The sequence below is a fragment of the Pseudomonas sp. B1(2018) genome (assembly GCF_003097365.1).
GTDB classification, from domain to species: domain Bacteria; phylum Pseudomonadota; class Gammaproteobacteria; order Pseudomonadales; family Pseudomonadaceae; genus Aquipseudomonas; species Aquipseudomonas laurylsulfatiphila.
Genome location: NZ_PYUK01000010.1, coordinates 1 through 115,343 on the forward strand (window position 1 = coordinate 1; position 115,343 = coordinate 115,343).

67 protein-coding genes, 1 rRNA gene and 2 pseudogenes (1 of these 70 running past the window's edge) are annotated in these 115,343 nt (G+C 62.0%); 41 read left to right on the forward strand and 29 right to left on the reverse strand.

Going from position 1 to position 115,343, the window contains the following annotated elements; translation table 11 throughout:
* Together rrf and mrdA are read left to right on the forward strand one after the other, a co-directional pair.
* A 5S ribosomal RNA gene (gene rrf, locus C9422_RS16975) occupies window positions 1-97 on the forward strand; the annotation flags it as partial.
* Between the two features lie 200 nt (window positions 98-297).
* Entirely contained in the window at window positions 298-2,190 is a 1,893-nt protein-coding gene (gene mrdA / locus C9422_RS16980) for a penicillin-binding protein 2 (protein WP_116581445.1), read from the forward strand.
* Between the two features lie 12 nt (window positions 2,191-2,202).
* Here mrdA and C9422_RS16985 read toward each other — a convergent pair.
* The 9 genes and pseudogenes from C9422_RS16985 to C9422_RS17025 form a co-directional block, all read right to left on the reverse strand.
* A pseudogene (locus C9422_RS16985) lies at window positions 2,203-2,363 on the reverse strand (LysR family transcriptional regulator); the annotation flags it as partial.
* A 162-nt stretch (window positions 2,364-2,525) separates the two neighbouring features.
* Entirely contained in the window at window positions 2,526-3,656 is a 1,131-nt protein-coding gene (locus C9422_RS16990) for a glycosyltransferase family 4 protein (RefSeq protein WP_116581446.1), read from the reverse strand.
* A complete protein-coding gene (locus tag C9422_RS16995) occupies window positions 3,657-4,787 on the reverse strand; it encodes a glycosyltransferase family 1 protein (protein ID WP_116581447.1) in 1,131 nt (376 codons plus the stop codon).
* Window positions 4,771-6,138 (reverse strand): glycosyltransferase family 1 protein, encoded by a 1,368-nt coding sequence (locus tag C9422_RS17000; RefSeq protein ID WP_116581448.1) that lies wholly within the window; start codon window positions 6,136-6,138, stop codon window positions 4,771-4,773. Before C9422_RS17000 ends, C9422_RS16995 begins: the two co-directional genes overlap by 17 nt.
* Window positions 6,135-7,388, reverse strand: a complete 1,254-nt coding sequence (locus tag C9422_RS17005) for an ABC transporter ATP-binding protein (protein ID WP_116581449.1) — start codon at window positions 7,386-7,388, stop codon at window positions 6,135-6,137. Before C9422_RS17005 ends, C9422_RS17000 begins: the two co-directional genes overlap by 4 nt.
* The gene (locus C9422_RS17010) at window positions 7,388-8,185 is read right to left on the reverse strand and encodes an ABC transporter permease (protein ID WP_007970681.1); all 798 of its coding nucleotides are present in this window, start codon (window positions 8,183-8,185) and stop codon (window positions 7,388-7,390) included. The genes C9422_RS17005 and C9422_RS17010 overlap by 1 nt, the downstream gene beginning before the upstream one ends.
* The gene (locus C9422_RS17015) at window positions 8,186-9,628 is read right to left on the reverse strand and encodes a mannose-1-phosphate guanylyltransferase/mannose-6-phosphate isomerase (RefSeq protein WP_116581450.1); all 1,443 of its coding nucleotides are present in this window, start codon (window positions 9,626-9,628) and stop codon (window positions 8,186-8,188) included. It lies immediately after the preceding gene.
* A 3-nt stretch (window positions 9,629-9,631) separates the two neighbouring features.
* Window positions 9,632-10,603 carry a GDP-mannose 4,6-dehydratase gene (gene gmd / locus C9422_RS17020; RefSeq protein WP_007988274.1) on the reverse strand — a complete coding sequence of 324 codons (972 nt, stop codon included), beginning with the start codon at window positions 10,601-10,603 and terminating at the stop codon, window positions 9,632-9,634.
* On the reverse strand, window positions 10,600-11,514 hold the full coding sequence (locus tag C9422_RS17025; RefSeq protein WP_116581451.1) for a GDP-mannose 4,6-dehydratase: 915 nt from the start codon (window positions 11,512-11,514) through the stop codon (window positions 10,600-10,602). Before C9422_RS17025 ends, gmd begins: the two co-directional genes overlap by 4 nt.
* Window positions 11,515-11,936: 422 nt before the next feature.
* Here C9422_RS17025 and C9422_RS17030 point away from each other — a divergent pair, with 422 nt between their 5' ends.
* The 6 genes from C9422_RS17030 to C9422_RS17055 all read left to right on the forward strand — a co-directional run bounded on the left by C9422_RS17030 (window position 11,937) and on the right by C9422_RS17055 (window position 18,834).
* The gene (locus C9422_RS17030) at window positions 11,937-13,514 is read left to right on the forward strand and encodes a glycosyltransferase (RefSeq protein ID WP_256589977.1); all 1,578 of its coding nucleotides are present in this window, start codon (window positions 11,937-11,939) and stop codon (window positions 13,512-13,514) included.
* A complete protein-coding gene (locus C9422_RS17035) occupies window positions 13,508-14,803 on the forward strand; it encodes a glycosyltransferase (protein ID WP_116581453.1) in 1,296 nt (431 codons plus the stop codon). Before C9422_RS17030 ends, C9422_RS17035 begins: the two co-directional genes overlap by 7 nt.
* Window positions 14,800-15,684, forward strand: coding sequence for a bifunctional 2-polyprenyl-6-hydroxyphenol methylase/3-demethylubiquinol 3-O-methyltransferase UbiG (locus C9422_RS17040; RefSeq protein WP_116581454.1), 885 nt, complete (start codon window positions 14,800-14,802; stop codon window positions 15,682-15,684). The genes C9422_RS17035 and C9422_RS17040 overlap by 4 nt, the downstream gene beginning before the upstream one ends.
* Window positions 15,681-16,838 (forward strand): acyltransferase, encoded by a 1,158-nt coding sequence (locus C9422_RS17045; RefSeq protein WP_116581455.1) that lies wholly within the window; start codon window positions 15,681-15,683, stop codon window positions 16,836-16,838. The genes C9422_RS17040 and C9422_RS17045 overlap by 4 nt, the downstream gene beginning before the upstream one ends.
* Window positions 16,832-17,665 carry a class I SAM-dependent methyltransferase gene (locus tag C9422_RS17050; protein WP_116581456.1) on the forward strand — a complete coding sequence of 278 codons (834 nt, stop codon included), beginning with the start codon at window positions 16,832-16,834 and terminating at the stop codon, window positions 17,663-17,665. Before C9422_RS17045 ends, C9422_RS17050 begins: the two co-directional genes overlap by 7 nt.
* 458 nt (window positions 17,666-18,123) lie before the next feature.
* Entirely contained in the window at window positions 18,124-18,834 is a 711-nt protein-coding gene (locus tag C9422_RS17055) for a response regulator transcription factor (protein ID WP_116581457.1), read from the forward strand.
* 45 nt (window positions 18,835-18,879) lie between these two features.
* Here the strand turns inward: C9422_RS17055 and C9422_RS17060 are convergent, their stop codons facing one another.
* Window positions 18,880-20,388, reverse strand: coding sequence for a sensor histidine kinase (locus C9422_RS17060; protein ID WP_116581458.1), 1,509 nt, complete (start codon window positions 20,386-20,388; stop codon window positions 18,880-18,882).
* 72 nt (window positions 20,389-20,460) lie between these two features.
* Between C9422_RS17060 and C9422_RS17065 the strand changes: the two genes are divergently transcribed.
* From C9422_RS17065 to C9422_RS17090, 6 genes are all read left to right on the forward strand, one after another.
* Complete coding sequence (locus C9422_RS17065; RefSeq protein ID WP_116581459.1) at window positions 20,461-20,802, forward strand: hypothetical protein; 342 nt, start codon at window positions 20,461-20,463, stop codon at window positions 20,800-20,802.
* Between the two features lie 298 nt (window positions 20,803-21,100).
* On the forward strand, window positions 21,101-32,050 hold the full coding sequence (locus C9422_RS17070; protein ID WP_116581460.1) for a peroxidase family protein: 10,950 nt from the start codon (window positions 21,101-21,103) through the stop codon (window positions 32,048-32,050).
* Window positions 32,051-32,472: 422 nt separating this feature from the next.
* Entirely contained in the window at window positions 32,473-34,377 is a 1,905-nt protein-coding gene (locus C9422_RS17075) for a sigma-54-dependent Fis family transcriptional regulator (RefSeq protein ID WP_116581461.1), read from the forward strand.
* A complete protein-coding gene (locus C9422_RS17080; RefSeq protein ID WP_116581462.1) occupies window positions 34,377-36,095 on the forward strand; it encodes an ABC transporter ATP-binding protein in 1,719 nt (572 codons plus the stop codon). Before C9422_RS17075 ends, C9422_RS17080 begins: the two co-directional genes overlap by 1 nt.
* Window positions 36,085-36,762, forward strand: coding sequence for a S8 family serine peptidase (locus C9422_RS17085; RefSeq protein WP_116581463.1), 678 nt, complete (start codon window positions 36,085-36,087; stop codon window positions 36,760-36,762). Before C9422_RS17080 ends, C9422_RS17085 begins: the two co-directional genes overlap by 11 nt.
* Window positions 36,759-38,054, forward strand: coding sequence for a tryptophan 7-halogenase (locus tag C9422_RS17090; protein ID WP_116581464.1), 1,296 nt, complete (start codon window positions 36,759-36,761; stop codon window positions 38,052-38,054). Before C9422_RS17085 ends, C9422_RS17090 begins: the two co-directional genes overlap by 4 nt.
* A 140-nt stretch (window positions 38,055-38,194) precedes the next feature.
* Here C9422_RS17090 and C9422_RS17095 read toward each other — a convergent pair whose 3' ends face one another.
* The gene (locus tag C9422_RS17095) at window positions 38,195-39,685 is read right to left on the reverse strand and encodes an aldehyde dehydrogenase (RefSeq protein WP_007977837.1); all 1,491 of its coding nucleotides are present in this window, start codon (window positions 39,683-39,685) and stop codon (window positions 38,195-38,197) included.
* 489 nt (window positions 39,686-40,174) lie between these two features.
* Here C9422_RS17095 and peaA point away from each other — a divergent pair, with 489 nt between their 5' ends.
* The 4 genes from peaA (at window position 40,175) to peaD (ending at window position 44,751) form a co-directional block, all read left to right on the forward strand.
* Complete coding sequence (gene peaA, locus C9422_RS17100) at window positions 40,175-41,755, forward strand: quinohemoprotein amine dehydrogenase subunit alpha (RefSeq protein WP_116581465.1); 1,581 nt, start codon at window positions 40,175-40,177, stop codon at window positions 41,753-41,755.
* Between the two features lie 83 nt (window positions 41,756-41,838).
* Window positions 41,839-43,269 (forward strand): quinohemoprotein amine dehydrogenase maturation protein, encoded by a 1,431-nt coding sequence (gene peaB / locus C9422_RS17105; protein ID WP_116581466.1) that lies wholly within the window; start codon window positions 41,839-41,841, stop codon window positions 43,267-43,269.
* A 1-nt stretch (window position 43,270) separates the two neighbouring features.
* The gene (qhpC, locus tag C9422_RS17110; protein WP_007971075.1) at window positions 43,271-43,594 is read left to right on the forward strand and encodes a quinohemoprotein amine dehydrogenase subunit gamma; all 324 of its coding nucleotides are present in this window, start codon (window positions 43,271-43,273) and stop codon (window positions 43,592-43,594) included.
* Window positions 43,595-43,632: 38 nt separating this feature from the next.
* Window positions 43,633-44,751: a quinohemoprotein amine dehydrogenase subunit beta gene (gene peaD / locus C9422_RS17115; RefSeq protein ID WP_116581592.1), complete on the forward strand. Its 1,119-nt coding sequence runs from the start codon at window positions 43,633-43,635 to the stop codon at window positions 44,749-44,751.
* A gap of 140 nt (window positions 44,752-44,891) precedes the next feature.
* On the opposite strand, the gene C9422_RS17120 is transcribed toward peaD, so the two are convergent.
* Entirely contained in the window at window positions 44,892-45,293 is a 402-nt protein-coding gene (locus C9422_RS17120; protein WP_015094134.1) for a lysozyme inhibitor LprI family protein, read from the reverse strand.
* A gap of 63 nt (window positions 45,294-45,356) precedes the next feature.
* Window positions 45,357-45,755, reverse strand: a complete 399-nt coding sequence (locus C9422_RS17125) for a GFA family protein (RefSeq protein ID WP_116581467.1) — start codon at window positions 45,753-45,755, stop codon at window positions 45,357-45,359.
* Window positions 45,756-45,954: 199 nt separating this feature from the next.
* Between C9422_RS17125 and C9422_RS17130 the strand changes: the two genes are divergently transcribed.
* Window positions 45,955-46,443, forward strand: a complete 489-nt coding sequence (locus tag C9422_RS17130) for an SRPBCC family protein (protein WP_116581468.1) — start codon at window positions 45,955-45,957, stop codon at window positions 46,441-46,443.
* A 336-nt stretch (window positions 46,444-46,779) separates the two neighbouring features.
* On the opposite strand, the gene inhA is transcribed toward C9422_RS17130, so the two are convergent.
* A complete protein-coding gene (gene inhA / locus C9422_RS17135; protein ID WP_116581469.1) occupies window positions 46,780-47,466 on the reverse strand; it encodes an isonitrile hydratase in 687 nt (228 codons plus the stop codon).
* Between the two features lie 89 nt (window positions 47,467-47,555).
* Here inhA and C9422_RS17140 point away from each other — a divergent pair, with 89 nt between their 5' ends.
* Entirely contained in the window at window positions 47,556-48,539 is a 984-nt protein-coding gene (locus tag C9422_RS17140) for a GlxA family transcriptional regulator (RefSeq protein ID WP_116581470.1), read from the forward strand.
* A 40-nt stretch (window positions 48,540-48,579) separates the two neighbouring features.
* Here the strand turns inward: C9422_RS17140 and C9422_RS17145 are convergent, their stop codons facing one another.
* A complete protein-coding gene (locus C9422_RS17145; RefSeq protein WP_116581471.1) occupies window positions 48,580-50,403 on the reverse strand; it encodes a glycoside hydrolase family 15 protein in 1,824 nt (607 codons plus the stop codon).
* A 256-nt stretch (window positions 50,404-50,659) separates the two neighbouring features.
* Between C9422_RS17145 and C9422_RS17150 the strand changes: the two genes are divergently transcribed.
* The 7 genes from C9422_RS17150 (at window position 50,660) to C9422_RS17180 (ending at window position 79,548) form a co-directional block, all read left to right on the forward strand.
* Entirely contained in the window at window positions 50,660-51,832 is a 1,173-nt protein-coding gene (locus C9422_RS17150) for an MFS transporter (protein ID WP_116581472.1), read from the forward strand.
* Between the two features lie 186 nt (window positions 51,833-52,018).
* Complete coding sequence (locus tag C9422_RS17155; RefSeq protein WP_116581473.1) at window positions 52,019-52,753, forward strand: thioesterase II family protein; 735 nt, start codon at window positions 52,019-52,021, stop codon at window positions 52,751-52,753.
* Window positions 52,754-52,990: 237 nt separating this feature from the next.
* Window positions 52,991-62,224, forward strand: coding sequence for a non-ribosomal peptide synthetase (locus tag C9422_RS17160; protein ID WP_116581474.1), 9,234 nt, complete (start codon window positions 52,991-52,993; stop codon window positions 62,222-62,224).
* A 52-nt stretch (window positions 62,225-62,276) separates the two neighbouring features.
* Window positions 62,277-63,335, forward strand: coding sequence for a TauD/TfdA family dioxygenase (locus C9422_RS17165; RefSeq protein WP_116581475.1), 1,059 nt, complete (start codon window positions 62,277-62,279; stop codon window positions 63,333-63,335).
* A gap of 11 nt (window positions 63,336-63,346) precedes the next feature.
* Window positions 63,347-66,445: an amino acid adenylation domain-containing protein gene (locus C9422_RS17170; RefSeq protein ID WP_116581476.1), complete on the forward strand. Its 3,099-nt coding sequence runs from the start codon at window positions 63,347-63,349 to the stop codon at window positions 66,443-66,445.
* Window positions 66,442-78,249 carry a non-ribosomal peptide synthetase gene (locus C9422_RS17175; protein ID WP_116581477.1) on the forward strand — a complete coding sequence of 3,936 codons (11,808 nt, stop codon included), beginning with the start codon at window positions 66,442-66,444 and terminating at the stop codon, window positions 78,247-78,249. The genes C9422_RS17170 and C9422_RS17175 overlap by 4 nt, the downstream gene beginning before the upstream one ends.
* A gap of 333 nt (window positions 78,250-78,582) precedes the next feature.
* The gene (locus tag C9422_RS17180; RefSeq protein WP_116581478.1) at window positions 78,583-79,548 is read left to right on the forward strand and encodes an alpha/beta hydrolase; all 966 of its coding nucleotides are present in this window, start codon (window positions 78,583-78,585) and stop codon (window positions 79,546-79,548) included.
* A gap of 159 nt (window positions 79,549-79,707) precedes the next feature.
* On the opposite strand, the pseudogene C9422_RS32240 reads toward C9422_RS17180, so the two are convergent.
* Both C9422_RS32240 and C9422_RS17185 read right to left on the reverse strand, forming a co-directional pair.
* Window positions 79,708-79,872: pseudogene (locus C9422_RS32240) on the reverse strand (DUF6124 family protein); the annotation flags it as partial.
* Between the two features lie 222 nt (window positions 79,873-80,094).
* Complete coding sequence (locus tag C9422_RS17185; protein ID WP_116581479.1) at window positions 80,095-80,442, reverse strand: DUF6124 family protein; 348 nt, start codon at window positions 80,440-80,442, stop codon at window positions 80,095-80,097.
* A gap of 567 nt (window positions 80,443-81,009) precedes the next feature.
* Between C9422_RS17185 and C9422_RS17190 the strand changes: the two genes are divergently transcribed.
* The 6 genes from C9422_RS17190 to C9422_RS17215 all read left to right on the forward strand — a co-directional run bounded on the left by C9422_RS17190 (window position 81,010) and on the right by C9422_RS17215 (window position 83,962).
* Entirely contained in the window at window positions 81,010-81,201 is a 192-nt protein-coding gene (locus tag C9422_RS17190) for an antitoxin (protein WP_116581480.1), read from the forward strand.
* Window positions 81,191-81,460: a type II toxin-antitoxin system RelE/ParE family toxin gene (locus C9422_RS17195; RefSeq protein WP_116581481.1), complete on the forward strand. Its 270-nt coding sequence runs from the start codon at window positions 81,191-81,193 to the stop codon at window positions 81,458-81,460. Before C9422_RS17190 ends, C9422_RS17195 begins: the two co-directional genes overlap by 11 nt.
* A gap of 361 nt (window positions 81,461-81,821) precedes the next feature.
* The gene (locus tag C9422_RS17200; protein WP_116581482.1) at window positions 81,822-82,274 is read left to right on the forward strand and encodes a hypothetical protein; all 453 of its coding nucleotides are present in this window, start codon (window positions 81,822-81,824) and stop codon (window positions 82,272-82,274) included.
* Window positions 82,275-82,483: 209 nt separating this feature from the next.
* Complete coding sequence (locus C9422_RS17205; protein WP_116581483.1) at window positions 82,484-83,020, forward strand: glyoxalase superfamily protein; 537 nt, start codon at window positions 82,484-82,486, stop codon at window positions 83,018-83,020.
* A 66-nt stretch (window positions 83,021-83,086) separates the two neighbouring features.
* On the forward strand, window positions 83,087-83,593 hold the full coding sequence (locus C9422_RS17210; RefSeq protein ID WP_116581484.1) for a PaaI family thioesterase: 507 nt from the start codon (window positions 83,087-83,089) through the stop codon (window positions 83,591-83,593).
* 90 nt (window positions 83,594-83,683) lie between these two features.
* Window positions 83,684-83,962, forward strand: a complete 279-nt coding sequence (locus C9422_RS17215) for a hypothetical protein (RefSeq protein WP_116581485.1) — start codon at window positions 83,684-83,686, stop codon at window positions 83,960-83,962.
* A 41-nt stretch (window positions 83,963-84,003) separates the two neighbouring features.
* Here C9422_RS17215 and C9422_RS17220 read toward each other — a convergent pair whose 3' ends face one another.
* The 6 genes from C9422_RS17220 to pvdM form a co-directional block, all read right to left on the reverse strand.
* The gene (locus tag C9422_RS17220; RefSeq protein ID WP_116581486.1) at window positions 84,004-85,617 is read right to left on the reverse strand and encodes a diguanylate cyclase; all 1,614 of its coding nucleotides are present in this window, start codon (window positions 85,615-85,617) and stop codon (window positions 84,004-84,006) included.
* A 310-nt stretch (window positions 85,618-85,927) separates the two neighbouring features.
* Entirely contained in the window at window positions 85,928-88,345 is a 2,418-nt protein-coding gene (locus tag C9422_RS17225; protein WP_116581487.1) for a TonB-dependent receptor, read from the reverse strand.
* Between the two features lie 127 nt (window positions 88,346-88,472).
* Window positions 88,473-90,122 (reverse strand): cyclic peptide export ABC transporter, encoded by a 1,650-nt coding sequence (locus C9422_RS17230; protein WP_116581488.1) that lies wholly within the window; start codon window positions 90,120-90,122, stop codon window positions 88,473-88,475.
* 211 nt (window positions 90,123-90,333) lie between these two features.
* Entirely contained in the window at window positions 90,334-91,218 is an 885-nt protein-coding gene (locus C9422_RS17235) for a formylglycine-generating enzyme family protein (protein WP_116581489.1), read from the reverse strand.
* Window positions 91,219-91,247: 29 nt separating this feature from the next.
* Window positions 91,248-92,528: an aminotransferase class V-fold PLP-dependent enzyme gene (locus tag C9422_RS17240; protein ID WP_116581490.1), complete on the reverse strand. Its 1,281-nt coding sequence runs from the start codon at window positions 92,526-92,528 to the stop codon at window positions 91,248-91,250.
* A 30-nt stretch (window positions 92,529-92,558) separates the two neighbouring features.
* Window positions 92,559-93,908: a pyoverdine-tailoring dipeptidase-like protein PvdM gene (gene pvdM / locus C9422_RS17245; protein ID WP_116581491.1), complete on the reverse strand. Its 1,350-nt coding sequence runs from the start codon at window positions 93,906-93,908 to the stop codon at window positions 92,559-92,561.
* 241 nt (window positions 93,909-94,149) lie between these two features.
* On the opposite strand from pvdM, the gene C9422_RS17250 reads away from it, so the two are divergent.
* Complete coding sequence (locus C9422_RS17250; RefSeq protein WP_116581492.1) at window positions 94,150-95,769, forward strand: PvdJ/PvdD/PvdP-like protein; 1,620 nt, start codon at window positions 94,150-94,152, stop codon at window positions 95,767-95,769.
* 343 nt (window positions 95,770-96,112) lie between these two features.
* Here C9422_RS17250 and C9422_RS17255 read toward each other — a convergent pair whose 3' ends face one another.
* The 3 genes from C9422_RS17255 to C9422_RS17265 are packed head-to-tail and all read right to left on the reverse strand — an operon-like array spanning window position 96,113 to window position 100,661.
* Complete coding sequence (locus tag C9422_RS17255) at window positions 96,113-97,507, reverse strand: efflux transporter outer membrane subunit (RefSeq protein ID WP_116581493.1); 1,395 nt, start codon at window positions 97,505-97,507, stop codon at window positions 96,113-96,115.
* A gap of 7 nt (window positions 97,508-97,514) precedes the next feature.
* Complete coding sequence (locus tag C9422_RS17260; protein WP_116581494.1) at window positions 97,515-99,488, reverse strand: MacB family efflux pump subunit; 1,974 nt, start codon at window positions 99,486-99,488, stop codon at window positions 97,515-97,517.
* A complete protein-coding gene (locus tag C9422_RS17265) occupies window positions 99,489-100,661 on the reverse strand; it encodes an efflux RND transporter periplasmic adaptor subunit (RefSeq protein WP_116581495.1) in 1,173 nt (390 codons plus the stop codon).
* A gap of 364 nt (window positions 100,662-101,025) precedes the next feature.
* Here C9422_RS17265 and C9422_RS17270 point away from each other — a divergent pair, with 364 nt between their 5' ends.
* The 7 genes from C9422_RS17270 (at window position 101,026) to C9422_RS17300 (ending at window position 111,604) form a co-directional block, all read left to right on the forward strand.
* The gene (locus C9422_RS17270; RefSeq protein WP_116581496.1) at window positions 101,026-101,508 is read left to right on the forward strand and encodes a sigma-70 family RNA polymerase sigma factor; all 483 of its coding nucleotides are present in this window, start codon (window positions 101,026-101,028) and stop codon (window positions 101,506-101,508) included.
* Window positions 101,509-101,655: 147 nt separating this feature from the next.
* A complete protein-coding gene (locus tag C9422_RS17275; RefSeq protein ID WP_116581497.1) occupies window positions 101,656-102,993 on the forward strand; it encodes a lysine N(6)-hydroxylase/L-ornithine N(5)-oxygenase family protein in 1,338 nt (445 codons plus the stop codon).
* A 532-nt stretch (window positions 102,994-103,525) separates the two neighbouring features.
* Window positions 103,526-106,240: a magnesium-translocating P-type ATPase gene (gene mgtA / locus C9422_RS17280; RefSeq protein ID WP_116581498.1), complete on the forward strand. Its 2,715-nt coding sequence runs from the start codon at window positions 103,526-103,528 to the stop codon at window positions 106,238-106,240.
* Window positions 106,241-106,383: 143 nt separating this feature from the next.
* The gene (locus C9422_RS17285) at window positions 106,384-107,100 is read left to right on the forward strand and encodes an MgtC/SapB family protein (RefSeq protein ID WP_116581499.1); all 717 of its coding nucleotides are present in this window, start codon (window positions 106,384-106,386) and stop codon (window positions 107,098-107,100) included.
* Between the two features lie 127 nt (window positions 107,101-107,227).
* The gene (locus tag C9422_RS17290; protein ID WP_116581593.1) at window positions 107,228-107,629 is read left to right on the forward strand and encodes a chemotaxis protein CheY; all 402 of its coding nucleotides are present in this window, start codon (window positions 107,228-107,230) and stop codon (window positions 107,627-107,629) included.
* Window positions 107,630-107,737: 108 nt separating this feature from the next.
* The gene (locus C9422_RS17295; RefSeq protein ID WP_116581500.1) at window positions 107,738-108,364 is read left to right on the forward strand and encodes a response regulator transcription factor; all 627 of its coding nucleotides are present in this window, start codon (window positions 107,738-107,740) and stop codon (window positions 108,362-108,364) included.
* Window positions 108,365-111,604: a transporter substrate-binding domain-containing protein gene (locus tag C9422_RS17300; protein WP_116581501.1), complete on the forward strand. Its 3,240-nt coding sequence runs from the start codon at window positions 108,365-108,367 to the stop codon at window positions 111,602-111,604.
* A gap of 3 nt (window positions 111,605-111,607) precedes the next feature.
* Here the strand turns inward: C9422_RS17300 and dkgB are convergent, their stop codons facing one another.
* The 3 genes from dkgB to C9422_RS17315 all read right to left on the reverse strand — a co-directional run.
* Window positions 111,608-112,411, reverse strand: a complete 804-nt coding sequence (gene dkgB, locus C9422_RS17305) for a 2,5-didehydrogluconate reductase DkgB (protein ID WP_116581502.1) — start codon at window positions 112,409-112,411, stop codon at window positions 111,608-111,610.
* A gap of 121 nt (window positions 112,412-112,532) precedes the next feature.
* Window positions 112,533-115,046: a hypothetical protein gene (locus C9422_RS17310; protein ID WP_165824786.1), complete on the reverse strand. Its 2,514-nt coding sequence runs from the start codon at window positions 115,044-115,046 to the stop codon at window positions 112,533-112,535.
* Between the two features lie 14 nt (window positions 115,047-115,060).
* Window positions 115,061-115,343 carry the 3' end of a P-loop NTPase fold protein gene (locus C9422_RS17315; protein WP_116581504.1) on the reverse strand. 2,219 nt of this gene lie beyond the right edge of the window, so only the last 283 of its 2,502 coding nucleotides appear in the window; its start codon lies beyond the right edge, outside the window; the stop codon is at window positions 115,061-115,063.

Genomic DNA, 115,343 nt, shown 5'->3' on the forward strand with positions numbered 1-115,343 from the left:
TGGAACCACCTGATCCCATCCCGAACTCAGAAGTGAAACGATGCATCGCCGATGGTAGTGTGGGGTTTCCCCATGTGAGAGTAGGTCATCGTCAAGATTAAATTCCGAAACCCCAATTGCGAAAGCAGTTGGGGTTTTGTTTTTGCGCGCGAAAAAACAGGGAGCGACCCATTCAGGGTCAATTGTGAAAAAAATCACACAAACCTGACTTCCCGGGTTTGGTAAGGTGCAGCTCATTTTTAATGGACTGAGTCTGCGCCCACGGATCGGCATTCTTTTCAAAGAGTTGCTGCACAAGTGCCTGAACCGATACCGATCAAGGACCACGAAAAAGAAACACGCCTGGTCAACAAGAGACTCCTGGCCTGCGCCTTGTTCGTTGCCGCCATCACCTGTGCTCTGGTGGTACGCCTATATGTCCTGCAGGTCGTCGAGTTCGACTATCACTCGACCATCTCCGAAAACAATCGCGTACATGTCCTGCCGATTACGCCTACCCGTGGATTGATCTATGACCGCAACGGTGTACTCCTTGCGGACAACCGCCCCAGCTTCAACCTGACCATCACCCGCGAACGTGCTTCCAATGTCAACGAAGAGCTGGACGAGGTCGCCAATCTCCTGCACTTGCCCGCTGAAGACCGCTCGCAATTCGACAGGGTGATGAAGCAGGCACGTCACCCCTTCGTACCAGTGACGCTGTTCTATGAGCTGAGCGAAGAACAGATCGCCGTACTCGCCGTCAACGAGTTCCGCTTGCCGGGCATCGATGTCGAGCCGCAGTTCGTTCGGCACTATCCGTTGGGCGCGCACTTCGCGCATTCGGTCGGCTACGTCGGACGCATCAACGAGAAAGAGTCAAAGGCCCTGGATACGGTCGAGTACCGAGGCACCCAATCCATTGGCAAGACCGGGATCGAAAAATTCTACGAGGCGCAACTGCACGGCCATGTCGGTTATGAGGAAGTCGAAACCAATGCTCAGGGTCGCGTGCTGCGAGTGCTCAAGCACACGGATCCGGTGCCGGGTGAAAACATTGTCCTGAGCCTCGACGTCAAGCTGCAGGAAGCCGCCGAGCAAGCCTTGGGCGATCGTCGCGGCTCGGTGGTTGCGCTCGATCCATCGACCGGCGAAGTGCTGGCCATGGTCAGCAACCCGAGTTTCGACCCTAATCTGTTCGTCACCGGCATCAGCTCCAGGGAGTACTCCACCCTACGCGACTCTGTCGACCGCCCGCTGTTCAACCGTGTGCTGCGCGGCCTGTACGCGCCGGGTTCGACTATCAAGCCGGAAGTCGCGATCGCCGGCCTCGACGCAGGAGTCGTCACGCCACAGACCCGTGTGTTCGACCCCGGTTATTACCAGCTGCCGGATTTCGATCACAAGTACCGCAACTGGAACCACAGCGGCGATGGCTGGGTGGATATGGATGCAGCGATCATGCGTTCCAACGACACCTATTTCTATGATCTCGCACACAAGCTGGGGATCGATCGCCTGCACGACTACATGGCGATGTTCGGACTGGGTGAGAAAGTTTCCCTGGACATGAACGAAGAATCCCCCGGCCTGATGCCATCCCAGGCATGGAAGCGCGCCACGCGTCGGCAGGCCTGGTTTCCTGGCGAGACGGTGATTCTCGGTATCGGCCAGGGCTACATGCAAGTCACGCCGCTGCAATTGGCCCAGGCTACGGCGCTGATTGCCAACAAGGGCGTGTGGAATCGCCCGCACCTGGCCAAAACCGTGGACGGCATCGCGCCGGTGGATGAGCATCCAATGCCCAATATTCTGCTCAAGGATCCACGCGACTGGGAGCAGGTCAACCATGGCATGCAGATGGTGATGCACGATGCCCGCGGTATTGCCCGGGCCGCAGCGGCGGGCGCGCAATACCGTATTGCCGGCAAGAGTGGTACCGCGCAAGTGGTGGCGATCAAGCAGGGCGAACGTTACAACCGGGAGAAAACCCGTGAGCGTAACCGCGACAATGCCTTGTTCGTCGGTTTCGCCCCGGCCGAGCACCCGAAGATCGTGATTTCGGTGATGATCGAAAACGGTGAGGCGGGTGGCCGCGTCGCCGGACCGGTCGTCCGGCAGATCATGGACGCCTGGCTACTCGATCAGGACGGGCACCTGAAGCCGCAGTACGCGGCACCGGGCAAGGCGCCGGGCGATCCTCACGTCTGAAGCGTCAGGGCTTCACAGCACAGGCTCGCGGATGCTGAGCATGTGCTGGAAGCTCTCGAGGAACACCGTTTCGGCCTGGCTCATCTTCTGTTCGCGGTTCCACAGCAAATGAATGTCGACATCGGCAATCCCTCGGCGGCCGGCAGGCGCCAGAGTAATCCGGCGTCGACGTCCGCTGCATGCTCAGCTCCTGGCCAATCAGCCGAAAGGTGCGCAGCAGGTCTCAGTCCAGACGGTCATTGCGCAGGCATTGCATAGACGTTCATCTACAATCGCGAGTTCGTAACGCTATTGGTACGCCGCAGCCGAAGCAAGTCGGATCCTGCAAAAAAGCCTCATGCGTAGGCGAGGTTTTTTTCTTCCAGCAGTTCCTCATACAACGCCGCCCATTTGCGACCCATTTCGTCCGCCGTAAACAGATTCTGATAGCGGGCCTGCGCCTTTTCGCCCATTTGTGCCGCCAGCACCGGGTTTTCCCAAAGCGTGCACATCGCCTGACGAAACGCCAGTGGATCACTGGGGGGCACCACCAGTCCGGTTTCGTTATGGATGTTGATGTAACTGGTGCCCGTGCCAATCTCACTGGAGATCATCGGTTTGCCATACATCGCGCCTTCAAGCAGTGAAATGCCGAAGGCTTCGGAACGCAGGTGCGACGGGAACACGATGGCGTAGCTCAGTTGCAGCAGCGCCACTTTGTCCTCGTCCCCCAGACGCCCGAGGAAGTGAACATTGCGTAAACCCAAGGCTGCCGCCTGGGCATGAAGCTCTGCTTCGAGTGGGCCGGCACCGACAATCACCGTCGGATAATCCAGGTCCTTCAGGGCGTCGAGCAGGATGTGCAAACCTTTGTAGTAGCGCATCACACCCACAAACAGAAAGAACTTGTCGCCAAGCTTCTGCCGCCAGTGAGCCGTTCGATCACTGTCAGGCTCTGGGTAACCTGCCTTGTTCAATCCATAGGGGATCACTCGGGTCTTGTGCTGAAACTGTTGCAACACATCACTGGTGTGCAGGTAATTGGGCGATGCAGCGACGATCCGGTCGGCGCTGTGCAGAAAGCGATTCATCAGCGGCCGGTATAGTTTGAGCAGGTTTTTCTGGCGGATAATGTCCGAGTGATAGGTCACCACGCTGGGTTTGTTCAGGCCACTGGCGAAATGCACCAGGTCCATGAACGGCCATGGAAAGTGGTAATTGACCACGTCGGCCTCGGCCGCCAGCTCGCGAAACTGTTTGAAGACGCTCCAGGAAAACCCGGTTGAGGCAAACTGAATGTCGAGCCTGGCTCGATGGACTTCATGTTGGGCGATCTGCATCACCGGCGGTGTCGGGTCGGCACTGAGTGTCAGTACCTTGCCTTCAACGCCGTGCAGGGCACCGCTTTCGCACAACTGGAAAATCACTTGTTCGATCCCGCCGACCGAATCAGGCAGGTACGTCTTGAAAAAATGAAGAACTCGCATTCAATCTCCCATGGCCTGGCGATAGGCGCTGGCCGTGACTTGTGCACAGCGCTCCCAGGTAAAAAGCCTTGCCTGTAGCAATCCGGCTTCTCGGCATGCCTGCCAATGCGCTAGATCCTCGATCAGACGGTTCATTGCATCGCGCAAGCCGTCGGGATCATCAGGTTCAATATAGTTGCCCGCAGGGCCTGCCACTTCGGGCATGGCCGAGCGTCGAGTCAAAATGACCGGTGTGCCGCAGGCCATGGCCTCCAGCACCGGCAGGCCGAAACCTTCGTAAATCGACGGAAAAATCAATGCCCGTGCGCCTGCCAACAGCTGTGCAACGTGCTCATCAGGCAGATAGCCCAGCAAACAGACGTAACCGCAAGCCAGGGCCTGCTGCAATTCTTCACTGAACTGCTCGCGCTGCCAGCCGGCCATGCCGACGATCAGCAATGGAAAACGCTGACGGACTGATTCCGGCAATCGGGCGTGGGCGCGCAGGGCCAGGGACAGATTCTTGCGCGGCTCCAGGGTGCCGACACAGAGGAAGTACTCCCGCGCCTCGACGCCATGAGCCTTGAGTACAGCGTCGATGGCCTCGGGGGGGCGAGGGTGGAAACGTCCGGCTACGCCCAGCGGCGCGACGACAAACTGCTCGGCCGGCAGCCCGAAATGTGCCTGGGCTTCGTCGGCAATGTACTGCGAGTCGGTCAGTATCAGGCTCGCCCGCTGCACGCCCTCGGTCACGCGCCGTTGGATTTCTCGCAAGCGCGCGGGCGGCTGCGTTTCGGGATAGTGCAGGTGCGTCAGGTCATGCAGGGTGATGACGGTCGGGCCGTCGAACGACAGCGGCCACAGGCTCGGCTCGTGGTAGAGGTCGATCGCTTGCGCGCGGCCTTGATCGAAGCGTTTCTGCTCCAGCCACCGTCGGGCCTGATAGGCCCCAGGAATCTGCCGCAGCAAAGGTGTCAGCCGGGAATAACCGGGCATGGCCGCCTCAGGCAGCACAGAGCTCCAGCCCCAGCCATGAAACAGCGCCAGCTCAACATCCGGTTCACCCGCCAGGGCGTTCGCCAATTCGGCGACGTAGTGGCCGATGCCGGTACGTGGCGCCTGGAGAATCCGCGCGTTAAGGGCAATTCGCATGTTGCCTCTCTTCCATGAGCGGCACGTCTACAAGATTGCGCAGGGTGCGTTCAGCCAGTTGCGCACTGGCCTCGCGCCAGCCGATCCAGCGCCAGTCCGCGACATCGCGAGTGGCCGGGAATTGACCGCTGCACTCGAAACGAACGACCAGATCAGCCAGGCTTTGTGGCTCGGCCAGATCGAAATACGCCATGAACTCGCCGCCGATTTCACGAAAGACCGCAATGTCGCTGCCCATGGCCGGCAGTCCACGCTGCATGGCTTCCACCAGCGGCAGACCGAAGCCTTCCACAAAAGACGGAAACACCAGTGAACTGGCGTGGGTGTAGGCATGTTCGAGGCTGGTGTCGCTCAGGTCATTGAACATGAACAGTCGTTGGTTCAGTTGCGGGTGATTGCGTACCCGGGCGAGCAGGGCGTCGCATTTCCAGCCGACCCGACCGGCGATACACAGCCGGGCCCTGGAGCCCGCTGCCCAGGCCAGCTCGAAAGCGTCCAGCAGGTAGTCGTGGTTTTTGCGCGGTTCGATGGTACTGACCATCAGGAATACGGGTTCCGGCGTCTCGAACAGCCGGGCAAGACGCGGTTCCACGGCGGCGGTGACTTCCCTCAGATCGAGTTCGGAGCCCAGGTGAAAATAATCGAACCACAACTCGGTGGCCCTGGCAGAGCCCAGGCGGCGCTGAATCTCCTCTCGCACCTGGTCACGCACCGTGGCGGAAATGGCCACGTAGCCATCGGCGGTCCGGGTGATCCAGTCGAACCACTCGTTGAATACCTGCACCAGCCGTGTGTCGTAGAACTGCGGGTGCGTCAGGGGAATCAGGTCGTAGATCACTGAAACGATGCCCACGCCTTCGCGTTTGAGCTGTTCGGCAAACGGGAAAAAGTCGGTGTGCCAGGACGAGTCCAGCAACACCAGTTGATCCCCCGGTTGATGCTGTAACGGTGCGCAACGTTTGGGCAGTTGATACTGATCGAGCTGGTCGATCACACGCAGCGGCACGCTGAAGCAGGTCAGTGCTGTCAGTCGATAAGTTACGTACACCAGGCGTCGGACGAACCGCGATGTCAGGCGTTGGTCGAGCCGCTGGTGCCATTGCCAGAAACGATGTGCCAGCCGGCCAAGTCTTGCGCCGAACACCATCACCTGATCGAAAAGCGGGATGTTCAGCGCGCCGAGTTTCAGTACCCGATAGAGTTTGCCCTTGAGCATCACTACCGGGATGCATTCAACACCGTCGAGGGATTCTGGTAGCTGGTTGACGACGTTGCGCACCACCCGCTGAATGCCCGAATTGACCTTGGGGTGTTGGAATACGTGGGTGCATTCGACCAGAAGACGGGTCATGGCGTACTCCCCGAGGTGACCGGCGCGCTCGAGCGCGTGACGGTGGTCTTCGCGGCCAGCCACGAGCAGCCGACAAAATCTTCCTGGCGGTTGTTGATCACATGGAACACCAACCCGTAATCGCGCCATTCGAAGTTGCGGTCCAGGTGCGAGTCCAGGCGTGACAAGCTCAACGCCACGGAATAGTTACCCTTGCCCAGCCCCATGACGAAAGCAAAGCGGTAGGTCACGCGCTCGCCAGCCTGCAGGTCGCTCAGCGCCTGATCCTGGCGATGGGTGTTGATGCCGTACATGGCCTGGCCCAGGCGATCCTTGATCATGAAGCCCAGCACCAGCCGCTCGATGTCCTGGCGAACTTCGACATTCACCTCCAGCACCACCGGCTGGCCGACTTCGGCGGCGTCGATGGACCGCTCATGTTTGTCGAGCAGGCGCACGTTCAGAATCCTGGCCTCACCCGTTCCCGAAATGGTACTGACCTGACCGCCAGAGAGCATTTCCTGGCGCACGGTCTGTCCTTCTCGCTCGGCGAGCAGGGCGTTGTAGTAATCCATGACGGCTTCGGGGGTGTCGTGCATGGCCATGTGGCCGTTTTCCAGGAGGATCGCCGAGTCGCAGATCGACTGAATCGCCGAGCGGTCATGGGAGACGATCAACAGCGTGGTGCCGGCTTTGCGAAAGCTGCGGATGCGATCGAAACTTTTGTGCTGGAAGTAGGCGTCGCCCACCGACAGTGCTTCGTCGACGATCAAAATGTCCGGGCGTCGCGCAGTAGCCACGCTGAACGCCAGACGCATTTGCATGCCGCTGGAATAAGTACGCACCGGGTGGTCGATGGCGTCGCCAATTTCCGCGAAACCTTCGATTTCCGGCATCAAGGCTTCTATTTCTTCGACCTGCATGCCCAGCAATTGCCCGGCCATGACGGCATTCTGCCGGCCGGTAAAGTCCGCATGAAAACCCATGCCCAGTTCCAGCAGGGCGGCGACGCGGCCTTCGAGCTCAATGGTGCCGCAGGTGGGTTGGGTGGTGCCGGTGATCATCTTCAACAAGGTGCTTTTGCCGGCGCCGTTGACCCCGACGATGCCCACCGATTCTCCGGGGGCAATCTGGAAAGTCACGTCTTGTAGCACCCAATGCTGGCGATGACGGATCGGCGAAAACGGGATCAGCCACTCGGCCAGTCGACTCCAGCGGGTAGGGTACTGTTTATAGGCCTTGCCCAGGCCGGTGACGCGTATGTGTCCCATCAGAGTTCATCCACCATTTCGCCGACCCGCTGTCGAAACAGGCGCAGTCCGATGACGAAGAACAAGACACTGGCGACCATGATCGGCAGCAGCGAACTCCAGACGGGCCATTGACCGTAGAGAAACAGGTTCTGGTAGCTGGACATCAGGTTGGTCAGGGGGTTGAGTTGCAGCAGGCGCTGCACCCAATCGGGCAGAATACTCATCGGGTACACGATAGGCGTCAGCCAGAACCAGAATTGCAGGCAAATGGCGAAAAATTGCCCGACATCGCGAAAGAACACATTCAGTACGCCAAGAATCATCCCCAACCCGGCACAAAACATCACCTGTAACGCGAGCAGAGGAATGAGCGCCAGCAGCGCCATGCCCGGCAGTCGCCCGGTGAGCAACAGAAAGCCGAGGAACAGGCCGATGATGATCGCGAAGTTGATGCCGGCGTTGAACAGCACGATGACCGGCAGGCAGATCCGCGGAAAGCTGATTTTTTTCAGCAGGTTGGCGTTGTCCAGAAACATGTTCTGACTGCGGACGGTGATTTCGGCGAACAAACCCCACGTCAGCAGTCCGGCACAGAGGTAGACGCTGTAAGCCAAGCCGTCATCCACCCCAGGCAAACGGGCGCGCATGATGTGGGAAAAGATCACGGTGTAGACGATGATCATGGACAGCGGGTTAAGCACGGTCCACAAGGCGCCGAACAGTGAATTGCGATAACGCGCCTGGAACTCTCGCTTGACGCTACCGAGGATGAAGCCCCGGTAGCTCCACAGCGAGCGGTACAAAGAAAGCAGCATTCAAACCGTCCTGCCGTATTGGTCTTCGAAGCGGACGATGTCGTCCTCTCCCAGGTATTCGCCGCTTTGCACTTCGATGATCACAAGGTCGATCACACCGGGATTCTCCAGGCGATGCTTATGACCGGCGGCAATGAAGGTCGATTCGTTCTTGGCCACCAGGTGCGTGCCGGTGCCGTTGTTGGTGACCTTGGCCATGCCTTCGACCACCACCCAGTGTTCATTGCGATGGTGGTGCATCTGTAATGAGAGCTTGGCGCCGGGCTTGACCACGATACGTTTGATCTTGAAGCGCGGGCCTTCCTCGAGCACGGTGTAGGTGCCCCATGGCCGGCTGACCGTACGGTGCAGGCGATAGGCCTCGTGCTCCTTGTCCTTGAGTTGCCTGGCCACCCGGCGCACATCCTGGGCGCGGTCGGCGTGGGCCACCAGCACCGCGTCGGCGGTGTCGACGATGATCAGGTCATCCACGCCCACGGTCGCGACCAGACGGTTGTCGCTCTGGACGAAGTTGTTGTGGCTGTCGATGAAAATCGCCTCGCCGACGGCGCGGTTGTTCTGTGCATCCGCCGGTACCAGCGCGGCCACCGCGCCCCAGGAGCCGATGTCGCTCCAGTCGAAACGGGCGGGCACGACGACCACTTTGTCGGAGCGCTCCATCAACGCGTAGTCGATGGAAATGTCCATGATTTCGCCAAACAGGGCCGGTGACAGTTCCTGTTGTACGCTCCCGGCGTTTTCCACCGCCGCGCTGGCGGCCATGCAGGTTTGCGTCTGCTCCAGCAAATCGGGAGCGTGGGTTTGCAGTTCGGCCAGCAGGGTGGCGACCGAGAAGCAGAACATCCCGGAGTTCCACAGGAAATTGCCGCTTTCCACGTAATGCGTCGCGGTTTGCAGGTCGGGCTTTTCGACGAAACGCCTTACGCTGGCAGCGCCTTTGTCGTCCAGCGGTGTGCCGGCCTCGATGTAGCCAAAACCGGTTTCCGGAGCGCTGGGCACCACACCGAAGGTCACCAGGTGACCGCACCTGGCCAATGTCACGGCATGCTCGACCGCGTCCTTCAGTGCGTCGACATTGACGATCAGATGGTCGGCCGGCATGACCAGCATGATCGCGTCGTCGCCATGCAGGGCCTGGAGGGAGAGGGCAGCGGCGGCAATCGCCGGCGCCGTATTGCGTCCCGTCGGCTCCAGCAGGAAGTGCCCGCGATGACGGCCAAGGTGCGCGTCCCGAAAGTGATCCTTGCTCTGGAAGTAGTATTCGCGGTTGGTCACCGTGACGATATCGCCCCAGCCGTCGAGCAGGTCGGCGGCACGCCGATAGGTCTTGCCCAGCAGCGACTGGCCGTCAGGCAAGGCCATGAACGGTTTGGGATGGCCTTCACGCGACACCGGCCACAACCTTGTCCCGGCACCGCCGGAGAGAATCACGGGAATCAGCATGGCCTACTCCTTGGCGACGCGTTTCATGTCCGCATCCATCATCATGCGGATCAAGGTATCCAGGTCGGTTTTTGGTTTCCAGCCCAGTACACGCTGGGCCTTGGCAGGGTTGCCGAGCAGCACTTCGACTTCGGCCGGGCGGAAGAACGCGGGGTCGATCTTCACGTAGTCGCGGTAGTTCAGGCCCACATGATCGAAGGCGATCCGACACATCTCGCGCACAGTGGTGGTCACGCCGGTGGCCACCACGAAGTCGTCGGGTTTGTCCTGTTGCAGCATCAGCCACATGGCTTCGACGTAGTCCCCGGCAAAACCCCAGTCGCGCTTGGCGTCGATGTTGCCCAGGCGCAGTTCCTGCTGTTTGCCCTGTTTGATCCGGGCGGCGGCGTCGGTGACCTTGCGAGTGACGAACTCGATGCCGCGCAGTGGTGATTCATGGTTGAACAGAATCCCGCTGCTGGCGTGCAGGTTGAAGCTTTCGCGGTAGTTCACGGTAATCCAGTGGCCATACAGTTTGGCCACGCCATAAGGGCTGCGCGGATAGAACGGCGTGTTCTCGTCCTGCTGCTCGGCCTGGATCAGGCCGAACATTTCGCTGGTGGACGCCTGATAGAAACGTGTGTGCGGACTGAACTGGCGGATCGCTTCGAGCAAGTGCGTAACGCCCAGGCCGTCGACGATGCCGGTGGTCACCGGCTGATCCCAGGAGGCCGCGACAAAGCTTTGCGCAGCGAGGTTGTAGACCTCGTCCGGCGCTGACTTGATCACCGCACGCTGCACTGAACAGGCATCGGCCATGTCGCCATCGAGGTAGACGATGTCCGCCTCGACCCCCATCTCGCGCAGGCGCCAGCGCGAGTCGCTGCTGCGACGCGCGACCAGGCCGTGGACTTTGTAACCCTTGTCGAGCAGCAGTTTGGCCAGATAGGCGCCATCCTGGCCGGTGATCCCCGTGATCAATGCACTTTTAGTCATACTTGTCGTACTCGCTTCTCCCAGTCGGACAGGATCGCCCGCAGGGATTGTTGTGTTGTGATTTCAGACTTCCATCCGGTGGTCTGGGCCAGCCTGTCAGAGCTGCCGCACACCCGACGCTGATCCGCGCGGCGAAGCCGCGCAGGGTCCTGGACCAGTTGCAGGTCGACCTGGGCAAGATCTGCCAGTTGTTCGATCAGACTGCGAATGCTCTGCTCGCGCCCCGAGCAAATGTTGTAGACCTGCCCCGGTGTGCCTTTTTCCAGCAATGCCAGGTAGGCCGAGACCACGTCCGCGACATCGAGGAAGTCACGCGTGACGTCGATGTCCCCGACCTCCAGTCGTGGCGCTTGCAGGCCTTGCTTGATCCGGCAGATCTGACGGGCGGCGCTGGCGATGACGAAACTGTCCTTCTGTCCGCCGCCGATGTGGTTGAACGGGCGGGCGACCAGCACGGGCCAACCTTCGCTCAGGCCCCATTGCAGACTCAGGAACTCGGCCGACAGTTTGCTCACGGCATAAGGATTGCGCGGGCAGGGGGGCTGCAATTCAGTGATGGGCAGATGCTCTTCAGCGACCTGGCCATAGACATCACCGGAGCTGACGTACAGAAACGTGCCGGTGAACCCGCGTGCCTTGAGGGCTTGCAGCAGGTTCAGGGTGCCCAGCAGATTGATGTTCAGGGTGCCGGCCGGATCACGAAAGGCCTGCGGGACGAACGTCTGGCCGGCCAGGTGAATCACCGCGTCGGGCATTTGCGGCCACAAGCCTTCAAGGCTGTCCGGCGCAGCAAGATCGTAGCGGCAAGGAACCGGCAGCAGCTCCCATTCCGAGGTATCAGCCTGCAAACGCGATTGGATGTGTTGTCCTACGAATCCACTCAGACCCGTGACAAACAGACGTTTTTTCAAACAGCGACCCCTTGGTCATGCATTTCATCCATTTTCCACGGGCTCCATGGAAAAACTTGCGAGCGACATGATCGCTCGAATGGTGGGTGAAATGTTTGTTGTAGTTGTTTGGTAGCCAATCTGTGCCATTTGCTCGGCAATTTCAACAAGTCCAATCGTGACTGATCGGTTCTCCTCAGCGTAGCCTGAATTATTCTCGCCAGGCGGTTCACGAACCCTCGATGGATGTGTTTAGAATGCCCCTCGTCACGATTACCCGGGGTTCGGCAGCGTCGCTTCGAAACTGCGAGAAACTGACTACTAAAACAAGAACGAAGACGGGCAGGAAGACGATGGACGAGCGCCAGCAAACACTGGCTCGAACCCTGTCCTCCCCGTCATAGCGTGAGGCTGCCGGGATGGCGGCGTCACGGTGGGATGCCATGAATTTCATTCTTTACTCGGACATCAACGACAGCTCCATCAGCCAGAGCCTCGGTCGTCCCGAATACAGTTACTACTTCGTGCTCAAGGCATATCGCCCTGTGCTCGAAAGCCTTGGGCGAGTGCATGTGGTGTCCTCCACCGCCGAGGTCGATCCGCTCTACAAAAAATTATTGGCCGCCGGCGAAGACAGTCTGTTCCTGTCGTTTACGCCACCGCAGAAAACCCCGAACGACCTTGAGTGCCCGACGATCTGCGTGGTGGCCTGGGAGTTTGATTCGATTCCCGATGAGCAATGGGATAACGACCCGCGCCAGGACTGGACACAAATGCTCGCGCGCCAGGGCCGGGTGATCACGCTTTCCAGTCATACCGCCCGGGCGATTCGTCGGGCCATGGGCGAAGATTTCCCGGTGCTGGTGCTGCCGACGCCGTTGTGGGAAAACTTCGCCGACATTCGTAGTCGCCACACCAGCGTCCCGATCAGCGCCGGCTCGACCCTGGACATCAAGGGGTGCATCTTCGATACACGCACACTCGGGCTGAGTGCCGATGCACTGATTCCCGTCGTGCCGACCGCCGAAGAACGGGCGGCGCTCGAGGCTGAGCTTGAGGCATTGAAACCACCGCCGCTGACGCTCAAGCGGCGCTTTGTGATTGCTCGTCATTACCTGCATATGTGGCGCCTGGACAAAGGCAAATCGCTGCCGGTCCCGGTGCATCGCACTCATTTTCTAAGCCAGTGGTATTGGGAAGGGATTCGCGACTTGTTGTCGCAAACCGCCCATGAGCGTCTCGCGGACTGGTTGCCGGCCATCGCCGGCCCGCAGACGATGGCAGTACCCGAGCCAGAACCGCGACAGTGGCCGGACACCACCGCCCAGGTTGAAACACAGGTTGACGGTGTGGTGTACGTCACCGTGTTCAACCCGCGTGACGGGCGCAAGAACTGGCATCAACTGATCACCGCATTCTGCTGGGCGTTCCGCGAAACGTCTGACGCGACGCTGGTGCTGAAGATTACCCAAAGTGATCTGTCGTCCTACCACGACGAACTGATGACGTTGCTCGCCCAGCTTTCGCCGTTCGCCTGTCGGGTGGTGGTCATGCACGGCTACCTGGACGACCCGCAATACGCCCGGCTGTACGAAGCCGCCAGTTACTATGTCAATGCCTCGCGCTGCGAAGGGCTGTGCCTGCCGCTGATGGAGTTCATGGCCAGCGGCAAACCGGTGATTGCCCCGGATCACACGGCCATGGAGGACTACATCGATGAGCGTGTGGCGTTTGTGGTCAGGTCCAGCGAAGAACTGACCATCTGGCCGCAGGACACTCGCATCATCTACCGCACCCTGCGTTACCGGCCGGATTGGGGGTCGCTGAAAAGCGCTTACGAAAACAGTTACCGTCTGGCCAAGGAACAACCGCTGGAGTATCAGCGCATGTCCCTCGCCGCCGTCGAGCGCATGCACGATTACTGCGCTTTCGCCCCGGTGCAGAAACGCATGGCGGATTTCTTCGGGCTGGTACCGCAGGCTTTGCCGACAGCCACCGTGACGGATAACGCCCCATGCTGATCATCATTCATTCGGAAACCAACCAGCACACCATTGCCCGGAACCTTGGCCGTTCGGAGTACAGCTATTACTTCGTGCTCAAGGAGTACCGACCTGTGCTGGAGCGGCTGGGGCGAGTGGTAGAAGTCAGCGACCCGCAGACCGAAGTCGATGCCTTGTATAGGGACGCCTTGTCCCGTGGTGAAGCGTGCGTGTTCCTGTCGTTCTCACCGCCTCATCGTACGCCGGTCAATTTCACCTGCCCGACGCTGCCGGTGTTCGCGTGGGAATTCAGCACCATCCCCAACGAACCCTTTGCCGGTGACCCGCTCAATGACTGGCGCACGGTGTTGCGCGCAGCGGGTGCGGCGATTACACATTCCAGCTACACCGTGAATGCGGTGCGCGAGGCGATGGGCGCCGACTATCCGATCATCGCGGTACCGGCCCCGGTATGGGACCGGTTTTCCGAGCGTGGCGCCCATTTGAAGTGTCAGCCCTTGGCCAGTCAGGTGCGGTTGACGCTCAAGGGGTTGCTCGCAGACAGCCGCGAACTCGACTTGCGAGCCTTCGGCCCCGTGGCCACTCGCGAAGGCGTGGGTATTGATTTCAAGGCCCCGCCGAGTGAACACGAATTGGTCCTCGACGGCGTGATTTACACCTCGGTGTTCAACCCCGGTGACGGGCGCAAGAATTGGGAAGACATGCTCAGTGCCTTTTGCGTGACGTTTCGCGAGGTGGACGATGCAACGCTGGTGCTCAAATTGACGCACCACGATGCCGAAGAAGCACTGACTGACATCCTTCACCACTTGTACAAAAACCAGTCTTACCGCTGCCGGGTCGTGCTGATTTACGGCTATCTGGCTGACGCGGATTATGAGCAGCTGGTGCAAGCCACGAGTTACGTGGTCAACACGTCCTACGGCGAAGGCCAATGTCTTCCGCTGATGGAGTTCATGTCCTGTGGTAAACCGGCGGTGGCACCACGGACCACGGCGATGATCGATTATCTGGATGCCGAAAATGCATTCCTGATTGACTCCACCGATGAACTGACAGCCTGGCCACATGACCCGCGCAGGGCGTTTCGTACCTTGCGCTATGTCACCAATTGGGCGTCGTTGTGCAGGGCTTACCAATCAAGCTATGACGTGGCCAAGGATGATCCCGAGCGTTATGCACAGATGTCCGTGCACGCAGTGGCCAGCCTCAGGAAATTCTGCAGCCAGGCCACTGCCGAACAACGGCTTGAGGCATTTTTCGAGCACCTGTTCGAGAACCGTGCCGTGGAAACCCCTGAGGCATGATTCGCGCATTGGTCAGACGTTTCTTTCCAGAGACGAAACCCGAGCCCCGGCCTGCGCCATTGCCGGTCGAGCAATCCCGCGTGTCGCCAAGAGAGGTGGGCTTGCACGATGCCATGCATGACGGCTGGTTTTCGGGCGACAGCGGCGAACTGCTCAAAGGGTTTGCCATCACCGCCGACGACACCTTGCTGGATGTCGGCTGTGGCGAAGGGGTCGCGACCTTGTTTGCGGTGCGTCAAGGCGCTTCGGTGATCTTTACCGACAGTGAACACGACAAGGTCCGCGACCTGGCGCTGCAAGTGCAAGCGCAGTCGGATAAAGCGAATCTCGGTCTGGTCAGCAACAGCCTGCCGCTGCCATTGGCCGATGGTTGCGCGAGCAAAGTCGTGTGCATGGAAGTGCTCGAGCATATCGACCAGCCGGAACCCTTCATGGCCGAGCTGGTGCGTATGGGCCGCCCCGGCGCGCAGTACCTGCTGAGCGTACCGTCGCCGGTGGGCGAGCATTTGCAGAAAGGCATCGCCCCGGCCAGCTACTTTCAATCGCCCAATCATGTGCAGATATTCACCCCCGAGCGGTTCGCCGCGCTGGTGGAGGACGCAGGCCTGGTCATCGAACATCGCCAGGCCACCGGGTTTTTCTGGGTCATGGGCATGATTTTTTTCTGGGCCAGTGAACGGGCCGCCGGGCGCGACCTGGGGGGTGCGGTTCGCGACCGGATCCAGGCGCCGTACCCGCCGCTGATGGAGAGCTGGGCAAAAACCTGGCAGGACTTGCTGGCACAGCCCGACGGGTTGGCGATCAAGCAGATGCTGGACCGGTTCATGCCCAAGAGCCAGGTGATCATTGCTCGAAAACCTCATGTCCGGGAGGGCGCATGAGCAACGAAAAACGGATCATGGACATCGAGCTGTTGCGCGGCATCGCGGTGCTTGGCGTGCTGTTTCATCATTTGCAGGACAGCCTGTTCGCGGCGGCTGTGCCCTTGCTGCAGGCCATCACGCTGTACTGCCAGCCGTGGTGGGGCGTGGATCTGTTTTTCGCGATCTCGGGCTTTGTCATTGCCCGCAGCCTGATCCCGGCCATGCGCCGCTGCACAACGCGCCGGGAGTATTGGCAACAGACGCGCAATTTCTGGTTGCGCCGGGCCTTTCGATTGCTGCCGTCAGCCTGGTTGTGGCTGGCGCTGATGTTGCTGGCGTGCCTTTTTCTCAACCGCTCCGGCGCCTTCGGCACCCTGCACGCGAACCTTCAGGCGACCCTGGCCGGCGTCGCGCAGTACGCCAATTTCCGCTTTGCCGACAGTTTCTATCGCTACGAGTACGGCACCAGTTTCGTGTACTGGAGCCTGTCGCTGGAAGAACAGTTCTATCTGCTGTTCCCGCTGATGATCGTGCTGTTTCGCAAACACCTAGTGTGGCTTTTGCTGGCGCTGGTTGCGGTGCAGTTGTTCACCTTGCGCACGCCGATCCTGATGGTGGTGCGCACCGACGCGCTGGCCCTTGGCGTGCTGTTGGCGATGTGGAGTACGCAACCGTCGTACCTGCGCTGGGAGCCCACATTCCTGCGTCGTCCATGGGCGGGTGTTGCCGCACTGATCACGGTGTCGCTGCTGCTCAGCTACATGGCCACGGATCGCTTTACCTTTACCCATTACCGGATCGGTGTGATCGCGGTGCTGTGCGCAGTGCTGGTCTGGATCGCTTCCTACAACCGCGATTACCTGTTGCCGCGCGGCGTGTTCAAGCACCTGATGACGTGGGTCGGCAGCCGTTCCTACGGGATCTACCTGATCCATATCCCGGCCTACTTGCTGGTGCGTGAATTCATTTTCCGTTTGCAGGCTGCCGGGCTGCCCAGCCCGGCTGGCCATCCGATACTGATGTTGCTGATGGCAGGCGGCCTGATCGTGCTGCTGAGCGAACTCAACTATCGCTACATCGAAATGCCCATGCGCAACCGCGGCGCCTCGCTGGTCAAACGCCTGGGCACCTCCCGAACAGCCGTCTCATCCTCTGGAGCCACCTCATGCTGAGCCTTTTGAAGAAACTCACGGCGGGCACGCCCGCGCCTGTGCAGCCAGAGATTGCGCCTGCCCCACCCCTGGCGGAGAAGGTCGACCCCTATATGCTCGGCCTGCACGACGCCATGCTCAGCGGCTGGTTCAATCAGCAGACCGGCGAACTGTTCAGGGGCTTCCCCGTGACTCCCGAGGACACACTGCTGGATGTGGGCTGTGGCGACGGCGGCAACGTGCATTTCTGCGGGATGCGCGGAGCGAAGATCATCATCGCCGATATCGACGCGGCCAAGGTCGAAGCGACCCGCCAGCGCTTGGGCGATACATCGGCCCGCGACGTCGAATGCCACGTCACCGATTGCAACCCGCTGCCGATTGCGGATGCGACCGCCACTCGGGTGGTATCGACCGAGGTCATCGAGCATGTGGACGATCCGGCCCAGTTCCTCGCTGAACTGGTGCGAGTGGGTAAACCGGGAGCGTTGTATCTGCTGAGCGTCCCGCACCCCAGCTCCGAAGACCTGCAGAAAGACATCGCGGCGGCCGAGTACTTCCAGAAGCCCAACCACATCCGCATCATCAGCGAAGCGCAGTTCAAGGCCATGGTCAGCGATGCCGGCCTGGAAGTGATCAGCCACAGCCAGTATGGATTCTACTGGTCGATGTGGATGCTGCTGTTCTGGGAAGCCAAGGTCGACTTCAGCAACCCCGACCATCCATTGCTCAACCACTGGGCGGACACCTGGCAGGCGATCCTGGCTTCGCCACGGGGTACACAGATCAAGCAGGCGCTGGATGCGGTGGTAGCCAAGAGCCAGGTGATCATTGCGCGTAAACCCTGATTGGCCAACGGTGGGGGTGACGGTCTGCAACAGGCCGTCAGGTACAGCCATGGATGCCGTCCCGTAGCATCGCATCAAGCCGGATCAGCAAAGTCCGCCAGGCTGCGGGGGCAGGCAGCCCCTGGCAAAAGCGGCCGGTGCAACAGGGCCGCCCCTCTCTCCATAAATGGGGCATTACACCCACCCAACTGGGCGGTTACCACCAAAGTTGAGGAATATTCCCCCCTCACGCTTCCTCTCGCTTGAAACATTCTGAAACAGCCTGTTCATTAATCTGTGCTTTTTCTTCGCCCTGGGTAATGGCTCATTTGTTGCACCACCTCAGGCACCCGAAACAGCCGTCGTCCCGGACATCATGGAGACGCCAGGGCTTGCCGGATTCAGCCGGACGCGAGGGGTGAAAAATGAAATCTACGACATCAACCTTGAGCTCCATCGCCTCTCATGAGGAGCTTCTTATGAGTCCCACGATCAAGATTGGCATTGTTGACGATCACCCACTGTTAAGGGATGGGGTCACAATGGCGCTGAAGAAAATAGCTGACTTTCAGGTGGTCGAGCAGGGCGGGTCTGCCGATGATGCCATGGAAATAGCCGCTCGTTTTGCTCCGGATGTCTTGCTGATGGATGTCAATATGCCGGGCGACAGCTTTGCTGCCGTGCGAGCGATCTCGGCGTCTTCACCGGCCGTTAGAGTATTGATGCTGACGGTATCCGAGTCCATCGAGGACGCCTATTCCGCTCTCGAAGCGGGCGCGCAGGGATATGCGTTGAAAGGCATCAGCGGTCTTGAGCTTGTGCAAGCCATCAGAAATGTTGCCGGAGGTGAAACCTTCATTACCCCTAAACTTGCCGGCAGGCTGTTGAGCAATATCAGAAAGAATGCGGGTGACAAGCCAAAGGTCGAGCTGACCCATCGCGAAGAACAGGTTATCCGAGAGGTATCGAAGGGCCTGACCAACCGCGAGGTGGCTATCAAGCTTGAGCTCTGCGAGAAGACCATCAAACACTACATGACGAATGTCATGTACAAGCTGCGCGTTCGTAACCGGACGCAGGCGGTGGCTGCAGTGATACGGCATTGGGAGAGTGACCATATATCCAGCCTGTGTGGTGCTCTTCAACGGCGCGACTGGAATGACAACAGGAAGTCGAATAACGAGCCATAAGCGCTTGCGGTGACTTGGGCGCAATGATCAATCTGGTACGGGTTATCAGATTTTGAACTGCGCCCTGGCTTTGGTTCCGGCATTGGGAGCCGATTCAATGCTGAATACGCCGCCGAGGGATTCGACGCGATAGCGCATGCCGACAAGACCCAGACGAGTTCTACCTCGACCTGGCACACTCGGTTTCTCGGTTGAAATACCCATCCCCGCATCCTCGACTTGCACTTCCAGCAATCCTTCAGAGTGCGAGGCGCTGAGTTTTTGGCCTTTTCCCCCGGCGTGAACATAGGCATTGTTCAACGCTTCCTGGGCGAAGCGGTAAATACCAATTTTAAGCGCTATCGGTACATCCTCCGCGAGCGTACCAAGGTGCAGCTCGACTCGCGTCTCGGTTCGCTCTTCGTGCCGCTCGGCCAGCAATACCAGGGCATCGTGCAGGGTCAGGTCATTGACTTCCGGAAGTGCCAGGCCAAGTGATATTTCCCGCACTTCGTTTAAAGCATCCTCGCCGGCACGCCTGATCATTTCCAGGGCTTCTACATCCGAGGCGCCTTCCGAAGATTCGAGCTCTTCAAGGCGAAGGAGAATAAGTGCCAACAGTTGGGCAGGACCATCATGCAGATCTGCTCCGATCCGCCGCAGAGTAAGTTCATTGATTCTGGAGAACTCGCGATTGGCTTTAGTGACTTTGCGCTGAAGGGCGGCATTGTTTGAGTGCAATCTGGTTTGCTCATCCATTCGCCATTTAAGTGCTGTTTCATGCAGTTTTATTATCTTGTCACCACGCCGAACGATAAAAAACAACAGTAAAATCATGGCTGTCGTTGCTGCCCCGACAATCGCCCACACTTTCTTGCGAACGTTATTGATTTCGCGCTGTAACGCCTCCGCGGTTTCGTAGAACTCACCCACCGCAATAATCTTTCCAGTACCCGCTTCGCGCAGTGGAGCAAATATTTCATAGAACGGAATATTCAGGCTTCGCTCAAAGGCATCTTCAATATCGTCCACCGCATAACTTCCAGGATCATTGTCGAACTCTGTATAGATCTTGCCGGTCAGCGCCTGTGAGATCTCCTCTGTCGGAAAGGTTTTCTGCACCGTGGATTTGTCGGTGCTGTAGACAATCGTGCCGTCCGGCAACCAGATCTTCACCGAGACAACATGCGTACTGAGTGAGGTGCTGGACAGCAGGTGGTCAATGGTCTGAATGGTTTCATCGGGGAGTTCCTTTGCCGTGGTCAATTCCTGGACGAAAGGTTCGAGAAAGTTCTGCATGTAACGCGCGCCCGTCTCTGCCGCCGTTTGAACCGCTGCATCTTCGATGCTCTGGCTTACGAGATTGCCAACGAACGTCATGGTCAAGCCCAGAATGATTGTGGCGCAGATCACGAACTGGGTTGAGCGGCTCAAATGGCGCAGTTTCGCACCGGTGCCCGGTCTCCCGGGCCCTGTTCCATGGGACTTTAGGCCAGGGTCCGATTCGACCAAGGTCTGATCCGATTCGTTGACCAAGGTCTCGGAATTTGGCTGGGCTTTCGTCTCTGTACACATCCGGGTAGCCCTTCAATACTCATTTTCAATGGAGTGTAAAACTGGTGTTTGAGGTTGAGGGCGGGAGGCGCGATGAGTATTTTAAAAAGATTCTCAAACAGACTGGGTAATCGTTACTTCCGGCCAAAACAGCCTGGGGTTATGACCCATAGTGCTCAGCTCAATCAAAACCAAACCAATGGTTTGAATGATTTCCTGACGCCTCCAGCAGGCGTGAGCAACCACTCTCCCATACATACTAGTCAATTCGTAGTCGATGCCAGTTTTCTCATGGATAAAAGGCTTGTTGACGAAGCCGCATGGACGCAGAACCGTGCCATCACCCCTCAGGAAGTCCCGGACTCTGATCGCTGGATGTGTGGCATCTGTGACAAGCCCCCCATGCCTGAGAGTGCTCCATGGACAGATGCATAAAGCCCCGATACGTGACGGGGCCATTAGCAAGTCACACCTTCTATTCGACCTGCGTTCATGGGCCGTCGCCTCCTTGAGACGCAATACCCGCCTGTAGATACGGTTGTCACGGGGAATCAATCCTCGGTCGAGCACTGCTGATTGCACGCAATCGGGCAAGGGTTCGGTGCGGCCGTGGTACCAGGTCCCGTCGTGCAATTTTCGATTTTCTGTTTATGGGGTTCAGCACTAAACCACGCGTTTGCAGCGGTGTTTTATGCGTGTGGTTTCCTGATTGCCAAGCATCGAGGAAACAGCCATGGCCAGCTTCATCAAGTCCGATCTAGAGTTCATTCTCGAACAAATCTTCATCTCCGAACGGCATGCGGCAGGCGAGAGTCTGATAGACATGCTGCCGAACGTAGAAGTCCCCTTCGGCCTGCGCACCGTAACCGGCATCTACAACAACCTGGCCAATCCACAGTTCGGTGCCGCCGACAATTTCTTCCCGCGCATGACGACGCCAGTGTTCAATACCGCGCAGGTCCAGCCGGTCGGCTTCTTCGGGCCCGCCGACCCTGGCGGAACCACGCCGACCTCCTACCTGCAGACCAGCGGTGCCGTCTTCGACTCGCAGCCGCGCACCATCAGCAACCTGATCGTGGACCAGACCGCCAACAACCCGGCGGCGGTCGCGGCCGCAGCGGCTAATCCGGATTCGCAGGTCGTCACCAGCCCAGGCCTGGATGGTCTGTTCGGCACCGCCGACGACGTTTCCGTCTTCCAGATCCCCAACATTACGCCGGACGCGGGCCTGACCGCGCCGTTCAACCAGTGGATGACGTTCTTTGGCCAGTTCTTCGACCATGGCCTTGACCTCGTGACCAAGGGCGGCAGCGGCACCGTGTTCATTCCGTTGCAGCCGGATGACCCGCTTTTCGTGCCGGGCAGCCCGACCAACTTCATGGTGCTGACGCGCGCCACCAATCTGCCTGGCCCCGACGGCATCCTGGGCACCGCCGATGACATCCACGAGCAGAGCAACACCACCTCGCCATTTGTCGACCAGAACCAGACCTACAGCTCGCATCCGTCGCACCAGGTGTTCCTGCGCGCCTATGAGCTCAACGCCGCCGGCGATCCGGTGGCCACCGGCAAGCTGATCACCAATCGTGACCTGGGCGTCGATGGGCATTTCGGCACTGCCGATGACGTCGAAATCGGCGGCATGGCCACCTGGGCGGTCGTCAAGGCCCAGGCCCGTGATCTGCTCGGCATCAACTTGACCGATGCAGACGTGTTCGACGTACCGTTGCTGGCGACCGATGCCTACGGCAACTTCATCAAGGGGCCCAACGGTCTCCCCCAAGTCGTGATGAAGGGCGTGGACGGCATCGCCGGCACCGCCGATGACGTGCTGGTCGAGGGTAACCGGGCCGCGCCGATCAGCCTGACGAACGCTGTTCGCACCGGCCACCAGTTCCTCATCGACATTGCCCACAGCGCCGACCCCACCGGCGGCCTGACGGCTGACGCGGACACCGTCATTGGCGGTCCGCAAGCCCCCGGCACCTACGACAACGAACTGCTCGACAAGCACTACATCGCCGGTGATGGCCGCGTTAACGAGAACATCGGCCTGACCACGGTGCATGAGATCTTCCACAGTGAGCACAACCGGCTGATTGACCAGACCAAGGAGACAGTGCTGGCCTCCGCCGACCTCGACTTCCTGAACAAGTGGCTGATGCCCGACGCCCAAGTGACCGCGCTGCCCGTGACGCCGGCCGACATCGCAGGCCTGCACTGGAACGGCGAGCGGTTGTTCCAGGCCGCCAAGTTCGGCACCGAGATGCAGTACCAGCACCTGGTGTTCGAGGAGTTCGCGCGCACCATCCAGCCGCAAGTGGACGTGTTCCTGGCGCCTATGGGCAACGACACCACCGTCAATCCGGCGATCGTCGCCGAGTTCGCGCACACGGTCTTTCGCTTCGGCCATTCGATGCTGCTGGAGACGGTCGATCGTTTCGACCCCAACTTCAATGTCGTCGGTGACGGCAATCCGGTTGACCCGGGCAATCAACAGACCGGCCTGATCGCGGCCTTCCTCAACCCTCTTGCGTTTGCTGCAAGCGGCCCCACGCCGGAGGAGGCGGCTGGCGCCATCGTGCGCGGTGTCACACGGCAGGTCGGCAACGAGATCGACGAGTTTGTCACTGACGCTCTGCGCAACAACCTGGTCGGCCTGCCGCTCGACCTTGCCGCGCTCAACCTGGCACGCGGCCGCGAAACCGGCATCCCGTCGCTGAACGCGGCGCGGCGTGAGTTCTACCACATGACCGGCGACAGCCAGTTGACCCCCTACACGAGCTGGGCCGATTTCGTGCAGCACATGAAACACCCGGAATCGCTGATCAACTTCATCGCCGCCTACGGTACGCATTCAACCATCACTGGCGCTACGACGCTGGCGGACAAGCGCGCCGCGGCGGCGGATCTGGTGCTCGGCAGCGCCACGGCCCCGGCCGATCGCCTGGACTTCCTGAACAGTACCGGTGTCTGGGCCAGCAACGCCGGTGCGGACGGCATTCTGCACACCGCAGACGACGTGACCACCACCGGCCTGGACTCCATCGACTTCTGGATCGGTGGCCTGGCCGAAGAGAAAATGCCCTTTGGCGGCCTGCTGGGTTCGAGCTTCAACTTCGTCTTCGAAACCCAGTTGGAAAACCTGCAGAACGGCGACCGCCTGTACTATCTGGCCCGCACCGCAGGCCTCAACTTCGGCACTGAGCTGGAGAACAATTCGTTCTCCAATCTGGTGATGCTCAACAGCAACGCCACACACCTGGCGGCCAACATATTCCAGACACCGGCCTTCACCCTGGAGGTCGACCAGACGCAGCAGTTCAACCCGAGTGTGGTGGCCGGTCCGGACGGCATCGTCGGCACGGCCGACGATCTGCCCGCCAACGCCGACCCGTTTGGCCCGTCGGACCACCCGATCGGCTCACCAAGGATTGACCATATCACGCCGCTGGTGATCCGCGACAACCCCGACACAGTGGGCCCGGACACCAACTACCTGCACTACACCGGCGGCGACACGGTCGTGTTGGGCGGTACGGCCGGCAACGATATCCTCATTGCCGGTGACTCGGACGACGACACCGTCTATGGCGATGCCGGCAACGATCGGCTCGACGGTGGCTACGGCAACGACAACGTCTTTGGCGGTGCCGGCGACGACATCATCACCGACATCGGCGGCAGCGACACCCTGCGCGGCGAAGACGGCAACGACGTCATCCAGGCCGGCAACTCGACCCTCGGTCTCAACAACCTGGTGTTCGGCGGCGCGGGCAAAGACTTCATCATCACCACCGAAGACATCACGATGACCTTCGCCGGCGCGGGCGACGACTTCATTCTCGGCGCCAAGGTCAACCTCGCGCCGACCGGCAACGAAGGTGACGACTGGATCGAAGGCGGCACCCAGGACGGTGCGCCCGGCGATAACATGAGCCCGACTCTGACCGACGATGTGCCCGGCAACGACATCTTCATCGGCACCGGCGGATTCGATGAAATGATCGGTGAAGGTGGCGACGATGTCTTCGTCGCCAGCGATGCCCAGGACAAGATGGACGGCATGTCCGGGTTCGACTGGACCACCTACAAGAATGACAAGTACGGCGTGACCGTCGACATGGTCGTTCCCTTCTTCAGCCCCTATCACGCGGTGCCCAATGCGGCGGGCGATATCGTGGGTGCAGTGGGGCAATCGCCCGATGCGGTCTATGACCGGTTCGCGGAAGTGGAGGGCCTGTCGGGGTCGGCCTTCTCCGACTTCCTGCGCGGCGATGAACAAAACGCGGCCATCATCGCCAACATCACGGCCAGGGGCAGCATCCTCACCAACTTCGATCTCGTCAGCGGCCTGCGGGACTTTGTCGGCAGCGCCGGTTTCGGAGCCGACGGTATCGGGGGCACGGCCGACGATCAGTTCGGCGCGGGCAACATCATCCTCGGCGGCGATGGCAGCGACATCATCGAAGGCCGTGGCGGCAGCGACCTCATCGACGGCGACAAGTGGCTCAACGTGCGCATCAGCGTGCATCAGAATCTGGATGGCACCGGGCCGGAGATCGCCAGCTTCGACAGCATGACGCAGATGATCCCGCTGATGTTGAACGGCACCTACAATCCGGGCCAGCTCGTCGCCGTGCGGGAGATCCTGCCGGGCGTGGGTGGCTTCGACACCGTCAACTTCCTGGGCCCACTGGCGAACTACACCGTCTCCGTCAACGATAACGGCACGGCGCTCGACTTTAGCGACGACATCGTCAGCGTGACCGACAATGTCGGCAAGGAAGAAACCGACCGTCTCACCCACATCGAACGGCTGCAGTTCTCCGATCAGTCGATGGTCCTAGTGCCCGGGCTCAACGCTGAGCCGGTGGGTGCGCTGACGGTGGATAACACCGCGCCGACCGTTGGCCAGACGCTGACCGTGTCGGCGGCAGGCCTCAGCGATGCCGACAACGCGGGCGGGGCGATCCACAACTCGATCAGTTACATATGGCAGTTTGAAGCGACACCGGGTTCGGGCGTGTTCGAGGACATCATCCTCGGGCCAGGCCGCATCGGTATCGGATTTACCCGAGCTGACGCGCCCACGCTCACGGTGACCCCGGATCTTGCCGGCCTGGCCGTGCGCGTCAAAGGCATTTATGCGGACGATCATGGCGTGACCGAGCAGGTATTCTCGGCACCGACCACGGCAATAGTGGCCGCGGCGCCAGCCCCCGCACCAGCGCCTTCGCTGATCGATCCGCAGACCAGTGCCCCGAGCAACGGTGTGCGTTACACGCAATCGGACCTGGCGTTCATCCTTGACCAGATCAAGATAGCCGAACACCACGCGGCCGGTGAGAACCTGGTTTCTCTGCTGCCGAACATACGCGTGCCCTACGGTTTGCGCACGGTCGAAGGGACGGAAAACAACCTGCTTCATCCCGAGTTCGGTGCCGCCGATAATGTATTCCCGCGCCTGACCACGCCGGACTTCCGCCCGGCCGACGCCGGCACGAGTTACACCCAGACCAGCGGCCTGGTGATCGACTCGCAACCGCGCACCATCAGCAACCTGATCGTCGACCAGACCGCCAACAACCCGGCAGCGGTCGCGGCCACCTTCGACCCCGGCCTGGATGGCATCCTCGGCACGGTTGACGATGTCCTCAAGGCCGGCGCGCAGGTGGTGACCGGAACCCGCACCGACGGCAGCACGTTCCAGACCTTCTTCGACCCGAACGTGAGTCCCGACGCGGCCCTGACCGCGCCCTTCAACCAATGGATGACCTTCTTCGGCCAGTTCTTCGACCATGGCCTGGATCTCGTCACCAAGGGCGGTTCGGGCACCGTGTTCATTCCGCTGCAGCCGGATGACCCACTGTTCGTGCCCGGCAGCCCGACCAACTTCATGGTGCTGACGCGCGCCACCAATCAGCCCGGCCCCGATGGCATCCTGGGCACGGCCGACGACATCCACGAGAACACCAACACCACCTCGCCGTTTGTCGACCAGAACCAGACCTACAGCTCGCATCCTTCGCACCAGGTGTTCCTGCGTGCCTATGAGCTCAACGCAGCGGGCGATCCGGTGGCCACCGGCAAATTGATCGAAAATCGTGATCTGGGCGCCGATGGCGTGTTCGGCTCTGCCGACGACGTCCAGATCGGCGGCATGGCCACCTGGAAGGTGGTCAAGGCGCAAGCCCATGATCTGCTCGGGATCAATCTCACCGATGCCGATTTCGATAACGTGCCGCTGCTGGCGACCGACGCCTACGGCAATTTCATCAAGGGGCCGAACGGCTTCCCTCAGGTGGTGATGTTGGGCCCGGACGGCATTGCCGGCACGGCCGACGATGTGCTCGTTGAAGGCAATCCTGCGGCGCCCATCAGCCTGGCCAACGCCGCGCGCACTGGCCATGCCTTCCTCAACGACATTGCGCACACCGCCGTTCCGGTGGACGACCAGACCGGCGCGGCACTCCTGCCCGATGCCGACAATGTCGTTGGCGGTACGCCTGCGCCGGGCTTCTACGACAACGAACTGCTGGACGCGCACTACATCGCCGGCGACGGCCGGGTCAACGAGAACATCGGCCTGACCACCGTCCACTCGATCTTCCACCATGAGCACAACCGCCTGGTCGATCACACCAAGGAGGTGGTCCTGGCGACAGCGGCAAGCGGCGATGTGTCGTTCCTCAACGAGTGGCTGCTGACGCCCGTCACTGCCGTTCCCGCCGACACCTCGACCCTGGACTGGAACGGCGAGCGCCTGTTCCAGACGGCGAAGTTCGGTACCGAGATGCAGTACCAGCACCTGGTGTTCGAGGAGTTCGCGCGGACCATCCAGCCGATGGTCGATCCCTTCTTCGCCCCGGGCCAGGTGTACGACACCGCGATCGATCCGAGCATCGTTGCCGAGTTCGCACACACCGTCTATCGCTTCGGGCACTCGATGCTGCTGGAGCAGGTCGACCGGCTCGATCCGAACTTTGCCTCGAGCGATATCGGGCTGATCCAGGCCTTCCTCAACCCGCTCGAGTTCGCGGGCAGCGGCCCCACTCCGGAAGAGGCGGCCGGTGCCATCGTGCGTGGCGTGACCCGCCAGGTCGGCAACGAGATCGATGAGTTCGTCACCGAAGCCCTGCGCAACAACCTGCTGGGCCTGCCGCTCGATCTGCCCGCCATCAACCTGGCGCGTGGCCGCGATACCGGCGTTCCGTCCCTGAACGCGGCGCGGCGGGAGTTCTATGGGCCCACCGGCGACGCAGAGCTCAAGCCCTACACGAGCTGGGCTGATTTCGTGCAGCACATAAAACACCCGGAATCGCTGATCAACTTCATCGCCGCCTACGGCACGCATTCGAGCATCACTGATGCCATCACGTTGGCGGACAAGCGCGCAGCGGCTTCGCTGCTGGTGCTCGGCGGTGCGGGGGCGCCGGCCGATCGCATCGACTTCCTCAACAGCACTGGCGCCTGGACCAGCACCGCGGGTACGGACGGCGTTTTGCACACGGCAGACGATGTGACCATCACCGGCCTGGATGCGGTCGACTTCTGGGTTGGCGGGCTGGCCGAGGAGAAGATGCCCTTTGGCGGCATGCTCGGCTCGACCTTCAACTTCGTCTTCGAGAACCAGATGGAGAAACTCCAGGACGGTGACCGCTTCTACTATCTGGAGCGCACCGCCTCGATGGACTTTGGCGCCGAACTGGAGAACAACACGTTCGCCTCGCTGGTAATGGCCAATACCGATGCCACACACCTTTCGGCCAGAGTCTTCCTGACGCCGGCCTACACGTTGGAGGTCAACCAGGCGAACCAGTACAACCCCAGTGTGATTGCCGGACCCGACGGCATTGTCGGCACCGCCGACGATCTGCCGGCCAATGCCGATCCGTTTGGTCCGTCGGACCACCCGATTGGCTCACCGCGCACTGACTTCCTCACGCCACTGGTGATCCGCGACAACCCCAACACAACGGGCCCGGATACCAACTACCTGCACTACACCGGTGCCGATACGGTCGTGTTGGGCGGTACGGCCGGCAACGACATCCTCATAGCCGGTGACTCGGACGACGACACGGTCTACGGCGATGGCGGTAACGACCGGATCGATGGCGGATACGGCAACGACCAACTCCTTGGCGGTACCGGTGACGACATCATCACCGACATGGGGGGCGACGATGTCATCCACGGTGAGGACGGCAACGACGTCATCCAGGGCGGCAACGGCCTCAACCTGATCCTCGGCCAGGCCGGCCAGGACTTCATCATCACCGGTGAAGACGCGGCTGACTCCAGCGGTGGCCTGGGTAACGACTTCATCCTCGGCAGCAAGGCGAACGAATTCGCGCGCGGTGGCGAAGGCGATGACTGGATCCAGGGCGGATCCGCCGATGGCGTTGCCGGTGACAACTTCGACCCCTTCGGCAACGATCCGATCAATGGCAACGACGTCTTCATGGGCGATGGCGGACCGGACAACTTCGACGGGGAGGGCGGCGATGACATCATGGTCGGCAGTCCCAGCGAGGCGGACCGTTTCATCGGGTTCTCCGGGTACGACTGGGCGACCTACAAGGATGATCCGAGCGGCGTGACCATGGACCTCAACTCCAGGCTGCGCTTCTTCGATCAACCGGCGGTGCCTGGTTCCAACGCGTCGATCCTTGCCCGGCTGGACCTGGTGGAAGGGCTGTCGGGATCGGCCCATGCCGACTTCCTCAGCGGCGATGACTCCACTGCCGACTTGCTCGCCGTCGCTGGCGCCAAGGGCAGCGTGCTCACCAACTTCGACCTGATCAGCGGTCTGCGGGACCTGGTCGGTAGCGCCGGTAACGGCGCGGATGGCATCGCCGGCACGGCCGACGACAAGTTCGACGGGGGCAACATCCTCCTGGGTGGCGCCGGCAGCGACATCATCCAGGGCCGCGGCGGCGACGACCTGATTGACGGCGACAAGTGGCTCAACGTGCGCATCAGCGTGCGGCAGAACATCGATGGCACCGGTCCGGAAATCGCTACCTTCGACAGCATGACGCCCCTGGTCCCGCTCATGTTGAACGGCACCTATAACCCCGGCCAACTCCAGATCGTGCGCGAAATCCTGACGGCGACCGGTCCTGACTTCGACACGGCGTTGTTCTCCGGCAATCTGGCGGATTACACCGTGGTGGAGAACGTCAACGGCACCTTTACGGTTACCGACAGTGTCGCCGGCAGGGACGGGACCGACACCCTCAGCCATATCGAGCGGTTGCAGTTCTCCGATCAGGCGCTCGTGCTCGGCGGTTTGAACGCGGAGCCAGTCGGTTCGCTGAGGATCGACGATCCAACGCCCTCCGTCGGCCAGCGGCTGACGGTATCGGCGGCTGACATTACCGATGCCAACAATACCGCTACCGGTGGCGCGATCACCGGGCCGATCAGTTACTTCTGGCAGTTCGAAGCGCGCCCGGGCTCGGGTGTCTTCGAAGACATTACCTTCTTTGCCGCCGGCGAGGTCGCGCGCGCAGAGGGCACGACTGTCACGGTGGGCTCGGAACTCAGGGTCCCACCACCGGCGACCCTCATCGGCGCCGTACCGGCTATCCCGGAACTCGTCGTGGCAGCGGGTCTGGCCCTGCGCGTCAGGGCAGTCTACAGGGACGCCAATGGCGTGCTGGAAGAGGTGTTCTCGGCGCCGACCGCACCGATCGCGGCGGCCGGTACCGGCACCGTCAATGTCCTGCCGGTCGGAACGGTGCTGATCAGCGATACGACCCCGGCGAAAGGCTCGGTACTCACCGCTACGGATGCGTTCACCGACGCCAACGGGACCACGACCTCGGTGATTGCCCATCAGTGGCAGGTGGGGAGCGGCGCGATCTTTACCGACATCGCCGGCGCGACGGGCGCAACCTTCACGCCCGACCAGGCACAGGTCGGCCAGCAACTGCGTGTCGTCGCCAGCTACACCGATGACCTCGGCACACTGGAGCGAGTCACCTCGGCTGCAACGACAGTGGTCAGTGATGTGTTTGTCGGTACCGCCGGTGTCGACGTATGGACCGGCACGGCGGGCGACGACGTGGCCAGCGGAGGTGCTGGCAACGACATCCTGAACGCCTTGGGCGGCAACGACATCCTCAATGGCGACGCGGGCAACGACTTCCTCAATGGCGGTACGGGCAATGACCAGATGGCGGGTGGAACCGGCAACGACACCTACCGCGTCGATTCAGTCGGGGACGTAGTGACCGAGTTGACGGGCGAGGGTCAGGATTCGGTACAGACCACGCTGGGCAGTTACACACTGGGTGCCAATGTCGAGCACCTGCTCTACCTCGGAGCCGGCAACTTCACCGGCAACGGCAACGCGCTGAACAATGTCATCACCGGTGGGGTGGGTAATGACATTCTCAACGGCGGTGACGGCAACGACACATTGGTCGGTGGTGCCGGTAACGACGTCATCACTGGCGGTGCGGGTAATGACGCAATGGTCGGCGGAGCCGGCAACGATACCTTCCGCGTCGACTCGGCCGGGGACCTGGTGACCGAGGCGGCGGGTGGGGGAGCGGACTCCGTACAGACGACCCTGACCAGTTACACACTGGGCGCCAATGTCGAGCACCTGCTCTACCTCGGAGCCGGCAACTTCACCGGTACCGGCAACGCGTTGAATAACGTCATGACCGGTGGGGTGGGCAATGACACCCTCAACGGCGGTGACGGCAACGACACATTGATGGGTGGTGCCGGCAACGACGTTCTCACGGGCGGTGCGGGTAATGATGCGATGGTCGGCGCAGCCGGCAACGATACCTTCCGCGTCGATTCAGCCGGGGACCTGGTGGTCGAGGTGACGGGCGAGGGGGCCGATTCCGTACAGACGACGCTGACCAGCTACACGCTGGGCGCCAATGTCGAGCACATGCTCTACCTCGGAGCCGGCAACTTCGTCGGCACCGGCAACGCGTTGAACAACATCATCACCGGTGGGCTGGGTAATGACAGCCTCAACGGCGGTGACGGCAACGACACATTGCTGGGTGGCCTCGGCAACGACGTCATCGATGGCGGTGCGGGGGCCGACCGCTTGGAAGGCGGACTCGGCAATGACACCTACCGCGTCGACTCAGCCGCGGACGGGGTGATCGAAGTGGCGGGTAGCGGTGAGGACTCCATACAGACCTCGCTGTCCAGTTACACGCTGGGCGCCAACACCGAGCACCTGCTGTACACCGGCGTCGGCAACTTTGTCGGCACCGGCAACGCGTCGAACAACGTCATCACCGGTGGGGTGGGTAATGACATTTTCAACGGCGCCGACGGCAACGACACATTGCTCGGTGGCGCCGGCAACGACGTCATCGATGGCGGTGCCGGCAACGACAGTATTGTGGGTGGTGCCGGTAACGACACGATGTTTGCCAGCACTGGCAACGATGTCTTCGTGTTCGCAGCGGCCTTCGGCAATGACCGGATCATCGGCTTCGATACCGACGCGGCGGGCGGCCAGGATCTGCTCAATATCGCCTCGTTGAACATCACGGCAGCGACCTTTGGCAGTAGCGTCAACGTCGTCGATCTCGGTGCGGATACGTTGGTCAACTTCGGCGCTGACTCCATCACCCTGGTAGGTGTGGCCGACGCAACAACCGTTACTGCCTCGGACTTCATCCTGGCTTCTTGAGGTCCTGACAAGTCCTGTCGCAGGGAGTGTGGAAGACGGAGGGGAGGGCACTGGATGCCCTCCCTTTCTCATTCCGTTCAATTGCCCAATGGGCATAGGGGGGCAGCAGCGTACTGGAGCTCACTAAAGCAGGTTGGAATCGAACTCCTGGTTGGGCCCGCGCATTGTTGCGGGACGGCACCGAATGACGGTGACGAGCGGCAGGGGAAAGACGGTTGCTCCCACCGTGTCCGAGTAAAACCGCAGATTTGCGGACGGCACTGAACCTGTGGGAGCGGGCTTGCCCGCGAAGAACGATAATGCGGCCCACCTGACGGAACACAAACGCCCTACGGCACTTGCCATAGCCCTTACGTTAACGTAAAGATTGCGGCAGGGCGCCGACGTATGAAGGCGCAAGGGCGGACGACCCGGAGCGCTTGATGACGCTGATAAAAACAAACTCCCCCAAACTGCATCGCGAAGCCCGGCTGGCCCGGGAAAAGCTGCACCTGGAAGGCGAAGTGCCGGATGGCGTCCTGCGTGCGGAAATCGATGCCTCGTGGCGACGCAGCCTGAGCCATGGCGTGCATTTCAATGCCAAGCACGAGCTGGCGCTGGAATCGAGCGCCAGCCTGGACCTGTTGCTGGCCAGCAATCGCCTGCTGATCGACGCCGCGTTGCCGGCCATCGATTACCTGGCCGAGCGTCAGGGCAAGGAAGGGCTGATCATCCTCGCCAACTCCGACGCCACCATCCTCGCCGTCGAAGGCCGCGCCGATCGCCTCAAGGGCAGTGGCCTGCAGGACATCACCCTCGGCGCCTGCTGGAGCGAAGCGGTCCGCGGCACCAACGCCCTCGGCACGGCACTGGTGGAAGCCCGGCCGACCCTGATCGATTGCGGCGAACATTATCTGGATCGCCTCAGTGATTTTTCCTGCACTTCGGTGCCGATCCATTGCCCTCAGGGCGACATCCTCGGCGTTCTCGACCTGACCCGCGAAGGCCCGCTCGGCCGCGCCCACGACAGCACCGCGCTGCTGGCCATGGCCGTCAGCCAGATCGAAAGCCGGGTGTTCAACGCCAGTTACCCGGACGAAATCGTCCTCGCCTTCCACAGCCGTCGCCAATACCTCGAATCCCCGTGGCAAGGCCTGCTGGCGGTCAGCCTTGGCGGGCAGATCCTCGCGGTCAGCGCCCAGGCTTGTCAGTTGCTCCACGCCGAGCGCTCGGCCCTGGTCGGTCGGCGCTGCGAGGAGTTTCTCGGCGTCGACGGTCTGCAATTGTTGGCGCGCCTGCATCAGGGCGGCACCGGCAGCCTGCAGACCGCCAAGGGTGAATTCTTCTATAAAACCCTGCGCGCGCCGCAACGCTCGATCAACGTCGGCAGCCCGCCGCGCACTGTGGCGAAACCGGCCAAGGCGCAACCGGATCTGGAAGCGCTGGCTGGCAGCAATACGCGCTACGCCCGTGCCTTGCGCATGGCCCGTCAAGGGTTGGCCAACGAACTGCCGGTGTTGTTATTGGGCGAAACCGGCACCGGCAAAGAGGTGATCGCCCGCGCCCTGCACATGGCTGGAGCGCGCTGCGACAAACCCTTCGTGGCGGTGAACTGCGCGGCCATTCCCGAGGGCCTTATCGAGTCCGAACTGTTCGGCTACCGCGAAGGCGCGTTCACCGGTTCACGCCGGGGCGGTATGGTCGGCCGCCTGCAACAGGCCCATGGCGGCACCCTGTTCCTCGATGAAATCGGCGACATGCCTTTGGCTTTGCAGGCCCGACTGTTGCGGGTGTTGCAGGATCGCAAGGTCGCGCCCCTGGGCGCCGGCGAAGAGCAGGACATCGACGTCGCACTGATTTGCGCTACCCACCGTGACCTCAAGCGTCTGGTGGAAGATAAACACTTTCGCGAGGACCTGTTCTACCGGGTCAACGGCATCAGCGTGATGCTCCCGGCCCTGCGCGAACGCGAAGATTTCGCCGCGCTGGTCAGCCGCCTGCTGGTGACACTGGGCGCACCCGCCGTGGTCCTGCACGATGATCTCGATCGCTTGCTCAGCGGTTATCACTGGCCGGGCAACATCCGCCAGCTGGAGATGGTCCTGCGCACCGCGCTGGCCATGCGCGAACCGGGTGAAACCGTGCTGACCCTCGACCACCTGCCCGACAGCATGCTCGACGAATTGACCGCCAGCGAACGCCCCCAGGCCGGCAGCATCCGGGAAAACGAACTGGAGCTGATCCGCCAGTCCCTGGACGCGCATCAGGGCAACGTCTCGGCCGCCGCCGACGCCCTGGGCATCAGCCGCGCGACCCTGTATCGCAAGCTCAAACAGTTGCGCTCCTGATGCAACGCCTGATCGTCCGGCTGATCGACAGCCAGAACCCCGAGGCCTTGCAGGCGTCGCTGCGCTGGCTGTACAGCTTCGTGCGCCCCCATCGCCTGGCGATTGCCGGGCTGCTGGGCCTGTCGGTCTGCGCTTCGGCGTTGGTGCTGGTGCAGCCGTGGCTGACCAAACTGTTGATCGACGACGGCCTGCTGGCGCGCAACTTCCCGATGCTGGTGCTGATCGCCGGGCTGATGATCGTTGCCGGGTTATTGGGCACGGTGCTTTCGGGCATCAACCGCTACCTGCACACGCGACTGTCCGGGCGCATGCTGTTTGCCCTGCGCGATGACCTGTACCGGCATCTGCAAACCCTGTCGCCGAGCTTTTACGGTCAGCGGCGCATCGGCGACCTGATGTCGCGCCTCGATGGCGACGTCGCGGAGATTCAGCGGTTCGCCGTGGACTCGCTGTTCTCGGCGGTGTCGAGCGTGATTGGCCTGGTGGTTGCCATCGCGATGCTGGTGACGCTGTCCTGGAAACTGTCGCTGCTGGCCCTGGTACTGATCCCCCTCGATGTCCTCTGGTTGCGCTGGATGCGGCGCAAGGTCGAGCGTGATGTGCGGCAGCTACGCGAGCGTTCGGCGGACATGTCGTCGTTCATGGTCGAGACCTTGCCGGTGATGAAGTTCATCCAGTCCGCCGGCCAGCAACAGCGCGAAGCACGGCGCCTCGAAACGCTGGGGCAGGGCTACATGAGCCAGTTGCTGCGCCTGCAAGTCACCGAGTTTTTCACCCAGGCCGTGCCCGGCACGCTGACCTCGCTGTCCCGGGCCTGCGCCTTCCTGATCGGCGGATACTGGGTGGTGCAGGGCACCTGGCAGCTCGGTGCGCTGATTGCGTTTTCCACCTACCTGGGGATGGCCGTGGGGCCGGTACAGAGCCTGCTCGGGCTCTACGTGGCGATTCAGCGGATGACCGTCAGCCTCGGCCGGGTCATGGAGTTGCGCGGCGAACAGCCGACCGTGTCGACGCCTGCCAGACCACGGCCGATGCCCGATGGCGGCGATCTCTGGTTCGACAACGTGCACTTCGCCCACCCCGGTCGCCAATCGACCCTGCGCGGTATCGAAGCGCGGATTCCCTACGGTTTGAAAGTGGCCCTCAGCGGCGGTTCGGGCGTGGGTAAATCCACCCTGATCGACCTGCTGCAACGGCATCACGATCCGCAATCGGGACGGGTGCTGCTGGGCGACGTCGATGTGCGCGAGCTGGACCTGTTCCAGTTGCGTCGACGCATTGCCATCGTCAGCCAGGACATCGTGCTGTTTCGCGGCAGCCTCGCCGACAACCTGGCTTACGCGGTGCCGGACGCCAGCCGCCAGGCGATTACCGAAGTGGCGCGCCTGGCGCAACTCGACAGCCTGATCGAGTCCTTGCCCGAGGGCCTCGACAGTCCGCTGGGTGAGCGCGGCCAGCAGTTGTCCGGTGGACAGAAGCAGCGCATCGCGATTGCCCGGGCGCTGTTGCAGGACCCTTTGATTCTGGTGCTCGATGAAGCGACCTCAGCGGTGGACGAAGCCACCGAGCGCGAAGTCATCGACGCCATCGACCGCTTGTTTGCCGCACGCACGCGCATCCTGATCAGCCATCGCCCTTCAACCCTGGCCGATGCCGATCTGCGGTTCGAATTGCTCGACGGCGTGCTGACCTCGAAAACGGTGCTGCATGAAACCTGAGTTGCGTGTGGGTGTGGTGGACAGCGGCCATTCGGCGGCGCAACGGGTGCAAGTGATCGCCGGTCGACGCTTTTCATTGCTCGAAGACGGCCTGGCCGAGGGCGACTTGCGCGAGGATCCGCTGGGGCATGGCAGTGCGGTGATCGAGGCGATTGGCCGGCGTGCACCCTCGGCGCTGTTCTGCGTGGCCCAGGTGTTCGACCAGCGCGGTGTCACCAGCGCCTTGCAGATCGCCACCGCGATTGACTGGCTGGTGGCGCAGAACGTGCGACTGATCAATCTGAGCCTCGGCCTGCGCCAGGATCGCAGCCTGTTGCGCGCGGCCTGCGCGGCAGCGGTGGCCCGGGGCGTGCTGTTGTGTGCGTCGAGTCCGGCCCAGGGCGAAGGGGTGTTTCCGGCCAACTATCCGCAGGTGCTGCGGGTGACCGGCGATGCGCGCTGCGCCGAGCAGGAGTGGTCGTGGCTCAACAGCGCCCAGGCGGATTTCGCCGCCTGTGTGCATGGCACGTACCCGGGGCAATCCGGGGCGAGCCTCGGTTGCGCCGCGTTGAGCGGGCACATCGCCGGGTTCCTCGTCGAGCAGCCTGATGCCTGCAACGAGCAGATCATCGAGTTTCTGCGACAGAACGCACGTTATCGTGGCCCCGAACGGCGTTTCGGGCCATGACAGCGATTGTGATTCTGGGTGCGGGGCCGGCGGGCGCGGCGGTGGCCTTGGGGCTGCGGCGAATGGGTTACGCCGTGACACTGGTCAGCGAGTGGCGCCGCTTTGCTGCGCTGGAAGGCGTGTCCGTGCGGGTGTTGGAAGCGTTACGCGGCGCGGGCCTGCAACAGGCGTTAGCGCAAGCGGCGTTGCCTTCGCAGCGACAGGTGAACTGGAACGGCCAGCAGCATGCGCAGAACGTTGAATACCTGCTTGATCGCCCGACCTTTGATCGCGGCTTGCGCGAGGATTTGCGCTTGGCTGGAGTTGATCTTGTTGAAGGTCGAGTGCTGTCGGTACAGACCTGCGCAACCGGACATCAAATTGAAATCGACGGCCACGAGTCGCTGGTAGCGGACTTTCTGGTGGAGGCCCGCGGACGCCAGGCGCCGACCCTCGGTAAAGGCTTGCGCGGACCGGAGACCGTCAGCCTGCTCAATCGCTGGCAGGGCACGCCGGGCAGCACCGCCAGCGCCGTGGAAAGCCTTGCCGACGGCTGGGCGTGGATGGCGCGCCGCGCCGACGGCCAGTGTTACTGGCAATGGACGGTGGACGTGGCCAGTGCCGGGTTGCCGGGCAAGGCCATGTTGCTCGATTACTGCCGGCAAAAACGTGGGGAGTCGGCAGTGGCCCGTGTTTTTTTCGGCGGCGAACCTGAACTGGATTTGCAGCTGCATGCCCGCAGCAGCACGGCGATTCTCCACCCGCAGGTGTGCGGCGATAACTGGATTCGGGTCGGCGATGCGGCGATGGCCGTGGACCCGTTGTCGGGCAATGGCATCTTTCAATCGCTCTCCTCGGCGTTGCAGGCGCCGACGGTGATCAACACGCTGTTGTGCAAACCCGAACGAACGGCTCTGGCCCGGCGCTTCCACCAGCAGCGGGTGGAACAGCTGTTCCTGCGGTTCGCGCGGATCGGCCGGGATTTCTATGCCGATGAGCAGCGTTGGCTGGATCAGCCATTCTGGCAGGCCCGGCGGCAATGGCCGGATGCTGAAATCGCCCATGCCGAGGCCGATTTCAATGCGCTGAGAATCGAACGCGCACCGGTGTTGCGCGATGGTTTTGTCGACGAGGCCGAGGTGGTGATCACGGTGGATCAGCCGCTGGGGATCTGGCATGTGCAGGGGGTGGAGGTGGCGCCGCTGGTGCGGCGGTTGCGCAGTGAACCGGCTGAGCAGGTGTTGGCTGGGTTAACCACAGAACAGGGAAGGATGGTCAGGAGTTGGTTGTTGGCTCAGGGATTCAAACCCTGATATTTGAGCCGTCTCGACCGGCCTCATCGCGAGCAAGCTCGCTCCCACAGTGGACTTGTGTTGAGCCATGATCCTGAGATCGACGCAAAACCCTGTGGGAGCGGGCTTGCCCGCGAAGGCGGCCTAAAGGACGCTACAAATCACAATTTGATCAACACCGACTTCAACTCGGTGTAATGCTCGATCGCCGCATACCCCATCTCACGCCCGACCCCGGACATCTTGTAGCCGCCGAACGGCAACGCCGGGTCCAGCGCGCTGTGGCAGTTGACCCACACCGATCCCGACTTGATGCGCGGAATCATCCGGTGCACCGCCGCCAGATCATTCGACCAGATACTCGCCCCCAGGCCGTAGGGACTGTCATTGGCCATGCGCAGGGCATCGGCTTCGTCGTCGAACGGAATCGCCACCAGCACCGGGCCGAAGATTTCTTCCTGCACCAGTGAGTGCTTCTGATCGACATCGACAATCACCGTCGGCTTGACGAAGAACCCCGGGCCGAACTGCTCACCACCGCAGGCGATGGTCGCGCCGCTTTCCCGGCCCTTTTCGATGTACCCGTACACGCGCTCCTGCTGGCGCGCCGAGATCAACGGGCCCATGTCGACGCTCGGGTCCAGGCCGTTGCCGAGTTTCATCGCGTTGGCGATGTCGCTGATGTCCGCCACCACATTGTCGAAGTGCTTGCGCTGCACATACAGCCGCGAACCTGCGCAGCAGACCTGGCCCTGATTGAAGAAAATCGCGCTGGCGGCCCCGGCCGCCGCGGTTTTCAGGTCGGCGTCGGCCATGACGATGGTCGGCGACTTGCCGCCCAGTTCCAGGGTGACCCGGGTCATGGAGTCCATGGCGATCTTGCCGATCTGCTTGCCCACCGCGGTGGAGCCGGTGAAGGTCAGCTTGTCCACCAGCGGATTGTGGGTCAGGGCGGAACCTGCGGTGATGCCGGTGCCGGTGACCACGTTGAACACGCCTTCGGGATAACCGGCCTCCAGCACCAGCTCGGCGAGTTTCAGTGCGGTCAGCGGGGTTTCATCGGCCGGTTTGAGTACAACCGTGCAACCGGTGGCCAGGGCCGGGCCGAGTTTCCAGCAGGCCAGCAGCAGCGGGAAGTTCCAGGCAACGATGGCACCGACCACGCCCACCGCTTCACGACGGATGAAGCTGTGGAACTGATCGTTGGGCATCAGCGGTGCCGACACGTCAACCGTCGAGCCTTCGATCTTGGTCGCCCAGCCGGCCATGTAGCGCAGGAAGTCGATGGCCAGTTGCACGTCCATCACCTGGGCCACGGCCGCGCTTTTACCGTTGTTCAGGCATTCCAGTTGCGCCAGCAGCTCGGCGTCGCGCTGCATCAGGTCGGCGAGTTTCCACAACAGGTTCTGCCGCTCCCGGGGGCGGGTGCGGGTCCAGGAGGAATCGTCGAACGCCTGGCGGGCGGCGAGTACAGCGCGGTCGACATCCTCCGGCGTTGCCCGTGGCACCACGCACAGCACTTCACCGGTGGCCGGGTTGTGCAGGGGCATGGTCTGGCCGTCGGCGGCCTCGACCCAGTCGCCGCCGATGAGCATGCGCGGGGCGCGCTGGATGAACGCCGAAGTGGCGGGAAGCAGGTGTGGGAGCGACATGATGAAACCTCGTCTTGTTCGTGTGGCGAGGTCTTTCGCAATGGCTGTGCCAGTTGTGCTTGTTTGATTGGAACCCTGATCGGATGGGCCTCTTGGGCTATTTGCCGATGACAGGGGAACAAGTGAGCGTCGCAAATTGCGACAGTGAGGATCAAAAGATCGCAGCCTGCGGCAGCTCCTACACGAAAATCGCCGCACACCTGTAGGAGCTGCCGCAGGCTGCGATCTTTTGATCTTGATCCTATGCTTGTCTCAGAGTGAAACAACTGTCGCGAAATTGGACGCCTGTCGTCTGCTTCAGAAGGCGCCAATAGCCCTGTATTTCAACTAAATGATTGATAAAGAACACTATTCATAAGCTGGCACGCTCCGTGTATTGCTCATCGCAGACGTTTCTCTTGCCTCCGTCAGCGGTTCACCGCCGGCGGCAGAAACCATAAAAACGCTAAGTCACAACAATAAGAACGCACCGTGCGAGGTTCGACGTTGATGAAGAGAAAACTCCGATCAGGCATGAGCGCCAGCCTGCTGGCCGTAGCGGCTTGCGTAGCGCTGCATTCGCCCTATAGCCTGGCAGCCCGCGACGCCCAGACCATCCTCAAGGAAACCTGTCAGGGCTGTCATACCCCCGAAGCCGATAACGGCCTGAGCCGCATCAGCCACCAGCGCAAGACGCCGGAAGGCTGGCTGATGAGCATTGCCCGCATGCAGACCATGCACGGGTTGCAGATCAGCGACGACGACCGTCGCACGCTGGTCAAATACCTGGCCGATACCCAGGGCCTGGCGCCGAGCGAAACCGACGGCGTGCGTTATGCGCTGGAGCGCCGGCTCAATACCGTCGAACAATTCGATGAGCAGACCAGCCAGATGTGCGGCCGCTGCCACTCCGGTGCGCGGGTGGCCCTGCAACGGCGGCCGGCCCAGGAGTGGGAGCGCCTGGTGAACTTCCACCTCGGTCAATGGCCGTCACTCGAATACCAGGCCCTGTCCCGCGACCGCGACTGGTTCGATCTGGCCCGCAAAGAGATGGTGCCGCTGCTGGCCAAGCGTTATCCGCTGGACAACCCGGCCTGGAAAAAATGGCAGAGCGCCGCACCGAAAAGCGAGGCGCTGGCGGGGGACTGGAGCTTCAGCGGTCACTTGCCGGGCAAAGGCGAGCTGGCCGGTGTCATGAGCGTAACCGCCGACGGCAGCGACACCTTCAAGGTCAGCGTCAAAGGCCAGTATGCCGACGGCACGCCATTCAACGGCGACGGCAGCGCGATTCTCTACACCGGCTATGAATGGCGCGGCAACGTGACCATCGATGGCGTGACCATGCGCCAGGTGTTCGCCGCGCAAGGCAATGCCATGCAGGGCCGGATGTTCGAGGCCGAACACGACGAGCGCGGCCTGGACTTCGTCGCCGCCAAACAGGGCTCCCAACGTTTGCTGGCGGTGCAACCGGGCTACGTGAAGGCCGGCAGCGAGACCGAAGTGACCCTGATCGGCAGCGGACTTTCCGGCAAGCCGAACTTCGGCAAAGGCGTGGAAGTGGTCGAAGTCGTCTCGCAGAGCCCGGAGCAGATCAAGGTCAAGCTCAAGGCCGCCGCCAATGCCCAGCCGGGCGCGCGTGCAGTCACCGTCGGCACGCTGAAAGGCCCGAGCCTGTCGGTGTACAGCAAGATCGACGCAGTCAAGGTCGTGCCTGAGTTCTCGGTGGCACGGATCGGCGAGGGTGGCGGTTCGACGCCGAAAGTCCAGGGCCGTTTCGATGCCGAGGCCTGGGGCAAGGGCGCCGATGGCAAGCCGTACCGCATCGGCGTTTTCCCGGCGCAGTGGAAGGTCGAAGCCTTCGACGACCGTGCCAAGGAAGACGAAGACGTCAAGTTCGCCGGCACCATGCAGGCCGACGCGGGCGTGTTCACACCGGGCGATGCCGGGCCGAACCCGGCGCGCAAGATGTCCACCAACAATGCCGGCAACCTCAAGGTGATCGCCGCCGTCGACGACGCAGGGAAGTCCCTGACCGGCGAAGGCCACATGATCGTGACCGTGCAACGCTGGAACAATCCACCCATTCCATGAGTTGACTGATCTCTCACGGTTTCAGACATCTTTTCGGAATGATCGCAGGCCCCGCCAAGCGGGGTTTGCACAGGAGGTTTGCAATGGGCGCTATCTTGAATCTGGTCGAACGCAATCTGCACGAAGTGCAGGTCGATGCCGACCGCATGCTGTTTCACATCCCCAGCAGTTCGCTGTTCGCCAGCGATGAACTGACGGGCACCATCATCGATACCCTGCGCGGCCCCGGCTGCTCCTCGGACGACCTGATCCAGCGCCTGGCCGCGCGCTTCAACGGCGAGGAAATCACCGAGACGCTGCGCGAGCTGATGGCCCTGGAGCTGGTCAGCGACGGCTCGCCGCTGACCCCGGACATCGCCACCAAACGGGTCGAGCGCACGGCGATCAACACCGTGGTGCTGAACGTCAATACCGGCTGCAACCTGAGCTGCACCTACTGCTACAAGGAAGACCTCGACAAGCCGTCGGCCGGCAAGAAGATGGACGTCGAAACGGCCATCGCCTCGGTGGAAATGCTGCTGCGCGAATCGCCGGACGAAGAGCGTTTCACCGTGGTGTTCTTCGGCGGCGAACCGCTGAGCAACCGCAAGCTGATCGAGTACATGGTCGATTACTGTGAGAAGCGTTTTCGCGAAGCCGGCAAGTTCGTCGAATTCGTCATGACCACCAACGCCACGTTGCTCACCGAAGAGACCGTGGACTATCTCAACGCCCACCGCTTTGGCTTGTCAGTGAGCATCGACGGGCCGAAGACCGTGCACGACCGCAACCGCATCACCGTGGGCGGGCAGGGCACCTATGACGTGGTGCGGCGCAAGGCCGAGATGCTGCTGTCGCGCTACAACAGCCGTCCGGTGGGCGCGCGGGTGACCCTGACCACCGGCGTCACCGATGTCGAGACCATCTGGGATCATTTGTTCAACGAGCTGGGTTTTGCTGAAGTCGGCTTTGCTCCGGTGACTTCCGGCGATATCAGCAGCTTCAACCTGACCAGTGATGAGCTGATCGAAGTCTTCGCTAGCATGAAACGCCTCGGTCGGCGCTATCTGGAAGCGGCGCTGGAGCACCGCAACATCGGTTTCTCCAACCTGCACCAGCTGATCACCGACATCCACGAAGGCCACAAAAAGGCCCTGCCGTGCGGTGCGGGCCTGAAGATGCTGGCGGTCGATCACAAGGGTGAGCTGAACTTGTGCCACCGCTTTACCGGTTCGAGCCTGCCGACCTTCGGCAACGTCCACAGCGGCGTCAAGCAGGTGGAGTTGAACGACTTCCTGTCCCAGCGCCTGGACCGCACCAACACCGGTTGCGAAGACTGTCAGATCCGCAACCTGTGCTCCGGCGGTTGCTACCACGAGAGCTACGCCCGCTACGGCGACCCGACGCACCCGACCTATCACTACTGCGAACTGATGCGTGACTGGGTCGACTTCGGCATTGAGGTCTACACCCGGATCATGGCCCATAACCCTGCGTTCATCAGCAGTTACATCACTCCGCGCAAGGCTCACTGATATGAAACATCTCAAGGCAATCAATAACAAGGCGTTGAAGCTGGATCAGGCCGCGGACGAGAACCGCATTGAGGAAGTGGTGGCCATGAGCTCCGTGGCGGGCTGTGCCTCGACCACCGACCCGGGCTGGGAAATCGATGCGTTCGGCGGTGTGTCGTCACTGTGCCAGCCGATGGAGGCCGACCTCTACGGGTGCTCCGACCCTTGCTGGTGGCCGGCCCAGGTGCCCGACATGATGAGCACCTACCCGGACTGGAACAAGGATGCCCAGGCGTCCAACGAAAACTGGCGCAACCTCGGCACTGTCTTCCCCAAGGACAAGTGATGCCCTTGAAAGCAGCGTATAACAAGAAGGATTCCAGCATGCACAGCATCAAAGCCTGCGGCCTGGCCGCGTTTGCCGTCCTGAGCAGTTGTTCGGTCAGTGTCCTGGCCGATGAAAACACCGCGCTGCAGGACGGTCACGAATACATGTTGACCACCAACTACCCCAACAACCTGCACGTGATCGACCTGGCCACCGACACCTTGTACAAGACCTGCAAGATGCCCGATGCCTTCGGCCCCGGCACCGTGCAACTGTCGCCGGACCGCAAGACCGCGTACGTGCTGAACAACCACTACGCGGATGTCTACGGCGTCGAACTGGACAGTTGCAAACAGGTGTTCCACGCCAGCATCACCCAGAAGCCGGGGGAGAAAGCCAGGTCGATGTTCGCCTTCACCCTCAGCCATGACGGCAAGGAACTGTTCACCATCGCCAACCCGACGCTGATGATGAACGACCGCTACGAAGTGCAGCAGCCTCGGCTCGACGTGTACAAGACCGACGCCGGGATGGATGCCAAACCGGTGCGCAGCTTCCCGGCGCCAAGGCAACTGACCATCATGCAGAGTGGCGACGACGGCACCCTGTATGTGGCGGGGGCGGACGTCTACAAGGTCAACGTGCAGACCGGCAAGTTCGACGTGCTGATCCCCAGCCGTCACTGGAAACGCCCGAACTACAGCGCGCCGGACGTGCTCTACGTGTGGAACCAGCAGACGTATCGGCACGACTTCTCGCTGCTCTACACCGCCGCGAAATTCAAGGACAAGAAGCAGGACCCGGCCACCGCCGAATACCTGTACGGCCTGTTCAGCGTCGACCTGAAAACCGGCAAGACCGAAACCACCGACTTCGGGCCGCTGACGGAAATCTATTTCAGCGGCATGCGCTCGCCCAAGGACCCGAACCTGATGTTCGGCGTGCTCAATCGCTTGGCCAAGTACGACATCAAGGAGAAGAAAATGCTCCAGGCGGCAACGCTTGATCACTCCTACTACTGCATTTCCTTCAACAAGGACGGCAGCAAGATCTACCTGGCCGGGACGTTCAACGACGTGGCGATCTTCGATGCCGACAGCCTGAAACAGACCGGCAGCATCAAATTGCCGGGCGGGGACATGGCGATTACCACGGCGCAGATTTTCGTCCGGTAATCGCGGCGACTGAACTGACGCCTTCGCGGGCAAGCCCGCTCCCTCAGTGGGGTTGTGGTGTGGTCACTCTTGTGTGAACACCACTGAACCCTGTGGGAGCGGGCTTGCCCGCGAAGAGGCCCGCAAAAACACTGAAAATCTTAAACCCCCGGCACCGGGCAACTCATATCCCCCTCCTGGCACTTCAGGTAGTTCTTGAACGTCTGAACCCGTGCCTTCGTCAGTTCCGTGGTGCAGTTGCTGTAGATCAGCGGATACACACTCCCGCCTTCCACCCCGGAGGCCGAGAACTTGCACTCGGCATCGCGGAACGCAACCCACGCCCGCTGCGCACCCACCAGCAGCTTCTTGTTGTCCGGGTTGCCCTTGAATCGCGAAGTGATCTGCTGGTACAGCGCATTCAACTCCTTGTCGGCGGCCGCATTCTGTTGCGCCGCGCACTGGTTCATCGTCGCCTGGTCGCTGGCGTTGTCGCAGTCCACGGCGACCGCCATGGAGGTGAACAGCAGAGGCGTCAATGCCAATAGTAAGCGTGGGTTCATGCCGGATTACTCGCTGTGACCGAATGTTGAGGTGCAGTGTAGCCGTGTGACGGATTCAGTCCGCTACGCTTGCCACTGCGCATGCTTTTCCACCAATGGGTATTCAAGCCAAGGCACATCATGAGACGTCCAGATATGCGCTTGGGGGGTCATTTTCGGGTCATCATCCAGTGTCGCCACACGAACAATCACGTGAGGCTGGGCCGGCCGCTCGGCCATCAGGTGTGAACCGCAGACCGAACAGAAATATCGAAACTTGCCCGGCGACGATTCGTAGCGGCTCAGGCGATCCTGGCCTTTGATCCAGCGAAAGTGCTCGCGCATGACCCCGGCGGTCGATGCAAACGCTGCCGCGTGAGCCTTGCGGCAGGTTTGGCAATGGCAGTGGCTGATGGGCATGTCGAGGCTATCGAGTTGGTATTCGATGGTTTTACACAGGCAACTGCCGCGCAGGTTTTTCATGGACGACTCCTTTCGTGGGGCGATCTGGAGGGAGAACGTTAGCAGTTTCCAGGCTCTGACTTTTCTCCGGCCCCAGAACTTATCCGCGCAAATGCAACCGAATATCTCAGGCATGGTTGATTGCCCATCCCGATTGGTACAACTTTAGGGTTGGTCTTGTGGTCTTACTGACCTACTGTTCAAGTACAGGAGGTGACTTATGAACCCAGCATCTGATCGCATCGAAAGGAAAATCCTGCTCAAGGCCAAGCGTTCGCAGGTCTGGCGCATGCTGGCCAATGCCGAAGAGTTCGGACAGTGGTTTGGCGTGGCGCTGAAAGGCAAGCGTTTTGTGGCAGGCGAGTGGACCCAGGGGCAGATTACCTACCCCGGTTATGAGCATTTGCGCTGGAATGTACTGGTGGAGCGGGTCGAGCCGGAACGGCTGTTTTCGTTTCGCTGGCACCCTTATGCGATAGAGCCGGAGTTCGATTACTCCCAGGAACCCACCACCCTGGTGAAATTCGAGCTTGAAGACATGGATGAAGGCACGCTTCTGAAGGTGTCCGAGTCGGGTTTCGACCACATTCCCCAGCATCGTCGCCTCAAGGCGTTCCGTATGGACAGCCGTGGTTGGGATGAGCAGATGAGCAACATCGAACAGTTTCTTGTGGAAAAGGCCAAGGCCCACGAGCTTCAGGGTGACTGACCAGCGCCTGGCCGTCGAAAGTCAGCTGGAGGCCTTTAGACTCACGGCTTCCAGGCCAGGCACCTGAGGCGTCTAAGGGTTTTCGGAAGGTGGCTTATAGCGAATGTCTTACACGCGATGGTAGTGATATCGCCTGTTACAATTTGGATCCGATGCGTATTCTGGCCTCACCCACTGAAGCACAGGATGTGCTCAGGATCACGGATGATCGACCATATGCAAGGAACGCTGCGACAAGGAGTCGTCATGGTCTTGGAAAAACCCGCTTCGGCGGGTTTTTTTGTGACCGCAGGAAAGGTCGGGGGCGGCAGCAAGCGTGTTCCTGCCGCCGTTTTCTTACTGACGATCGAGTTTCGCCGCCGCGCGCTCGGTGATTTCCGCCCGCAGCTTCAACGAGCCGGCAGCCCGCTGGCGAGCCTCTTCCAGCACACTGGCCGGCGCCGTCTCGGGGCTGCCCGCCGTAAACGGCGGGGCCGGAGCGTATTCCAGTTGCAACTGCACCAATTCGGCGGTGGCCGGGTCGAACAGCTCGGCGGCCAGGGTCAGGGCGAAGTCGATACCGGCGGTGATCCCGCCACCGGTCAACAGATTGCCGTCGCGAACCACCCGATCCTTCACCGGGATTGCGCCCAGCGGCTTGAGCAACTCGTGATAGGCCCAGTGAGTGGTGGCGCGTTTGCCCTTGAGCAATCCCGCCGCGCCCAGTACCAGTGCGCCGGTGCACACCGACGTGATGTACCGGGCGTTGGCGGCCTGGGCCCTGAGGAAGTCCAGGGTCTGGTCATCTTCCATCAACGGCCCCACGCCACTGCCACCGGGTACGCAGATCACGTCCAGTGCCGGGCAATCCTCGAAGGTGGTCGTCGGTTTCAACAGCAGGCCGGTGCTGGCGGTGACCGGCATCAGGTCCTTCCAGATCAGATGCACTTTCACATCCGGCAGCGAGGCCAGTACGTCATAGGGGCCGGTCAGGTCCAGTTGCTGAACCTGTGGAAACAACAGAAAGCCGATCTGCAACGTCATGGTGTTTTTCTCGTGAAGTGGGGTGGACGGTTCAACTGTAGGCTCGTAGGATTTGGCGTATACGCCAATATCCCCACGAATTACGCCAAATGTCGAAAACCATCCATGTACTCGCGTTCGCCAACGTGCAATTGCTCGACGTCACCGGGCCGTTGCAGGTATTCGCCTCGGCCAACGACATTGCCCGCCAGCAAGGCCTGCCGCCACCCTACGCGCCGACGGTGATTGCCAGCGGCGGCGGGGCGGTGATGTCGTCGGCGGGCCTGGCGCTGTTGGCCGAACCCTTACCGGATGACGGCACTGACACCCTGATCATCGCCGGTGGCTGGGGTGTCTACGCGGCGGCGCAAGATGCGTCGTTGGTCGCCTGGGTGCGCGAGCATGCCCGTGGCTGCCGACGGGTTTCCTCGGTGTGTACCGGTGCGTTTCTGCTGGCGGCCAGTGGCTGGCTCGATGGCCGGCGCGTGGTCACCCACTGGACCCGCTGCGAGCAACTGGCGCAACAGCACCCGCGCTTGCAGGTCGAACCCAACCCGATCTTCATCAACGACGGCCCGGTCTGGACCTCGGCCGGCGTGACGGCCGGCATCGACCTGGCGCTGGCCATGGTCGAACAGGACCTGGGGCACAACATGGCCCTGGAAGTTGCCCGGCAACTGGTGGTGTTTCTCAAGCGTCCGGGTGGCCAGTCGCAATTCAGCGTGACCTTGTCCCTGCAACAGGAAGGTAAGCGATTCGACGAACTTCACGCCTGGATCAGCGAAAACCTGACCAAGGACCTTGGCATCCCGACGCTGGCCTTGCAGGCCGGCATGAGCGAACGCAGCTTCGTGCGCCACTACCGCGCCGACACCGGCCAGACCCCGGCCCGGGCCATCGAACTGATCCGCGTCGAAACCGCGCGGCGTCTGCTCAGCGATACCGGAGTGCCGATCAAAAGGGTGGCGGTGCAATGCGGCTTCGGCAGCGAAGAAACCCTGCGCCGCAGCTTCCTGCGGGCCATGGGGGTGACACCGCAGGCTTATCGGGAGCGGTTTTCGGTCAGTGCCGGAGTAGATCCAGTAGTGCCTTGAGTCACTTACTGCCTGAACTCGAACATTGTTTGATCCGTACTCAAGGCTGCCAAACAACCTTCTCCCCACTCAACCTGCGATCCAGAAAACACGCCGCACTGATCAACGCCAGATGCGTCAGCGCCTGCGGTGTGTTGCCCATGTGCCGCCCATGGCTGTCGAGCTCTTCGGCATACAACCCCAGCGGGTTGGCGTACCTGAGCAACTGTTCGAACTCCAGGTGGGCCTTGTCGAGCTGGCCGGCGCGGGCCAGGCATTCGACGTACCAGAACGAGCAGGCGGCGAAGGCGCCTTCGCTGCCGGGCAGGCCGTCGATCCGGCTGTCGTCGTTGCGGTAGCGGTAGATCATGCCGTCGCGCACCAGGCTCTTTTCGATGGCTTGCAAGGTCGCAAGCCAGCGCGAGTCGCGGGCGCTGACGAAGCGCACCAGCGGCATCAGCAGCATCGAACCGTCCAGGCCGGTGCCGCCGATGTGCTGGACGAAATGCCCGCGCTCCTCATTCCAGAAGTTTTCCCAGATGTCGGCATGGATCGCCTGGCGAGTCTGGTCCCAGCGGGCGAACGGGGCGGGCAGCGAGCGTTTGGACGCGAGGCGGATGGCGCGGTCCAGGGCGACCCAGCACATCAGCCGTGAATGCAGGAAATGATATTGCTCGCCGCGCATTTCCCAGATGCCGACGTCCTTTTGCTCCCAGGTTTCGCAGACCTGGTCGATGACTTCCACCGTGTGTTTCCAGCCTTCATGGGAGATGGCTTCGCCGTACTTGTTGACCAGGTAAATCGCGTCCATCAGCTCGCCAAAGATGTCGAGCTGGACCTGTTGGTACGCCTGGTTGCCGATGCGCACCGGTTGTGCGCCACCGTGACCGGACAGGTGCGTCAGCTCGATTTCCGGCAACTCCTGGCGACCGTCGATGGCATACAGGATGTTGAGTTTCATCGGCTTGCCCCGGCAGTCGCTGACCCGGCCGCGCAACCAGCGCATGTAGGCGTTGGCCTCTTCGACGAAGCCCAGGCGCATGAACGCATAGACCGTGAACGAAGCGTCGCGGATCCAGGTGAAGCGATAGTCCCAGTTGCGCTCGCCACCGGGGCTTTCCGGCAGGCCGAAAGTAGCCGCGGCGAGAATGGCGCCGTGCTTGCGCGAGGTCAGCAGCTTCATGGCCAGGGCCGAGCGGTTGACCATTTCACGCCAGCGCCCGCGGTAGTTGGACTGGCCGATCCAGTCGCGCCAGAACTTCAGGGTGCGTTCCAGGCACAGATCGGCGGCACCCTCCTTGAAGCGTGGGTCGCCAGGCGCTCCGAGCAGGAACTGGGCGGTCTGGTCTTGCTCAAGGGTGAACTGCGCGACCGCCCCATTGGCATCAATGTGCATGGCTTGATCGGCGCGCAGTCGCAGGGGCGGCTGGTCGGCAGCCTCGAAGATCACGTCATCCTTGTCCATGCTCGCGCGGGTGCTGGCGCGGGCATAGTCATGGCGCACCGCGCACCGCATGTGAAAGGTGGCGCGGCCGCTGACCACGCGTATCCGCCGCATCAGCAGTGGCAGGTCGTCTTCGGTGTCGCCGACGGGCAGCAGGTCGGTGACCTCGACCACCGCCCGGTCACTGAGCCAGCGGGTTTGCAACACGTTGGTGTCGGGCAGGTAAATCTGTTCGCGACGGGCGTCGGGCAAGTCCGGCGACAACTGGAAAATCCCCGCCTCGGGGGTGTCCAGCAGTGAGCAGAAAATCGACGGACTGTCGAACTCCGGCCAGCAGAAAAAATCCACGCTGCCCTTGTCGTTGACCAGCGCCGCACTGCGCATGTCGCCGATGATGCCGTGGGCGTCGATGGGGCTTTGGCGTTCGGGGTGATCAGCCATTGTCGCGCAACTCCGGGAGTCTGGGGCCTATTTAGCTGACTGGTCCGGGTGGTCGAGAGTTCATTTGGCGGGGAATGTGAGTTGTCTGTGAGGGCCTCTTCGCGGGCAAGCCCGCTCCCACATTGGACGGCGTACACAAATCAACTGTGGGAGCGGGCTTGCTCGCGAAGGGGCCTTCACATTCAACCAACAATTCCACGCTTCCCCCGCAATCAGCCGTTATGGCAACGTGCAGTCCCCTGATGAGACCCGACCCATGGCAAACCCCTATCGCGAGTTATTCAAAGCCCCTGGCAGCGGCGCATTCGTGCTGGCCGGCATGCTCGCGCGCATGCCGATTTCCATGACCGGCATCGGCCTGATCACCATGCTCTCGCAATTGCAGGGTGGCTACGGTCTGGCGGGCGCGGTGGCGGCGACGTTCGCCCTGGCCACGGCGTTTTGCGCACCGCAGGTCTCGCGGCTGGTGGATCGGTATGGCCAGGGACGGATTCTGCCGGTGGCGGCGTTGCTCGGCGGTGGGGCGCTGTTGCTGCTGTTGCTGTGCACGCGGTTGCAGGCGCCGCACTGGACGCTGTTTGTCTTCGCTGCGCTGGCCGGTTGCATGCCGAGCATGTCGGCGATGGTGCGGGCCCGCTGGACCGAGGTGTATCGCGGCCGCCCCGAGTTGCAGACTGCCTACGCCCTGGAATCGGTACTGGATGAAGTCTGCTTCATCGTCGGGCCGCCGCTTTCCGTCGGCCTGTGTGTGGTGGCGTTTCCCGAAGCCGGGCCATTGGCGGCCTTGCTGGCGCTGGCTGTCGGCGTCACCGCGTTCGTGTTGCAGCGCAGCACGGAGCCGCCGGTACATCCCCACGAAGATCACCATCAAGGCTCGATCATTCGCTCGCGCGACATTCAATTGCTGATGCTGTTGATGGTCGCCATGGGCACCATCGTCGGTGTGGTGGACGTGGTCAGCGTCGCCTTCGCCCAGCAGCAGGGCCAACCGGCGGCGGCGAGCATCGTGCTGTCGGTCTACGCCATCGGCTCGTGCCTGGCCGGGCTGGCCTTCGGCGCACTGCGTTCGAAAGTACCGCTGGCGCGCCTGTTCCTGTACGGCGGCGTGGCAACGGCGGTGACCACCTTGCCGTTGTTGCTGGCGGCGAACATTCTCGGCTTGTCGCTGGCGGTGTTTGTCGCGGGGCTGTTTTTTGCCCCGACGCTGATCGTCGCCATGGCCCTGGTGGAGCAGATCGTGCCGCCGGCCAAACTCACCGAAGGCCTGACCTGGCTGGTCACCGGGCTGAGCATCGGCGTAGCGATCGGCGCCGCCGGCTCCGGCTGGCTGGTGGACGCCTTCGGCGCGCGCAGCGGGTTCTGGCTGGCGATTGCGGCGGGGGCGCTGGTACTCGGCTCCGCGATCCCGAGCTATCGCCATTTGCAATGAAGATCGACCTGTGGGGCATTTCCCTGTGGGAGCGAGCTTGCTCGCGATGGCGGCGTGTCGGACACCAATGATGTCGACTGATACTGCGCTATCGCGAGCAAGCTCGCTCCCACAGGGTTACTCATATGGCTAATTCCCGGAACACCTCATCCGTTCTCCATACAGACAACTCTCGAGGAAATCCCGGTGACCCCGCTGACATTGCTGTGCCTGCCCTATTCGGGCGCGAGTGCCATGGTCTATAGCCGCTGGCGGCGCAAACTGCCGGAATGGCTCAAGCTACAACCGGTGGAATTGCCGGGGCGGGGCGCGCGCTATGGCGAGCCCCTGCACACCGACATGCGCCGCCTGGCGCTGCAACTGGCCCAGGAACAGAAGGCCACGCTCAAGGCGCCGTATGCATTGTTCGGCCACAGCATGGGGGCGTTGCTGGCCTGCGAGATGGCCCACGCCTTTCGCTCGCTGGGTTGCCCGGAACCGGTCGCGCTGTTCGCCTCGGGCACCGCCGCGCCGACCCTGCGCGCCGACTACGACCGCGGCTTTGCCCAGCCGAAAACCGATGCCGAACTGATCGAGCAATTGCGCACCCTCAACGGCACCAGCGAAGAGATCCTGGCCAATGAAGAGTTGATGGGCCTGACCCTGCCGGTGCTGCGCGCGGACTTCCTGCTGTGCGGGCGTTTCGAACCGGTGCAGCGCCCGTTGCTCAAGTGCCCGGTGCACGTGCTCGGCGGCAAGGCCGACCGCGCCACCACCGAGCAATTGATCGGCTGGAGCCAGGAAACCCGCGGCAGTTTCTCGGTGGACATGCTGGCCGGCGGGCACTTTTTCATCCATGAGCAGGAGGCCAAGGTGCTGCGGGTGATCAAGGACCAGCTTGAGGGGCATCATCGGCGGCATTCCATGGCTGCCGTGGGTTAACACTACTCCCGAATTTCACCAGCCCCCTGTGGGAGCGGGCTTGCCCGCGAAGGCGGTGTGTCAAGCGATAAGTATGTTGCTGACACTCCCTCTTCGCGGGCAAGCCCGCTCCCACAGGGGTATTTATCAACCTGTTTTTCCGCGCTTCGCCTTTCGCCTGATCCGCTAATTTTTCCCGCCTGCATTCGTTTTATAGGCACGACGCGCCCTTGCGCCTACTGATGCGGATGCCGATAGATGAATGCTGAAGACTCCTTGAAACTTGCTCGCCGGTTTATCGGGTTGCCCCTGGAAAAACGTCAGATGTTCCTGGCGGCCTTGCACAAGGAGGGCGTGGATTTCGCCCGTTTCCCGATCCCGGCCGGCATCGAGGCCGAGGATCGCCAGGCGTTGTCGTACGCCCAGCAACGCATGTGGTTCCTCTGGCAACTGGACCCGCACAGCGGCGCCTACAACCTGCCGGGCGCGGTGCGGTTGACCGGGCACTTGAACCTGTCGGCGCTGGAGCAGGCGTTCGCCAGCCTGGTGGCGCGGCATGAAACCCTGCGTACGCTGTTCCAGCGTCAGGTCGACGACAGCTTGCAGCAAGTGCCGGCCACGGCGCCGTTGCTGATCGAACAGCTGGATTTCAGCGCACTGCCCGCCGAGGAACGCGAGCGGGCCGTGGCGCACACCGCCGAGCAGCAATCGATGCTGCCGTTCGATCTGGCGACCGGCCCGCTGCTGCGGGTCACCTTGCTCAAGCTCGCAGAACTTGAGCACGTGCTGTTGCTGACCCTGCACCACATCGTCTCCGACGGCTGGTCGATGAACGTGCTGATCGACGAATTCATCCGCTGCTACGACGCCTTCGATGCGGGCACGCAGCCGCAGCTGGCAGCGTTGCCGATTCAGTACAGCGACTACGCCCTGTGGCAGCGCCGCTGGCTGGAGGCGGGCGAGCAGGCGCGGCAACTGGCGTACTGGCAGGCGCAACTGGGCGATGAACATCCGGTGCTGGAATTGCCCCTGGATCATTCGCGCCCGGCCATGCCGAGCTATCGCGGCACCCGCTATGAATTCGCGGTCGAAGCGCAACTGGCCGAACAACTGCGCAGCACTGCGCAGAAGCACAACATCACCCTGTTCATGCTGTTGCTCGGCGCCTTCAACGCGTTGTTGCATCGCTACACCGGGCAGACCGACATCCGCGTCGGCGTGCCCATCGCCAACCGCAACCGTGGGGAAATCGAAGGCCTGATCGGCTTCTTCGTCAACACCCAGGTGCTGCGTACCCAACTGGACGGCCAGACCCGGGTCGACGACCTGCTGCGCGCCGTCAAGGAAACCGCCCTCGGCGCCCAGGCCCATCAGGACCTGCCGTTCGAGCGCCTGGTCGAAGCGTTGAAACTGGAGCGCAGCCTCAGTCACACGCCGTTGTTCCAGGTGATGTACAACCACCAGCCGCACGTGGCCGACATGGCGTCGGTCAGCACTGCCTCCGGCCTGGTGCTGGGCTGCATCGACTGGCAAATCCGCACCACCCAGTTCGACCTCACCCTCGACACCTGGGAGAAGGGCGGCAAGCTGCACGCCGCGCTGACCTACGCCAACGACCTGTTCGAAGCCGACACCATCGCGCGCATGGCCCGGCACTGGACGCGCCTGTTGCAGGCGTTAGTCGACGACTCGACGCAAAAAATCGGCGAGTTGCCGATGCTGAGCGCCGATGAGCAACAGGTGCTGGTGCAGGACTGGAACCGCACCGCCGAGGTCTATCCCGTCGAGCAGTGCATGCATCAGCTGATCCAGGCCCAGGCCCGACGCACGCCCGAGGCAACTGCGCTGGTGTTTGGCGAGCGCCAGCTGAGCTACGCGCAACTCGATACCCGCACCAACCGGTTGGCCAATTACCTGCGCGAGCAGGGCGTTGGCCCGGATGTACTGGTGGGGATCTGCGTCGAGCGTTCGCTGGACATGGTCATTGGCCTGTTGGCCATTCACAAGGCCGGGGGGGCCTACGTACCGCTGGACCCGGAGTACCCGGCCGAACGTCTGGCCTACATGATCGACGACAGCGCGATTGGACTGCTGCTCACGCAAGGCAATCTGCTCGGCGCGCTGCCCACCGACGGCGTCAAGATCATCGCCCTGGACCAGCCGCACGACTGGCTCGACGGCTACAGCGACACCTGCCCGCAGGTCGAGGTGCATCCGTTGAACCTGGCCTATGTGATCTACACCTCCGGTTCCACCGGTAAGCCCAAAGGCGCCGGCAACAGTCACGCGGCGCTGGTCAACCGCCTGTGCTGGATGCAGCAGGCCTACGGGCTCGATGGCAGCGATTCGGTATTGCAGAAAACCCCGTTCAGTTTCGACGTGTCGGTCTGGGAGTTCTTCTGGCCGCTGATGACCGGCGCGCGTCTGGTGGTGGCGCCACCGGGCGCACATCGGGAACCGGCGCAGTTGATCCGCCTCATCGCCGACCACGGCATCAGCACGCTGCACTTTGTGCCGTCGATGCTCCAGGCGTTCATCCACGAACCGGGTGTTGAGGCTTGCACCGGCCTCAAGCGCATTGTCTGCAGCGGGGAAGCCCTGCCGCTGGATGCGCAATTGCAGGTGTTCAAAAAGCTACCGGGTGCCGGGTTGTACAACCTGTACGGCCCGACCGAGGCGGCCATCGACGTGACCCACTGGACCTGCATCGACGAAGGCGCCGACAGCGTGCCCATCGGCCGGCCCATCGCCAACCTGCGCACCCATGTGCTGGATGCGCAATTGCTCCCGGTCCCGACCGGCGTGGCGGGGGAACTGTACCTCGGCGGCGCCGGGCTGGCGCGCAGTTATCACCGGCGTCCGGCGCTCACCGCCGAGCGTTTCGTGCCGTGTCCGTTCCACGACGGCGCGCGCTTGTACCGCACCGGTGACCGCGTCCGGCAGCGCGCCGATGGCGTGATCGAATACCTCGGGCGCCTCGACCATCAAGTCAAATTGCGCGGCCTGCGCATCGAACTGGGGGAGATCGAAACCCGCCTGATGCAGCATGAACTGGTGCGCGAGGCCGTGGTGCTGGTGCAGGGTGGCAAGCATCTGGTGGCGTATCTGGTGCTGGAAAACGCCGACGCCGATGCGCAATGGCCGCAAACCCTCAAGGCCTGGCTGCTCGGCAGCCTGCCGGAATACATGGTGCCCACGTACCTGATGCCGCTGGATGCCTTGCCGGTGACTGCCAACGGCAAGCTCGACCGCAAGGCCTTGCCGCCACCGGACGCCGCGCCGCAACAGGCGTTCGTCGCACCGCAGGATGCCATGCAGACCATGCTGGCGCAGATCTGGCAGGACGTACTGGGCACGCAACCTTTGGGCCTCGAAGACAACTTCTTCGAGCTCGGCGGCGACTCGATCATTTCCATCCAGGTGGTCAGCCGCGCCCGCCAGGCCGGGATTCGCCTCAGTCCGCGGGATCTGTTCCAGTACCAGACCGTGCGCAGCCTGGCATTGGTCGCGACGTTCGATAGCCGCAGCAGCATCGATCAAGGCCCGGTCAGCGGCGAGGTGGTCCTGACCCCGGCGCAGCATTACTTCTTCGAACAGGCCATTGCCCAGCGTCAGCACTGGAACCAGTCGCTGCTGCTGACGCCCCGGGATGCGCTGGATCCGCAAGCATTGGAAAGGGCGCTGGTCGCCGTGATCAACCACCACGACGCCTTGCGCCTGCGCTTCATCGACGGTGCCCAAGGCTGGCAGCAACACCATGGGCCGCAGGTCGAATCCGCTGGCTTGTGGCTGCGTCGGGCGTCTTCGGCCGAAGACCTGACCGCGCTGTGCGATGAAGCGCAACGCAGCCTCGATCTGGCCAACGGGCCGCTGCTGCGCGCCTTGCTGGTCAACCTCGACGATGGCAGCCAGCGCCTGCTGCTGGTGGTCCATCACCTGGCGGTGGACGGCGTGTCGTGGCGGGTGTTGCTCGAAGATTTGCAGCAGGCTTACCGGCAAGTGGCGCTGCCCGAGAAAACCAGCGCTTATCAAGCCTGGGCCGCGCACCTGCAACAGCATGCCGGCACCTTGTCTGGGCAAATGCCGTACTGGCAGGCGCAACGGGCGGATGCCCGGGACCTGCCGTGTGACCATCCGCAGGGCAGCTTGCAGCAGCGCCACGGGCACAAGATCGAATCGACACTGGATGCCGAGCTGACCCGCCAATTGTTGCAACAGGCGCCAGCGGCCTATCGCACCCAGGTCAATGACCTGTTGCTCACCGCGTTGGCGCGGGTCATCTGCCGCTGGAGCGGGCAGGGCTCGACGCTGATCCAGCTTGAAGGCCACGGCCGCGAAGACCTGGACGACGACCTCGACCTGAGCCGCACCGTCGGCTGGTTCACCAGCCTGTTTCCCGTGCGCCTGCAACCCGAGGCCGGGGCGGCGAATTCGATCAAGTCGATCAAGGAAAAACTGCGCGCCATTCCCGGCAAAGGCCTGGGTTATGGGTTGCTGCGCTATCTCGGCGAACCGGCGCAGCGCCAGCTTCTGCAAGACCTGCCGGCACCACGCATCACCTTCAATTACCTGGGGCAGTTCGACCGTCAGTTCGATGAGGCTGCGCTGTTCATCCCGGCCCCGGAAAGCGCTGGTCAGGCCCAGGGCGATGATGCGCCGCTGGCCAACTGGCTGACCGTGGAAGGCCAGGTGTATGGCGGACAGCTCTCGCTGCAATGGGGTTTCAGCCGTGACATGTTCGCCGAGTTCACGGTGCAGCGACTGGCCGATGCCTACACCGAAGAACTCAAGGCACTGATCGAACATTGCTGCGCGACAACGCCAGGCCAGGTCACGCCGTCGGACTTCCCGCTGGCGCGCATCACCCAGGCGCAACTCGATGCCTTGCCTGTCCCGGCACCGGCCATCGAGGACCTGTATCCGCTGACGCCGATGCAACAGGGCATGCTGTTCCACACCCTGTACGAACCCCAGGCCGAGGCTTACATCAATCAGTTGCGCCTGGACATCCAGGGACTGGAACTGGCGGCATTCGGCCGGGCCTGGCAGGCGGCGATCAACCGTCACGACATCCTGCGCAGCAGCTTCCACTGGTTGGGACTGGAATCTGCGCACCAGGTGATTCATCGCCAGATCGACCTGCAACTGCAAGTGATCGAAGCGGTCGATGTCGACCTCGATGCACTGGCCGCCGAAGAGCGCAGTCGCGGCTTCGAACTCAGCGCCGCGCCGTTGTTCCGCCTGGTGCTGGTGCGCCGAAACCCTGAAGACTGGCACCTGATCTACACCAGCCATCACATCCTCATGGACGGCTGGAGCAACGCGCAATTGCTCGGCGAAGTGATTCAGCATTACGCCGGCCAGACGCTGGCCAGGCCGTTGGGGCAATACCGCGATTATCTGGGCTGGATTCAACAGCAGCCGCTGTTGGCCGCCGAGCAGTTCTGGAAGCAAGCGCTGGCGCCACTGGAAACGCCGACGCTGCTGGCGCAAGCCTTGCCGGCACCGGTCGAAGGACGCGGCATGGGCGAGCATCAATTGACCCTTGAGAGCGCCGCGCTACAGCGCCTGGGCGATTTCGCCCGCCAACAGAAAATCACCCTCAACACCTTGCTGCAAGGCGCCTGGGGCCTGCTGTTGCAGCGCTACACCGGCCAATCCTGCGTGGCGTTCGGCGCCACCATGGCCGGACGCTCCGCGCCGCTGCCGGGCATCGAGCAGCAATTGGGGCTGTTCATCAACACCTTGCCGATCATTGCCGCACCGCCAGCGGGGCAGTCGGTGGCCCAGTGGCTCAACCACCTGCAAGCACTGAACCTGAGCCTGCGCGAGTTCGAACACGTGCCGCTGTACGACATCCAGGGCTGGGCCGGGCAACAGGGGGCGTTGTTCGACAGCCTGCTGGTGTTCGAGAACTTCCCGGTGGCCGAAGCCCTCAAGCAAGGGGCGCCGGCGGGCCTGACCTTCGGCGCGCTGCGCAATCACGAAATCACCAGCTACCCGCTGACCCTCGGCATCGAAGTCGGCGCCACCCTGCGTCTGGATTTCAGCTTCGACCGCAGCCGGTTCAGCGCGGCGCAGATCAGCCAGTTGGGCGCCAGCCTGTTGCAGGTGCTGGAGCAGTTCGTCGCACAACCACAACAGGCATTGGGCGCGATCAGCTTGCTCGATGCACAGGCGCAAGCAAAGGTGTTGACCGGTTCGCGTCCGCCCGCGCCGCCACTCGACAGCCCGTTGCTGGCCCATCAGCGTTTCGAGCAACAGGCGGCACGCACGCCCGATGCACTGGCGGTGATGGTCGGCGACGAGTGCCTGACCTACGCCCAGCTCAATGCGCAAGCCAACCAGCTCGCCCATCGCCTGCGCGCCCTGGGTGTGGCGCCGGGGCAACGGGTCGGCCTGTCGGTGCGACGCAATGCGCAGATGATCGTCAGCCTGATGGCCATCCTCAAGTCCGGCGCCGGTTATGTACCGCTCGATCCGGATTACCCGGCCGAGCGCCTGGCCTACATGATCGAAGACAGCGGCATGGATCTGCTGCTGGTGCAGCCGGGCTTGCTCACCGATTTAGCGCTGCCGCAAGGTTTGCCGCGCCTGGCGCTGGAGCCGGACGTTGACGGGTACTCCACCGAAAACCCGGATAACCTCGCCAGCGCCGAAGACCTCGCCTACCTGATCTACACCTCCGGCTCCACCGGACGCCCGAAAGGCGTGTGCCTGGCCCACGCCGCGCTGCGCGAGTTTTGCGTGATCGCGGCGGACTATTCACAACTCACAGCACAAGACCGTGTGCTGCAATTCGCCACCTTCAGCTTCGACGGCTTTGTCGAGCAGTGCTACCCGCCGCTGTGCGTGGGCGCGGCGCTGGTGATGCGCGGCGATGAGGTGTGGGACACCGACACGCTTTATCGGCAGATCATCGCGCGCGGCGTGACCCTGGCCGACCTGCCGGCCGCCTACTGGTTCTTGCTGGCCCAAGAGTGGGCTGCGCAACCGCAGCGTGAGAAAGGGCGCTTGCGTCAGGTCCACGTCGGTGGCGAGGCCATGTCGCTGGAGGGCCTGAAGTTGTGGCATGCCGCCGGTCTGGGCGATGTGCGCCTGCTCAATACCTATGGGCCGACCGAAGCCACGGTCGTTTCCAGTACCCACGAATGCACCCTGGCCGATACCCGCAATCCCATTGGCGTGCCGATTGGACGCGCACTGCCTGGGCGTGCGTTGTATGTGCTGGACAGCGAAGGCCACCTGCTGCCGACCGGTTGTGTCGGCGAGCTGTGCATCGGCGGTGACGCCGGCCTCGCCCAGCGCTATCACCAGCGTCCGGGTTTGAGCGCCGAGCGTTTCATAGCCGATCCGTTTTCCGCCACACCGGGGGCGCGGCTGTACCGCAGCGGCGACCTGGCGCGCTATCGCGAGGACGGCGCACTGGAATACCTGGGGCGTATCGACCATCAGGTGAAAATTCGCGGATTCCGCGTCGAACTGGGTGAGCTCGAGGCGCACCTGCAAGGCCTGCCGATGATCAGCGAAGCCGCAGTGCTGGTGCACGAAGGCGTCGGCGGCAAGCAGTTGATCGGCTACGTGGTGCCCGCCTCGGAGGAACAGCTGGACGCCGATGCGCGGCAACTCACCGACACCGTGCGCCGCGCCTTGGGCGAGCGCCTGCCGGACTACATGCTGCCGACGCAACTGGTGGTGCTTGCCGCGTTGCCCCTCAACCGTAACGGCAAACTCGACCGCGCCGCATTGCCGGCCCCGCAAGTCTGGGAGGTCGCAACCGGTAGCGCACCGCAGGGGGCACTGGAAATCCAGCTGGCGCAGATCTGGCAGCAGGTGTTGCAGGTCAGTCGCGTCGACCGCGAGAACAGCTTCTTCGAATTGGGCGGGCACTCCTTGCTGGCGACGCAAATCGTCTCGCAGATCCGCCAGCGCATGGGCCTGTCGGTGAGCCTGCGCAGCCTGTTCGAACACCCGCGCCTTGAGGATTTCGCCGCACAGGTACAGACACTGCAACACCGCTGTGAACGCCCGGCGCTGGTGGCGGACACCTCCGGCGAACGCCAGACGCTGTCCTTTGCCCAGCAGCGCTTGTGGTTCCTGTGGAACCTTGAGCCGGATAGCTCGATGTACAACATGCCCGGTGCCTTGCGCCTGCGCGGCGAGCTGAACCTCGACGCCCTGCGCCAGACCTTCGAAACCCTGGTGCAGCGCCACGCGGTGTTGCGCACCACCTTCTACGAAGAAGATGGCCAGACCTGGCAGCGGGTACACCGGCAATTGCCGTTGAGCTTCGAGGCCGGCGACCTGCGGCATCTGCCGGCGCCGGACGTCGAGGCGCAACACCTGGCCCGCGAGGAAGTCGCGCGGCCATTCGACCTGCGCCACGGCCCGTTGCTGCGGGTGCGGGTGCTGCGGGTCGCGGATGACCAGCATGTGCTGTTGCTGACGGTGCATCACATCGTCGCCGATGACTGGTCGTTCCGCGTGCTGATCAATGAATTCGTCACGCTCTATCCAACCCTCAACCGTGGCCAGACCCCGCAACTGCCGGCGCACAGCGTGCAGTACGCCGACTTCGCCAAATGGCAGCGCCAGTGGCTGGAGCAGGGTGGCGAGTTGCAACGCCAGCTCGACTACTGGCAGCAGCGCCTCGCCGAGCCACAAGCGGTGCTGGAGTTGCCCGCCGATGGCGACCGGCGCACGGCGCAAGAGGGGGCCAGCGCGCATTTCACCTTCAGTGCCGGACTCAGCCAGCAGTTGCGCGACTTTGCCCAACAGCGCGATCTGTCGCTGTTCATGCTGCTGCTGGCCGGTTTCACCCTGGTGTTGCGCCAGCGTACCGAGGTCGCTCGGGTGCGCATCGGCACCGATATCGCCAACCGAAATCAAGCCGAGCTTGAAGAAATGGTCGGCTTCTTCGTTAACCAATTAGTACTGCAAGTGGAAGTCGATGCCGGGCAGCCGGCAGCGCAATTGCTGGAGGCCTGTCGCCGGGCGGTGCTGGAGGCTTCGGACCACCAGGACCTGCCGTTCGAGCGCCTGGTGGAAGCCTTGCGCTTGCCGCGCCGGGCCGGCCGTTCGCCGCTGTTCGACATCAAGCTGATTTACCAGGAAGGCGTCGGTCGCTTGCCCTCGATGGATGGGTTGCACGTGGAGGATTTCCCCTCCGGGCGTCAGGCCGCCGAGATCGGCATGGTCGCTGCGTTCTACAACGACGCGCAGCACATCCACCTGAGCTTCGAGACACAGGCCGGCCAGTACCTGCCGAGCACGCTGGAATGTCTGTTCGAACAGATCCGCGCGGTGCTCGAGGCGTTGGTAAGCGCTGATCCTTTGCAGGTCGGTGAGTTGCTGAACCTGGCCAGCGATGTCCAGCGCCGTGCCGAGGCGCGCTTGAACGAGCAACGCAAGGCCCTGCTCGGCGGTGCCATGGCGATCAAGCGCCGCTCGGCGAACCGGGGCGCGCCGACAGTGCCAACCGCAGCGGACTGATTCAGGCAGCGGCGCCCTATAGCGCCGCCGTCAACATTTTCTGGAGGGGTTTATGACCGTTTCAACGACCAAGTCCATTCCCAAGATGGGTCGTGGTGCCCGCAAAAGCCTGTCCACCGATCCGACGCGGCTGGTGAGTTTTGCGCCGATGTTCGAAGCCCACAGCATGCCGCTGGTGTGCCGTCCGGCCGTGTCCGGCGTGAACCTGGTGGAATGGGCAAGCCAGAATCGCGCGCTGATCGAAAGCAAGCTGCTGGAGCACGCGGTGATCCTGTTCCGTGGCTTCCAGGTGGCTGATATCGGCGAGTTCAACCGTTGCGTCGATGCGATTTCCGGCGGCGCGCTGGAGTACCTGTTCCGCGCCTCGCCACGCACCCAGATCACCGGTCAGTTCAAGATCTACAGCTCCACCGATTACCCGGCGCCGGAGAAAATCTTCCCGCACAACGAACACTCGTATTCGCCGGTGTTCCCGCGTCACCTGTATTTCTACTGCGACACCCCGTCGGCCACCGGCGGCGAAACACCCTTCGGCGATACCCGCCGGATCCTCGCGCGGATCGACCCGGCGGTGCGCGAAGAATTTGCCCGTAAACGCATCATGTACGTGCGCAACTACGGCGACGGCATGGGCCTGCCGTGGCAGACCGTGTTCCAGAGCGAGGACCGCGCCGAGGTCGAAGCCTACTGCGCCAAGATCGGCATCCAGGCCGAGTGGAAGTCCGGCAACCGCCTGCGCACCCGGCAGAACGGTCCGGCCATCGTGCGCCACCCGCTGACCGGCGAGCGCATCTGGTTCAACCACGGCACCTTCTTCAACGCGCTGACCCTGCCGGACAGCATCCGCGACAACCTGTTGCGTGAGTTCGGTCCGCAAGACCTGCCGCAGAACACCTTCTTCGGCGACGGCTCGTCGATTCCCGACGACGTGATCCGTCACCTGCAAGGCATCTACCGCGAGGTGATGGTCGAGTTCGCCTGGGAGAAGGGCGACGTGGTCCTGCTCGACAACATCCTCAGCGTGCATGCGCGCAACGAATTCACCGGCTACAGAAAAATCCTCACGGCCATGGCCATCGCGCAGAAAAGCGCCGACCTGGATCAGGAATAAGGACACCCGACATGAACACCACCGCCCTCGAACCTTCGGTAGACGTCTTCCAGACTTCGGCCCAGCAGGCCTTTTATTTGCGCGTCCAGGAACTGGGTGCCCAGCCGCTGTTCGCCGCCCTGACATTGCCGCTCGCCAGGCCGGTGGATGCCCGGGCATTGCGTGTGGCGCTGGAGACACTGGGCCAGCGTCACGAAACCCTGCGCACGGTGTACCGCCGCTTACCGGGCATGAAGTGGCCGGTGCAGAGCCTGTGCGAAGCGCTGCCACTGACAGTGCTGGGCGACCAGCCTTCGGTGGCCGGGGCCTTGAGCCGCAGCCGTGAAGTCTTGGTTGAAGATTCGAATCAAGTGCTGGTGGTGGCACAGGTCAAGGGTGAAGCAGGGCAATCCATCGTCACTCTGCTGACCCCGGCGTGCAGCTTCGACGAGGACTCGCTGCGGGTGCTGTCGGCTGAACTCGCCAGTCTGTTGCGCGGCGAAACCCTGCTCGAAGACGAGGACGCGCTGCAATACCTGGACTACAGCGCCTGGCAGGAAGAGCTGCGCGAAGAAGACATCGGTCACCAGGGCGCCGCGTTCTGGCGCAACCTGCAACAGCAGTTCGCCGTGGCCCACCGCTTGCCCTTCGAAAAAGCGCTCGATGTCACCTTGGTCCGTCGTCAGGCCACCTTGATTGACGGCCCATGGTTGGCTGGCGTGCAACGGGCCGCTGTTGAAGCGGGCGTCGAGTCGGAGCAATTGGCGCTGTTGCTGTGGACCGCGTTCGTTGCACGCATCGGCCAACAGGAAAAACTGCTGATGGGCTGGCAAGTGGACGGTCGCAACGAGCAGACCGCCGCCACCCTCGGCCGTTTCGCCCGGCGTCTGCCGGTGGCCTTCGAGCACCGTAGCCAGCAGACACTGACGCAAGCCTTGGCCACCTTTGCGGCCAGCATTGAGCAGTCGCTGTCCTGGCTCGACTGCCTCAACGAGTTCGAACTGAGCGCCGAAGGCGCCGCGCCGCTGCGTTACGGCTTCGTCTATCAAGCCGCCATCGAAGCCGGTATCGAGGTAGACGACGCCAACCCCGAAGTCCTGCGCCTGCGTGTCCAGGGCGAGCAGTTGCAGCTGTCGTGTCTCGACGGTGCGCTGCCGGAGTCGATGCTGGCCGAATGGCTGGAGCAGTTTGTCGAGTTCAGCCATCAATTGTTGGCATCGCCCGAGCTGACCCTGGCTCAGGCAAATCTGCTCAATGCGGCACAACTGACCCGCCTGGTCGAGGGCTTCAACCCGAACGCCACCAGGCAGGCCTTGCCATGCCGTTTCCTGCAGGAATTGTTCAGCGAACAGGCGCGCCTGTATCCACAACGCATCGCCCTGAGTATCAACGGTCAGCGCCTGACCTATGCCGAGCTGGATGCGCGATCCAACCAGGTGGCCAATACCTTGCGCGCCCAAGGCGTGACGGCAGATGAAATCGTCGCGGTCTACGGCCAGCGCTCGCTGGAAATCGTCATTGCCTTGTTGGGTACGCTCAAGGCCGGCGCTGCGTACTTGCCGCTGGACCCGAACTACCCGATCGAGCGCCTGGCGTTCATGCTCGCCGATACCGGCGCGCGCCAGCTGCTGGCCTGCCAGCCGCTGCCGGACGCATTGGGTCATGAGCGGATAATTTCCCTGATGCCGGGGGCCGAGGTCTGGGCCGCCGCGCAAACCGAACCTGCGCCTCAGGGCGACAGCGCCAACCTGGCCTACGTCATCTACACCTCCGGTTCCACTGGCAAACCCAAGGGCGTGATGATCAGTCATGCCAACGCCGTAGCCTCGACCCTGGCGCGCACTGGGTTCTATCGCCAGCCGCTGCGCGCGTTCCTGATGCTCTCGTCGTTCTCCTTCGACAGCTCGGTGGCCGGGGTTTTCTGGGCGCTGGGGCAGGGCGCGACCCTGTGCCTGCCGGACGAGGACAGCTACAAGGATCCGGCGCAACTGGCGGCGCTGATCCAACGCGAAGAGATTTCCCACTACCTGACCTTGCCGTCGTACCACGCACAGATTCTCGAACACCTCGATCAGCAGGCCCTGGCCTGCGTCATCGTTGCCGGCGAAGCCTGCAGCAACGCCCTGGTGCAGCGACATCGCGAGGCATTGCCAGGGGTGGCACTGGTCAACGAATACGGCCCGACCGAAGGCACCGTGTGGTGCTCGGCCTGGGAATTGCCGCTCGGCCAGGACGCCGACAGCATTCCGATCGGCCAGCCGATAGCCGGCATGCGCATTCACGTGCTCGGCCCGGACCTGCAACCGGTGGCTGTGGGCGTCGAGGGTGAACTCTACGTCGGTGGTGCCGGCATTACCCGGGGTTACCTGCAGCGTGCCACGCTGACGGCCGAGCGTTTTGTCCCCGACCTGTTCGCGAACGCGGCGGACCAACGTCTGTACCGCACCGGTGACCTGGCGCGCTATCGCGCCGATGGCGTGCTGGAGTATCTGGGCCGGGTCGATCACCAGATGAAAATCCGCGGCTTCCGCATCGAACTGGGCGAAATCGAAGCGGCCATGCGCAGCGCGCCGGGTATCGAGGACGCCGCCGTCATCGCCCGGGAAACCCCGACCGGCCCGCAACTGCTGGGCTTCGTGGTGTCCCCGGCGGACACCGCCGACATCCGCCTCAACGAATTGCGCAGCCATCTGGCCGAGGCGCTGCCCGAGCACATGCAGCCGGCGCGCTTGCAGGTGCTGGAAGGTTTCCCGCTGATGCCCAACGGCAAGCTCAATCGCCAGGCCTTGCTCGATCTCGATGTGCGTCGCAGCGCCTTCGTCGCGCCGCGCAACGACCTGGAAAAAACCCTGGCGGCGATCTGGGCCGAAGCGCTGCATGTCGAGCGCGTCGGTGTGCACGACAGCTTCTTCGAACTGGGCGGGCACTCGCTGCTGGCCACGCGCATTCGCGCGCGGATTCAGGACGAACTGAACCTGGCGATCCCGCTCAAGCTGTTTTTCGACGGCGACACCCTGGAACGCCTGGCGGCGCAGATCGAGCAGTTCCGCCAGCAAAGTGAGCACCAGGAAAACGACGTAGACGCCCTCGAAGCGTTGTTCGACGAAGTGGATGAGGAACACGCGCAATGAGTGCTGCACCGGACAGAATGATGACCCTGGCCCAGCGTTTCTGCGGCTTGAGCGCGGACGCCCGGCGCGCGTTGCAACAAAAGATGCACGCTCAGGGGCTGACCCTGGAATTGCTGCCGATCCCGCCACGGGACCGCACCGTCGACACGCTGCCGGCGTCCTACGCGCAGCAGCGCTTGTGGTTCCTCTGGCAGATGCAGCCCCAGGCCACGGCCTACAACCTGACCGGTGCCTTCCGCCTCAATGGCGAGCTGAACCGCGATGCATTGGCGCAGACCTTGGCGACACTGGTGCAACGTCATGAGGTGTTGCGCACCACGTTCGTCTTCGACGAACAGCAAGTGCTGCAGCACATCCACCCGCAGATGGACACCCCGCTGGTCGAGGTCAGTGCCGCCGACGACATCGAACTGCAACGCCAGATCGCTCTCAACGCCGAGCAGCCGTTCGACTTGCAGCACGGCCCGTTGATGCGCTGCCGCTTGATCCGCCTCGATGCCCGGCAGCATGTGCTGGTGCTGACCTTCCATCACATCGTCACCGATGGCGGCTCGCTGCCGATCCTGTTGCAGGAATTCACCCGGGTCTACGGGCAATTGAGTGCCGGTCAGGCCGCGCAACTACCGGAACCCGGCATTCAATACGCCGACTTCGCCCGCTGGCAGCGCCTGTGGCTGGAGGCCGGTGAAGCCGAGCGCCAGCTCGATTACTGGCGCGAACAGCTGGGCAACGAGCATCCACCGCTGAACCTGCCGACCGACCGCCGTCGCCCGGCGATCCCGAGCCAGCAGGGCGCCAGCGTCGAGCTGAACATTCCCGCTGCGTTGACCGCTCAACTGCGCGAGCTGGCCCGCCGCGAAGGCTGCACCCTGTTCATGCTGCTGATGGCAGCGTTGCAGACGCTGTTGCATCGCTACAGCGGCGAGCAGGACATCCGCGTCGGCGTGCCGATTGCCAACCGCACCCGCCAGGACGTGGAAAACCTGCTGGGCTTTTTCGTCAACACCCAGGTGCTGCGCAGTCAGCCCCGAGCCGACCAGCCGTTTGTGCAATTGCTGGCCGAGGCCAAGACTGCGGCGCTCGGCGCACAGGCCCATCAGGACCTGCCGTTCGAGCAACTGGTCGATGGCCTGGGCGTGGAGCGCAGCCTGAGCCACACGCCGCTGTTCCAAGTGATGTTCAACCACCAGCGCGACAGTGGCGACCCGCAACGCTGGGACTTGCCGGGCCTGAGTGTCGAACCGCTGATCTGGGACGAGAAGACCACCAAGTTCGACCTGATGCTCGACACCGTCGAAAGCGACGAGGGCATCCACGCGTCGTTCGTCTACGCCACCGAACTGTTCGACGCCGCGACCATCGAGCGTCTCGGCCGCCACTGGCTGAACCTGTTGCAGGCCATCTGCAGCGACCCAGGTGTGGCCTTGGCCGACCTGGGCATGCTCGACGCTGCCGAACAGCAGGCCACCTTGCTGGACTGGAATCGCAGTGCTGAAATCAACACGACAGAAGCTGCGAATGCCCTGTGCGCCCATCAACTGATCGAAGCCCAGGCCGACGCGCACCCGCACAATATTGCCGTGACCTGCGAGGGCATCACCCTCACTTACGCCGAACTGAATAGCCGCGCCAACCGCATTGCCCATCGTCTGCGCGAACGCGGGGTCGGCCCGGACGTGTTGGTCGGCATCGCCCTGGAGCGTTCGCTGGAGATGATCGTCAGCCTGCTGGCGATCCTCAAGGCCGGTGGCGCCTATGTGCCGCTGGACCCTGATTACCCGCAGGATCGCCTGGCCTACATGCTCGCCGACAGCGGCACACGCCTGTTGCTGACCGATTCGGCGCTGATGCCGCGCCTGCCGTTGAACGAAGGCATTGAAGTGATCTGCCTCGATCACGCCAGCGACTGGCTCGATGAGGCCAGCGCCGACAACCTGCCGAACCTGACCAGCCCGCAGAACCTGGCCTACGTCATCTACACCTCCGGCTCCACCGGCAAACCCAAGGGCACGCTGCTGCCCCACAGCAACCTGACCCGCCTGTTCAGTGCCACCGGGCACTGGTTCGGTTTCAATGCGGACGACGTCTGGAGCCTGTTCCATTCCTATGCCTTCGACTTTTCCGTATGGGAAATCTTTGGCGCGCTGTTCTACGGCGGCAAGCTGGTGGTCGTGCCGCACGCGGTCAGCCGCTCCCCGGAAGACTTCGCCCGCTTGCTCAGTGATGAAGGTGTCACGGTACTCAACCAGACCCCCTCGGCCTTCCGCCAGTTGATGCCGTTCGCCTGCGCCAACGCGCCAGGCATGGCCCTGCGTTACGTGGTGTTCGGTGGCGAGGCGCTGGAAATGGCCAGCCTGCGGCCGTGGTACGACGCTTTCGACGACCGGCAGCCATTGCTGATCAACATGTACGGCATCACCGAAACCACGGTGCACGTGACCTACCGCCCGCTGTCCCGCGCCGACCTCGATGGCACCAACAGCTCGCCGCTGGGCGAGCCGATCGCCGACCTGCGCTGGTACGTGCTCGACCCGCGCCTGAACCCGGTGGCCAAGGGTTGCGTCGGTGAGCTGTACGTCGGCGGTGCCGGTCTGGCCCGGGGTTATCATCAGCGTGCCGACCTGACCGCGACGCGCTTTGTGCCGGACCTGTTCGCCGCCGAGCCGGGCGCGCGCCTGTATCGCACCGGTGACCTGGCGCGATATTGCGCCGATGGCAGCATCGAGTACGCCGGGCGTATCGACCATCAAGTGAAGATCCGTGGCTTTCGCATCGAACTGGGGGAAATACAGGACCGCCTGCAAAGCCATCCGGCCATCGAGCAGGCGCTGGTCCTGGCACCGCAGGTCAACGGCAGCCAGCAACTGGTGGCGTGGTTCACCGCGACCAACGACCACAAGGATTTGCGCCAGTCCCTGCGCGAACATTTGCAGGGCGGTCTGCCGGACTACATGGTGCCGGCGCACCTGATCAGACTCGAGCACTGGCCGCTGACCAGCAACGGCAAGCTGGATCGCAACGCACTGCCCAAGCCTGATGCGGCCTTGGCGCAACAGGCGTACACCGCGCCAATGGATGACATGCAAACCGAGCTGGCGGCGATCTGGCAAGACGTGCTCAAGCTTGAGCGCGTAGGCATTGATGACAACTTCTTCGAACTGGGCGGCGACTCGATCATCTCGATCCAGGTGGTCAGCCGCGCGCGTCAGGCCGGGATTCGCATCACCCCGCGCGACCTGTTCCAGCACCAGACCGTGCAAAGCCTGGCGAAGGTCGCCGTGCGCAGCGCCGGGCTGCTCATCGATCAGGGGCCGGTACGCGGTGACGTGTTGCTGACGCCGATCCAGCACTGGTTCTTCGAACAACACATCGAGGCTCGTCATCACTGGAACCAGTCGGTATTGCTGGAGCTGCGCGAGCCACTGGACAGCGGCTGCCTGCAACAGGCGCTGGCGGCGTTGCTGGAACATCACGATGCATTGCGCCTGCGTTTGCATCAGGTCGATGGTGTCTGGCAACAGGCGCAAGCAGAACAATGGAGCAGCGCTGATGTACTGTGGCAGCGCCAAGCCGCCGATGCCGATGAACTGCTTGAACTGTGCAATGCCGCACAGGCGAGCCTGAACCTGCAGGATGGCCCGCTGCTGCGTGCCTTGCTGGTGGACATGGGCACGGCAGGCCAGCGCCTGTTGCTGGTGGTGCATCACCTGGCGGTGGACGGCGTTTCCTGGCGTCTGCTGCTCGAAGACCTGCAAGCCGCTTACGCTCAGGCACGTCGGGCCGAGCCGCTGCGCCTGCCGGCCAAGACCAGCGCCTATCAGGCCTGGGCCGCACGTTTGCAACGTCATGCGCAAAGCCCGGCGCTGGCGCAGCAAGCCGCTTACTGGCAAGCCCAATATCACGATGTCGCGGTGCAACTGCCGGCGGACAACCCGCAAGGCAGCCTGGCCAGCCGGCACGCCGTCAGCGTGGAAACCGTGCTCGACAGCACCTTGACCCGCCAACTGCTGCAAGACGCCCCGGCGGCTTACCGCACCCAGGTCAACGACCTGTTGCTGACGGCACTGGTGCGGGTGCTGGGCCAGTGGACCGGTCAATCGTCGACCCTGGTCAAACTGGAAGGCCACGGCCGTGAGGACCTGTTCGACGACATCGACCTGACCCGCACCCTGGGCTGGTTCACCTCGATTTTCCCGGTCAAGCTCACCCCGGCCGACGACCTGGCCGCGAGCATCAAGGCGGTCAAGGAACAGCTGCGTGCCGTGCCCGACAAAGGCATCGGCTTCGGCATCCTGCGCTATCTGGCCGACGTTGGCCTTGAGGCTCTGCCGTCACCCCAGGTCACCTTCAACTACATGGGCCAGTTCGACGCCAGCTTCGACGAGCAGGCGCCGTGGCGTCCGGCGAAGGAAAGCGGCGGCGCCGAGCAGGGTGCCTCGACTGAGCTGGACCAGGGCCTGAGCATCAACGGCCAGGTCTACGCTGGCCAACTGCGCTTGAGCTGGACTTTCAGTAGCGACCTGTTCAAAGCGCAAACCGTGCAGCACCTGGCCGATGCCTATGCCATGGAGTTGCAACGGCTGATCGAGCATTGCCTGAGCGGTGCCGGTGGCCTGACCCCGGGCGACGTACCGCTGGTGCGCGTCGATCAGGCGCAACTCGATGCCTTGCCGCTGGCGGCCAGCCGCATCGAAGACATCCTGCCGCTGTCACCGATGCAGCAAGGCATGTTGTTCCACAGCCTGTTCGCCCCGGATACCGGTGCCTACGTGCCGCAGATGCGCGTGGATGTGCAGGGGCTGGACGTCGAGGCGTTCCGCAACGCCTGGCAGCAGACGCTGGCGCGCCATGAAGTGCTGCGCGCGGCATTCTTCAGCGAAAGCAATGGCTCGCGACCGCTGCAAGTGATCCTGGCCGACGCCACGTTGCCGATGACCCTGCTCGACTGGCGCGACCGGCCTGATCTGCCGCACGCGCTGGAGCGACTGGCCGAGGACGATCGCCTGCGCGGTTTCGACCTGACGGCGGCGCCACTGCTGCGCCTGACCCTGGTGCAGACCGCCGATGACAGCCATCACCTGATCTTCACCAACCACCACATCCTGCTGGACGGCTGGAGCACTTCTCAGTTGTTCGGCGAAGTGCTGCAACGGTATTGCGGAATCATGCCCGCGCCGAGCGTCGGTCGTTATCGCGATTACATTAGCTGGCTGGGCACCCGTGACCGCGCTGCGTGCGAGGCGTTCTGGCTGGAGCAATTGCACGCCTTCACCGAGCCGACCCGCCTTGCCAGCGCCTTGCCGGGGCCGGTTGCAGGACAGTGCAGCGGTCATCGCACCCTGCACCTCAACCTGGACCGCGCGGCCACCGAGCGCCTGAGCGGGTTCGCCCGCCAGGCCCGCGTCACGCCCAACACCCTGCTGCAAGCCGCATGGCTGTTGATATTGCAGCGTTACACCGGCCAGTCGACGGTGGCGTTCGGCGCCACGGTGTCGGGGCGTCCGAGTGAACTGCAAGGCATCGAGCAGCAGATCGGGTTGTTCATCAACACCTTGCCGGTGATCGCCACGCCGCACCCCGAGCGCACGGTCAGCCAATGGATCGATGAAGTCCAGGCGCTCAACCTCAGGTTGCGCGAAGTCGAGTACACGCCGCTGGCGGACGTGCAGCGCTGGGCCGGTCATTCCGGTGAGGCGCTGTTCGACACCCTGCTGGTGTTCGAAAACTACCCGGTGGCGCAAGCGTTGGAAGAGGGCAACAGCAGCGCGCTGAAATTCTCCGGCATCAGCAACCACGACCAGACCAGTTTCCCGCTGGCCATTGCCGCCGAGTTGGGCGAATGCCTGGACCTGCGTTTCAACTACGACGCGGCGCTGTTCAGTGCCGAGGCCATCGAAGGTTTGAGTTCGCGGCTGGTTGCCTTGCTCGATGCCATGGTTTGCGCGCCACAGCAACCCTTGGGGCGCTTGAGCCTGCTCGATGCCGTGCAAACGGCGCAGCAGGTCGAAGGCTTCAACCGCACGGTGCAGGACTGGGCGGATGTGCGCCCGGTCTACCAGTGCTTCGAAGCCCAGGTGCTGCAAACCCCGGAGGCCCCGGCCCTGGTGTTTGCCGGCCGGACCCTGAGTTATCGCCAGCTCAACCAACAGGCCAACCGACTGGCGCACCTGTTGCGCCGCCAGGGTGTGGGCGCCGAAGTGTTGGTGGGCATCGCTGCCGAGCGCTCGCTGGAACTGGTGATCGGCTTGCTGGCGATCATGAAGGCCGGCGGCGCCTACGTGCCGCTGGACCCGGACTACCCGCGCGAACGCCTGGAGCACATGTTCGACGACAGTGGCGTGCACCTGCTGCTGACCCAGCGGCATCTGCTTGAGCAGTTGCCGATCCCGGCCGCCACCACGTCAATCTGCCTGGACGACATGGCGCCGCTGCTCGAAGGGCTGAGCGACGAAAACCTGCCCTGCGTGGTCGAGCTGCAATCGCTGGCCTACATGATCTACACCTCCGGCTCCACCGGCAAACCCAAGGGCGCGGCCAACCGTCACGATGCCTTGTACAACCGCCTGGCGTGGATGCAGGGCGCCTATCCGCTGGACGGGCGCGACACCGTCTTGCAGAAAACCCCGTTCAGTTTCGACGTGTCGGTCTGGGAGTTCTTCTGGCCGCTGATGACCGGCGCCCGGTTGGCCGTGGCCGAGCCGGGTGCTCATCGCGATCCGGCGCAATTGGTCAGCCTGATCGAGCAGTACCGGGTCAGCACCCTGCATTTCGTGCCGTCGATGTTGCAGGCGTTTGTCCAGGGCGAAGGCTTCGAGCGTTGCGCCAGCCTGCGGCAGATCATGTGCAGCGGCGAAGCCTTGTCGGCAGACTTGCAGCACAGCCTATTCCGCGTCCTGCCGGACGTCGGCCTGTACAACCTGTACGGCCCGACCGAAGCGGCGATCGACGTGACCCACTGGACCTGTGTCGATGACGGCGGGTTCAGCGTGCCGATCGGTTATCCGATTGCCAACCTGGTGACCTACATCCTCGATGACAGCCTGCAACCGCAGGTGCAGGGGTGTGTGGGCGAGCTGTACCTGGGCGGCATCGGCCTGGCCCGTGGTTACCACAACCGTCCGGACCTGACCGCCGAGCGCTTCGTCGCCAGCCCGTTCGGTGAGCAGGGCGAGCGCTTGTACCGCACCGGCGATCTGGCGCGCTACCGCGAGGACGGCGTGATCGAATACGTCGGCCGCATCGACCATCAAGTGAAGATCCGCGGCTTGCGCATCGAGCTGGGGGAAATCGAAGCCTGCCTGCTGGAGCATCCACAGGTGCGCGAAGCCGTGGTGATCGCCCTGGACGTTGGCAAGTCCAAGCAATTGGTGGCTTACGTTGTCGGTCATGCGGACCTTGAGCTACTCAAGCAACACCTGCGCAAGGCGCTGCCCGAGCATATGCAGCCAAGCCACATACTGCTGCTCGATCAGTTGCCGGTGACACCCAACGGCAAGCTCGACCGCCGCGCATTGCCGCAGCCGGACCAGCAAGTACGCGAATACGTTGCGCCGCGCAATGCCGTGGAAGCGACGCTGCAAGCGGTGTGGCAGGCGTTGTTCGAAGTGCCGCAAGTGGGCATGCACGATAACTTCTTCGAACTGGGCGGCGATTCCATCGTCTCGATCCAGGCCGTCAGCCGCGCACGCAAGGCCGGCTTGAGCATTTCGCCCAAGCATGTGTTCAGCCATCCGACCCTCGCCGAACTGGCCACGGTCGCCCAACCCGTCGCGGCGGATCAAGCCGTGCCGACTGTGGTTGCACCGGCAGCAAAAATCGAGCTGAGTGAAGCGCAATATCAGGCGCTGGAACTGACAGCGGACGAAGTCGAGGACGTTTATCCGCTGTCGCCGATGCAGCAGGGCATGCTCTTCCACTCGGTGCAGGACGGCGATTCGGGGCTGTACGTCAACCAGATCGAAGTGGGCGTACGCGGTGTTGACGGTGCGCGTTTCCGCGAGGCCTGGGCCGATGCTGCCCGACGTCACGGGATTCTGCGCACCGCATTCCTCTGGGAAGGCGACAAGGAACCGCTGCAAGTGGTGCGGCGCGATGCGCCTGCACTGCTGACCGAGCTGGACTGGCGCGGGCTGGATGATCAGCCTGAACGCGTCCGCCAACTGGCCCTGGAGGAGCGCGAGCGCGGATTCTCGCTCAATCGCGCGCCCTTGTTGCGCCTGTTGCTGGTGCGTCTGGAAGACGACCGCTATCGCCTGATCTGGACGTACCACCACATCCTCATGGACGGCTGGAGCGTGTCGCGCCTGATCGGTGAAGTGCTGCGCCATTACAGCGGCGATGAGCACGAGCCGGTGGCCGCCTACCGCGACTACATCGACTGGCTCGGCCAGCAAGTCGCCGAGGCCAGCGAGGCGTTCTGGAAAGGCAAACTCGCCAACCTCGAAGGCGCCACGCACCTGGCCCGCGCCTTGCCGGTGAAGGCGCCGCAAGCGGGTTACCACGCGATCTATACGCACCTCAGTGCCGGGCAGACTGCGCGTTTGCAGGCCTTTGCCCAGCAACAGCAGGTGACGCTCAACACCCTGGTGCAAGCCGCGTGGTTGCTGCTGTTGCAGCGCTACACCGGCCAGCGCACGGTGACGTTCGGCGCCACCGTGTCCGGGCGTCCGGAAACCCTCAACGGCTCCGAGAACATGCTCGGGCTGTTCATCAACACCTTGCCGGTGGTCAACAGCGTGCCGACCGAGGCCCGCGTCGGTGACTGGCTGCGCGAGATCCAGGCCTGCAACCTCGATATCCGCGACTTCCAGCAAACCCCGCTGAGCGATATCCAGCGCTGGGCCGGGCAGGGCGGGCAGTCGTTGTTCGACAGCATCATCGTCTTCGAAAACCAGCCGGTGGACCGCACCCTGCGCGAATGGAACGGCGACTCGCTGCGCTTCGAAGACGTGTCCGACTTCGGCCTGACCAGCTTCGCCATGGACCTGATGGTCAGCCTCGACGAGGGGCTGCGCATCGAGTACATGCACCAGCGCGACCAGTTCGATCTGGCGACCGTCGAAACCCTGCGCGGCCACATGGAAAGCCTGATGCAGCGCCTGTGCGACGACGCCGGGCGTGCCGTCGGCGAACTGGGCCTGCTGACCCTGGACGAAGGCCGGGCGCTGGACGGCGAACGGCCGGTGGTGGCGGACGGTGACGAGACACCGGTGCACGAGCTGATCCGTCAGCGTGCGCGACTGCAACCGGATCACACGGCGCTGGTGCTCAGCTATGCCGACCGTGACGCCGAGCACCTGAGCTACGCCGAACTGGACCGACGCTCCGATGCCTTGGCGGTGCATCTGCTGGAACAAGGCGTGCAGGCCGAGGACGTGATCGGTGTGTTCATGGAGCGTTCGCTGGAGCTGGTGGTGTCGCTGCTGGCGGTGATGAAGTGTGGCGCCGCCTACGTGCCGCTGGACCCGCAATACCCCCAGGAACGCCTGCGCTACATGATGGCCGACAGCGACATGCGCCTGCTGCTGACCCAGGAACGGCTGCGCGACACAGCGCAGTTGAATCCGGGCACGGCGATGGTCGCGGTGGACCGATTGAACCTCGACGTCGAGGTGCCGGCACCGCAATGTGCTGTGCACGCCGAGCAACTGGCCTACCTGATCTACACCTCCGGTTCGACCGGCAAACCGAAGAGCGTCGCGGTCGCCCACGGCCCCCTGAGCATGCATGTACAGGCCATCGCCGAGCTGTACGAAATGGACCCGGGCAATCGCGAACTGCACTTCATGTCGTTCGCCTTCGATGGCGCCCATGAACGCTGGATCACCGCGCTGATCAGCGGCTCGACCCTGGTCATTCGTGACAATACGTTGTGGACCGCCGAGCAGACCCTGGCTGTGCTGCACCGCCAGCGCATCAGCGTCGCCTGCTTCCCCCCGGCGTACCTGCTGCAACTGGCCGAGCACGCCGAACTGCAGGGCGGTGATCCGCCGCCGGTGCGCATCTACTGCTTCGGTGGCGATGCGGTGCCGGACGCCACGTTCGAGCGGGTCAAGCACACACTCAAGCCGCAATACCTGGTCAACGGCTACGGCCCGACGGAAACCGTGGTCACGCCGCTGCTGTGGAAGATCGCCGCCGACGGCCATTGCCAGGCAATGTACGCGCCGATTGGCCAACGCGTCGGCAGCCGCAGCCTGCACGTGCTGGACATGGACCTCAACCCGCTGCCGGTGGGCATGGTCGGTGAGCTGTACATCGGCGGACGGGGTGTCGCGCGTGGCTACCATCGTCATCCGTGGCAGAGCGCCGAGCGCTTCGTCGCCGATCCGTTCAGCCCTGAAGGCGGGCGCCTGTACCGCACCGGTGACCTGGTGCGCCGTCGCGAAGATGGCGTGTTCGACTACGTCGGGCGCATCGACCATCAGGTCAAGGTGCGCGGCTTCCGCATCGAACTGGGCGAAATCGAAGCCCGCTTGCGCGAGCAGGTCGGGGTCAACGATGCGCTGGTGGTCGTGCGGGACAACGGCCAGGGGCCGCAATTGGTGGGCTATGTGGTGGCGGCACAAGACGATGGCCTCGGCCCGCGTTGCCAGGCGGCATTGCGCGAAAGCCTGCCCGACTACATGGTGCCGACGCAGGTCGTGGTGCTGCCGCGTTTCCCGCTGACGCCCAACGGCAAGCTCGACCGCAGGGCCCTGCCGGATCCGGCCTTCACCGGCCGCGACTACGTGGCCCCGCGCACGCCGCTGGAATGGGCGCTGGCGGACATCTGGCAACAGGTGCTGGGCATCGAGAAGGTCGGTATCACCGACAACTTCTTCGAGTTGGGCGGTGATTCGCTGCGTACCCTCAAGGTGATCTCGAAAGTGCGTGCGCTGAACGCGCCGGATTTCCAGATCAAGCTGCGCGACATGATGGCCAAGCCGACGATTGCCGGGTTGTCCGGTGTCGATGAGCAGCCCGTGCGGCAGAGCCCGCAATCGCTGTTGCTGCTCAATCAGCTGGTGGCGGATCAGCCGGCATTGTTCTGCCTGCACGCCGGTTTCGGCACGGTGTTCGATTACGAGCCGTTGGCCCGGCGCCTGGACGGTGAGCGCACGGTCTACGGCGTGCAATGCCGGATGCTGCTCGACCGGCAGTGGCACGACACTTCGCTTTCGCAGATGGCCGCCGACTACGTCGAGGCGATCCGCGCCAGACAACCCCAGGGGCCGTACCACGTATTGGGCTGGTCGCTGGGCGGGGCGTTGGCGTTGCTGGTGAGTGAGCTGTTCGAACAGCAGGGCCAGCGTGTGGCGTTCGTCGGTCTGGTGGACAGCTTTGTACCGACCCAGGCCAATGCCGTTGCCAGTGCGGATGAGTGGCGTGTGGATCTGGCCGAGTTCCTCGGTGCAACCTTGGGTATGGATGGCGAGGTGATCGCCCGGGCGCTGAATACCGAGGCAGCGGGGGACCACGATGCCGTGGCGCGGATCATTCGCGCGGTGATCGACAGCCAAAGCGATCAGGCCAGCGGTTACGCGCTGCTCGGTGCCGATGAGCTGGCCCAGACGTTCATGGTCAGCACACGCTTGAAGGCCCTGTCGCGGCAGGTCGACACCCTGCCGATTCCGCAAGCCGGGCTGCATTGCTGGTGGGCCGATGGCAACCCGACGGCCGAACGCGCCACGCTCGAACGCCAGCAACCGCGGCTGCGTGAGGTGCAAACGGTGACGGCCGGGCACTTCGATATCCTGCAGCAGGATGAGTGCCTGGATGCGGTGGTGGCGCTGCTTGGCCGGGAGGTGGTGCCGCTGATCTAAGCCGATCACTTGTGGAGGGCTTGCCTGTGATGTGGGGCTTGCCTGTGGTCAGGGGCTTGCCTGAGATGTGGGGCTTTCCTGTGATTTTGGGTTTGCCTGTGGCGAGGGAGCTTGCTCCCGCTCGGCTGCGAAGCAGTCGCAAACCCGAACAACGCGGTATGTCTGGCTAACCGCGATCACAGGTTTTGGGGCCGCTTCGCGACCCAGCGGGAGCAAGCTCCCTCGCCACAGGTTTTTCGTTCGGCTTGGGAGGATCTTCATTGAGCCCTAATGAACGACCCTCCCGGTTCGTTTACCAGGGCAAGCCTGTTTATTTTTTGGAGACTACCGCCCATGGCACTGCACCCGGACATCGAAGGTTTTCTGGAACTGGCCGAGTTCGGCCGCCTCAGCGGCAAAAGCCAACCCATGCACGAGCTGTCGCCTGGCGAAGCCCGGCAGCAATTCGAACAGACATCGCAGTTGCTCGATGCCACCCCGATGGGCGCATTGACGGTGACGGCGGTCAGCCTTCCTGCGCGGGACGGGTATGTGCTCAATGCGCGGCTGTACGCCAAAGCGCAACCGGACGGCGAGCCGCGCCCGGTGTTGTTGTACTTCCATGGCGGCGGCTACGTGGTGGGCAGCCTCGATTCCCACGACACCCTGTGCCGGCGTCTGGCGCTGGCAGGGGAATTTGCCGTGTTGTCGGCGGATTATCGACTGGCGCCGGAACACCGTTTCCCCACCGCTTACAACGATGCCGAAGACGTGACGCGCTGGCTGGCTGTTACCGGTGCTCAAGCCTTGGGACTGGACGCGAGGCGCATTGCGCTGGCAGGGGACAGCGTCGGCGGCAGCCTGGTGGCATCGCTGTGCATCGCCATGGCCCAGGACCCGCTGGGATGGCCGCTTGTTCCGCGCCTGCAAGTGTTGCTGTACCCGGTGATCGATGCGGTTAAAAAACGCCCGTCCCTGGAGCGATTCGCCGAAGGCTATCTGCTGGAAGCCACCACGCTGGAATGGTTCTACCAGCAATACCAACGCAGCGAAGCGGATCGTGCCGACTGGCGTTTTTCACCGCTGTACGCCGAAGGCCTGCAACGCCTGACGCCGACGGTGCTGTGGCTGGCCGAGTACGATCCATTGCTCGATGAAGGCCTGGCCTGGGCCGAAAAACTGCGGGCCGCGGGGCAACCCCTGGTGCTGGAGGTAAAGGCCGGTATGACCCACGACTTTGCGCGCATGGGCGAAATGGTCCAAGAGGTGCCGGGGATGCTGGTGCAACTGGCGGCGCAGATCAGCGAAAGCCTGGTCTGATTTGTGGGAATTGCCCTGAGGTCGATCAGTCAAGCACAACCCCTGTGGGAGCGAGCTTGCTCGCGATAGCGGTCGTACATTCAACATCTATGTGTCTGACCCAACGCCATCGCGAGCAAGCTCGCTCCCACAGGTCTATCGGTGATCCGGAGATTGTGGTCAGGGCGGATCAAGCCGATCCAGCGCCCGATTCACCGCCAGTTCCCCCAGCATGATCACCTGCGCAATCCCCAACAATGCATTGCGACTTGTCCCCTGCAAATGATCCACCAGATCGTTGGCCATGACATTGGCCGACGCCAGCGACTCATGCACATGGGCGAGATGGTCCAGGAAGTGCCGGGGATCAACTGGCGGCGCAGATCAGCGAGAGTCTGGGCTGATTTGTTGTGAGGGGATTAACGGATGCCGATCAGTTAAATGCAATCCCTGTGGGAGCGAGCTTGCTCGCGATAGCGGTCGAACATTCAACATCTATGTGTCTGACCCAACGCCATCGCGAGCAAGCTCGCTCCCACAGGTCTATCGGTGATCTGGATATTGTGGTCAGGGCGGATCAAGCCGATCCAGCGCCCGATTCACCGCCAGTTCCCCCAGCATGATCACCTGCGCAATCCCCAACAGCGCATGGCGACTTGTCCCCTGCAAATGATCCACCAGATCGTTGGCCATGACATTGGCCGACGCCAGCGACTCACAGGCGTGCACCAGCAGGGTTTCGGTGCTGAGTTCGGGATTGACGATGAACATCGTGCTGGGTGTGCGCGGGGTGGCCATGATGTTGGGGCCTGGATCGAAGGCGCGCTCGGTGGCTTCGTGGGATTGTTTTGATTCGGGACTTTCGTGTGGGGAGGTCGGGTCGGAGTCCGGCGGATTTGGAGTTACTTTGAACATAGGTGGATTTCCTAATTGGGCCACATCCACTTCGCTACTAAACGAGAGGGTGGCGGCTGTGCGCAAGTTAGTAGACCGGAGGACCCACCAAATCCGGCGCGTCCGAGGACGCCATGCGCACAGCCACCATTGAGTGCAGGCGAGCCTGACTAAATGATGCTTGTGCAACCGAGAGTGGGGAGTGCGGGCTACTAAACCCGATCACTGACAATTCAGTGACCCGAACCAAGTTACCGACCACCCCCAAGGCGCACAAGCCGGCGGATTCTGGCGTACCTGTAGGCAACGACGCAAGGCGTTGTGGCTTTCATGAAGTAACCTGTAGGCCGCTTAAACAGACGCTATCGAGTGGTTCTTAACCTGCTGTTATGTCTTATCAAAGAGCGTTGAATTCCCCTGAGTCGGCAGGAAGCGTCCTACGAAAGTTTGCGGTTGGCAGTCGGAAGTGCAGCCCTTACGATCTGACGTTACGCATTGGTTGGTTTGGCAAATGACACTTCATCTTGCGATCGACGACAGCGCCCCCGATACCGATTAGACTGCTACCCATTGACTCCGGAGGCCATTATGAGCGCCGAACTTTCCCCCATCGTTTCAGAGTTTGAGACCAAAGAGCAGGCCGCCAGCTATGACCGTTGGTTCCGCGCCAAGGTCCAGGCTTCGCTTGACGACCCACGCCCGAATGTCCCGCACGATCAGGTGATGGCCGATATGCGAGCCCTCATCGAATCAAAGCGCAACAAGTACGATGCTGGTTGAGTGGCGGCCCGAAGCACGGGCCGAACTCTGGCAAATCCTGAATTACATTGGCGACCGAAACTTCGTAGCGGCCAGCGAACTATTTCAAGCCATTGAGGCTGCTACATCGGCACTTCCCGAACATCCCTATCTATATCGATTCGGTCGAGTACCGGGCACTCGGGAGATTGTTGTGCATCCCAACTACCTGGTGGTTTACCGAGTGATGGATCGAATCGAGATATTGAGCGTGCTGCATGCTCGGCAGGAATATCCCTGATCTTCAGGGTATTTCATCGCCGGTTGCCCCCCCAAAAAAAGGACATCACGTAATCCCCGGAAACACGGATAACGCAATACCTGTAGGAGCTGGCTTGTCGGGTCGCCGCATCGCAGCGATGGTCGTTAACGATGACGCGTGAGAACTGGATAAACGCGGCGCACTTGAGAACATCGCCAGCAAGCTGGCTCCTACAGGTACTGCGTGAAGAACCAAAAAAAGCAGTCCCCCGACACTTCACTCAAAACTGCTAAATTCACCGCCCGATTGGCACGACAAGGATTGTTCGTTCATGAAACTTGTTGCCCGGTCAATGGCCGCATCCAGCCCATCGGCGTGCTGAAAAAACAAGGATGATTCAATGTTGGAGCTTAGAAAAAACCTCATCAGTTGCCTGATATTCCCCATCGCCCCAGTCGCTGTCATCTATCTCACCTTCTCCCTGTGCAGTGACATCTGGATGGAAAGCTTCTACACGCCCGGCGAGGATGGCGGGGAAGTCGAACTCACGTTGACGCTCTACATCTTTCCGCTGCTGCTAATTATTTTTGCCCCCTTGCTGGCGGGGCTGACGGCGTTGACGCGTTGGGGCGCGCGGCGCTTTGAGCCCGGCGCCTGGTGGCGGTGGCTGATGGCGATTCCACGCGTCGCGTTGGCGGCGGTTGCGTTGTTTCTGTTTGTGCTTTCGAGCGGTTTTCTGATGGGAGACGTGTTGGGGCCATTCAGGCATTGGCAGGTGGCGTGCGCGTGGGTCGCCTGTGCCGCGAGCGCGGGCGCATTTGTGTTTCAGCAATGCTCACGCCTGAAGGAATAGACCGCAGGCCAGGGGTGCGGGCAGCAGCGGGGCACACCTTTCGCAGACCCCGGCGGCTATGTATTATCGACACCGGCCCGATGCTGCCCGCCGCTCGCTCCCGCTGGGAAAGGTGAAAGCATCTCCTCCTCATGCAAACCCTGTCGCCTCTCTTGACGGTCGAGGTTTGGCAATGCGAGCACCAAAGCATCTCGGCTACAGGAGCAGACATGTTTTCAATCGAGCAAGCCAAGCAAATGGCCAAACAGTTGCACGCCTCGCTGGAGGAACGCAATCAGGCGGTGACCCATTCCACCGCGCTGGAACTGGTCGCGCAGCAACTGGGCTACAAGGACTGGAACACCGCGTCGGCGCTGCTGGCCCAGGCCAGTACCCCGCCAACGCCGAGCATTACCTTCGATAAATCCATCCCCATTTTGCGCAGTTTCGACGAAGCCAAGGCCCGGGAGTTCTATCTGGATTTCCTGGGTTTCAGCGTCGAGTTCGAGCATCGCTTCGAGGCTGATCTGCCGCTGTACCTGGGCATCAGCCGCGACGGTCTGCACCTGCATCTTTCCGAACATCACGGCGATGCCAGCCCGGGCTCGACGGTGTTCGTGCCGATGCAAAACATCGAACTGCTCAGGGACGAACTGCTGGGCAAGCGCTACGGCTACGGACGCCCGGATATTGTTCAGCAGGACTGGGGCAAGGAGTTGCAGGTCTACGACCCGTTCGGCAATCGGATTCGCTTCTGCCAATATTGATCAGGCGGTGCGGACCGGGGCGACCCGGTCCGCTTTGAACCACCTGCCACTAAGGATGAATACGCCATGACCACGCAGGACATTTCGCTTCAAGACATCGCCGCGCCTGAAGGCGTTTGTTATGGCTGCGGCAGCCAGAACCCGCACGGGCTGCACATCAAGAGCTTCTGGCATGAAGACGGGGTGCATGTCATGGCCGAGCATATGCCCGATGACAAGTATTGCGGCTGGCCGGGTCTGGTTTACGGCGGTTTGATCGCGATGCTGGTCGATTGCCACTCCAACTGGGCCGCGATGGCTTATCACTACCGCGCCGAACAGCGCGAAGTGGGCAGTTTGCCCCACGTCACCTGCGTCACCGGTAACCTGGGCATCAAGTACATCAAGCCTACCCCGATGGGCGTACGTCTGACATTGCGGGCAAAAGTCGAGGGTGATGTCGGGCGCAAAAGTCGAGTCATCTGTGAGGTTTTCGCCGGGGACGTGCTGACCGCTGTCGGGGACTCCACGTTTGTCCGCGTCGATACCGAGCAACTCCGGACCGCCGCGCACGACAACAAGGTCGGCTCCTGACCCCGGCGCCTCACCGTTCGTCAGCGAGCCAGCACCTTTCCCGCTGCCGGGTCTTCCAAGGTTTTATACCTCACCGGGGAGACCCAGATAATGAACAGGAAAATGCTCGCCCTCATGGCTGCGGGTCTGCTGTCGACGGGCTCGTTTTTTGCGCTGGTCGCCGAGAACGCGACGGCGGGTTCCGCTGTCCCGCCTGCTGCCGTGCCTGGCATCAACCAGCCGCAGGCTGCCGAAGCCAAACACGAGAAGGCCGACAAGAAGGGCGAGGAGGCCGCGGGCTCAAACTCCGGCGCCGATTCGCAAGCGGCGCAAAAGGATGCCGCGACCTCAAGTGGTTCGACGGACGAAGAAAAAGAACCCACCCGGTGACGGCCTGAATCGACCGGTTTTACCCGACCATTACCCGACGCCTACGCCATCACCCGGTTGCGCCCGCTCTGCTTGGCCAGATAGAGACGTTCATCGGCCAGTTTCAGTACGCTTTCGGGCATCGGGGTGTCCGCACTCCGGCAAGCCACGCCGATGGACATCGTCAGCTTTCCAACCTGCGGCACCTCGGTCTGTGCGATGTGCTCGCGTATCCGCTCGGCAATGACCCTGGCGGTATCCAGCGGCGTATCCGGAAGGATCAGCGCGAACTCTTCACCACCGGCGCGGCAGGCGAGGTCGCCGGTCCGGGAGTTCTGCTTGAGTATGCCGGCGACCTCTTTGAGGGCCACGTCACCGGCGTCATGCCCGAAGGTGTCGTTGACCTTTTTGAAGTGATCGATATCCAGCGCCAGCACCGAATAGGCTTGCCCGGTTTTTGCCAGCAGATCCAGTACGCCGCCCATGGCCCTTCGATTGGCCAGGCCGGTCAGGGGATCGCTTTGCGCTTCGTGGCTGAGCTGGCCAAGCTTTTGCTGGAGCAGCTGCACACCGGTCAGCATGGCCTGGCGAATGGCCGATGCGTCGCGGTACCAGGCATGGACTTGCCGCAGTTGCTCGGTCGTTTGCGGGGCGGCCAACTGGTCGGCGGCGGCCGATAACTGGCGCAACGGGCGGGCGATCAGGGTGGTCCCGAGCAAAATCAGCCCCAGCCCCAACAGCCCGGCAGGGATCATGTCCAGGACCATGTCGCGCATGAGTTGTCCCAGCGGCGCCAGGCTGAGGTCCCGGGGTTGTTGCGCGACAACCGCCCAGTTGGCGTCCGGCACCTGGGCAAAACCGGCGAGCATGGGCACACCTTTGTAGTTCGGGCCTTCAAGGGAGCCACGTTCGCCGCGCAAGGCCGCATCGACCGTCAGGCTCCAGCCCAGGACCTCACCGATGCGCTTCTGGTCCGGGTGATACAGCAGCCGCCGATTACTGTCGGCGATGAACGCAAAGGTCCCTTCGTGATGGAAGTGACGGCTGATGATCGTATGAAAGGTGCTTTGCTTGAGCAGGTAGACCGAGCCGCCGACGACGCCGAGGAATGCCCCTGACGGGTTGAAAACCGGTTGTGAAATGAACACCACCAGGTTGCCCGCCGCGGAAACGTAAGCGGCGCTGACCGCTGGACGACGTTCCTTGAGCGCCTGCTGGATGCCCTCCGACGTCAACGTGGCGCCGACAATCTGCGAGGTATCGGGATAGGCCTGCAGGACTTTGCCTGCCGCATCCACAATGGCAATGGAATTGAAGTCGGCATCCTGCGCTTGCAGGCGGATGGCTTCTTTGCGCAGCACTTCGGAGTCGTTCCAGTGCTGGCCGAGGGTCGTGGCGCTGTAGTTCAAGCGACTGTGCGCCGAATTCAGGAACTCACCGATGCTGGAAGCGACTTTTGCGGCGTAGGCTGCGTTGGCCTCAAGCGTCGTATGGATCAGGGACTGACGCTGCACCCGGTAAGCGACGTAGAGGCTGTTGCACAACGTCGCGAGGACTGACAGCAGGACGAAGAACAGAATCAGCCCGCGCAGGTCGATGGGCAGGGGCCTGGACAGCTTCGCGCGGCTACCTTGCTCGTTGATGGCGCTGTTGGGGTCGTCCGCTGGCGTCGTCATTTTCGATCCGTGAATGGTGTGCTGTGAGGGGGGCAAAGACTGCCTTGCAGGATAGGCAGAGAGCGCCGAGTTGTCACATGCACGCCACAGAAAACAGAACCGGGCACTTGCGGCTGATGCCGATCAGTCGAGTCGAGACCCTGATCTTGACCCTGATCCTGTGGCGAGGGAGCTTGCTTGTGGCGAGGGAGCTTGCTCCCGCTGGACTGCGCAGCAGGCCCATTTTTTGGGGCCGCTTCGCGACCCAGCGGGAGCAAGCTCCCTCGCCACAGGTGATCGGCGCTGGTCAATCCCTTAAGGGACCCGGCAATCAGTACTGCGCGCGCAGGCTCAGGGTCAGGGTGCGCGGGTCGCCGTAGAAGTTGGTGCCCCAGGACGCATCGACGCGGTCGTAGTACTTGCGGTCGAACAGGTTGTTGGCGGTGAGTGTCGACGACAGGTTTTCGTTGAATTTGTAGCCGACCTGCGCTGTGGTGATGGCATAGCCGCCTTGCTGGAACTTCACGTCTCGCTGGTAGTAGGTGTCGCTGACCGCCCGCACGCCACCGCCGACGCTGAAGTCCTTGAGCGGACCGTCGGTGAACTCGTACTTGGTCCACAGGTTGAAGTTGTGCTTGGGCGTGATGGTGCTGAAGGTCTTGCCTTTGTTGGCCGCGTCGCCGTCCAGGAACTTGGTGGAGGTGTAGGCGTAACCGGTGACGATGCTCCAGTTTTCGGTCAGGTTGCCGCTCAGTTCGGTTTCCCAACCCTCGCTGCGTGCCTTGCCTTCGGTCATGTAGGCACCGGAGTTGTTGTCGTATTCGGCGCGGTTTTCATCGTAGATGCGAAAGGCCGCGAGGCTGGCGTTCAGGCGACCGTCGTAGAACTCGCGCTTGAGGCCGATCTCGTACTGCTTGCCTTCGCGCGGGCCGACCGGCTGGCCGTCCGTGCCGATTTCGCTCTGCGGTTTGAACACGCCGGTGTAGCTGAAGTAGGTCGACAGTTCCGGGGTAATCTTGCCGATGATGGCACCGTACGGCACGACCTTGCGGTTGATGCTGGTGTGGGCTTCGCCGAAGTTGTTGAAGAAGGCGTTGGCGTTCTTCGCGTCGGCTTCGTACCAGGTCACACGGCTGCCGCCGATGACATCGAGCCAGTCGGTGACGTTGAACTTGGCACGGGTATAGACCCCGTACTGGTCGGACTTGGACCAGTTGCCGTTGACGTGCGCATAGTCGTTGCGGGGAATGTCGATGCTGCCCGGATCCCACACGTTGATCGGGAAGTACTCGCCGCCGCCGTAGGTGAAGTCCTTGTCCAGGTGCTGGTACTCGGCGCCCAGGGTGAACTCGTGGCGACGATCGGCGAACTCGAAGGGCGTGGTGACGAAGCTGTCGACACCGATGGTTTTGATGTGGGTGTAGTAGTCGTAGGCCACGGCCCAGCTGTCACCGGTGGCCGGGTCGACGGCGCCGTCGGCCCAGGTGAAGTTACGCTCCGGGGTTTCTGCATCGCGATAGGTCAGGGTGGTCTTGAACTGACCGCCGTTGTCCAGTTCGTGATCAACTTCGGCAAAGGATTCCCAGACCTTCTCGTTCAGGGTATTCCACTTGGCGTCGACGAAGGTCGAGCGAGGAACGTCCAGCAAGGTGCCGTCGGCATAGGCCGGCAAGCCGAACGCCGGGGTGGAGTTGTTCTTCTGGTAAGCGCCGCCGACCGACAGGGTGGTGGCCGGGTCGAGGTCGAATTCCAGTCGACCGTAGACCATCGGACGTTCGTTCTGCGCGTAGTCGACGAAGGACTGGTTGTTCTCGTAGGCGGTGATGAAGCGTCCGCGCACGGTGCCCTGGTCGTTCAGCGGGCCGGTGACATCGACCATGGAACGGTAGTGATCGTAGGAGCCGGCGGCCAGCTCGCCACCCAGGGCGAATTTGCCCAGGGCGCGCTTGCGCACCACGTTGATCGTACCGCCGGGTTCACCCGCGCCCTGGTACAGGCCCGACGGACCGCGCAGCACTTCGATGCGGTCGTACATCGCCAGGTCGAAACTGGTAGCCATGTCGCCCTGGCCGGTGGGTTGCGAGACGCCGTCGACCTGCACCTGGTCGACGAGGAAGCCGCGCATGTAGACGTCGTTGAGGCTGGAGCCGGAGTTGTAGGTCTTGATGGTCACGCCGGTGACCTGGCGCATGGCGTCCTGCAGGCTGTTCATGTTCTGGTCGTCCATGCGCTGGCGCGTGACGACGGACACCGACTGCGGGATGTCCTTGACCTTGATGTTGCCTTTGCCGATGGTCACTTCATCGCTGGTGTAGGAGTGTGTGCCTTCAGTGGTCGGGCCCAATGCCACGCCGGTGATGGAGGTCGCACCCAGCTGCAATGCACTGGAGTCACCGACCGCTGGCACCAGCGACACGGTGTTGCCATTCAACTGAAAATTGATGCCGCTCCCCAGCAGCAAGGTTTTCAGTGCCTGTTCCGGTTCCATGTTGCCGGACACCGCCGTGGATTTGATGCCGTTGACCATGTCCTGGCTGTAGAGAATCTGCAGGTTGGTCTGCTGGCCCAGTTCGCGCAATGCACTGGCCAGCGACTGGGCCGGCACATTGACGTTCACCGGGGCTGCCTCGACCTGGGAAGTGCCCAGCAGCAACAGGGTCAACAGCGCGCCCGGCACGACCGTTCGGAATTTCTTTTGCCGATCGATGGCTAATGCCAAGGGTGCGCGGGACAGAGTAAGGCTTTGCATTGCTCGAATCGCTCCAGAAGGGTGTGTGCAGTTTTTTAGTTAATGATAATTATTATTAGACGGACCACTTTGCCTAAACCGGAAAACAAACTTCAAAAAAACAACAACCTGCGTGCAACCACCGCTGTCAGGCAGTCGCGCGCTCGGTGATGACCCGGCCCGACTCCATGCGCACCAGTTGATCGGCCATGTCGAAATAGCGGTCGTCGTGGGAGATGACGATGATGGTCTTGCCCAGGCGTTTGAGGTCCGGTAGCAGCTCGGTGTAGAAGATGCGGCGGAAGGTCGGGTCCTGGTCGGCGGCCCATTCGTCGAACACCAGCACCGGGCGTTCTTCCAGCCAGGCATTGACCAGGGCCAGGCGCTTGCGCTGGCCGGTGGACAGGTCGGTGGTGGTGAAACTGCCGTCCCTGACGCTGACCTTGTGCGCAATTTCCAGGCGTTGCAGGTAGGCATTGGCATCTTCGGGAATGTGCTGGTCACCCTGCACCACGTCATCGAACAGGTAGTAGTCGGCAAAGATCGTGGTGAACAACTGGCGGTAGTCGTCTCGATTGTGCGCATCGATGCCTTGGCCGTTGAGCAGGATTTCGCCGTGTTGCGGGGCGTAGAGGCCCAGCAGCAACTTGATCAGCGTGGTCTTGCCGCAGCCGTTTTCGCCGACGATGAAAATGATGTCGCCTTGCGCGATGCTCAGGTTCACCGGGCCCAGGCGAAACGCGTCGCTGCCCGGAGCGGCGGGGAAGGCGTAGCTGACGTTGTTCAGTTGCAGGCTGTTGACCACGGCCGGCGGGGTGCCTGGGTCGTTGAGCAGCAGGTGCGGTTCCGGCGAGGAAAACCGCCTCGACAGTTCGGCGATGCGGCGAAAGGCGATGCGCGCCCGGCTCACGATCGGCAAGGTGCTGACCAGGTGCTCGATCGGGCCTTTCATGTACAGCAGCACCAGCACGAATCCGCTCATCACCGCTTGGTCGGCGCTGGGCCAGAAGGATTGCAGGGCCAGCGCCAGGCCGATGACCACGAAGAACAGCATCGAGCCGAGGGTCTTGGCGATCACGAAGGTGTTGATTGAACGCACCTGGGTGTCGCAGATGAAATCGGCGGTGGCCTGGATGCCCTTGACGAACATGCGCTGGCGGCGCGGACGGTGGATGCGCAATTCCTTGGCGCCGCCGGCAATGGCGTTGTAGTGCTTCTGCAATTCGTCTTCGGCGTCGCGGGCGGCCATGAACCCCTGGACACCCTTGCCCTGCGCGTAGAACTGGATGCCGGTGCCGATGGCAATCGCCAGCACCATCATCAGGAACATCGGCCACGACAGCATCGCCAGGTAACCCATGCAGCCGAGGGTCACGGTCAGGGAAATGGCGAGCGGCGCGAAGGCGAAGGCGAAGTCGCTGATGGTGTCGACGTCGTGGGTCAGCACCGGGATCAGTCGGTGGCTGCGGTAGCGCTCGATCTGCTCGATGGGCGCCGACAGCACTTTCTCCCCCAGCTCTTTACGCAGTTTGGCAATGATGTGCTGGCCGACGTAGTTGGTGCCGATGTCCGAGCAGATCGAACTGCCCAGGACCAGCAGGCACAGGCCACCGAACAGCGCGACCACGCCCTGGGTCAGGCCGTCCGGCGAATGCAGCGCGTTGTTGATGGTGGCCAGCAACACCGTCACGCTCAGGCCGCCGACCATGCCCAGGAGGATCGACAGACTGACGACGAGCCGGAACGGTTTCAGGAGGCTGAACAATTCATGAATTGCACCGCGCGTTGGCTGGGTCATGAGCAGAGGGTTCCTTGGGTCTTGAGGCAGATACCCAGTAGAACGTCTGATGGGGGGCTTAATTTAAAGGCGGGGCGACTGGTGGCTGGGGAGTTACATAGACCCCTGTGGGAGCGAGCTTGCTCGCGAAAGCAGTTTGTCAGTCACATAGATGTTGGATGTGCTGCCGCCTTCGCGAGCAAGCTCGCTCCCACAGGGATTGTGGAAGGGCTCAGAGGTTGGGCGTCAGATCGCGTACTACACGGAATCCGATCCAGTCGCCACGGGTCTGCGGGTCGATGTCGTTGCGGTTGCCCGAACGGGAGAACACCGGTGCTTCGCCCCAGTCGTTGCCACGGATGCGCAGGGTGTCGCAGTCGGGCTCGGTCCAGGCGCTGCCGTCGGTGGGGGCGCCGACGTAGTCCGGGTGATAGCAGTCGGCGATCCACTCGTAGACGTTGCCGTGCATGTCATATAGGCCAAAGGCATTCGCTGGGTAGCTGCCGACCGGCGAGCTGTAGCTGTAGCCGTCGGTCGGGCCGTAGGTGTTGGCGTGGGTGGCGATGCTGTACTCGGTGCCGGGGTCGAACGGGAAGGGGAACGCGCCCGTCGATCCGCCACGGGCCGCGTACTCGCGCTGGGCTTCGCTGACGATGTGGTAGTGCTGGCCGGTTTTCATCGACAGCCAGGCGACGTAGGCGCTGACTTCGGCGAAGTTCATGCACACCGCCGGCTGGCGCGGGCCCTGGGGGTAACTCGGCTTGCCGTTGGTGCACGCGCGGCCGGGGCGGGTGTCGCCATCGGGCAGGGTGATACCGGTTTCCTTCATGTATTGGTTCCATTCGCCGGCGGTGATCTGGTAACGGCTCATGGCGAAGGGTTTGTCGAACGTCACCTCATGCATCGGGCCTTCATCAGGCTCGCGGCCGACTTCGTCGTCCGGGGTGCCCATGGTGAAGGTGCCGGCGGGCAGCACCACCATTTCCGGGCAGTCACGACAATCCTTGAAGACTTTGCCCGGTAATGGCGCCGTATAGGCCTGGGCCAGGCCTGGCACGGTACTGCCGAGCAATCCCAACAGGATCAGGGCGCCCAGGTTTTTTAAGGGGCTTTTCATAGAGGTTCTCGCTGCTTGAAATCGGTGGGTCAGAGCCGGCTGGCCAGCAGTTCCATCAACCTGTCGATGTGCGCTTCGGTATTGAGCAACCCCGGCGACACTCGAATGATCGGCCCGACATCACGGTCCACGGCATCGCACACCACGCGCTGATCCATCAGGTAACTGGCGACTTCTTCGCAGTCGCGGTTCTTGATGCGGAAGAAGGTGAAACCGGCGGAATATTCCGGTGACAGGGGCGTGACCAGTTCCACCGACGGGTGCTGCTGCAAGCGTTTTTTCAGGTAGCTGTTGATGTCATGGATGCGTGCCGCGACCTCGGCCTTGCCCAGGTCCAGGTGCAACTTGAAGGCTTCGGTCAATGCCCAGCGGTGTTCGAACGAGTGATACCCGCCGTAGGTCATCACCGTGGAAAACTGCGTGGCTTCGGAGAAGGTCGGGATGGTCGGAGTCACGTCCTTGAGCTCGTCGGAACGGGCGCAGATGATCCCGGTGCCCCGTGGGCCGAACATCCATTTGTGGGTGCCGGCGATGAAGAAATCGCAATGCATGTCCGGGAAGTCGAGGTTCTCCACGCCGAAGCCGTGGACGCCATCGATCACGTAGAGGATGCGGTCCTTGTCCTCGCGGCCGCGGTTCTTCTCTTCCACCAGTTTGCCGATCTCGCCGATGGGCAGCTTCACGCCGCTGCCGGAGTGCACCCAGGTCATGCCCAGTACGCGGGTCTCGGGGCGAATGTTGCGTTCAATCGCGGCCAGCACTTCGGCGGTCGAGACCTTGTACGGGTCTTCGAACAATTTGATCTTGCGAACCTGGGTGCCGTCTTTCTGGGTACGGTATTCGAACACGCTGTTGGCGGCGTAGTGCTCGTGTTCGCTGGTGAGGATTTCCTGGTCCGGGCGCACGTGGATGCCGGCATAGATCATCGCCAGGCCTTCAGTGGTGCTGCCGGTCAGGGCGATCTGCGACGGTTTGGCTTTCAAATAACGCCCGGCCCAGACGCGCACCTCTTCTTCGCGGCGTTCGGTTTCGCCGCGATGCCAGTCCATGGCCAGGCCGGGGTTGCGATCGAGGTTGGCGCGGTGCATCTCGATGGCTTCACGCACCGGACGCGGGTGCGAGGTCACCAGAAAGTTGGCGAAGTGCAGGTAGTTCGGGTCCTGCGTGAACAATTGGCGCAACTGGTCCCATTTGTCCTTGGGCAAGGGTGCCGGGGCAGCGGCCAGTGCCGGCAGGTTCACGGCCGAGGCCAGGGGAATGCCGGCCGCCAGAATGCCGGCCTGCTTGAGGAATGAACGACGGTTGGTCATGGGATCGGTTCGCTTTGGCAAAAGGAAAAATCAGTTCTGGACCACGGGCCGGGAGGACTTTTGCACCTGGTCCCAGACCCGCAGGAAATTGCCGCCCCAGAGCTTGGCGATGTCGGCCTCGCTGTAGCCGCGGCTGATCAGTTCGGCGGTCACGTTGCGGGCTTCGCTGACGTCTTTCCAGCCGTCGAGGCCGCCGCCATCGTTGAAGTCGGAACTGATGCCGACGTGGTCGATGCCGATTTTTTTCACGGCGTAATCGATCGCGTCGCCGTAATCCTTGAGGCTGGCCTTGGGTTCTTCGTCGAGGATCGAATAGAGCTGGCTGGCGTACTCGCCGAAACGCTGCTCGGGCCAGACGGTGATCACCGGGTCACCCGGCATCAGCGCCATCTCCAGGCCTTGCAGCGGTTGCAGGTCGAAGCGCGCGCGCAGGGCGTTGAGCTTGTCCTGGGTGGCCTGGCTCAGTGGGCGGATGTAGGTCGGGAAGCCGACAATCTGCACCACGCCGCCGCTGTTCTTGATCAACTGCATTTCCCCATCGCTGAGGTTGCGCGGGATGTCCACCAGGGCCCGCGGCGCTGAGTGCGAGGCGACCATCGGCGTGCGGCTCAGGTGCGCGACCTGCTCCAGGGCCTTGGTCGACATCTGCGACACATCGATGATCACGCCCAGGTCGTTGAGGCGCTGCACCGCTTGCTTGCCGATGTCCGACAGCCCGCCGAGGGCGTCCCGCGAATCATTGAAGAACGGCAGGGGCCGCGACGAGTCGGCCCAGGCGTTGTTGCCCACGTAGCTGAAGCCGAACATGCGCATGCCGCGCGCTGCCCATTTGTCCAGGGCGTTGAGGTCATTGCCCAGCGGGTAGGCGTTGAGCATGCTGATGAAGATCGCGAACTTGCCTTCGCCGTGCAGGCGACGGAAGTCGTCGGGGGTGTAGGCGATGGCGACTTGATGGGGGAAGTCACGCACCATCGCGCTGATGATCTTGTAGCGGGTTTCCTGCTCGTGCCGGGCCTCGTCGACGAAACCGGCGGTCGGGCGATGGGGCGCGTTGGGGCCGTTCCAGATTTCCGGCCAGCCGAAGATCGTCAGCGCCGCCCCGGACAGGCGCCCGCGTCCGGTCTTGACCAGGTCGAACTGGCCTTCGCCGTCCTTGTCGACTTCGTTGCCGGCGGTGCCGAAGTCCATCGGTATGGTGATGTGGCTGTCGAACGAGAGGATACGCTCCTGCAGTTGATCGGCCTGTTTCATCATCTTCACCGGGTAGCCGGGATTGTCCCTGAACCAGTAGTCCCAAGCCCCGAAGCCTGCCCCCGCGCTGATCGCCAGGGCCAGCGGCAAGCCGATGAAAAGAGCCTTTTTCGAACGTGGTTTTGTCATTGCCGTCTCAGTCAGGTTCGCCGTCGGGGATCAGGCGCGGGGGCCTTTGCTATCTGGGGGGAACGAGTGGCCGGGACAGGAATTTAGTGTTTGTGCCGGCCTCATCGCTGGCAAGCCAGCTCCCACAGGGGTATCGCAGTTCCTGTGGGAGCTGGCTTGCCAGCGATGCCTTTAAATTTGTCGGCGCAACAATCGTTCTAGCTTGGATAAAGCCTGCTCCATGGCTGACACAGGTAGGGCAATGACGATTTCTCGACGATGGTTCCTCGCGGGTCTGGCGCTGACCGGTGCCGCCGTGCCTGCGGTCTATTACGGGCATCGCGAACTGACCCGAGCGGACCCGACGATCACCCCGGACGAAGCCTCGTTCGACGTGGCGGACGTGGCCGGCCAGCGGTTGGCGGATGCCTTGCGCGGGGTCTGGCAGATTCGGTTCGAAGGTCGTGACGCCGGTATCGAAGGCTTGCCCCTGGAGGGACTGGAGGTCTTTCTCGACATCGGTCACAAAGGTCGTGGCGTGGTCGGCTTCCTCGACACCGCCAAGCGTTTGCGCTCCGCCGAGGAGCCCCGTTACCGGGTGCTCGGCGATCTGTCCGGGGCCAGCCCGAAGCAGCTCGGTTGGCGGCTGCTGGGCGCCAGCGGCTGCTGCGAGTACGAATTCGACATGACCCTGGATGAGGTCTGGGCCGGTTTCGCTAACGCCGGCAGCGGCAGCCTCAGTGGGCGTGTGCTGGACCTCAAGCGTCCGCTGATGCTGACGGCCCAGGACAATCGCTTCATTGCCGTCAAGCGGGTATTCCCTGAAGCGCGCGAACGCAGCGGCCTCAATCCGACCCTGCTGGCCTGGCTGGTATCGCCGCAGCACCGTCTGTTCCACCAGCTCTGGCATGCCTCTCGGGACAAATGGCACAAGCTCTCCGAAGACCAGCGCGGCGCCCTGCGCGGGCTCGGCTGGCAACCCGGTCCGCGTGACAGGGAGCGCGATGCCCGAGGTGTACGCAAGGATCGCAACGGTTCGGGCGTGGACTTTTTCTTCATGCACCGGCACATGCTCGGCACGGCGCGTTCGATGCAGGACTTGCCGTCCTGGACGCACTTCCCGTTGCCGCAGCCGGAGCTGGCGCGGGACCGGCCCGGCTTCGCCCGTTACTTCGACAACCACGACGGCACCGCGCTGCCGCCGACCTGGCTGGCCGAGGACGATGACGAGTACACGCAATGGGTCAGTGACATCAAGACCGGCGAGACGTATCACAGCAATTTCCAGGTCTGGGAATCGCGCTACCGTGATCCGCGTTACCTGTCGACGCTGACCCTCGGCCAGTTCGGCTCGGAGGTCGAACTGGGCCTGCACGACTGGCTGCACATGCGCTGGGCTTCGGTGCCGCGTGATCCGTCCAACGGTCAGCCGGTGCCTTTTGCCCGGGATCCGGCAGACTTTTCCGCGCGCTGGTTCGCTGCGGAAAACGATTTCCTCGGCGACCCGTTTTCCTCCCATGTGAACCCGGTGTTCTGGCATTTCCACGGCTGGATCGATGATCGTCTGGAGGACTGGTTCCGCGCCCACGAGCGCTTCCACCCGGGGCAGGTCAGTCGGCTGCAGGTCAATGGCGTGCCCTGGTTTGCGCCGGGGCGTTGGGTCGAGATCGATGACCCGTGGCTCGGCCCGGTCACCCATGGCTGCAGCACCACGCCGGGGTTGCAGGCGGGCAAGTCAGTGGAAATGGACCCGGAAACCATGAAGCTGGCGTTGCGCATCACCTTTGGCGAGGATGAAAAGAAACTGAAGGATTTGTTCCGCAAGGTGCCGCAGCGGCCGTGGTATGCGCGCAATCTGAAGGCTAAGCAGAGCCAGGCTTGATACCGCGTTATCGTTCAATCGCTGGCAAGCCAGCTCCCACAGGTCATGTGTTGTCCCTGAATCATGCGGCACCCACCACCCCCTGTGGGAGCGAGCTTGCTCGCGATGGCTGACTGGCAGGCAAAATTGATGTTGGGTGTGCCGGCCTCTTCGCTGGCAAGCCAGCTCCCACAAGGTTTTGTGTTTGCCGCATGATCCGGGCACGACGCATAACCTGTGGGAGCTGGCTTGCCAGCGATGGCGTACGCAGCGGCCGTGAAAGCAGAAGATCGCAGCCTTCGGCAGCTCCTACATGGGAATGCGTACCCTGTAGGAGCTGCCGAAGGCTGCGATCTTTTGATCCTCAGAGCACCTGCCACCCCCCACCCAACGCCTTGTACAACGCAATACTCGCCTGCATCCGCGACAAGCGCAGTTGCACATTCAAATCCTGCGCCGCATACAGCGTGCGTTGGGTTTCCAGGACCGTCAGCAAATCCTCGGCCCCGGCCTGGTAACGGCTTTGCGCGATGTTGAACGCGGTCTGCGCCTGGCTCAGTTCTTCACTCTGCCAGCCGCGCTGTTCATCCAGCCCGCGAATGCTGTTGAGGGCTTTTTCGACGTCGGCGAAGCCGTTGATGATCGCGCCGCGATAGGTTTCCAGCAGTTCTTGCTGGCGCGCTGTGGCCTTGTCGCGCTGGGCGCCGAGGCGGCCGTTGTTGAACACCGGCGCAAGCAGCCCGGCGCTGAGGTTGTAGAAGGGGCTGCGCAGAATATCGTCGGCCCGGTCGGCACCGGAACCGATTTCGGCGGTGAGGGTCACGGTCGGTAGCATGGCGGCCCGGGCGACGGTGACATCGGCCTGGGCGGCGGCCAGTTGCGCCTCGGCCCGGGCAATGTCCGGACGGCGGCTGAGCAACTGGCTGGGTACCCCGGCGTCGATGGCCGGCCAGGTCAGTTGATCGAAGCGTTCCTGACCCATCGACAGTGCCTGCACCGGGCGGCCGAGCAGGGCGGCGAGGCTGATTCGTGCCTCTTCGGCCTGTTGCCGCACCAGCGGCAGCTGGCGTTGCTGCGCCGCCACCAGGCTTTTTTGCTGCGCCAGTTCCAGGGCCGTGGCCGAGCCCGAATCGAAGCGGGTCTGCACCAGTTTCAGCACGCTTTGCGCATTGGCCAGGTTCAACTCGGCGATGCGGCTCTGTTCCTGCAACGACAAGGCTTGCGCGTAGCTGTTGGCCACGCCGCTGAGCAAGGTCAATTCCACGGTGGCCTGATCGTATTCGCTGGCGTCCAGACTGAATTGCGCACTGTCGCGGCTGGCGCGCTGGCCGCCCCAGAAATCGATTTCGTAGCTGGCCACCAGGTTCGCATTGAAGTAGTCGACGGCATCGTTATCGCTGTCGGCATCGAGCTGACTGTAGCCACTGCCCCGCATCAGTTTCTGGCGATTGGCATTGGCCCCGGCCTTGACCTCCGGCAGTTGCGAGCCGCCGGCGATGACCGTGTCGGCCTGGGCCTGGCGCACTCTGGCGATGGCGGCGGCCAAATCGTAACTGCCGAGCCGCGCCTGTTCGATCAGGCGACCCAGTTGCGGGCTGCCGAAGCGGTTCCACCATTGCCGGTTGTCATGGACAGCGCCTGCGGTGTGCGGCGATTGCCAGGCAGCCGGCGGCTGGATGCCGCTGTCGGGGCGCTGGGCCGGGGTGCTGCAGGCACTGAGCAACAGGCACAGGGTTAACACACTGAGTGGCGGCTTCATCAATCGATCATTCACTGGTAAGGGCCGTGACCGGGTCGAGTCGGGCAGCTTTGCGGGCCGGCATAAAGCCGAAAACAACACCGGTGACCAGGGCGCAGCCGAAGGCGCCCAGCACCGCTATCAGGGAGAACGCGACAGCCACTTCGCTGAAAATCAGCACGCCACCGACGATCAGCGCCAGGGCGATGCCGGTGAGGCCGCCCACCACCGAGAGCATCACCGCCTCGGTGAGGAACTGGCGCAGGATGTCGCGCTGGCGCGCACCGGTGGCCATGCGGATGCCGATCTCGCGGGTACGTTCGCGCACGGTCATGAGCATGATGTTCATCACGCCGATCCCGCCCACCAGCAGCGAAATGGCGGCAATTGAACCGAGCATCAGCGACAGGGTGTTTTGCGTGCGTGCCTCGGCCTGGATCATTGCGGCGTTGTTGGTCAGTTCGAAGTCGTGCTTGCCGTCGTGCAGGCGCAGCATCAATTGCTCGATGGCTTTTTCGGTTTCCTTGACCTTGCGCGCGTCGGCGGCGGCGATGGCGATGTACTCGGGATTGTGCGTGCCGAACAGCCGCACACTGGCGGCGGAGTAGGGGATGGCAATGCGGTCGTCGCTGTCGGAGTCGCCGGAGCTGGCGCCTTTTTCGGCGAGCACGCCGACCACCTGGAAGGGTACGTTTTCGATCAGGATGTACTGGCCGATCGGGTTGGCCACGTCCTTGAGCAACTTGCTCCGCACCTTGTGCCCGATCACCGCGACCGCCGCGGCGTTCTGTTCATCGGCGTGGGTGAAGTAGCTGCCTTCGACCACCGGCCAGTTGAAGATCGCCGGGAAGTTGGTGTCGTTGCCACCGACATAGCTCATGTGATCAAGGTTGCCGAAGCGCACCCCAGCCTCCTGGCCGTTGACCGGCATGATCCGCATCACCTGGGGCAAGCTGGCGATCGCCGCGACCTCGTCGAGGGTGATGATGCCCATCGGCGTGCGCGGATTGGGCGCCGAGCCGCTGAGGTAAATGATGTTGGAACCGAACGCGCCCATCTGCGCCATCACCTGGCGCTTGCTGCCTTCACCCACGGCCAGCATGACCACCACCGAGGCGACGCCGATGATGATCCCGAGCAGGGTCAGCGCGGTGCGGAACTTGTTGATCCACATCACCCGCCACGCCGCGTGCACGGCATCGACCAATTCGCCCTTCCAGGCGCCAGTGGCTTCGGCGCCTTCACTCAAGCGCTTGCGCAGGTCGACGGCTTGTAGCGCACCGGGGGTGGCCGAATGTTGCGCGGTCGGGTTTTCAGCGGCGCTGTCACTGATGATCAGGCCGTCGCGGATCTCGATGATGCGTTTGGCCCGGGCCGCCACTTCGCGGTCGTGGGTGATGAGGATCACCACGTGGCCCTGGCTCGCCAGCTCGTCGAGCAGGGCCATGACCTCGGCGCCGCTGTGGCTGTCGAGGGCGCCGGTGGGTTCGTCGGCGAGAATGATGTGGCCGCCGTTCATCAGCGCACGGGCGATCGACACCCGTTGCTGCTGGCCGCCGGAGAGCTGATGGGGGCGGTTGCCGGTGCGCGAAGCCAGGCCGAGGCGGTCGAGCAGGGCGGCGGCGCGGGCGTGGCGTTCGGCGGCCGGAGTGCCGGCATAGATCGCCGGCATCTCGACGTTCTCCTGGGCCGAACCGGATGGAATCAGGTGGTAGCCCTGGAATACAAACCCGAAGGCTTCACGCCGCAACCAGGCCAGTTCGTCGCTGTCGAGGGCGGCGACGTTTTCCCCGGCGAAGCGGTATTCGCCCGAGGTCGGGCGGTCGAGACAGCCGAGGATGTTCATCAGCGTCGACTTGCCGGAACCGGAAGCGCCGACAATCGCCACGAACTCCCCGGCATGGATCGACAGGTCGATGCCGCGCAATACGTGAACTTCAGGCGCGTCGCCACCGCCGTAGGCTTTGCGGATGTCCGAAAGTTCGATCAGGGGCGTCTGCATTCAGCCGCCACTCCCGTCGACCGGGCCGATCAACAGGTGATCGCCTTCTTGCAGGCCGTCGAGGATCTGCACCCGCAGGCGGTCACTGATGCCGGTGCGTACGTTGCGCTGTTCGATGCTGCCGTTTTTGGCGACCACTTGTGCGGTCTGCAGGTCTGGCTGTGCGCCGGTTTGCAGGGCGGCGATGGGCGCGGTGAGGACGTTCTGCGCCTGGCTGGCGACGAAGAACACCTGGGTGGTCATTTCCGCCATCAGCGCGTTGTCGGCGTTGTCGACGTCCAGCAGCACGGTGTACAGCACCACGCGGGCACTCCCGCTTTTGCTGGTGCTGGCGGGGCTGCCGCCGCCCTGGCTGGTCTGGTCCAGAGGCTTGGGCGGCACGGGGAGGATTTGCCGCACGGTGCTGGTCCAGCGCCGGGTGCCGCCGCTCAGGGTGGTGAACCAGGCGTGCATGCCGGGTTTGACGTGGCCGATGTCGGCCTCCGAGACCTCGGCCCACACGGTCATTGGCGACAGTTTGGCGATACGCAGGATCAGCGGTGTCTGCTGCTGGGCGTTGAGGGTCTGGCCCTCGCGGGCATCCAGCGCGACCACTGTGCCGGCCATCGGTGCATAAATCAGCGTGTAGCCGAGCTCCGCCTGATCGCTGCGCAGACTGGCTTCGGCTTGGCGGATCTGCGCCTGGAACATGTCGATGCGCGCCTGGGTCACGCGCAGTTCGGCCTGGGCGGTCTGCACGTCTTCTTCACGGGTGGCGCCGCCGGCGGCGAGGTTCTGCTGGCGCTGGTATTTCTGCCGGGCCAGTTCGTGTTGCGCCCGCTGTTCCTGCAGCTGCGCCTTGAGGTTTTCGATGGAGAAGCGTCCGGCATCGAGTTTGGCCTGTTGCGTGGACGGGTCGATCTCCACCAGCAACTGGCCTTCCTTGACCCGGTCGCCGACTTCCACGTGGATCTTGTGGATTTGCCCGGAGGCCTGGGCACCGACGTCAACATAGCGCCGCGGTTGCAGGGTGCCCAGGGCGGTGACGCTGCTTTCAATGTCGGCGCGGCTGACCTGGACGGTGGTGAACTGGTCGCGGCCCGGCGGGATGAACTGCCAGGCGGCGACGGCTACCACGGGGATCAGACAAAGTGCTGCAAGCAGGGCGCGTCGGGTCTGTCGGGGGCGTTTCATGCAGGGTTCCGGCCTTGGGAAATCGGCCCGTCCGGGCAGAGACGGGGAGCTGTCCTTAGGACGATGAAAGCCCCCGGGAATTTAGCCCCAGACACACGACGTAACACCTGTAGGCGCTGCCGCAGGCTGCGATCTTTTGACCTTCGAGGTGGCTGATCACGCTGAAGATCAAAGGATCGCAGCCTGCGGCAGCTCCTACAGTGGAGGTGACTATTTACCGCGCATGGTGAAGCAGTACTTTAAATCTATATGAGAATTACTATAAATTACACTTCTCAAACTGCCACTATCGTGCCACTGCGTGTTCCAGCGGTCGCCGAGACGGCTCAAGGACAGCAACCGCACCCCCGTGCGGACGGGAGTCATGTTGGAAAACTACTATCGCGAGCTGGTGTGTTTCCTGAACGCCAGGCTGGGCAACCGTCAGGTGGCCGAAGATGTGGTGCATGACGCTTACCTGCGGGTCCTGGAGCGTTCCAGCGATACACCGATCGAGCAGCCCCGGGCATTCCTTTATCGCACCGCCCTCAACCTGGTCGTCGATGACCATCGGCGCAACGCCTTGCGGCGCACCGAGCCACTGGACGTACTCGACAGCGAAGAAGGCAGCTTCATACCTTCACCGCACAAGGTCCTCGATCACGGCCAGCGCCTGGACATGCTCCAGCGTGCCCTGGCGGAACTGCCACGGCTGTGCCGCGAGAGTTTTCTGCTGCGCAAGATCGAGGGCCTGTCCCATCTGGAAATCGCCGGGCAACTGGGCATTTCCCGTGCGCTGGTGGAAAAGCACATCGTCAATGCCATGAAGCATTGCCGTGCGCGGATGCGTCAGTGGGAAGGCCACTGATCCTCCGGGATTCATCAAGCCCCGTTAAATTTAGTTCCATTGTCCTCGTTCCTACTCAACAGACGACCTGTTGTGCGGCCCAAGGCCTGTCAGGTCACTTAGGTTCAATGTCCCGCTGTTGCGGGGAACATCCAGAGGACACTGGAAATGACACAGGCTATTGCATCGCCCCTCGTTCACGACCTGATCGGCGTCGGTTTCGGCCCGTCGAACCTGGCACTGGCCATCGCGCTGCAAGAGCGCGGGGTGAGCCAGGGCAACCTGGATGTGCTGTTTCTCGACAAGCAGGCCGACTATCGCTGGCACGGCAACACCCTGGTGACCCAGAGCGAGTTGCAGATTTCCTTCCTCAAGGACCTGGTGACCCTGCGCAATCCGACCAGCCCTTATTCGTTCGTCAATTACCTCAAGGCCCACGGGCGCCTGGTGGACTTCATCAACCTGGGCACCTTCTATCCGTGCCGCATGGAGTACAACGACTACCTGCGCTGGGTGGCCGGGCAGTTCACGGCGCAAAGCCGCTACGGCGAAGAAGTGCTGACCATCGAGCCGGTGCTGCACAACCATCAGGTCGAGGCATTGCGGGTGATTTCCCGCGATGCGAGCGGCCATCAACAGGTACGCACCACCCGTTCGGTGGTGGTCAGCGCCGGTGGCACGCCGCGTATTCCCGAAGTGTTCAAGGCGCTCAAGGACGACGTCCGGGTGTTTCACCATTCCCAGTACCTGGCGCAGATGGCCAGGCAGCCGTGCGTGAACAACCAGCCGATGAGCATTGCGATCATCGGTGGCGGGCAGAGCGCCGCCGAGGCCTTCATCGATTTGAACGACAGCTTCCCGTCGGTGCAGGTGGACATGATCCTGCGCGGCTCGGCACTCAAGCCGGCCGACGACAGCCCCTTCGTCAACGAAGTGTTCTCGCCGGAGTTCACCGACCTGGTGTTCCAGCAGCCCGACAGCGAGCGCGAGCGACTGGTCAACGAGTACCACAACACCAACTACTCGGTGGTGGACATCGATCTGATCGAGCGCATCTACGGCATCTTCTACCGGCAGAAGGTCTCGGGCATCGCCCGCCATGCGTTCCATACCCTGACCACGATCGAAAAGGCCACCGCCAACGAACGCGGCGTCGAACTGGTGCTGCGCAACAACGCCACCGGCGAAGTCTCGGTGCGTCACTACGATGCCGTGGTCCTGGCCACCGGTTACGAGCGGCAGATGCACCGCAAGCTGCTGGCGCCGCTGGAGGAGTACCTCGGTGACTTTGAAGTCGACCGCAACTACAAACTGATCACCGACGAGCGCTGCAAGGCCGGCCTCTATATGCAGGGCTTTTGCCAGGCCAGCCACGGGCTGAGCGACACCTTGCTGTCGATCCTGCCGATCCGTGCCGACGAGATTGCCGGGTCGTTGTATGAGCATGGCAAGCATCGCGGGCATGGGCGGTCGGTGGTGGATCTGTTGTTGGCTACGGCCAGCTGATTGTTGAAAAGATCGCAGCCTGCGGCAGCTCCTACAGGGGCATGGCGTACGCCTGTAGGAGCTGCCGCAGGCTGCGATCTTTTGCTTTTCCTGAACCCTTCCTGAAGAACCCCGCGTTTCCCCCTGCAAGGTTTTGTAACGGGTTTACTCTCCAAGCATCGGGGCGTAAGCTTCGCGCGTTTTCATCCATTACGGAGACCCACAGTGGGTACTTGTTCGAGTGACAGTTGTCGGCCGGTCTCGGTAACCGGCATTTTCTCGGCAAGATAACGCGCAGTCTCCTGTGCCGTTGTCTCGCCGACAAGCGAGCAGCGGCATCCTGATCATGGCCCGTCCCGGCCGTGTCCCGACGTCCCTCTCATCGACACTGAACAGTGCGTGGTTTCGACTTTTTGTCCTGGCCGCCGCTCTATCGACACGCCTGTCATTCGTGACCGGCGCGCCAGGCCTTGCCTTGCCGGTTGTTCCGGCGGCAAAAGGCGTGGACCTGCCTGCTCGACGGTTTCCCGGCTGACCAAAAGGGGCACCAGCCATGAAACTTACCCTCAAGGAATTCTTCGCAGGCTTCCTGCGTAACCGCCACATCGCCCGGCACTTCCGTCGCCTGGCGCTGCTGGAAACCTTCACCGACACCACGGTCAGCCGTGAAGTCCCGCCCACCCTGGCGCAAACCCTGGTAACCGCTGCCGGCAGCGACACCGGCCAGTTGCTCAACACACTCGGCTCCCACACCGATGGCTTGAGCGAGCCTGAAGCCGATGCCCTGCGCGAGCAGTTCGGCCTCAATGAAGTCGAGCACGAACAACCGCTGCCCTGGTGGACGCACCTGTGGCACTGCTACAAGAATCCGTTCAACCTGCTGCTGACACTGCTGGCGGTCATCTCCTGGCTGACCGAAGACATGAAAGCCGCCATCGTGATTTTCTCCATGGTAGTGCTCTCGACCTTGCTGCGTTTCTGGCAGGAAACCAAATCCAACCAGGCCGCCGATGCCCTCAAGGCCATGGTCAGCAACACGGCCACCGTGATGCGCCGGGACCTTGAGGAGCGCCGCGCGCAGCGCATCGAACTGCCGATCAAACAACTGGTGCCGGGTGACCTGATCGTGCTGTCTGCCGGGGACATGATTCCCGCCGATTGCCGGGTGCTCAGCGCCAAGGACCTGTTCGTCAGCCAGGCGGCCATGACCGGTGAATCGATGCCGGTGGAAAAATTCCCCCGGCAGCAGGACCGCGACACGCTCAACCCGCTGGACCTCGACAACATCCTGTTCATGGGCACCAACGTGGTGTCCGGCACGGCCATGGCGGTGATCCTCACCACCGGCAACAGCACCTATTTCGGCGCCCTGGCGCAGCGGGTCGGTGCGACGGATCGCGCGCCGACGTCGTTCCAGACCGGCGTCAACAAAGTCAGCTGGCTGTTGATCCGCTTCATGTTCGTGATGGCGCCGCTGGTGTTGTTCATCAACGGTTTCACCAAGGGCGACTGGACCGAAGCACTGCTGTTCGCGCTGTCGATTGCCGTGGGCCTGACCCCGGAAATGCTGCCGATGATCGTCACCTCGACCCTGGCCAAGGGCGCGGTGTTCCTGTCGCGCAAGAAAGTCATCGTCAAACGCCTCGACGCGATCCAGAACTTCGGCGCCATGGACGTGCTGTGCACCGACAAGACCGGCACCCTGACCCAGGACAAGATCTTCCTGGCGCGCAACGTCGACGTCTGGGGCAACGACTCGGATGACGTGCTGGAAATGGCCTACCTCAACAGCTACTACCAGACCGGCCTGAAAAACCTGCTGGATGTGGCGGTGCTCGAACACGTCGAAATCCACCGTGAACTGAAAGTCGGCACGGCGTTTCGCAAGGTCGACGAGATTCCGTTCGACTTCACCCGCCGGCGCATGTCGGTGGTGGTCGCCGAGCGCGATCAATCGCACCTGCTGATCTGCAAGGGGGCGGTGGAGGAAGTGTTGGAGGTGTGCTCGCGGGTGCGTCATGGCGACGTCGATGAAGCCTTGAGCGAAGAACTGCTGGCACGCATCCGTCAGGTCACGGCCACGTTCAACGCCGAGGGCCTGCGGGTGGTGGCGGTTGCAGCGCGGCCGATGGTCGAAGGCCGCGACACCTACAGCCTGGCCGATGAACAGGCCCTGACGCTGATCGGTTACGTAGCCTTTCTCGATCCGCCAAAGGAAAGCACCGCGCCGGCCCTCAAGGCATTGGCGGCCCATGGCGTGGCGGTGAAAGTGCTGACCGGCGACAACGAGCTGGTGACGGCGAAGATCTGCCGCGAAGTCGGCCTGGAGCAGCAGGGCCTGCTGATGGGCAACGACATCGAGCGCATGAGCGACACCGAGCTGGCGAAAGCGGTGGAAACCACCAATGTCTTCGCCAAACTGACGCCGTCGCACAAGGAGCGCATCGTCCGACTGCTCAAGGGCAACGGCCATGTGGTCGGTTTCATGGGGGACGGCATCAACGACGCCCCGGCCCTGCGCACTGCCGACATTGGTATTTCCGTGGACAGCGCCGTGGATATCGCCAAGGAGGCGGCCGACATCATCCTGCTGGAAAAGAGCCTGATGGTGCTGGAGGAGGGCGTGCTGGAAGGACGCCGCACCTTCGCCAACATGCTCAAGTACATCAAGATGACCGCCAGTTCGAACTTCGGCAACGTGTTCTCGGTGCTGGTGGCCAGTGCGTTCATTCCCTTCCTGCCGATGCTGCCGATGCACCTGCTGGTGCAGAACCTGCTCTATGACATTTCGCAGATCGCCATTCCGTTCGATAACGTCGACGACGAGATGCTCAAGCAACCGCAGCGCTGGCAGCCGGCGGATGTCGGGCGCTTCATGCTGTTTTTCGGGCCGATCAGCTCGATCTTCGACATCACCACATTCGCCTTGATGTGGTACGTGTTCGATGCCAATACCCCGGATCACCAGACCCTGTTCCAGTCTGGCTGGTTCGTGGTCGGGCTGCTGACCCAGACCCTGATCGTGCACATGATCCGCACGCCGAAGATCCCGTTCCTGCAAAGCCGCGCGGCCATGCCGTTGCTGGTGATGACCGGGTTGATCATGGCCGTGGGGATTTTCCTGCCGATGGGACCGCTGGCGCATTACTTCAAGCTGCAGGCATTGCCGTCGCTGTACTTCGTGTTCCTGCCGGTGATCCTGCTGGCGTACATGGCGCTGACCCAGGCGGTGAAGGGGTTCTACATCCGACGGTTTGGCTGGCAGTAATGCTGCCAGATGTAGGAGCTGCCGAAGGCTGCGATCTTTTGATCTTGATCTTCAGCAATCTCCAAATCGCAAAATCAAAAGATCGCAGCCTTCGGCAGCTCCTACAGGACAGCGATCTTTACAAACAAACAAGAAGTGAAAACATGCAAGCCATCAACAACCTCAACCTGGCCTCCCTGCTCGACACCCTGGTCAGCCTCAGCGCGGCCTTCATCCTCGGCGGACTGATCGGTTTTGAACGCCAGTACCGGCAGCGCACCGCAGGCCTGCGTACCAACGTGCTGGTGGCGGTGGGCGCGGCGATTTTCGTCGACATGGCCAACCGGCTCGCCGGTGCCGAAGGCGCCGTGCGGGTCGTAGCCTACGTGGTTTCCGGCATCGGATTTCTCGGTGCCGGGGTGATCATGCGCGAAGAGGGCAATGTGCGCGGCCTCAATACGGCCGCCACCCTCTGGACCTCGGCGGCGGTCGGTGCCTGCGCCGGTGCCGACCTGCTGGCCGAGGCCTTGCTCGGCACGCTGTTCGTGCTCGCGGCCAACACCTTGCTGCGGCCGATCGTCAACAACATCAACCGTCAGCCGCTGGACGTGATTTCGGCGGAAGTCACCAACATCGTCTATGTCATCGCCCGGCGTACGCAGCAAAAAACCGTGCTGGCCTTGCTCGAAGCCGAACTGGAGCGCAGCAACTACCCGGCCAGCGATGTCGATGTGCATGCTTTCGGCACGGATGAAATCGAAATCGAAGCCACCCTGGCGACCACCTCGGTCGACGGTGATGAACTGGATGCGCTGGTGGCACGGATATCGACCTCGACCCTGGTGGTGCAGGCGTTCTGGAGTCCGAGTACTACGGAATGAAGACCAAGGTTTCCCTGGCAAGCGTCAGACTAACCGGCATTTATTTAGGAATATTCCTACATAAACCTAGGAGTGTCTTCCGTAGGCTTTGCGACCTCTTGAAACCGACATCCTTTTGGAGGTCACCTTGCCGGATAAATCCTTGCGCATCCTGATCGCCGATGCGCAGCACTTCAACTGCCTGCGGATCGAGCGGCTGTTCAACCAGCTCGGCTACTTTCGGGTGGCGCCGGTGCACAGCCTCGACGAGCTCCTTCCACTGGTGGAGTACGCTGGCGAACCTCTGGATCTGGTGCTCGTCAATGGGGCGATGGCCAGCGAAGGGCTGGACCTGTTCAGTTTCCTGGCCGACAACCCGCAGGTCCATCACGGGTTTATCTTCAATGACCAGCAGGCGCCGGTGCCGCCCATAGCGGGCAAGGTCCAGGTCAGCCAGGCCGCTCTGCCTGACCTGGCATCGATCACGCAGTTGATGAGCGCCATTGATTGTGGGTTACCGTTCGTCGGAACTGTCATTTCTGTCAGGTAGTTCTTTCCAGCCTTCCATGCAAAAGTCTATGCGCAGCGTTGTGCCCAGCTGCTGCGGTGCCTGGAGGGCATTTTTTGCCCGATCGTGTTGTTTTGCACGGGAGTTGTCATGAAGTCAGCACTGATTGTGGAAGATCATCCGGTGGTTCGCTCCATGATCAAACTCGTACTCAAGGGCGAAGGATTCAAGCAGATTTACGAGGCCTCCCGTGGCGACGAGGTCCTGTCGTTGATCCGGGAGCATCAACCGGATGTCGTGCTGCTTGATCTGGGCCTTCCCGGGGTGGCGGGGCTTGAGGTGATGGATCGCATCAAGGCCGAAAACACCCGATGTCGCGTGGTGGTGTTCACCTCGCTGGAGGCGCAGTTTTATCAGGACCGCTGCATGCGTGCCGGGGCTGTGGCCTATGTGTCCAAGAGCAAGGACCTGGATGACCTGAAGGCGGCGGTGAATTCGGTGATGGCCGGCTACACCTATTTCGCCCAGCTCCCTTCGAGTTCCGTGGCGATGGGGGAGTTGCAACGCAGTGAAAAGCAGCTGATCGACAAGCTCTCGAATCGTGAACTGACCATTCTGCAGTACCTGGCCCGGGGTTCGAAAAACCTGGAAATCGCCGAGACCATGCACCTGAGCTACAAGACCGTCAGTACCTACAAGACCCGACTCACCCTCAAGCTCAACATGAGCTCGTCGGTGCACTTGAGGGATTTCGCCCTGCGCAATCATCTGATCTGAATGAACGTTCTCCGACGGCTGGCGGGTTGGGTGCTGACGGGCCTTCTTCTCTGGGCGCCGACTGTCGGTGCGCAACAGTCGTTGACCTTGTTGGGACGCTCGAGTGCCGAAGGCCTGAGCGCCGGCTTGTCGGACACCGAGTTGCGCTGGCTGCAGCAAAAGGGCCGATTGGTGCTGGCTGTCTCGGCGCCGGACTATCCCCCCTTCGAGTTCAATACGGCGGGCAAGGTGTTCGAAGGCCTGACAGCCGATTACGCCGGGTTGCTCGAACAATTGTTGAACGTCGTCGTAGAGGTGCAATGTTATCCGTCGCGAGCCGACGCGGTGCAGGCCATCAAGGAAGGGCGGGCGGACCTGCTGGGAACGGCCAATCGATTTGAAGCTGAAGATCCGCAGCTACAGATGTCCAGCGCGTATGCGGTCGATCAGCCGGTGCTGGTCACGCGTACCGATTTCCCTCCGGTGCTCGACCCGACACTGGCCGGCAAGCGGCTAGTGATGCTGTATCACTACTTGCCCGAATACAGCGTGCAACAGTTCTATTCCAGGGCGCAGGTCCAGTTGTTTCCCTCGACGCTGGCGGCGATGGGGGCCGTGGCTTTCGGCCAGGCCGATGTCTACCTGGGCGATGCGATCAATGCCCACTATCTGATCAGCAAGAACTACCTGAACAACGTGCAACTGACTGACTTCTCGCCCATGGAGTCCGGGCGTTTTGCCTTTGCGATGGCCCGCGACAACGATTCGCTGTTGCACATCGTCAACAAGGCGCTGGCGGCCATCACCACCAATAAACAAATGAATATCCTGCGTCGTTGGGGGGCAAACGGGGTGTCGATCCCCGGCACCCAGTCATTGCAATTGAGCGTGGCCGAACAGCTCTGGCTCGAGCGCCACCCGCGGGTGAGGGTCGCGATCAACGAAAATATCCCGCCCATTTCATTTATCGACAGCGAAGGCAAGTTTCGCGGCATCGGTGTCGATCTGCTGGCGAAAATCAGTGTGCGCACCGGGCTGCAATTCGACATCCGCGGCATGAAGTCGGTGGCCGAGATGATGACCGGCATCAGGAATGGACAGATCGATGTGCTGGCCGGTATCGGCCTCAGTTCCCAGCGTGAAGATGAACTGCTGTTCACCCGGGCGTTTCTGAGCAGCCCTTCGGTACTGGTGACTCGCGTAGCCGCGGACAGCCCCAGGACCCTGGATGACATGGCGGGAAGGACGCTGGCGCTGACCCAGGGCAACATTGCCGGTGAGTACCTTCGCAAGCATTACCCGCAGATCCAGATGGTGGATGCGCCACTGTCGACGGACGCCATGGAAATGGTCGCCCAGGGCAAGGCCCACGGCGGCATCAACTCATTGATCAGCGCCCGTTACCTGATTTCCCGGCAGTATCGCGATCGCCTGCAAGTGACCAGCACCGTGGGCACCGACCCCGCCCGCAGCACCCTGGCGACCAGTCGCGAGGCCACTGAGTTGCATTCGATCCTGGACAAGGCGCTGCTCAGCATCCCGCCCGAAGAAATCGACGAGCTGACCCAGCCCTGGCGCTATGACTCGATGGTCGAGCAGAGTTACTGGTTGCGACACCGGCAGGCGATCGTGCAGGCGTTTGCGCTGGCGGGGGTCTTGCTGTTGCTCGCGTTGGCCGGGATCGTGTGGCAACGGCGGCAGATTCGCCAGCGTCAGCAATTGCTCGGGCAATTGCAGGAAGCCAAGGACGCGGCGGACGACGCCAACCGGGCCAAGACTACGTTCCTGGCCACCATGAGCCATGAGATCCGCACGCCGATGAACGCCTTGATCGGCATGCTCGAACTGGCGCTCAAGCGGGCCGATGAAGGGGGGACCGACCGCGCTGCCATCGAGGTGGCATCCAATGCCGGGCAGCAATTGCTGGATTTGATCGGCGACATTCTGGACGTCGCCCGGATCGAATCGGGGCATTTGTCGCTGGCGCCGGAGCGGGTCAACCTGCATGCGCTGGTGGCGTCGGTCTGCCGGGTGTTCGAAGGGCTGGCGATTCAGAAGAATCTGCAATGGCGGGTCGAGCTCGCCGAACACAGTGACCGCGATGTGATGCTCGATCCCGTGCGCTTCAAACAAGTGCTGTCCAATCTGCTGAGCAACGCCATCAAGTTCACCCGTGAAGGCCAGGTGAGCCTGACACTGCAAGCGCGGCCGCAAGCTCCGGCGCATCTCGCCGTCAGCGTACGGATCGAGGACAGCGGCATCGGTATCAGCGCTATCGACCAGCAACGCCTGTTCAGCCCGTTCGTGCAGGCCGATAACAATCAGCAGACTGCCCGGCAAGGGTCCGGCCTGGGCCTGGTGATCAGTCGTACCTTGTGCGAAATGATGGGCGGGCAGTTGCATCTCGACAGCGAGCCTGGGCGCGGCACCCGGGTGGACATCAGCCTGGTGCTGCCCGCCCTGCCAGCGTTGCCCGCGCAGGAGATGCCCCAGGACTCGGCGCAGCTCACGACCCGGGCGTTGTCGATCCTGGTGGTCGACGATTACCCGGCCAATCGCCTGCTGCTCTCGCGGCAGCTGAGCTATCTGGGCCACAGAGTGGTGCTGGCGGAGGACGGGGCGCAGGGGCTTGAACAGTGGCGCGGACAGGGTTTTGAACCGAGTTTCGAACTGGTCATTACCGACTGCAACATGCCGGTGCTCAGCGGTTATGAATTGGCGGGCGCGATACGTGAGCAGGAGCGGCTGCAGGGGCTGTCGCCGACGCTGATCCTGGGCTTTACCGCCAATGCGCAGGCCGAGGAGAAAGCCCGGTGTCAGGCGGCGGGCATGGACGATTGCCTGTTCAAACCCATTCGCCTGGTGGATCTGCAGGCGTGGCTGGCCCAGCGGTTTTCCAGCGCTCCCCCGGCGGCAAATGACAATCCAGGCTTGGCCGAGTTCGACTTGAGCGGGCTGGAGCGCTATGCGGAATCGGATCGTGAGCTGATCGATCAACTGTTGCACGATCTGGCGTTGACCAACCGCGAGGACCGCGTGCATTTGCTGGCCTTGCACACCAGCGGCAATCGCACGGGTTTGCAGACGCTGGCACACCGGATCAAGGGCGGGGCGCTGATGGTGCGAGCGCTTGCCCTGGTCGAGTGTTGCGAACAACTGGAGCGGGCGTGCAATGACGGCCGCGCGGCACTGATCGACGCCGCCGTCGACCAGTTGCAGCAAGCCATGGCCCGCCTGGACCAGCGTCTCGAGCAGGACTGAGGATCAATCCCAAACCGGTGCGATGCCTTTGGGGCTGGTCAAACGGTGGCCGCGGTCCAGTGTTGCGATCAAGGCCATGTCGGCCTCGCTCAAGGTCAGTTCGCGAGCCTTCAGGTTGCTTTCCAGGTTGGTCCGGCGAGTGGACGACGGGATCACCGAGTAACCCGATTGCATGGCCCACGCCAGGGTGACCTGAGCCGGCGTCGCTTGCAGGCGTTCGGCGATCTGCTGGATGAGCGGGTCCTTGAGGACTTCACCGTACGCCAGGGTCATGTAGGACGTGATGCCAATGCCCTGGCTCTGCGCGAACGCGACGACCTTGCGGTTTTGCAGGTAGGGGTGCAGTTCGATCTGGTTCGTGGCGATGTGCTCGGCGCCGATGGCCGCAATCGCCTGTTTCATCAGGTCGAGAGTGAAGTTGGACACGCCGATCTGCCGGGTCAGGCCCATGCGTTTGGCTTCGAGCAGGGCGCCCATGAACGCTGCGACAGGCACTTGATCGTCCGGCGACGGCCAGTGGATCAGGGTCAGGTCCAGGTAATCGGTCTGCAGTTTGCCCAGGCTTTCCTTCAGGCTGTCGATCAGTCGATCACCGGCCAGGTTGGCGACCCAGATCTTGCTGGTGATGAACAGGTCTTCCCGGGCGATGCCGCTGGCGGCGATAGCCTCGCCGACCTCGGCTTCGTTCTCGTAGATTTGTGCGGTATCGATCGCCCGGTAACCGAGCGCCAGGGCGGTGCTCACCGAATCGATGACCACCTGGCCTTGCAAGCGAAACGTACCCAGGCCGAAGGCGGGAATGGACATTGATGACTCCAGAGGTTGCAGTGGGAATGCGCGGCAGTATCCGCGCCTGCATCCGTGAGAAAAACCGCTGGATTGGCAAATGACACTTGATTCGGAAGCATGAATGTATTCAGGTTGGAGTTCAGTATGCTCGCTTGTGGAAACGATATTGCCTACCTCTTTCATTGACAGATGAAAGGAGTTGGAGTGCTTGCGTATCAAGTATTCCCGCCTTTTGCAACACTGCATAAAGTTGGTAAAAGTCGCCATTGAGGTCATTTGCAAAGACACCTGGGTCATCAGAGCCAAGTGAAATCATAATGTCAGGGTCGCCTTCTACGGCGAAGCCGGGAGCTTTCATCCACCGTAATGAATGATGCTCTGAATATGTCTCGTATTGGCTGATTCGAACATTACTAGTTGGGAGTGTTTCAACCACTACGTTTCGCTGAACAAGCAGCTGCATGACGTTTTGTTGAAGTAGTAATAATGTATTTTTGTCAAGGTAATCGGCGTCGATGCTGATCAGTTCCTCGCTGCGGCTCCATAATCCACCTTCACCTGTTACCCACTGGGTGAATAGTTTAAATAGTCGCCCATTCGCTCGCTTTTCCTTATCTACTATGCGGGCTTCTTCTCTCCATGCATCAGATAGCGACGTTTGTTGCCAGTTCCATGTGGGATCTCTGTCTGCCATCAGTACATATGGGATATGCAACCCACGCAGTCGCATGACGTTTTCAAGGCAAGTAGTGCTGATTTCTTGATTAAATATGTAACCAGCCATCTCGGCGATGGACGTTTCAATGCGGCGGACGTCGAGTTGAGTTGAAGGGTGAGATCGCAATAATGTCCAAGCGTAAAGTAGGTCCAACATCCACTCGCCGCGTGCTACCACTATTGTTGGAGGCATCCTAGCAAGCCAAAGAGCGGGGGCAATCCCAAACGCAGTGCCATGTCCGATACGATCTCCTTCTTTGAGGTCGAGCAGTTGCAAAGCGTCGATTACATGGCGCAGACCTGATATTAAATGAGGGAAATCTTCTCCTACATGATAGGTACGATGAGAAAATCCATGTTGATTGCAAACTCTAAACACCGGAGCGAATATTTCCGGAGGGGCATGGAGTTCATTTGCGGCGGCATCAATTCCTGTGACCCACCCCTTCAGTAAAGGCCACCTATTTACGACACTTAATAACGCATTGCCTTGCGTAACTAGATCTTTTCTTAGCGAATAATGTCGGTAGCTCTTTTCTTTTTTGCTTTGCCAATTCCAAGGCTTTTTTGGGAAGTGCGCTACTAGTGTCAGTTTATGATTTTTTCGATAGCTTGGGCTTTGGAGATCTGTTTGAAAAGCTTCTAAGGAATCTAGTATTTTGCTAAGCGAAGTATATGAGGTGATACTAGCGGTCGAATGTTTACTCTGTTGGAGATATTCCAAGTACCCGCCGAGGACCGAGGTGAGGATCGCCTGATTCGCCAGCATGGTTTTTTTAGGAGCGAAACGACCCTCCAACCATCCAACTCTACTTACGTTGGACCTTTCTCCATGCATTTGTTGAAAGCGTGCTAGATAATGCTTTTCCAGTGGGTCACGTAAATTTGTGAAGGTGAGTTTTTGGAATTGATCGAATCCGTACTGATCCTCTCCTTGTACCAAGAGTCGGTAATACTGATTTTGAAGCAATAGATAAATGTGAAGTAAACGATCGACCAGTGGTTCAGGTTTGTGCTGTAGACGTTGAAGGATAATTCGAATCCAGCTGGTTTCTTGAGCGTAGGAGCAGCGTTGATCAATAAGTGCACGCGTGTGCATTAGTGTTGGTGCGCTGAGAACTTCCTTATAGTCAGCCATACATTCAAACACCGGTGGTATCGGGTGGTGGAGAGCACGGTCAGATTCATAAGCCAACAAAATTAACCAAGCTCGGATGTTACGAGCCCCCAAAAGTTGGCGGTGCAGGATGGAAGGAGATAACTCTTCATTGATAGAGTGACACAGTTCTCGAGTGCGAGCTCCATTTGGAGAGAACTCTGAATATTGTTTAGAGAATGCCATTATTTCCGACTTGGGCTCATGCAGGGCTTTTAACCAGCATGCTTCAGCATGGGTGCTGCCATTTAGGTGAAGGTGGGTTTCATGCAAACCTTCGCGCTCAATGTAGTCTTCCACTAAAGGATGTATTGGGCTCAGCAATTGAGTTGCATGTGGGCCAGACGCTTTAGCTAGTTGCGACTCGCCAGAAGAATTGAATGGATTTTTAGCATACGCCGCAGCCAGAATTGGTAAAGCTGAAACGCGACTAAGAAGACTTTGTTGCCAGTCTCCGAAGCGCTCCATGCTGACATGTAGTCTTCCATGACGAAAAATAAGAAAATCGTTCGCCAAACTATTGAGTGCAGGTGCCACCCAGTGACCAGTTTTTGCCTGGAAGGCAGTGCAAAATAACCGCCAGTTAGACTGAAAAACATGATCGGGTTGCCGTGCAAGCCAAGTTTGGAATGTTAGATATGCAGCCTCTTCTATATCCTCTGCAGGGAGGGGGGATGTGAAGGGGATGTGCATTAGCTTCTTAAGTAGTTTGTTGTTGGATAGTAATGACGTGCCGATGCCAGAGTGAACTACGGTTGAATTGAATAGATAAGTCCTCATCCTCTGTTCCATTCTTATTGTTCCGAAGCTCTGTTTGTTCTAGGTTTTTTTATTTGCCTTGGGATGGCGGCTGTGTCTATATAGTTAAAGATATCTTCTGGGCAGCCATGGTCTGCAGTATCTGGTGAGCCAAGCGCTGAAAAAAGTTCTTTGTATGTTGCTGTTTGGGGAAGAAGTCCTAAAATAAGTGGGCAGCCGGCGATAATAGTGGTTAGTGGGTAGTTTTCCTTTTTAAAACTTCTAAATTTAGAGTTTATTGCAGATCCAGCTAGCTTTGGGTTGTTCCTGAAATTGCTT

What these genes read in the sequence shown, in the direction of transcription:
- C9422_RS16990 (WP_116581446.1), bottom strand. Translation starts at nt 3,656, where the DNA reads ATGCGAGTTCTTCATTTTTTCAAGACGTACCTGCCTGATTCGGTCGGC.
- C9422_RS16995 (WP_116581447.1), bottom strand. Translation starts at nt 4,787, where the DNA reads ATGCGAATTGCCCTTAACGCGCGGATTCTCCAGGCGCCACGTACCGGC.
- C9422_RS17000 (WP_116581448.1), bottom strand. Translation starts at nt 6,138, where the DNA reads ATGACCCGTCTTCTGGTCGAATGCACCCACGTATTCCAACACCCCAAG.
- C9422_RS17005 (WP_116581449.1), bottom strand. Translation starts at nt 7,388, where the DNA reads ATGGGACACATACGCGTCACCGGCCTGGGCAAGGCCTATAAACAGTAC.
- C9422_RS17010 (WP_007970681.1), bottom strand. Translation starts at nt 8,185, where the DNA reads ATGCTGCTTTCTTTGTACCGCTCGCTGTGGAGCTACCGGGGCTTCATC.
- C9422_RS17015 (WP_116581450.1), bottom strand. Translation starts at nt 9,628, where the DNA reads ATGCTGATTCCCGTGATTCTCTCCGGCGGTGCCGGGACAAGGTTGTGG.
- gmd (WP_007988274.1), bottom strand. Translation starts at nt 10,603, where the DNA reads ATGACTAAAAGTGCATTGATCACGGGGATCACCGGCCAGGATGGCGCC.
- C9422_RS17030 (WP_256589977.1), top strand. Translation starts at nt 11,937, where the DNA reads ATGAATTTCATTCTTTACTCGGACATCAACGACAGCTCCATCAGCCAG.
- C9422_RS17035 (WP_116581453.1), top strand. Translation starts at nt 13,508, where the DNA reads ATGCTGATCATCATTCATTCGGAAACCAACCAGCACACCATTGCCCGG.
- C9422_RS17040 (WP_116581454.1), top strand. Translation starts at nt 14,800, where the DNA reads ATGATTCGCGCATTGGTCAGACGTTTCTTTCCAGAGACGAAACCCGAG.
- C9422_RS17045 (WP_116581455.1), top strand. Translation starts at nt 15,681, where the DNA reads ATGAGCAACGAAAAACGGATCATGGACATCGAGCTGTTGCGCGGCATC.
- C9422_RS17050 (WP_116581456.1), top strand. Translation starts at nt 16,832, where the DNA reads ATGCTGAGCCTTTTGAAGAAACTCACGGCGGGCACGCCCGCGCCTGTG.
- C9422_RS17055 (WP_116581457.1), top strand. Translation starts at nt 18,124, where the DNA reads ATGAGTCCCACGATCAAGATTGGCATTGTTGACGATCACCCACTGTTA.
- C9422_RS17060 (WP_116581458.1), bottom strand. Translation starts at nt 20,388, where the DNA reads ATGTGTACAGAGACGAAAGCCCAGCCAAATTCCGAGACCTTGGTCAAC.
- C9422_RS17065 (WP_116581459.1), top strand. Translation starts at nt 20,461, where the DNA reads ATGAGTATTTTAAAAAGATTCTCAAACAGACTGGGTAATCGTTACTTC.
- C9422_RS17070 (WP_116581460.1), top strand. Translation starts at nt 21,101, where the DNA reads ATGGCCAGCTTCATCAAGTCCGATCTAGAGTTCATTCTCGAACAAATC.
- C9422_RS17075 (WP_116581461.1), top strand. Translation starts at nt 32,473, where the DNA reads ATGACGCTGATAAAAACAAACTCCCCCAAACTGCATCGCGAAGCCCGG.
- C9422_RS17080 (WP_116581462.1), top strand. Translation starts at nt 34,377, where the DNA reads ATGCAACGCCTGATCGTCCGGCTGATCGACAGCCAGAACCCCGAGGCC.
- C9422_RS17085 (WP_116581463.1), top strand. Translation starts at nt 36,085, where the DNA reads ATGAAACCTGAGTTGCGTGTGGGTGTGGTGGACAGCGGCCATTCGGCG.
- C9422_RS17090 (WP_116581464.1), top strand. Translation starts at nt 36,759, where the DNA reads ATGACAGCGATTGTGATTCTGGGTGCGGGGCCGGCGGGCGCGGCGGTG.
- C9422_RS17095 (WP_007977837.1), bottom strand. Translation starts at nt 39,685, where the DNA reads ATGTCGCTCCCACACCTGCTTCCCGCCACTTCGGCGTTCATCCAGCGC.
- peaA (WP_116581465.1), top strand. Translation starts at nt 40,175, where the DNA reads ATGAAGAGAAAACTCCGATCAGGCATGAGCGCCAGCCTGCTGGCCGTA.
- peaB (WP_116581466.1), top strand. Translation starts at nt 41,839, where the DNA reads ATGGGCGCTATCTTGAATCTGGTCGAACGCAATCTGCACGAAGTGCAG.
- qhpC (WP_007971075.1), top strand. Translation starts at nt 43,271, where the DNA reads ATGAAACATCTCAAGGCAATCAATAACAAGGCGTTGAAGCTGGATCAG.
- peaD (WP_116581592.1), top strand. Translation starts at nt 43,633, where the DNA reads ATGCACAGCATCAAAGCCTGCGGCCTGGCCGCGTTTGCCGTCCTGAGC.
- C9422_RS17120 (WP_015094134.1), bottom strand. Translation starts at nt 45,293, where the DNA reads ATGAACCCACGCTTACTATTGGCATTGACGCCTCTGCTGTTCACCTCC.
- C9422_RS17125 (WP_116581467.1), bottom strand. Translation starts at nt 45,755, where the DNA reads ATGAAAAACCTGCGCGGCAGTTGCCTGTGTAAAACCATCGAATACCAA.
- C9422_RS17130 (WP_116581468.1), top strand. Translation starts at nt 45,955, where the DNA reads ATGAACCCAGCATCTGATCGCATCGAAAGGAAAATCCTGCTCAAGGCC.
- inhA (WP_116581469.1), bottom strand. Translation starts at nt 47,466, where the DNA reads ATGACGTTGCAGATCGGCTTTCTGTTGTTTCCACAGGTTCAGCAACTG.
- C9422_RS17140 (WP_116581470.1), top strand. Translation starts at nt 47,556, where the DNA reads ATGTCGAAAACCATCCATGTACTCGCGTTCGCCAACGTGCAATTGCTC.
- C9422_RS17145 (WP_116581471.1), bottom strand. Translation starts at nt 50,403, where the DNA reads ATGGCTGATCACCCCGAACGCCAAAGCCCCATCGACGCCCACGGCATC.
- C9422_RS17150 (WP_116581472.1), top strand. Translation starts at nt 50,660, where the DNA reads ATGGCAAACCCCTATCGCGAGTTATTCAAAGCCCCTGGCAGCGGCGCA.
- C9422_RS17160 (WP_116581474.1), top strand. Translation starts at nt 52,991, where the DNA reads ATGAATGCTGAAGACTCCTTGAAACTTGCTCGCCGGTTTATCGGGTTG.
- C9422_RS17165 (WP_116581475.1), top strand. Translation starts at nt 62,277, where the DNA reads ATGACCGTTTCAACGACCAAGTCCATTCCCAAGATGGGTCGTGGTGCC.
- C9422_RS17170 (WP_116581476.1), top strand. Translation starts at nt 63,347, where the DNA reads ATGAACACCACCGCCCTCGAACCTTCGGTAGACGTCTTCCAGACTTCG.
- C9422_RS17175 (WP_116581477.1), top strand. Translation starts at nt 66,442, where the DNA reads ATGAGTGCTGCACCGGACAGAATGATGACCCTGGCCCAGCGTTTCTGC.
- C9422_RS17180 (WP_116581478.1), top strand. Translation starts at nt 78,583, where the DNA reads ATGGCACTGCACCCGGACATCGAAGGTTTTCTGGAACTGGCCGAGTTC.
- C9422_RS17185 (WP_116581479.1), bottom strand. Translation starts at nt 80,442, where the DNA reads ATGTTCAAAGTAACTCCAAATCCGCCGGACTCCGACCCGACCTCCCCA.
- C9422_RS17190 (WP_116581480.1), top strand. Translation starts at nt 81,010, where the DNA reads ATGAGCGCCGAACTTTCCCCCATCGTTTCAGAGTTTGAGACCAAAGAG.
- C9422_RS17195 (WP_116581481.1), top strand. Translation starts at nt 81,191, where the DNA reads ATGCTGGTTGAGTGGCGGCCCGAAGCACGGGCCGAACTCTGGCAAATC.
- C9422_RS17200 (WP_116581482.1), top strand. Translation starts at nt 81,822, where the DNA reads ATGTTGGAGCTTAGAAAAAACCTCATCAGTTGCCTGATATTCCCCATC.
- C9422_RS17205 (WP_116581483.1), top strand. Translation starts at nt 82,484, where the DNA reads ATGTTTTCAATCGAGCAAGCCAAGCAAATGGCCAAACAGTTGCACGCC.
- C9422_RS17210 (WP_116581484.1), top strand. Translation starts at nt 83,087, where the DNA reads ATGACCACGCAGGACATTTCGCTTCAAGACATCGCCGCGCCTGAAGGC.
- C9422_RS17215 (WP_116581485.1), top strand. Translation starts at nt 83,684, where the DNA reads ATGAACAGGAAAATGCTCGCCCTCATGGCTGCGGGTCTGCTGTCGACG.
- C9422_RS17220 (WP_116581486.1), bottom strand. Translation starts at nt 85,617, where the DNA reads ATGACGACGCCAGCGGACGACCCCAACAGCGCCATCAACGAGCAAGGT.
- C9422_RS17225 (WP_116581487.1), bottom strand. Translation starts at nt 88,345, where the DNA reads ATGCAAAGCCTTACTCTGTCCCGCGCACCCTTGGCATTAGCCATCGAT.
- C9422_RS17230 (WP_116581488.1), bottom strand. Translation starts at nt 90,122, where the DNA reads ATGACCCAGCCAACGCGCGGTGCAATTCATGAATTGTTCAGCCTCCTG.
- C9422_RS17235 (WP_116581489.1), bottom strand. Translation starts at nt 91,218, where the DNA reads ATGAAAAGCCCCTTAAAAAACCTGGGCGCCCTGATCCTGTTGGGATTG.
- C9422_RS17240 (WP_116581490.1), bottom strand. Translation starts at nt 92,528, where the DNA reads ATGACCAACCGTCGTTCATTCCTCAAGCAGGCCGGCATTCTGGCGGCC.
- pvdM (WP_116581491.1), bottom strand. Translation starts at nt 93,908, where the DNA reads ATGACAAAACCACGTTCGAAAAAGGCTCTTTTCATCGGCTTGCCGCTG.
- C9422_RS17250 (WP_116581492.1), top strand. Translation starts at nt 94,150, where the DNA reads ATGACGATTTCTCGACGATGGTTCCTCGCGGGTCTGGCGCTGACCGGT.
- C9422_RS17255 (WP_116581493.1), bottom strand. Translation starts at nt 97,507, where the DNA reads ATGAAGCCGCCACTCAGTGTGTTAACCCTGTGCCTGTTGCTCAGTGCC.
- C9422_RS17260 (WP_116581494.1), bottom strand. Translation starts at nt 99,488, where the DNA reads ATGCAGACGCCCCTGATCGAACTTTCGGACATCCGCAAAGCCTACGGC.
- C9422_RS17265 (WP_116581495.1), bottom strand. Translation starts at nt 100,661, where the DNA reads ATGAAACGCCCCCGACAGACCCGACGCGCCCTGCTTGCAGCACTTTGT.
- C9422_RS17270 (WP_116581496.1), top strand. Translation starts at nt 101,026, where the DNA reads ATGTTGGAAAACTACTATCGCGAGCTGGTGTGTTTCCTGAACGCCAGG.
- C9422_RS17275 (WP_116581497.1), top strand. Translation starts at nt 101,656, where the DNA reads ATGACACAGGCTATTGCATCGCCCCTCGTTCACGACCTGATCGGCGTC.
- mgtA (WP_116581498.1), top strand. Translation starts at nt 103,526, where the DNA reads ATGAAACTTACCCTCAAGGAATTCTTCGCAGGCTTCCTGCGTAACCGC.
- C9422_RS17285 (WP_116581499.1), top strand. Translation starts at nt 106,384, where the DNA reads ATGCAAGCCATCAACAACCTCAACCTGGCCTCCCTGCTCGACACCCTG.
- C9422_RS17295 (WP_116581500.1), top strand. Translation starts at nt 107,738, where the DNA reads ATGAAGTCAGCACTGATTGTGGAAGATCATCCGGTGGTTCGCTCCATG.
- C9422_RS17300 (WP_116581501.1), top strand. Translation starts at nt 108,365, where the DNA reads ATGAACGTTCTCCGACGGCTGGCGGGTTGGGTGCTGACGGGCCTTCTT.
- dkgB (WP_116581502.1), bottom strand. Translation starts at nt 112,411, where the DNA reads ATGTCCATTCCCGCCTTCGGCCTGGGTACGTTTCGCTTGCAAGGCCAG.
- C9422_RS17310 (WP_165824786.1), bottom strand. Translation starts at nt 115,046, where the DNA reads ATGAGGACTTATCTATTCAATTCAACCGTAGTTCACTCTGGCATCGGC.